Raw genomic sequence first — 90,851 nt, 5'->3', positions numbered from 1 at the left:
CCCTTCGGTCTTTCGTGTTTCCAGCTTAGCAGATCCGATTTCCGTTTCCGCCACCCGCTGGAGCGGGTTTCGCCTTCTTGGAATTCGCTTTCGCGTTTTCCTTTCCGGCGGTTCCGACTTTATCAGATTCATTCGGGCCGACCTAATCGGTGGCTTTCGTGATTCGAATAAGGAATCGGATGGCTCCGTGGCAATCGATGTTCCCGACCGGAGCGAGAGAGACACTATCGGGTCGCCCTTGAACTTGTCCAGTTCAGGCAACCGTTAAAATCTACCTCCCCACAGCCCCCGTGTCAACAGGTTTTGTGGGCGAGGAGGAGACTAGCAGGTCAGCGGCGTGCTCTGCACATCAGGCTGCGGTGGGCAGCTGGGCGCTGCGGTCGGGCTCGTCGATGTCGCCGGTGTCGCCGGTGCGGGACGCGCGGGCGCCGAGGACGTAGACGTAGGCGAGGAAGGCCAGCTCGGCGCCGATTCCGATGGTGATGCGGGCCCAGGTGGGGAGGCCCGAGGGGGTTACGAAGCCTTCGATCAGGCCCGCGACGAAGAGGACCAGGGCGAGGCCGATGGCCATGCCGACGGCGGCGCGGCCCTGCTGGGCGAGGGCGGCGCGGCGGGTCGTCGGGCCGGGGTCGATGAGGGTCCAGCCGAGGCGCAGGCCGGTGCCGGCGGCGACGAAGACGGCGGTCAGTTCGAGCAGGCCGTGCGGGAGGACGAGGCCGAGGAAGACGTCGAGGCGGCCTGCGGCGGACATCAGACCGATGCCGACGCCGAGGTTCAGCATGTTGAGGAAGAGGATCCACAGCACCGGGATACACAGGAACGCGCCGAGGACCAGGCACAGGGCGGCGGCGCGGGCGTTGTTCGTCCAGACCTGGGCGGCGAAGGAGGCCGCGGGGTGGCTGGAGTAGTACGTCTCGTACTGGCCGCCCGGGCGGGTCATCTCGCGCAGGTCGGCAGGGGCGCCGATCGCGGACTGGACCTCCGGGTGGGTGGCGATCCACCAGCCGATGAGCGCCGCGAGGAGGGTGGAGAGGACGGCGGTGGGGACCCACCAGTGGCGGGAGCGGTAGACCGCGGCCGGAAAGCCGGTGGTCAGGAAGGTGACGGCTTCGCGCCAGGAGGCGCGGCGGGTGCCGGTGACCGTGGCGCGGGCGCGGGCGACGAGCTGGGTGAGGCGGGCCGTCAGCATGGGGTCCGGGGCGCTGGACTGGATCAGCGAAAGGTGGGTCGCCGTGCGCTGGTAGAGGGTGACGAGTTCGTCGGCCTCGGTGCCGGTGAGTCTGCCGCCGCGGCTCAGGAGGTGGTCCAGGCGTTCCCACTCGGCGCGGTGGGCGGTGACGTAGACGTCGAGGTCCATGATCGGCTGCTGCTCCAGGCACTGGGTGCGTACGGGTCCGTCCTACTGCGGCGCGCTGCGGGTCAGCTTGGCAGACTGTCGTACCGAGGGGTCGGGAAGGTCGGAGAAGGGTGGGCGTCGTGAGCGGGGTTGTGACGGGGGACGCCGTCGTCCTGGGGTTGCGGCCGGCGAGGGTGCCGAGCCGGGCCCTGGCGCTGTGCATCGACCTCGCGGTGGTGTTCACGGTCTATGTGCTGATCACCCTCGGGCTGGCGTTGGCCACGGCCTCGCTGGACGAGGCCGCGCAGATGGCGGTGTCGATCGCGTCGTTCCTGCTCGTGCTGGTGGGGGCGCCGATCGCGGTGGAGACGCTGTCGCACGGGCGGTCGCTCGGGAAGATGGCGTGCGGGCTGCGGGTGGTGCGGGACGACGGGGGGCCGATCCGCTTCCGGCACGCGCTGGTGCGGGGCGCCGTCGGGGTCGTGGAGATCCTGATGACCTTCGGGGTCGTCGCGTGCATCGCGTCGCTCGTGTCGGAGCGGGGGCGGCGCCTCGGGGACGTCTTCGCGGGGACCCTGGTCGTACGGGAGCGGGTGCCGGTGGCTCGTGGCGCGGCCGTTCCGCCTCCCCCGCCGTGGCTCGCCGGGCGGTTCGCCGGGCTGGATCTGTCGGCGGTGCCGGACGGGCTGTGGCTGGAGATACGTCAGTACCTGACGCGGGTGCGGCAGCTCGATCCCGTCGTGGGGCGGCAGCTCGCCGAGCGGCTGGCCGATGAGCTGGTCGCGCGGACCGGGACTCCTCCGCCTGCCGGGGTGCCGGCCGCGGACTATCTGGCCGGTGTGGTCGGTGAGCGGCAGGCCCGCGAGGCGCGGCGGGCCTTCGCCCCGGCCGCCGTGGCGCCCGCCGGGTTGGGGCCTGGGCCGGCTGCCGGTCAGGCTCCCGCACCCGCGCCGGTCGGTCCCGGCCCGCGCCCCTACGGGGAAACAGGGTTCGCGGCTCCGGCCGGTCCCGTCGAGCACGCGGCTCCCGGGGGCGCTTCCGCTCCGGTGGCTCCGGCTCCTCCCACTCCCCCCGCTTCTCCTTCCACGGGGTTCGCGCCTCCCGCCTAGAGCTCGTCCGGGGCGGAGGGGAAGACGGACGGCGGGGTCTCGAGGGCTTCGAGTTCGATGCCGGGGGCGGAGAGGACCACGTCGCCGGCGAGGTGGAGGGTGTGCCGCTCCCCCGTGTCCAGGGCGTTGACCTGGTATTCGTCCACGGTCAGGGGGCCGTTGTCAGTGGCGTGCGCTTCACTCTTCACCAGGGCCCAGGACTGGTCGATCGTGAGGGGGGCGAGGACCGTGTGCGAGAAGGCGACGAGCCGGACGCGGGTCGCGGGGGAACCGGGGGTGAGGCGCAGAAGTCGGCTGATCGCGACGAGGAACGCCGGTGAGGTGCCGGTGAAGGCGTGGGCGCGCACATTGCCTTCCGTGGCATGGCTGCCGGTGGGGTCGGTACGGACCCAGGTGACGCCGTCGAGGGCCGCGCCGCGGACCTGCCAGTCGGCGGCGTGGAGTTCGAGGCGGATGGGGCGGCCGAGTTCGTCGATGGCCAGGTCGACGGAGCCTGCGTGGTCGCCGGAGGGGGTGGTGGTCCGGGAGACGTAGCGCCAGCCGGAGGGGCCGGGCGCGCACTGGAAGTGTTCTTCGCCGAGGGGGGTGTGATCGTGCGGATCATGGAGCGAATAGCGGCCGCGGGGCATGGGTCCTCGGGATGGTTCCTGGGGCGGTAGGTCCGGGTCGGTCGGGCCGGGACGCCGGTGACGGACGCGGCAGGCCCCCGGCACGGGGGTGCGGGGGCCTGCCTGAGTCCTCTACGGGTGCCGTCGACGGGTGTGCGTCAGTGCACGGGCGCCGTCGGTCGGGGCATCAGTAGCGGTAGTGGTCCGGCTTGTACGGGCCCTCGACCCGGACGCCGATGTAGGCGGCCTGCTCGGGGCGCAGGGTCGTCAGCTTCACGCCGAGGGCGTCGAGGTGGAGGCGGGCGACCTTCTCGTCCAGGTGCTTGGGCAGGACGTAGACCTCGGTCGGGTACTCCTCCGGCTTGGTGAAGAGCTCGATCTGGGCCAGGGTCTGGTCCGCGAAGGAGTTCGACATCACGAACGACGGATGCCCGGTCGCGTTGCCCAGGTTGAGCAGCCGGCCCTCGGAGAGCACGATCAGGACCTTGCCGTCGGGGAACGTCCAGGTGTGGACCTGCGGCTTGACCTCGTCCTTCACGACACCCGGAAGCTTGGCGAGCCCCGCCATGTCGATCTCGTTGTCGAAGTGACCGATGTTCCCCACGATGGCCTGGTGCTTCATCCGGGCCATGTCCGAGGCCATGATGATGTCCTTGTTGCCGGTCGTCGTGATGAAGATGTCCGCCGTCTCCACCACATCGTCCAGCGTGGCCACCTGATAGCCGTCCATCGCCGCCTGCAGCGCACAGATCGGGTCGATCTCCGTCACGATCACCCGCGCACCCTGACCACGCAGCGACTCCGCACAGCCCTTGCCGACATCGCCGTACCCGAACACGACCGCGGTCTTCCCGCCGATCAGAACATCGGTGGCACGGTTGATGCCGTCGATCAGGGAGTGACGGCAACCGTACTTGTTGTCGAACTTCGACTTCGTCACCGCGTCGTTCACATTGATCGCCGGGAACAGCAGCGTGCCCTCGGACATCATCTCGTACAGACGGTGGACACCCGTCGTCGTCTCCTCCGTCACGCCGCGGATCTCCGAGGCGAGCTGGGTCCACTTCTGCGGGTTCTCACCGAGGGTGCGGTTGAGGAGGGTCAGGATGTGGGCGTACTCCTCGCTGTCCGCGGTGGACGGGTCCGGGGCGGAGCCGGCCTTCTCGAACTCGACGCCCTTGTGGACGAGGAGGGTGGCGTCGCCGCCGTCGTCCAGGATCATGTTCGGGCCGCCGGTGGGGGTGTTCGGCCAGGTCAGCGCCTGCTCCGTGCACCACCAGTACTCCTCCAGGGTCTCGCCCTTCCAGGCGAAGACCGGGACGCCGGCGGGGGCCTCGGGGGTGCCGTTCGGGCCGACGGCGATGGCCGCGGCGGCGTGGTCCTGGGTGGAGAAGATGTTGCAGGAGGCCCAGCGGACCTCGGCGCCGAGGGCGACCAGGGTCTCGATGAGGACGGCGGTCTGCACGGTCATGTGCAGCGAGCCGGTGATCCGGGCGCCGGCGAGGGGCTGCTGCTCGGCGTACTCGCGGCGGATCGACATCAGGCCGGGCATCTCGTGCTCGGCGAGGGTGATCTCCTTGCGGCCGAAGGCGGCCAGGGACAGGTCGGCGACCTTGAAGTCCTGCTGGTTGGCGACAGTCGTCATGACTGGGCTGCTCCTCGTGGTTCGGGTTCGAGGGTCGGTTGAAGCGCCTGACACCGCAGCTCGGGACCCCACGGGCATACGAATGCCCGGGTGCTCCCGCGGTGCAGTCGTCGGAGGCCCTCTCTCCCTCGGCCGGTCCGAGAGGACCGCCCGACCGCCATCAGCAGCGACGTCTGGCTGGTCACGAATCTACACCGATCAGCCCGGCGACCCACAGTCCGCCCGGGGCCGGGATTCGGCCGGATCCGGCCCCGACACGGGGGTCCGGAGGTCTTCCGGGGACGGGGAAGGGCCCCGGACCGGGTGGTCCGGGGCCCTTCCCTCGCAGGTGGTGGGCTCAGTGGCCGGAGCCGCCCGGGGACTTCGCGGGGTTGGTGCCGGAGGCTGCCGCCGACTCGCTGTAGATGTCCGGTTCGAGGTAGATGACCCGGGCGATGGGGACGGCGGCGCGGATGCGGTCCTCGGCGGCGTTGATCGCGGTCGCGACCTCGGTGGCCGACTCGTCGTGCCGGACGGCGATCTTCGCGGCGACGAGGAGCTCCTCGGGGCCGAGGTGGAGGGTGCGCATGTGGATGAGGCGGGTGACGGTCACGCCGTCGACGACCGCGTCCTCGATCTTCTTCACCTGGTCGAGGCCGGCGGACTCGCCGAGCAGCAGCGACTTGGTCTCGACGGCGAGGACGAGGGCGATGACGATGAGCAGGACGCCGATGCAGAGCGTGCCGATGCCGTCCCAGAGGCCGTCGCCGGTGGCGAGGGCCAGGCTGACGCCGCCGAGGGCGAGGATCAGGCCGACGAGCGCGCCGAGGTCCTCCAGGAGGACGACCGGCAGCTCGGGGGCCTTGGCCCGGCGGACGAACTCCTTCCAGGAGAGCCCGCCGCGGATCTGGTTCGACTCCTTGATGGCGGTGCGGAAGGAGAACGTCTCGGCGATGATCGCGAAGACGAGGACGCCGACCGGCCAGTACCAGGCCTCGATCTCGTGGGGGTGCTTGATCTTCTCGTAGCCCTCGTAGATGGCGAACATGCCACCCACGGAGAAGAGCACGATGGAGACGAGGAAGGCGTAGATGTACCGCTCGCGGCCGTAGCCGAAGGGGTGCTGGGGGGTCGCCTGGCGCTGGGCGCGCTTGCCGCCGAGGAGGAGCAGGCCCTGGTTGCCGGAGTCGGCGAGGGAGTGCACGCTCTCGGCGAGCATCGAGGACGAACCGCTGAAGAGGAACGCCACGAACTTGGCTACCGCGATCGCGAGGTTGGCGGCGAGTGCCGCCACGATCGCCTTGGTTCCGCCTGACGCGCTCATGGGTGTACGAGTTCCCTTCGTCGATGCTGGGGCCGTGCCGCCGCCGCTGTGCGGCCGCACATTTTTACATCAGGCGATGACGGTGGCGCGGAAGACCGTACCCGCACCGGACAGTTCGGTCCGCTCTCCGGCCGGGACGAACACGGACTCGCCTGCTGCGAGGGGCAGTTCGCCGGCGGTGGGCCGGCCGGCGACGGCGAGCAGGATCTGCGGGGTGCCGGCGGTGATGTCGGTGGGGGCGGCGCCCTCGGCCCGTACGTAGCGGGAGAGGCGGAACTCGTCGATCGGGGTGTCATAGACCTCTTCGCCCGACTCGGTGGCCTCGGGGCGCAGGAGGGTCGGGTCGGTCGGCTCGAAGCGGACGACGCGGAGCAGTTCCGGTACGTCGACGTGCTTGGGGGTCAGGCCGCAGCGCAGGACGTTGTCGGAGTTGGCCATGATCTCGACGCCGAGGCCGTCGAGGTAGGCGTGGGGCACTCCGGCGCCGAGGTACATGGCCTCGCCGGGCTGGAGCCGTACGGGGTTGAGGAGCATGGCCGCGATGACGCCCGGGTCGGACGGGAAGTGGTGGGCGAGGGTGGCGTACGGGGCGTGGGCGCCGCCGAGCCGGTCGGCGGCGGCCGTGGCCTCGGCGACGGTGTGGCCCATCTCCTCGTGGTCGGCGGTCAGCAGGGCTGTCAGGACCTCGCGGAGGGCCGCCTCTTCGGGGTGGGCGTGCAGGAGGTCCACGTACGGCTTGAGGGAGTCGACGCCGAGTGCGGCGAGGGTGTCGGCGGCCTCGCCGGGGGCGCGGAAGCCGCAGAGGCCGGTGAACGGCGTGAGCGCGCAGATCAGTTCGGGCTTGTGGTTGGCGTCCTTGTAGTTGCGCCGGGGCGCGTGGATCGGGACGCCGGCCGCTTCCTCGGCGGCGAAGCCGGCCTCGGCCTGGGCGAGGTCGGGGTGGACCTGGAGGGAGAGCGGGGCGCCGGCGGCGAGGATCTTGAACAGGAACGGCAGGCGGGGGCCGAACTTCTCGACGGTGGGCGCGCCCAGTTCGCGTACGGGGTCGGCGTCGATGACCTCGTTCAGGGGTCCGCGCGCGGTGCGGGAGGGGGCCCCGGGGTGGGCGCCCATCCACAGTTCGGCCTGGGGTTCGCCGGTGGGGGTGGTGCCGAGGAGTTCCGGGATGGCCGTGGAGGAGCCCCAGGCGTAGGGGCGGACGGTGTTGACGAGGCGGTCCATGGGCCTTCCAGCCTTCCTCGGGGGTGCAGGTGTGCGAGGCCCGGGCCCAGGGTCCCGGGGGGGTGCCGTCGGGGGCGGGTCAGGTGGTGGTGTGGGGGGTGACGCCTGCGGAGGCCAGGGAGAGGTAGACGGCGGCGAAGTCGGTGACGGCGAGGAGTTCGGCCAGGGCTTCCAGCTCGCCGCCCTCCTCCGGTTCCAGTTCGCTCAGGGCCGTCTCGTGGCTGAGGGCGAGTTCGCGGGCGGCCGGGGCGGCGGTGAGGCCGCCGGCGGGTCGGTCGCGCAGGAGCACGACCCGGGCGCGCAGGGCCTGCGGCTCGTCGACCCGGTCGCGGAAGAAGTCGTCGGGGTCCGCCCCCGCGGCGTAGTCGCCCGCGAGCAGCACGCCGTGGGCGGGCAGGGCTTCGGGGAGTTCGGCGGCGAGTGCGGGCAGTCCGGCCAGTTCGGCGAGTACGGCGGCGAACCGGCGGCCCGCCGGGCCGGCGGCGGCGCCCTCGGTCCAGATCAGCGGGAGGGAGTCGGCGAGTTCGGCGGCGAGGGTCTTGGCCGGGTTGCTGTAGGTGGCGATGGCCGGGCCGCAGCGCTCGGCCGTGCGGTCGAGCCGGTCGGCGACCTTCTCCAGGGTCTCCTGGGGGGCGTCGAGGAGGCCGACCCGGTCGAGCAGCACAAGGAGCGGGGTGAACAGGGCCCAGAGGGCGCTGGGGCCGGCGGCGAGGTCGTCGGAGGTCTCCTCGGCGCTCTCGAAGGGGGCGGTGGCCATCGGCACGAGCAGGCCGTGGGAGCCGTTGACGGCTTCGGAGAGCGGGGAGGTCCTGGGGGCGACGGCGACGACGGTGATGCCCCGGCGGTACGCCTGTTCGGCGAGGAGGGCGAGTCCGGGCTCGGAGCCGTCGGTCGTGGGGATGAGCAGGAGGTCCACGGAGCCGGCCCAGCCCGGGAGCGCCCAGCGCAGGGCGCCCGCGGCGGCGGCGACGCCGGTGGGCTGGAGGCGGATGACGGGGGCGGCGGCTCCGGCGAGGGAGCCGATCAGATCGGCGACGCACGCGGCCGCGGTGCCGGGGCCCGCGACGAGGACGGCGCGGGGGCGGCCCTCGGGGCGGAGGTCGGCGATCCCGGCCTCGGCGGCGTGCCGGGCGGCGGTCCGTACCCGCGCGCCCGCCTCGGCGGCGCCGCGCAGGAGGCCTCGGCGGTCGGCGACGGCCAGGGCGTCCGGTGCGTCGAGGAGGGTCTCGTCCAGCATGGGGCCTCCGATGCGGGCGGGGCGGGTCGGGGTGGGGCGGGCGGCTGGGGGGTGGTCCCGGTGGCGTGCCCGGCCGTCGACCGGGCCCGTGCCGCCACCCGCACCACCCGTGCGTCTCGGATGCCGGCCGGCGGGCGTGCCGCGGCCGGGCAGCGCCGTCGGCGGCTGCTGTTCGCCACTACCCCGGGCGGCGGGCCTCATCCACGAGGAGGACCGGGATGCCGTCGCGGACCGGGTAGGCCAGGCCGCAGTCGTCGCCCGTGCAGACCAGCTCGGGGGTCTCGGCCGCCGTGCGGTCGTTCAGCGGCGCGTGGCAGGCCGGGCAGGCCAGGATCTCCAGGAGGCCGGCTTCGAGCGGCATGAGGTGTCCCTTCGAACGAACATGGTGGTACGGGCGGGCTTCGGGCCAGGTCAGCCTACCGCCGGGCCACAAGGGGGTGTCGTGTCGGTCAGGCCGGATCAGGGAGCGGCGTCCGGTGCCGTGGATCGCAAGGCGGAGGAGGGAGTCCATGCGGAGCATCGACGACCGACGACAACGCGGCGAGGCACTGTGCCGGGCGTCGCGACCCCGGCCTGACCGACACGACACCCCCTAGGGGGGTGTCGTGTCGATGCCCGCCTCGTCACCCGGCGAGGATCCGGTGCGTAAGCGACGGGAAACCGACGGGGAGCGGGCGCGGTGCCGAAGGGAAGCGGGCGCGCACCCGACGGGGGTGGGGCGGGATGCCGGAGGGTGCGGTCCGGGGCGGGGGGTGGCCCGGGGCGGCGCCCGTGGAGGCCGGGCCGCGGGGGCCGGGCCGGGGCCGCGGGGCCGTGGAGGCCGGGCCGAGGGGCGGGCCGAGGCCGCGGGGCCGTGGAGGCCGGGCCGTGGGGGCCGGGCCCCGAGTCGGATCCGTACGGGGTGATCGGGGCGCCACCTGTACGGGGCGGCGGGGCCGGGGCTCCGGCGGGAGCTCCGGCCCCGTCCCGTATCGGCGGTCAGCGCGGGCCGGGGGCGACGGGCGACGGCCCGCGCGTCCCGCAGGCCATCGCGGGCCTGACGCCCGGCGCAGGGCGTCAGGCCCGTGGGCCTCGGGTCCTCGCGGGCACCCTCGTGGACCTCGGGCCGTCTCGGGCCTCGCGGGCGCCCTCGTGGGTCTCGGGCCGTCTCGGGTCCTCGCGGGCGCCCTCGTGGGCCCTGCGGTGTCGCGTACGTCAGGCCGTCGCGCGGACCAGGGCCAGGACCTCGTCGCGGAGCTTGGCCGTGGTGGGCTCGTCGCGGGACTCGATGTTGAGGCGCAGGAGGGGCTCGGTGTTCGAGGCGCGGAGGTTGAACCACCAGTCCTCGGACGTCACCGTCAGCCCGTCCAGCTCGTCCAGGGTCACGCCCTCCCGGCCCTCGTACGCGGCCCTGACCGCCGCCATGCGGGCGGTCTGGTCGGCGACCGTGGAGTTGATCTCACCGGAGGAGGCGTACCGGTCGTAGGCGGAGACCAGGTCGGAGAGCGGGCCGTCCTGGCCGCCGAGGGCCGCCAGGACGTGCAGGGAGGCGAGCATGCCGGTGTCGGCGTTCCAGAAGTCCTTGAAGTAGTAGTGCGCGGAGTGCTCGCCGCCGAAGATCGCGCCCGTCTTGGCCATCTCCTCCTTGATGAAGGAGTGCCCGACGCGGGTGCGGACCGGCGTGCCGCCGTTCTCGCGCACGACCTCGGGGACCGACCAGGAGGTGATCAGGTTGTGGATGACCGTGCCGCCGGGGTGCTTGGCCAGCTCGCGCGCGGCGACCAGCGCCGTGATCGCGGACGGGGAGACCGGCTCGCCGCGCTCGTCGACGACGAAGCAGCGGTCGGCGTCGCCGTCGAAGGCGAGGCCGAGGTCGGCGCCCTCGGCGCGGACCCGGGCCTGGAGGTCGACGATGTTCTTCGGGTCGAGGGGGTTGGCCTCGTGGTTCGGGAAGGTGCCGTCGAGCTCGAAGTACATCGGCACGACGTCCAGCGGGAGGTCCGCGAGGACGGTCGGGACGGTGTGGCCGCCCATGCCGTTGCCCGCGTCCACGACGACCTTCAGCGGCCGGATCGCGGTGAGGTCGACGAGGTCCCGCAGGTACGCGGAGTAGTCCGCGAGGGTGTCCTGGCGGGTGATGTCGCCGGTGGTCCCGGCGGCCTCGGGCGCGCCCTGCTCCGACCACTGCTCGGCGAGGGCGCGGATCTCGGCGAGGCCGGTGTCCTGGCCGACCGGGGCGGCGCCCGCGCGGCACATCTTGATGCCGTTGTACTGCGCCGGGTTGTGCGAGGCGGTGAACATGGCGCCGGGCAGGTTCAGCCGGCCGGAGGCGAAGTAGAGCTGGTCCGTGGAGCAGAGCCCGATCAGCGTGACGTCGGCGCCCAGGCGGGCGGCGCCGCGCGCGAAGGCGTCGGAGAGGCCCGGCGACGAGGGGCGCATGTCGTGGCCGATGACGATCGCGTCCGCGGCCGTCACCCGTACGAACGCGGCGCCGAACAGCTCGGCGAGACCCTCGTCCCACTGATCCGGCACCACCCCGCGGACGTCGTACGCCTTCACGATCTGCGACAGATCAGCAGCCACGGAACAACCCTCCTGAAGTCACCGCACGCGTATGCGGCGCGTGTACGGAGCGCCCAAACTACCCGGGGCGGGGCGTCCCTACGCAGACCGAGGGGTCGGTCGGGTACCGGTGGCCGGTTTCGGCAGGTGCCGGGGTGCACGGGGCGGGGCGGGCGGCCGCGGAAGCGTTCCGCCGGGGGAGGTACGGGGGACGCAAGGGCGGCCATAGAAGCACGCCGCCAAGGGAGGTACGCCCCAGGGACGCGGATCGTCGCGGAAGCGTTCCGCCTGGGGGGCGTCGGGGGTGTCAGGAGTCCGGGGAGCGCAGGACCCGGAGGTGTCCGCGGCGTCCGACCTCCACCGGGTCACCGCCACGGCCGCCCTTGCCGCCCGCCTCGGCGGCGCGTTCCTGGGGGCGTGCCGCCTCCCGTACCGCGTTGGCGAGGGCTTCGAGGTCGTCCCCGCTGGGCCGGGACGGAGCGGAGCCGTCCGTGAGCCGCACGACGTCCCAGCCGCGCGGGGCGGTGAGGCGCTCGCTGTGTTCGGCACACAGGTCGTAGCAGTGGGGCTCGGCGTAGGTGGCGAGCGGGCCGAGGACCGCAGTCGAGTCGGCATAGACGTACGTCAGTGTCGCGACGGCAGGGCGGCCGCACGCGGTGCGCGAACAGCGACGTACAGGGCTCACGACGTTGGACGGTACCGCACTCTTGAGCGGGCCGCGACGACTCTCCGCCAGGTCACTCGCCCGTGTCGCGGTGTGACGTCCGCCACGGCGCGTCCCCGGACCGCCCCGCTGACCTGCGCGGGAGGAGGCCGACGGGGGCCGCGGCGACGGTCGATACGGACGGCGGTCGGCGCCGATCCGGTCAAGGACGGCCAGATGGCCGATCTCCGCTACCTACCGAAACGAGCCGTCGCTTGGCCGGAATGCTCAATAAACGACAGCGGGGTCCGGCCGATCCGGGCCCGGCCTGTGTGCGGCCCGGCCGAGGAACACCGAGGAGAGTTACGCTGCGTCAGTGATGGACAGTCCTGTGCCGCCGCGCCCCTCGTCCCGTCCGTCGTCGAACCCGGCGGAGCCTGCCTCCGCGGGGCCGGGCCCGGCCGACGCGAGCCCGGGCCGCTCCGCCCCGGGCGGCTCGGACATGAGCGAGCCCGGTGACCACCCCGGCACGAGCGAGTCCGGTGACGAGCCCGGCATGAGCGGGTCCGCTGACGAGCCCGGCATGAGCGGGTCCGCTGACGAGTCCGATGCCGAGGCCGGTGTGAGCGAGCCCGATGACGAGTCCGGCGTGACCGGGTCCGGCGAGGGCGAGCCGCGTGACGGCACGGCCAACCCGAACGAGTCGCACCCGAACGAGTCGCGTCCGGGCGCGTCGGCCCCCGCCGCGTCGGGCGCCGGTGCCGTGGAGACGCGTCCGCGTCGGCGCGACCGGCACGGGCGGGGGATGCGCGGGCCGGTGGCCCCGCCGCAGGTCCCGCTGTCCGCGAGCCGGGCCGACTCGTTCCGCGATCTGGTCCTGGACTCCGTCGAGCGGCTGGAGCGGCGCTGGCCGCAGCTGGCGGACGTCGAGTTCATGGTCCTCGACGTGCCGCCCGCGGTGACGGGCGAGGCCGTGCCCCTCGGGGGGTCCGTACCGGCGGAGAAGAGCGGCCCCGCGCGGGTCGTCGTCTACCGCCGGCCCGTGGAGATCCGCTCCAAGAACCGCGACGAGCGGGCGCTGCTCGTCCACGAGGTCGTGGTGGAGCAGGTGGCCGAGCTGCTGGGCCTGTCCCCCGAAACGGTCGATCCCCGCTACGGGCAGGACTGACCGGCGGGTGCACGCCACGGGCGGAGGGCCACCCCCGCCGCCCGACCGCCTCCGCCGCCCGGCGGCCCCGCTCCCGTAGTCAGTCGTCCAGGACGGACAGGTCCTGCTTCGCCGTCGGCACCACGACCGTGCCCCGGTCGTCGGCCAGTGTCTGGACCGTGAACATCGGGACGCCGTCCTGCGGGAGGGCCAGCATGCGCGCCGCGTGGACCGGGCCGCCCGAGACGCGCTCCACCGTCAGGGCGTAGGAACCCTTCAGGCCGGCCGGAACCGGCGGTGTCACGGCCGTCGTCGTCCCGGCCTTGACCGTGAACGTCTTGGAGACCGTGGTGCCGCCCCCCGTGCCGGCGGAGGCGGTGACCTTGACCTCGGCCGTCTCGGCGGGAGCGGTCAGCGAGAGCGTCGAACCGGCCGCGCGGTTGTCCGCGACGATGGCGCGGGCGGTGATCGCCGGGGTCGCCGGGATGAAGGCGACCTCCTGCTTGTCGCCCTTGCCGCGGACCACCCGCAGGGCGGCGGCCACGGGGGTGGGCTTCTTCGGGTCGGCCGGGGTGAGCAGCAGCGCGCCCGCCTCGCCCCGGGTGAGGTCCGGCAGGTCGACGGCGGCGGTCATCCCCGACTTCACCGACAGGGCCTGCGCGCTCGCCGGCACGATCGTGCCGCCCTCGCCGACCAGCTGGATCTTCAGGTCGGCGTCGTCGTCGCCGGGCGCGTACGCCACCAGGCGGACGGAGGTGGCGTCCTTCGGGATGCCGGGCAGGACGACGCGGGCGGCGGGGTCGGCCGACGCGGCGAGCCAGTCGCTGCCCAGCTTGTCGTCGGCGGCCCCGAGGACCGCGCCGACGCGTCCGCTGCGGGTCGTCACGTGCACGGTCACGTCGGGCTGTGCGGCCTCGGTGGTGAGCGTGGAGAGCAGGACGGGGACGCTGGAGTGGGCCGGGACCGGGATGCCCTCGGTGAGCTGCGAGGGGAGGGCGCCCTCGGGGCCGTACAGCTCGATGTCGGCGACGGCGGCGGTGTCGTCGGGGTTGGTGAGGTGGACGTAGTCCTGGCGCTCCTTGGCCGTGGAGGCGGCCGGGAACCAGAAGTCCGTGTCCGGCGCGGTGCAGGAGACGCCGAGGAGCCCGCGGGAGCCGCCGGCCGGGACGACGGTGGTCTGCTGGACGGTCCAGCCGGGGGCGAGGGTGCCGGTCGCCGAGCCGGTGAGGGCGGGGGCGGCGCCGCCGTCGGCCTTGGCGGTGACGGGTGTGCCGGGCTGGGTGACGGTGGCGGGGGGCTTGGCGGCCCCGGGCTTCTTCGGCTTGCCGTCGGCCGGCGCGGCGGCAGCGGCCGGCCTGAGCTCCGCCTTGCCCGCCGCCCCCGGCTTGCCGGTGCCCGCGGCGGGCGCGCCGGTCTTCCCGGCCGGGGTGTACGAGGTGTAGACCGTCTCGGCCAGCTCGGAGACGCTCGGGGCCGGGCAGAGCAGGCTGGAGCGCTCCACGGGCAGCGGCTGCCCTGCGAGGGCGGGGGCCGCGGGGGCGCCGTCGGGCGCGGTCAGGGCGGCGAAGCCGGTGACGGCGGCGAGGGCGGTGGCGGCCGCGATCAGGGAGAGGGTGGTGCGCTTCACTGGTTGCTGCTCCCGTCGGGACGCTGCTCGGTGTCATAGCCGTAGCCGTACGGGTCGTACGCCTGCTGACCGTGCCCCTGCTGGTCCGGGGCCTGCGGGTCGTGCGGGGGCTGCTGCTCATAGGGCTGCTGCTGTTCGTACGGCTGCTGCTCGTACCCCTGCTGCTGGTACGGGTCGTACTGCTGCTGACCGTAGGTCTGCTCGTAGCCCTGCTCGTACGCCTGCTGGTCGTACTGCTGGGGGTGCTGCTGGTACGGGTCGGCGGCGTACGGCGCGTACTGCTGGGGGTAGCCCTGCTGGGCGTACTGCTCCTGGGGCTGCTGCCACTCGTCGGCGGTGTACGTCTGCTGCGCCGGGACGGTGACGGGCGCCGGGGCCTGTCCGTCCGCCGGGGCGTGCGCGGTGTCCGTGGCTTCCGCGCCCTCGGCGGCCGTGGCGGCCTCCGCCTCGGCGGCGGCGCGCAGCCGGCGGGCCCGGCGGCCGTCGCCCTCCATGGCCTGGGCGGGGACGGCGACCTCCTCCTCGGGCAGGTCGTCGTCGATCTCGCGTCGCCGGCCGGGCAGGGCGAGGACGAGCAGGACGACGGCGAGGCCGGCCTGGGCCCAGATCCAGGCGGTGTGGGTGAGCGGCTCGTCGTACGTGAGGTCGAGGCGGCCGCCCTCGGTGGGCAGGGCGAAGCCCTGGGCCCAGCCGTCGACGGTGGTCTTCTTCAGCTCCTTGCCGTCGAGCGTGGCCGTCCAGCCGTCGTCGGCGCGGTCGGCGATGCGCAGGACCCGGCCGGCGGGGCCCGCCGGGATCTTGGTGTGCGCCTCGACGGGTCCGGCGGCGACGGCGACGGGCCGGGCCGCGGTGTCCGTTCCGGCGCCGCTCCCGGCGGGGGCGCCTTCGGCCGGGGCGGCGGGGACGATCATGGCGCGGGCGACTTCGCGGTCGACGCGCCAGAGCGCGCTGCCGTCGAGCTGGCTGAGGCGGCTGAGGCCGGGGGTGGAGTCGAGGACGCGGCTCATCTGGCGCGGTGCCCCGTCCCGTACGAGGACGTAGCGGATGGCGAAGCCGCTCAGCTCGGCCGTCTGGTCGGCGCCGGAGCCGGCCACGAGGTGGGCGACGACCTTGTCCAGGAGGGGGTCGCCGCCGGCGGCGGCGGCCAGTTCGGCGTCGCCGAGGCGACCGCCGGAGCCGCGGACGAGGGTGTACGCGACCTCGCCGGGCGAGGTGCCGCCGAGGACGAGGGTGCGGGGCTGGTCGCGGGTGCCGCTCTCCTCGGCGACGAACGCCGGGACCTGGACGGGGTCGCGGCGGGTCAGCGGGCCGTCGGCGCCGGCGATCATCCAGGTGACGGCGGCGGTGACCGGTCCGAGGGCGGCGGCGAGGGCGATGAGGGCGGCGACCGGCTGGCGCCAGCCGAAGCCGTGGGCGGCGACGCGGGTGCGGCCGCCTTCGGCGCCGATCATGCCGGCGACGAGGAGGGCCGCGCCGTAGACGAGGGTGGCGGGGCCGGCCCAGCCGGTGCCGTCGGCGCCGTTGGACAGGGCGGCGAAGAGGAGGCCGGCGAGGGCGGCGGCCCAGGCGGTGCGGACGGCGAACCGGCGCTCCTCGCGCAGCAGCCCGGCCAGGGCGGCGAGCACGATGCCGACGAGGAGGAGGCCGCTGAGGGTGCCGGGGCCGCCGGGGCTGATCCCGAGCAGGTCGAGGGCGGAGGCCGTTCCCGTACGGATGTCGAGCCCGGCCTCGCGGAGGAAGGCGCTCGGGCCGGTCAGCAGGGTGAGCGACCAGGGGGCGAGCACGAGGAGGGGGGTGCCGACGGTCGCCAGGAAGCGGAGTCCGTACGCGGTGATGTCGTCGCGGCGCAGGACGAGGACGGCGATGCCGAGGACGACCGCGAGCGGCCAGACGATCGGGGTGAACGCCATCGTGAAGGTCAGCAGGAAGGTGTAGGCCCAGGTGGCGCGCCAGCTGCCGCGGTCCGGGCGGTGGAGGCCGGCGGCGGCGACGGCGGCGCGCGCGATGAGCGGGAGCAGGATCGCGAGGACGGCGGTGCCGAGGCGGCCGGTGGCGAGCGCTCCGGTGGCGGCGGGCAGGAACGCGTACGCGATGGAGCCCCAGGCGCGCAGCAGTCGGGACTCGACGATCGGCCGGGCCGCGAAGTAGGCGGTGAAGCCGGCCAGCGGGACCGAGCAGACGAGGAGCAGGGTCAGCGCGAAGGAGGTGGAGCCGAGGAAGAGCGTGGAGAGTCCGGCGAGGACGGCGAGGTAGGGCGGTGCGGTCTGGGTGCCGCCGGTGCCGATGGCGTGCCAGGCGTCGGCGTACCGGGCCCAGAGTCCGGAGACGGAGTCGGGGGCGGGCAGCAGGGCTCCGCCGGCGAGCGAGCCGCCGCCGTAGAGCCCGCGGCAGGCGACCACGGAGACGATGAGGAGCAGGGCGAAGAGGAGCGGTCCCGGCTTGCCGGCGATCTTCTTCAGGCGGGCGAACTGCTCGATCTCCAGGAAGTCGGCGTCGTCGCCGCCGGGGCCGGATTCGACGGCGCCGTGGCGGGATCCGCCGGAGTCGGCGTCGGAGCCTCCGAAGTCGGCGGCGACCTGTTCGGCGGCGGCCCGGACGGTGGCGCCGGGCGGCGGGAAGAGCGGGCGCAGTTCGCTCGCGGCGACGGCGGGGTTCTTGCGGCGCTTGCGGGCGGCGAGGATCCTCTCGGGCCGCAGCAGGGTGCCGAAGAGGCCCATGACCTCGTCGACGGCCTGGCCGGGGACCTTGCCGACGAGGTAGGCGAGGGTCCGAAGCAGGGTGCCGAGGATCAGCCGGACGAGGACGTACGGGAGGGCGGCGCCGCGGGTGTTGGCGAGGAGGGTGTAGACGGCTCCGGCCTTGTCGACGCGGTGCGGGTTGGCGACGGAGCGGCCGGCGCAGTCGACGGTGCGGCGTTCGCGGGCGGAGGCCTCGGCGTGCCGCAGGACGGCGTCGGGGGCGACGAGGACGCGGTGGCCGGCGGAGTGGGCGCGCCAGCAGAGGTCGACGTCGTCGCGCATGAGGGGCAGGCGCCGGTCGAAGCCGCCGAGCTCCTCGAAGACGTCGCGGCGGATCAGCATGCCGGCGCTCGACACGGACAGGACGGAGCGGACCTGGTCGTGCTGGCCCTGGTCCTGTTCGCGGCGGTCGAGTCCGGTCCAGCGGCGGCCGCTGCGGGCGATGGAGACGCCGGCTTCGAGCAGCTGCTTGCGGTCGTACCAGCCGCGGAGCTTGGGGCCGACGACGGCGGCGTACGCGTCGGAGTCGGCGACGCGCAGGAGTTCGGCGAGCGCGTCGGGCTCGGGGGCGCAGTCGTCGTGGAGGAGCCAGAGCCACTGCACGGGCTCGCCGTGCGGGAGTTCCGGCAGGTCGTAGGCGTCGTCGCGCCAGGTGCGGCTGACGGGGTCCCAGCCGCTGGGGCGCTTCAGGTACGGGAGTTCCTCGGGGCCGAGCACGGGGGCGGTGCGGGCGGCCTCCTCGACGGCGGCTCCGAAGCCGGTGCGGCGGGCGAGGTGCAGGACGCGGTCGTCGCCGATGGCGTCGGCGAGCAGGCGCGCGGAGTCGTCGGCGCTGCCGGTGTCGGCGGCGAGGACGTTCTGCACGGGGCGTTCCTGGGCGAGCAGCCCGGCGAGGGCGTCCGGCAGCCAGCGGGCGCCGTCGTGGGCGACGAGCACGGCGGTGACGACGTGTCGCGGAAACTCGGGAGTTGAGGACATCGAGGTACGGGCCCTCCGGCCGGGGGTCGCCCGCGGGGGGCGTGGGTGCGTCTCGGACGGGGCCCCACACTAACGGCTGCCAACGGGGACGGTCCGCCGCCTGTGGACAGAGCACAGGGGGCGGACCGTTCGGTGTGTGCGGGTGTGCGCGGTTTGGGGCCGGGCTTCGGCATCGGGTGCCGGGGTCCGGCGGGGCCGCGGCTGTCGGGCGCCGTGGGCGTCAGACGGCGGCCTTCTTGAGGCGCCGGCGTTCGCGTTCGGACAGACCGCCCCAGATGCCGAAGCGTTCGTCGTTCTGGAGGGCGTACTCCAGACACTCGGAGCGGACCTCGCACGCCAGGCAGACCTTCTTGGCCTCGCGGGTCGAGCCGCCCTTCTCGGGGAAGAAGGACTCGGGATCGGTCTGGGCGCACAGTGCGCGCTCCTGCCAGCCGAGTTCCTCGTCCGCGTCCTCGACCAGCAGTTCCTGGAACAACTCGGTCATGTGCGCCCCTCGTCTGTCTTTAGCGTCCCCGTGATGTAGCCGTTACCGATTCCGGCCGAACGACACGAGTGAAATTACAAGTTCGTGCTCTGTGCGAGTCAAGCCGGAATCTGCTATTGGGCCCGGTATTCACTCTGCGGAACCAAGGCTACGCGGAAAGTGTTCAAATCACTAAAAACCTGACACATGCCACCGGCCTGACCCGCGTCCCGCTCGAAGGGAAGGACGACCGAGGCGTGGATCTTGTTGCGATTCGGCCACGGAAGCGATCGGGATCACAGTCCGGTCACGAGACGCCTGCCGCGTTCACGGGCTTGGTTGCTGCGCCATGTCTCCTGGTCCGGCGCTGCACAAACCTTTCTCCGGGCGCTGTAACCGGATGAGGTGAAACATTGCCCCCAAAACGGGCAATGAGTTGACAGTCGGGCCGCCCGCCCGTCACCTTTGGTCCCATGCCAGCGATCTCAGCGCCCTCCGCGACCCGCGCCCGTGGGTTCCGCCGCGCTGTCCAGGCTCGCTGTTGCTGTTGTTGTCCCAGCTGTTGATCCCTCAGCTGAAGATCCACCGGCTGTGGACACACCGGCCGTCGATGCCCCGGCTCCCTCAGCCCCAGGGCTCCGGCCCTCTCGCTCTCTCGCGTCACCCTTCTCGCGCTACCCCCGTTTTCCCGGGGCACCCCCATTTTTTTGCGACACCCCCGCACTGCACCTTTCTGCTCCTGCCGAGGAACCACCGCACCCATGAACAGCAGCGACAGCGACCTGAAGATCGCCGGCGACATCCTGGAGGTCCAGCACCTCCTCCAGCCCGCCCGCGAGCACCCCGCCACCGTGGCCGAGTTCGCCGGCCTCGCCCGCTCTCTCGCCGCGGACCGCGCCCAGTGGGCCCCGTACGTCCGGTACGACGCCACCACCCGCTGGTACCACCGGCTGCGCACCGGCCCCGGCTACGAGGTCTGGCTGCTCTCCTGGGTGCCCGGTCAGGGCAGCGGAGCCCACGACCACGGCGACTCGTCCGGCGTGCTGACCGTCCTCGAGGGCGAACTGACGGAGCGTACGGACCGGGGCGTGCGGACGCTGGGGGCCGGGGCGCAGCGGGTCTTCGCGCCCGGGTACGTGCACGAGGTCGCCAACGACTCGCTGGAGCCGGCGGTCAGCCTGCACGTCTACTACCCGGGCCTGACCGAGATGCCCCTGCACGCCTCGCACCGCGAAGGGGCCACGGCGGCGCCGGTCGCCCCCGCAGGAGCCGGAACGGTCTCCGGACCGGGTGCTCCGGCCTCCGCTGCCGCCCTGGGAGCCTGACGTTCCCGTCCGTCACCCGCCTGACAGACTGTTCGCATGCGCATTGTGGTTCTGGCAGGTGGCATCGGTGGGGCCCGTTTCCTTCGCGGTCTGAAGCGGGCCGCGCCCGACGCGGAGATCACCGTCATCGGCAACACCGGTGACGACATCCATCTCTTCGGGCTGAAGGTCTGCCCCGACCTCGACACGGTGATGTACACCCTCGGCGGTGGCATCGACGAGGAACAGGGCTGGGGGCGCGAGGACGAGTCCTTCACGGTGAAGGAGGAACTCGCGGCGTACGGGGTCGGGCCCGAGTGGTTCGGCCTCGGCGACCGGGACTTCGCCACCCATATCGTCCGTACCCAGATGCTGGGCGCGGGCTTCCCGCTGAGCGCCGTCACCGAGGCGCTGTGCGCCCGCTGGCAGCCCGGCGTACGGCTGATCCCGATGTCCGACGACCGGATCGAGACCCATGTCGCCATCGACGTGGACGGCGAGTCCAGGGCGGTGCACTTCCAGGAGTACTGGGTACGGCTCCGGGCGTCCGTGGACGCGAAGGCCGTCGTGCCGGTCGGCGCCGAGACCGCTAAGCCGGCGCCCGGCGTGCTGGAGGCGATCGCCGAGGCGGACGTCATTCTCTTCCCGCCGTCCAACCCCGTGGTGTCGGTCGGCACGATCCTGGCCGTGCCGGGGATCCGCGAGGCGATCGCCGAGGCGGACGTGCCGGTCGTCGGCCTCTCCCCCGTCGTCGGCGGCGCGCCCGTGCGGGGCATGGCCGACAAGGTCCTCGCGGCGGTGGGGGTCGAGTCCACGGCCTCCGCGGTGGCGCGGCACTACGGCTCGGGGCTGCTCGACGGCTGGCTCGTCGACACGGTCGACGCCGGAACCGTGGCGGACGTCGAGGCGGCGGGGATCCGCTGCCGGGCGGTGCCGCTGATGATGACGGACCTGGAGGCGACCGAGGCGATGGCGCGCGAGGCGCTGGCGCTGGCGGAGGAGGTCCGGGGATGACGCGAGACACGGCCGTGCCGGGGGCGGCGGGGGACACCGGCGCGCCCGCCTACCGGGTGTGGGCGCCGGGCGGGCTGCCCGAGGTGCGGAGCGGGGACGATCTCGCCAAGCTGATCGCCTCCGCGGCCCCGGAGCTGCGGGACGGTGACGTCCTGCTCGTCACCTCGAAGATCGTCAGCAAGGCCGAGGGGCGGATGATCGCCGCCGACGACCGCGAGGAGGCCATCGACGCCGAGACCGTACGCGTGGTCGCGCGGCGCGGCGCGCTCCGGATCGTCGAGAACCGGCAGGGGCTCGTCATGGCCGCCGCCGGTGTGGACGCCTCCAACACCCCCGCCGGTACGGTGCTGTTGCTGCCCGTCGACCCGGACGCCTCGGCCCGGGCCATCCGGGAGGGGCTGCGGGACGCGCTCGGTGTCGACGTCGGCGTCGTCGTCACGGACACCTTCGGCCGGCCCTGGCGCAGCGGTCTGACGGACGTGGCGATCGGTGCGGCCGGGGTGCGGGTCCTCGACGACCTGCGCGGGGGCAGGGACGCCCACGGCAACCCGCTCGGCGCGACCGTCGTCGCCACCGCCGACGAACTCGCCGCGGCGGGAGACCTGGTCAAGGGGAAGACGAGCGGGATGCCGGTCGCCGTGGTCCGCGGGCTGCCGCACCTGGTGGGCGAGGTCGCCGGCGCCGAGGGCGGGGCCCGGGCGCTGATCCGGGGCGCCGCGGACGACATGTTCCGGCTCGGCACCTCGGAGGCGGTCCGGGAGGCGGTGACCCAGCGGCGTACCGTCCGGGAGTTCACCGACGAGCCCGTCGACCCCGGGGCGGTCCGGCGCGCCGTCGCGGCCGCCGTCACGGCGCCGGCCCCGCACCACACCACGCCCTGGCGTTTCGTCCTGCTCGAATCGGCCGGGTCCAGGACCCGGCTGCTCGACGCGATGCGGGAGGCGTGGATCGCGGACCTGCGCCGGGACGGCAGGTCGGAGGAGTCGGTCGCCCGGCGCGTCCGCCGCGGCGACATCCTGCGGAACGCGCCGTACCTCGTCGTGCCGTGCCTGGTCATGGACGGCTCCCACCACTACGGCGACGCGCGCCGGGACGCCGCCGAACGCGAGATGTTCGTCGTGGCGGCGGGCGCGGGCGTGCAGAACTTCCTGGTGGCGCTGGCGGGTGAGCGGCTGGGCTCGGCGTGGGTGTCGTCCACCATGTTCTGCCGGGACGTCGTCCGGGAGGTCCTCGGGCTGCCGGAGGGCTGGGACCCGATGGGAGCGGTGGCGGTCGGACACGCGGCGGTGGCGCCGAAGGAGCGGCCGGCGCGGCAGGCGGGACCGTTCATCGAGGTGCGCTGAGGCCACCGCAGACCGGGGGCGGGCGCAGACGGGGCCGGCGCGGACCGGGGCGGGCGCAGACCGGGGCGGGCGCAGACCGGGGCGGGCGCAGACCGGGGCGGGCGCAGACCGGGGCGGGCGCAGACCGGGGCGGGCGCGGGCCAGGGCGGGCGCGGGCCGGGGCGGGCGCGGGTCGGGCCTCGTCAGAGGGCCGCGATGTCGCCCGGGGTCATCCGGGGCGCGCGGCGGGGCGGGGTGTGGCCGCTGAGCAGGATCAGCCGGGCCGCGCGGTGCCGCTGGCCGGCGTAGGGCGCGAGCAGTTCCAGCATGGCCGCGTCGTCGGCGGTGCGGTCGCCCGCGAGGGCGTGGCCGACGATCCCGGGCAGGTGGTAGTCGCCGACGCTCACGGCGTCCGGTGCGCCGTTGCTGCGCTGGACGGTCTCGGCGGAGGTCCAGGGGCCGATGCCGGGGATCAGCTCCAGGCGCCGCTGGGCCTCCTCCGGCTCCATCGCGGCCGCCTCCTCCATGCGGCGGGCGACCTTGGCGGCGCGCAGGACGGTGGCGGCGCGCTTGCCGTCGACGCCGGCGCGGTGCCACTCCCAGGACGGGATGAGCGACCAGGTGCGGGCGTCGGGCACGACGTGCAGTCCGTACGTCCCCTCCGGCGTGGGCCCGGGGGCCGGCTCGCCGAACTTCCGTACGAGCAGACGCCAGGCGCGGTACGCCTCCGCGGTCGTGACCTTCTGCTCCAGGATCGACGGGACCAGCGACTCCATGACCAGGCCGGTCCGGGTGAGGCGGAGTCCGGCGCGGCGGCGGTGGGTGGCGGCGAGCAGCCGGTGGCGGGGGGTGAAGACGGACGGGTCGTCGTCGGCGCCGAGGAGCTGGGGCAGCCGGTCGAGGAACCACTGCGCGCCGGGCCCCCACGCCTCGGCCTCCACCGCGCCGCCCCGGGCGACGACCCTGAGCGTGCCGGGCCCGGCGGGCGTACGGCTGGTCCGCCAGACGGACCCGTCGGGGGTGGCCCGGAAGGTGGGGTCGCCGGGCCCGCGTCGCAGCGGGCCGAGGGTGAGCCCCAGGTCCAGCGGCTCCTCCGGCACCCACCGCCGCGTCACCGCGGCCGTCCGGACGGCACCGGCCGGGCGGGGAGGGGGCACGGCGACATGACCGCCCCGCACGCTGGTGCGGGTGGGACGTGGAGCGAAGCGGCCGGCCATGGGTACGAGGGTAAGCGGCCGGGGGCGGCGGGGGGTGCCGGAGACGGCGCCGGGCCGGGCCGCTCCGGTGCCGCTGGTCCGCCGCTGGGCCGCTACTGGTCCGCTACTGGTCCGAGGAGAAGCGGACCGAGCCCGCCGGGAGGCGGGCGTCGCACCAGACGCGGACGCCGTCGCGGAGTTCGTTGTCGGCCCCCACGTGGGCGCCGTCACCGATGACCGTGCCCGTCAGGACCGTGCGGGCGCCGATGCGGGCGCCCGCGCCGATCAGGGAGTCGGTGATCACCGCGCCGGGTTCGACCACCGCGCCCGCCAGCAGGACGGAGCCCGTGACGCGGGCGCCCTCGCCGACCACAGCGTCCGCGCCGACCACCGTGCCGCCGGTGAGCTTGGCGTCCGGGGCGACGCGGGCCGACGGCAGGACGAGCCGGTCGCCGCAGCGGCCCGGGACCGCCGGCGACGGGGCGCGGCCCAGGACCAGGTCGGCGGAGCCGCGGACGAAGGCCTGCGGGGTGCCCAGGTCGAGCCAGTAGGTGGAGTCGACCATGCCCTGGAGGTGCGCCCCCGAGGCGAGCAGGTCGGGGAACGTCTCCCGTTCGACGGAGACGGGGCGGCCCGCCGGGATCGTGTCGATCACCGAGCGGCGGAAGACGTACGCCCCCGCGTTGATCTGGTCGGTGACGATCTCCTCGGGCGTCTGCGGCTTCTCCAGGAAGGCCGTGACGCGGCCGGTGCCGTCCGTCGGGACCAGGCCGAAGGCCCGCGGGTCCTCGACGCGGGTCAGGTGCAGCGAGACGTCGGCGCCCGACGAGGCGTGGGTGGCGACCAGCGCCTGGATGTCCAGGCCGGTCAGAATGTCGCCGTTGAAGACCAGCACCGGGTCGTCCGGGCCGGAGTCCAGGCGCGAGGCGACGTTGCGGATCGCGCCGCCCGTGCCGAGCGGCTCGTCCTCGGTGACGTACTCCAGGCGCAGCCCCAGCGACGAACCGTCGCCGAAGTAGGGCTCGAAGACCTCCGCCAGATACGACGTGGCGAGCACGATGTGCTCCACGCCCGCCGCGCGGGCACGGGCCAGTTGGTGCGTCAGGAACGGGACGCCCGCCGCCGGAACCATCGGCTTCGGGGTGTTCACCGTCAGGGGCCGCAGCCGTGTGCCCTTGCCACCGACCAGGAGGATCGCTTCTGTCACCTGTCGTCTCTGCTTCCTGTCCGGGTCCGGTCACATCGCTCGTCCGTGCGATATGACCGGTCAGTTTATGCGGACGTTCAGGCGGGTTCTCGTCATCATCGGCCCTGGTACTTCGCCGACGCCGTCCGGGCGGTACCGAGCTTGCCGTACAGGCGCCCGCCGGGGCAGTCCGTCGCAAAGCCGTCACGGTGGCCGGCGATGGTGTTGAACTTGACCTTCTTGCCCTTTTTGTAGCGGTTCCCGCCGCCGGACGTCAGGGTCGCCTTTCCCTTCGGATTCCCCCCGTGCAGCCCCAGCTTCCACGCCGTCAGACGCGCCACGGCCGTCACGGCGGCGGCCGGCGGGTTGGTGGAACTGTAGGTGCCGATGACCGCGATCCCCATGCTGTTGGTGTTGAACCCCAGGGTGTGCGCGCCGAGGACCGGCTTGGACACGCCCCCGGCCCGGCCTTCGTAGATGTTTCCGCACTTGTCGACGGCGAAGTTGTAGCCGAAGTCACGCCATCCGCTGCTCTTCACGTGGTAGCGGTAGATACCGCGCAGGACGGAGGGCGCCTGGGCACAGGAGTAGTTGTTGCCGGTGGCCGTGTGGTGGACGAAGGCCGCTTTGACCGACTTGGTGTAGACGAAGCCCTTTTCGCGCATCTTCTCGTCCGCGCCCCAGCCCTTGCGGGTGACGATCTTCGGGCGGGGCCCGATGTACGGCTTCGCGGCGACGCCTGCGGTCGACAGCCCCGCCGCCGCGGCCGTGGCGGCCCGGGAGAGCGCCGGGAGCACCGACGCCCCGGCGGCCGGCACCGCCGAGGAGGAGGCGGAGGAGGCCGCGGCGTTCGAGGAGGCGGACATCGCCCGCTGGGCGGCGGGCTCCGGCCACGCGCCCGGCGCGTCGTCGCGCGGCTCCGGGCCCGGGTCGATCAGTTCGAGGCGCAGTCCGGCGGGGAGCGCCGCCGCGCCGCGTCCCTCCGGCCGTACGCGGATCTCGACGCCGTCCGAATCGCCGACCCACAGCGGGGCGGTGGCGCCCCGCAGCGCCGCGGAGCTGCCCTCCCGGCTGCCCGGATCGGCGCCGTGCTCGGCGGTGTGGGTCTCCACGTCCTGCCATCCCGACCACTCCGAGCCGCCGGTGGCCCGGGTGCGGACCTGCACGGTGCCGTGCAAGGGGGCCCTGACGTCGTCCCACACCACGCCGAGCAGGGAGAACGGCCTGACGTCCTGCCGGGCGAGGCCGTGCTCGGCGGGGGCTCCCCCGATGGTCCGTTCACCGCCCCCGAGCGGAACGAGGCGCAGGGACTGGGTGGATCCGGCGAGGTCCCCCTCCCCCTGGGGGGCGGCGGGAGCGACGGGCGGGGCGCCGGAGTGCGACGCCGCGGGGGTCGCGAGGGTCAGCGGCAGCGTGAGGGCTGCCGCGCACGTGACGGCGATCGAGGAAACCAGGTTGGCACGCATGGACCGATCGTCGGTACGGCGCGTCCGTTCCGCGCGGCAGGATGGGGCCCGGAAATGGACGGGCCGTCAGTCCGACCGGTGGACGGTGTCACCGGTACGGGGGGTTCCCGCGCCCCTCCGCGCGTACGCTTGCCCGCGTGAACGCCAGCGACCGCACCCCCGCCGACCTGCTGCGATCCGCGCTCGCCGCGGACCCCGCCCGCCCCTTGGTCACCTTCTACGACGACGCCACCGGTGAGCGCGTGGAATTGTCCGTCGCCACCTTCGCCAATTGGGTGGCCAAGACCGCCAACCTCCTCCAGGGCGAGCTGTCCGCCTCCCCCGGCGACCGGCTCGCCCTGCTGCTGCCCGCGCACTGGCAGACCGCGGTCTGGCTGCTCGCCTGCTCGTCCGTCGGCGTGACCGCCGTGGTCGGCGGCGACCCGGCCGACGCCGACTACGTCGTCGCGGGACCCGGGACGCTCGAGGCGGGGCTCGCCTGCTCCGGGGACCGCATCGCACTCTCCCTCGCCCCGCTGGGCCGCCGCTTCCCCGCGCCGCCCGCCGGATACGCCGACTACGCGGTGGAGGTGCCGAGCCAGGGTGACCGGTTCGCCCCCTTCGTACCGGTCGACGCGGACTCCCCCGCCCTCCTGGTCGGCGGTACGGAGTCGACCGGCGCCCAACTGGTCGAGCGCGCCCGGGCGGACGCCGGGGCGCGGGGCCTCGCGCCCGGGTCGCGGCTGCTCTCCGGGCTGTCGTACGACACCTGGGAGGGGCTGTCCGCCGGGCTGTACGCGCCCCTGGCCGCCGGCGGCTCCGTCGTGCTGTGCCGGAACCTGGACCAGCTGGCGCCCGAGGCGTTCGACAAGCGCGTCGAGAGCGAGCGGGTCACCGCGACGGCGGTGTGACGAGCGGCGGGAGAGCCACCCGTACGGCGCAGCGACCCGCCGAGTCCCCGGGTCTGCGCGTCCACTCCGGTGGATGATCGACGGGTACGCGTCCCTCCCCGGACAACCAAGCGTCGGGTTCAGCCGTCTACCCCTTCGACCGGCGGCCCGGGCGCGCCGCCGACGCCATGAAGGACGGACTCAGACGTGACGGACAGTGCTGCCACGCCCGCCGAACCGGACCACCCGGCCGAGGACGAGACGTCCAGCACCTCCGACACGCCCGCCGCCCCCGGACGCACCGGCAAGCCGGGCCGGACCGGCCGGACGAACGGCACAGGCAGGCCGGCCCGGACGGGCAGGAACGCCGGGAACGGCGGGAACGGCAGGACCGGCGGGCGCGCCGGGAACGGCAAGCCCGGTCAGGGCGGCAAGGGGGGCAAGCCGGGAACCGCCGGAAGCCCCGCCGCCTCCAGGACCGCGGGAGGCGGCGGCCCCGTCCACGAACCCGCCGACCCCGCCCGCGCCCGCGCCTCCTCCCCCACCGCCAGCGGAACCGGCACCCTGGCCCCGCCCCTCGCCCCGGGCCCCGGCGGAGGCGCCGGCGGCGGCGGAGGCCCCGGGGGTCCGGAGACCGGCGAGGAGCCCGACGGCGCCCCGCGGGGCAAGCGGCGGCACTGGCTGCGCTGGACGGCGCTCGGCGTCTCGGTCGTGCTGCTCGGCGCGGCCGGCGCCGGCTGGTTCTTCTACCGCAAGCTCGACGGCAACATCACCACGGACACCAGCGCCGCCGCCGAACTGCTCGAGTACGAGAGGGAGCGGCCCGCGCCCGTCGTCTCGGCCGCGCGGAACATCCTCATGATCGGCTCGGACACCCGGGCCGGGGCGGGCAACGCCGCGTACGGGCGGGACAAGGGCACCCAGCGCTCGGACACCGTGATCCTGCTGCACATCTCGGCGGGCCGGTCGAGCGCGACGGCGGTCTCCATCCCGCGCGATCTGATGGTGGACATCCCGAGTTGTCGGGAAGCGGACGGAAAGCGCAGCCGTGAGCAGTTCGCCCAGTTCAACTCGGCGTACGAGATCGGCGGGACGGCGTGCACGATCCGTACCGTCGAGCGGCTGACGAAGATCCGGGTCGACCACCACATGGTGATCGACTTCCGGGGCTTCAAGAAGATGGTCGACGCCGTGGACGGGGTGGAGGTCTGTCTCCGCGAGCCGATCGACGACGACGACGCCCGCCTGAAGCTGCCGGCCGGTCGCCAGACGCTCCGCGGCGAGCAGGCGCTGGGCTTCGTACGGGCGCGCAAGACGCTCGGCAACGGCAGCGACACCGACCGCATGGACCGCCAGCAGCAGTTCCTGGGCGCCCTGGTCAACAAGGTGCAGAGCAACGGGGTCCTGCTCAACCCGACGCGGCTCTATCCGGTGCTCGACGCGGCGACCAAGTCGATCACGACCGACCCCGGGCTCGACTCGCTGCGGGACCTGTACAACCTTGCGCGTTCCATGCGGAGCATCCCGACGGAGAAGGTGCAGTTCCTCACGGTGCCGCGCCGGCCCTACAGATACGACGCGAACCGGGACGAACTCGTCCAACCCAAGGCGAGCCAGCTGTTCACGCGGCTGCGCGAGGACAAGCCGGTGAACGTGGCGCGCGACAGCGGGACGGACGGACAGACGGACGGTCAGGACGACGCGGGGACACCGACGACGGCGCCGACGCCGACGTTCACCGGGCACAACGCGGCGGAGCGGGCCTGCCCGCAGGGGGGTGGGTAAAGCGGAGCTCAAGGGGAGGGCTGGGGTGGATGAGGTTTGGGCAAATTGCCCGGTTGTAAGGGGCGTGGAATTTGTCACGGACGTCGCCCCACGCTGAACTGGGCGGATAGTGTGACGCGATCCGGTGCTCCCGACCGCGTGGTCGCGCACTCAGACGGATCGAACGACCGAGCGCCAGACGGGGGAGGCGCCTCGCGTGGCACCGACGGAGGATTCAAGTAACCGTGGACGCGCACAGCCGTGGACGGGCGGATGAGATCGACCCCGCCGACCAGTGGGTGCTCAACCCGCAGACCGGCAACTACGAACTGCGACTGAACCACTCCGGTGAGCAGTCGTCGGTTCCGTCCCCTCCCCGCGGTGCCACCACCCCCGGCCAGAGAACCGGCGGGCGTTCCCGCCAGGCCGGGCCCGGCCGCGGCGCCGGCCGCCCCGGCGACCACGGTCACGGCGCCGAGCCCGGCCGTGCGGCCGAGGGTTCCCGGACCGCGACCGAGGCACCCGTGCCCGGGCAGCGCCGCCGTCGTGTCACCGAGGGCACCGCGGGCGGGCAGCCGCCGTCGAGCCGGCGCAAGCGCAAGCCGCAGAAGTCCCGCAAGAAGAAGGTGCTGCTGTGGACCGGCGGCACGATGGCGGTCGTCCTCGTGGCCGGTGCGGCGAGCGCGTACGCCCTCTACTCCCACTTCGACGGGAACATCGACACGGTCGACGTGGCCGGGGCGGGCAGCGGTGGCTTCAAGAAGGACCAGGCCGTCAACATCCTGCTGATCGGCACGGACAAGCGGACCGGTGACGGCAACGAGGGCTACGGCGACAAGAGCAGCCCCGGCCACGCCGACACCACGATCCTCTTCCACGTCTCGAAGGACCGGACGAACGCCACCGCGATGTCCATCCCGCGTGACCTGATCACCGAGATCCCCGACTGCGAGACGAAGCAGACGGACGGCACGACCGCCACCATCCCCGGCAAGTCGGCGGACCGGTTCAACAACAGCCTCGGCCAGGACGGCCGCGACCCGGGCTGCACCATGCGTACGGTCAAGAAGCTCACCGGGCTGACCGTGGACCACTTCATGATGGCCGACTTCAACGCCGTCAAGGAGATGACGACCGCCGTCGGCGGCGTGAAGGTGTGCCTGGCCAAGCCGGTCGACGACCCGAAGTCCCATCTGAAGCTGCCGGCCGGCGAGTCGACCATCGAGGGCGAGCAGGCCCTGGCCTTCGTCCGGACCCGCTCCAGCTTCGGCAACAAGAGCGACCTCGACCGGATCCAGATCCAGCAGCAGTTCCTCAGCTCCATGATCCGGCAGATGAAGTCGGACGACACGCTCACCAGTCCGACCAAGCTGTACGGGCTCGCGGAGGCGGCGACCAACGCGCTGACCGTCGACACGGGCATAGGAAGTATCAAGAAGCTCAAGTCGCTCGCCGAGGAACTCGCCAAGATCGACACGAAGAACATCACCTTCGCGACGCTCCCGGTGATCGACAACCCGGACGAGCCCACACCGGTCACGGTCGTCCCGCACCCGACGCAGGCGCCGCAGCTCTTCGCCATGATGCAGTCCGACACCTCGCTCACCGAGGTGAAGAAGAAGCAGCAGGACGCCAAGAACGCCCAGGCGGCGCTGCTCAAGGGCGCACGGGCCACCGCGTCCCAGGTCCGCGTCGACGTCTACAACGGCAGCGGTATCACGGGCGCGGCGCAGAAGACGATCGACTGGCTGCAGAACGAACAGGGCGTGCTCCGGTCCAGCAACAAGAGCAACGCCCCCGAGAAGGCGGCGAAGACCACGCTGACCTACGCACCGAACCAGGCCGATCAGGCCCGCAAGCTCGCGGACATGATGGGCCTGCCCGCCACGGCGCTCAAGCCGGGCACGCAGAACGCCGGGGAGCGTGAGCCCATGACGCTCGTCCTCGGCGCCGACTTCAAGGGCGCGGGGGTGCCCATCACTGGTCCGGCAAAGGCGCCGGCCGGTGTGCAGAAGGTAGAAGCCGACAAACAGGTGTGCGCCAAGTGACCCGGAAACACCGGGTTACGGGCCGCGCCTGAGCAACGAGGGGACCCTGGGGTGGGACAGAGCAGCGTGCGCAGGGAGGGGACGCGTAAACGCGTTCCGCACGCCCGCGATTCGGGCTGGGACGACAGTCTCTACGACGACGGCGAGGGCGCCGGTGTCGGCACCCGCACGCCCGGCCGGGGGGCCGGCGGCGGTGCCGAGGACGAGGACGCGGGCGTTCCCGGCGGCGGTGGCCGCCGGGGCCGCGGATCCGACGGCAGCGGCGGCGACGGCCGCACGGGGCACCGGCGCAAGGGGCCGCGCCGGCGCGCCAAGAAGTCCGGCAGACGCCGGATATTCCGCTGGGTCGCCGCGACGCTCTCACTGCTGATACTCGGCACGGCGGGCGCCGGATACCTCTACTACCAGCACCTCAACGGCAACATCCGCAGCGGCGGCCGCGCGGGTGGCGACAGCGGCGTGAAGAAGACCGCGCCGAACGCGCTCGGCGACACGCCGCTCAACCTCCTCCTCATCGGCTCCGACAGTCGCGCCGACGCCAAGAACGTGGCGCTCGGCGGCGGCAAGAACGAGCGGGACCGCAAGCCGCTCGCCGACGTGCAGATGCTGTTGCACATCTCCGCCGACCGCAAGAACGCCTCCGTCGTCTCCATACCGCGCGACACGATCGTGCCGATCCCCGAGTGCAAGGACGGGGGCGGCACGTCCTACGCCGCCACCACCAACAGGCCCATCAACGAGACGCTCCAGCGCGGCGGTCCCGGTTGCACCCTGACCACCTGGGAGAGCCTCACCGGCGTCTACATCGACCACTGGATGATGGTCGACTTCGCGGGCGTGGTCGCGATGGCCGACGAGGTGGGCGGTGTCCCCGTCTGTGTGAAGACCGGTGTCCACGACCGGTCGACCCGGCAGGTCAAGGGCGGCTCCGGGCTGAAGCTGCCGCAGGGCACCACCGAGGTCAAGGGCGAGCAGGCGCTCCAGTGGCTGCGCACCCGGCACGCCTTCGGCAGCGACCAGAACCGCGCCAAGGCCCAGCACATGTACATGAACGGCATGGTCGAGAAGCTCCAGAACCAGAACGCCTGGACCGACACCGGCCGGCTGATGGGTCTCGCCGAGACCGCCACCAAGGCGCTCCAGGTGTCGGACGAGATCAGCTCGGTGGCGAAGCTCTTCGAGCTGTCGATGCAGTTGCAGAACGTGAAGCTGGACCGTCTGACGATGGCGACCGTCCCGACGGCCGAGTGGGCGCAGGACCGGAACAAGCTCGTCATGGTCGAGAAGGCGGCCGACAAGATCTGGTCGATGCTCCGCGACGACGTCGCCTTCGACAAGAACGGCGAACCGGCGGGCGCCAAGCCGACCGCCTCCGGGCCCGCCAAGCCGAAGGGCCCGGCCGCGGGAGCGCCCGGCACCCTCTCCCTCACCGTGGTCAACGGCACGGGCGGCAACGGCGAGGCGTCCGTGGACGGCCGCGCCGGCGCGATGGCCGAGGCGCTGAAGGAGAAGGGCTTCACGGGGGCCGTGGCGGCGCGGAGCGCCGAGCCGCGCAAGGACACCGTGGTCACGTACGCGAAGGCGGACGGCGATCAGGGCAAGGCCGACGCGGTGTCCGTGGCCAAGGCGCTGGGTCTGCCCGACTCGGCGGTGCGGGCCGACGCCAAGGCGGAGGGCATCACCCTGGTGATCGGCGCGGACTGGCGCGAGGGCACGACCTACAAGAAGCCCAAGGCGGAGGCGGGCGACCTTCCGGAGGGCGCCGCCGACAAGACGGACTGCATGGACGTCTACAGCGTGTACCGCTGGGACGGCAAGAGCTGATCCGGGCGGGCTCGTACGACGGCGAGGGCCGGGACCCCGACGGGATCCCGGCCCTCGGCGCGAGCGCTCAGACCTTCTCGGCGGTGACCGCCGGGCGGCGGCTCGCGATGACCTTCCGCGCGAGGGCGCGCGGGCTGGTCAGGAAGCCGTACCCCCAGGACATGTGCATCGTGGCGAGCGCCACCGGGATCTGCAGCCGGGCCTTCAGCGGCAGGCCCTTGCCGGCCGGGACCGAGCCCGCGGTGATCGCCGCGAGGTAGCCGGCCGGCACGACGAAGCCGAGCGGGGTGAGCGTGGCGCCCACCACCAGACCGGCCGCGATGGCGCAGACAGCCGTGGGCGGCGCGAGATAGCGGAGGTTGATGGAACCCTGGTGGTAGCGGGCCACCACATGGCGCCAACGGCCGTAGTCCTTGTACTGCTTGGCCAGGGCGCGCACGCTCGGCCGCGGCCGGTACTGGACGCGCAGCTCGGGCGAGAACCAGATCAGACCGCCCGCCTCGCGGATGCGGAAGTTCAGCTCCCAGTCCTGGGCGCGGATGAACTCCACGTTGTAACCGCCCTGCTGCTCCAGGGCCTCCCGGCGGAAGACGCCGAGGTACACCGTCTCGGCGGGGCCCGCCTGACCGCCGGTGTGGAAGGCGGCGTTGCCCACACCGATCTTGGAGGTCATCGCCGCGGCGACCGCCTCCTCCCAGGCGTTCTCGCCCTCGGCGTGCATGATCCCGCCGACGTTCTGCGCGCCGGTCTCCTCCAGGAGGCGGACGGCGGTGGCGATGTAGTCGGCCGAGAGCATGCCGTGGCCGTCGACCCGCACCACGATCGGGTGACTCGACGCCTTGATCGCCGCGTTGAGCGCGGCGGGCGTACGGCCGGTGGGGTTGGGGACGGTGTGGACCCGGGGGTCCTCCCGTACGAGTTCGGCGGCGATCTCGTCGGTGCGGTCCGTGGACGGCCCGAGCGCGATGACCACCTCCATCTCGCCGTCGTACTCCTGCTCCAGGATGTGACGGACCGAGTTGCGCAGGTGCCGCTCCTCGTTGAGGACCGGCATGATCACGGAGACGGGCGGCAGCGCGGAGGGCATCTCTTCCTCGGGGTCACGGGGGAGGCGTAGGCCCTGTCACGTTACCGCGAACGGGGGACACGGACGCGCGCCGCGGGGGCCGGTGTGCGCTGGCGGTGATCGTATGGGCCTACGGTGCTCACGGTTCCCCTTGTCACACCCGCGGAGGTGTCCCCCGGTGCCCACACCGTCCCGCACGCCCCGTCCCCGCCCGGCCACCGCCCGTCCGGGGCAGGCCCGGCGCGTCAGACGGGCGGCGCGGCCTCGGTGGGGCATGCGGATGGCGACGACGCTCTCGGTGCTGGTCCTGGGCGCGGGTGGGATCGGTCACGCGGTGGTCACCGGCCTGGACACCGGCATCGACCGGGTCGACGCGTTCAAGGACATGAAGAACCGGCCCCAGGCCGGGCACGGGATGAACGTGCTGGTCGTGGGGACGGACGGGCGGGAGAGGATCAGCGAGGAGGAGCGGCAGGCGTACCGGCTCGGCGGCGCGCCCTGCCGGTGCACCGACACCGTGATGATCGTGCACATCTCCGAGGACCGGGAGCGGGCGAGCGTGGTGAGCCTGCCGCGCGACTCCTACGCGGAGATGCCGGAGCACGTCGACACGACCACCGGAAAGCGGCACCAGGCCCATCCGGTGAAGCTGAACGCCGCCTACGCCGAGGGCGGCCCCGGGCTGACCGTGCGGACCGTGGAGAGCATGACGGGCGTGAAGATCGACCACTATCTGGAGGTCGACTTCACCAGCTTCATGCGCACCGTCGACGCGGTCGGCGGGGTGCGGATCTGTACGACCCGGCCGATGAAGGACGCGTACACCGGGCTCGACCTGCCGGCCGGGACCCACGAGCTGTCCGGTGGTCAGGCGTTGCAGTACGTCCGCTCGCGCCATGTCGACGGGGCCGCGGACATCGGGCGGATGCAGCGCCAGCAGCGGTTCGTCGCCGCGCTGATCCACCAGGTGACCAGTAGCGGGGTGCTGCTCAATCCGGTGCGGTTCCGGACGGTCGCCAGGACCATGATGACGTCGGTGCGGGCCGACCGTGACTTCGGTACGCACCAGATGCTGGGGCTCGCCAAGGCGATGCGGACGTTCTCGCCGGCGTCGTCGGAGTTCGTGTCCGTGCCGATCGGGGACATGAGCTTCCCGGTGAAGGGGATCGGCTCGACGGTGAAGTGGGACGCGGCCAAGGCGCAGAAGATCTTCCAGTCCCTGCGCGAGGACCGGCCGCTGGCGCCGCTGCGCACGGTGGCCACCGGCCCGCAGGCGGTGGTGGTGGACGTGGCGCCGAGGACGGTCCGGGTGCAGGTCTACAACGGGACGCGCACGGGCGGTCTCGGCCGGAAGGCCGACGCGGCGCTGCGCGGCACCGGCTTCCACACCACCGGCGTCCCGCGCACCGGCCAGGGCCCGGAGCGCCGGCGCACGCTGGTGGAGTACGACCCCGGCTGGGACCGCTCGGCGAAGGCGCTGGCGGCGGCGCTGCCGGGGGCGGAGCTGCGGGCGGTGAAGGGGCAGGGCGGGACGATGAAGGTGACGGTGGGCGCGGACTACCGGGGGGTCACGGCGGTCCGCGTGGAGTCGCACACGGCGGCGTTCGAGCCGGTCACCGGCGACCAGGTGGTCTGCCCTTAGGTCGTGTCCGGGGCGGGCGGCTCCCCGAGGGGCGCGGCCGGGCGGCCGCACGGCCCTCGCCGGCGTCGTGCCCGCGGCCGTCAGTCCTCGTAGCCCTCCGCCGCGCGGCGCTCCCGCAGGTCCTTGATCGCGCGGCGGCGGGCCAGCCGGTGGGTGCGGCGGATCTGCGCCTCCTGGTAGCGGCGCTTGTCCTGCTCCGTCTCGGGGAGGACGGGCGGGACCACGCGCGGCTTGCCGTCGGCGTCGACCGCCGCGAAGACCAGATAGGCCGAGCCGACCTGCTGGGCGGGGGTGGACTCGTTCCAGCGTTCGGCCATGACCCGGACGCCGACCTCCATGGAGGACCGGCCCGTCCAGTTGACCTGCGCCTTCACATGGAGCAAGTCCCCGACCCGGACCGGTTCGAGGAAGGCCATCTCGTCCATGGAGGCGGTGACGGCCGGGCCGCCCGAGTGGCGTCCGGCGACGGCGCCGGCCGCGTCGTCCACGAGCTTCATGATCACTCCGCCGTGCACCGTACCGAGGAGGTTGGTGTCGTGGCTCGTCATGATGTGGCTGAGCGTGGTGCGTGAAGCGGAGGTGGGCTTGCCCGGGATATCGCCCTGATCTGTCATGCCCTCCACCTTATGCCGGGTCCCGTCGGCGTCTCCGCTCCGTCCGCTTTGCATCAGCTTGGCAACAGCGCCGACCCGATACTCCCCCCACCCTGTCGGGCCGAGGCGGGCGGCCTGCACACTATCCGCATGAATGACTGGCCCGAAGACGGCGGATACGGCCGCGGCGGAGCGAACTCGCAGCCCGAGGGTGCTCGCCGCATGCGCCATGTGCAGCGCCCGCAGGTCCCCCAGCAGCAGCCGCAGCACGGCCAGGGGCAGGGCCAGGGGTACAACCCGAACTTCACGCAGCACCAGGCCACCGGCTACGACAGCGGCTACAACACCGGCCAGGTCTACGGCCAGGGCGGCGGCGGTCGGGGCACCGTGCCGCCGCAACACGACCCCCGGTACGCGCCCCCGCCGCAGCCGGCCCGCCCCGCGCCCGACTGGCGGCGCCGGATCAAGGTCGGCTCCGTCGTGCTGCTGGTGGCGGTACTGGCCTGGGGCATCGGGACGTACGCCTGGGCCAGCTCCCAGATGCGCAACGAGGTCGACCTCACCAAGGTCATCGAGCGGCCGGCCGAGGGCGACTGCACGACCTATCTGATCGTCGGCTCCGACAGCCGTGAGGGCATGTCGGCCGAGGAGAAGAAGAAGCTGCACACCGGCTCCGCCGAGGGCAAGCGGACCGACTCGATGATGATCCTCGCCGCCTGCGGCAGCGGGAACACGATGATCTCGCTGCCCCGTGACTCCTGGGTCACCATCCCCTCCTTCGTCGGCTCCGAGTCCGGCAAGAAGTTCGCCGCCCGCGGCGGCTCCAAGCTGAACGCCGCGTACGCGATGGACGGGCCGGAGCTGCTGGTCCGGACGGTCGAGTACAACACCGGGCTGCGGATCGACCACTACGCCGAGATCGGCTTCGCCGGCTTCGCGAACATCGTGGACGCGCTCGGCGGTGTCGAGATGAACATCGAGAAGGGCTTCAAGGACAAGAAGTCCGGCGCCGACTTCCAGGCCGGTCAGCAGACCCTCAACGGCGAGCAGGCCCTGGCCTTCGTCCGCACCCGCTACGCCTTCGCCGAGTCGGACCTGGCCCGGACGAAGAACCAGCAGAAGTTCCTGTCGGCCCTGGCCAACCAGGCGGCGACGCCGGGCACGATCCTCAACCCGTTCGCGCTCTACCCGACCCTGGGCGCCGGTCTGGACACGCTGATCGTGGACAAGGACATGTCGCTGTACGACCTCGGCAAGATGTTCTTCGCGATGAAGGGGATCAGCGGGGGCGACGGGAAGTCGATGAACATCCCGATCTCGGGCAGCGCGCCGCAGGGCTCCCTGAAGTGGGACATGCCGAAGGTGAAGCAGCTGGTCGGGCAGATCCAGAACGACGAGCCGGTGACGGTGACCTCGAACCGCTGAGGCGCCGGCCCCGGACGCACGAGAGGCCCCCACCGCGCGGTGGGGGCCTCTCCCGTTCTTACCCGACCACCCCTGACTACCGTCGAGTAACCCGGGGGGACGGGGCGGGCCGGCGCTCCGGGACCGGGTGAGCTTTCCGACAGCCCCTGCCCGGCCGCACCGCGTCCGCACCGGCCCCGACTATGCTCGGGCAGGCATTTTCCGCCTGTACGCACATGGAGTCCCGCATGGCCCTCAAGATCACCGTGATCGGCACCGGCTACCTCGGCGCGACACACGCGGCGGCCATGGCGGAGCTGGGCTTCGAGGTCCTCGGGCTTGACGTCGTACCCGAGAAGATCGAGCTGCTGGCGTCGGGCCGGGTGCCGATGTACGAGCCCGGGCTCGAGGATCTCCTCGCGCGGCACGCGCACGGGATCGAGGGCTCGACCGGGCGGCTGCGCTTCACCACCTCCTGGGAGGAGGTCGGCGCCTTCGGCGACGTCCACTTCGTCTGCGTGAACACCCCGCAGAAGCACGGCGAGTACGCCTGCGACATGTCGTACGTCGACGCGGCCTTCACCTCGCTCGCCGGGGTGGTCCGCCCGGGCGCGCTGGTCGTCGGCAAGTCGACCGTGCCGGTCGGCTCGGCCGAGCGGCTCGCCGGGCTGCTGCCGGAGGGCGTCGACCTGGCCTGGAACCCGGAGTTCCTGCGCGAGGGCTTCGCCGTCCAGGACACCCTGCACCCGGACCGGATCGTGGCCGGCGTGCGGAGCGAGCGGGCGGAGAAGACGCTGCGCGAGGTGTACGCCGGGCCGATGGGCGAGGGCACGCCGTTCGTGGTGACGGACTTCCCCACGGCCGAGCTGGTGAAGACCGCGGCGAACTCCTTCCTGGCCACCAAGATCTCCTTCATCAACGCGATGGCGGAGGTCTGCGAGGCCGCCGGCGGCGACGTCGCCAAGCTGGCCGAGGCGATCGGCTACGACGACCGGATCGGGGCCAAGTTCCTGCGGGCCGGGATCGGCTTCGGCGGCGGCTGCCTGCCGAAGGACATCCGGGCGTTCATGGCCCGGGCGGGCGAACTGGGCGCCGACCAGGCGCTCACCTTCCTGCGGGAGATCGACTCCATCAACATGCGGCGGCGCGGCCAGATGGTCGAGATGACCCGGGACGCCCTGGGCGACGGCTCGTTCCTCGGCAAGCGGGTGGCCGTGCTCGGCGCGACGTTCAAGCCGGACTCGGACGACGTACGCGACTCGCCCGCGCTGAACGTGGCCGGCCAGATCCACCTCCAGGGCGGACAGGTGACGGTCTACGACCCGAAGGGCATGGACAACGCCCGCCGGCTCTTCCCGACGCTCGGATACGCGGACTCGGCGCTGGAGGCGGTGCAGGGCGCGGACGTGGTGCTGCACCTCACCGAGTGGCGCGAGTTCCGCGACGCCCTCGACCCGGCGGAGCTCGGCGAGGTCGTCGCCTCGCGGGTGATCCTCGACGGCCGCAACGCGCTCGACGCGAACCGCTGGCGCGAGGCCGGCTGGGTCTACCGGGCGATGGGCCGGCCGCGGGCGTAGGGCCTTTCGTTTGGATCAGGCCGGATCAGGGAGCGGGGTCTGGTGCCGTGCATCGCAAGGCGGAGGAGGGAGTCAACGCGGAGCGTTGGCGACTGACGACAACGCGGCGAGGTGCGGTGCCAGGGCCCGCGAGCCCGGCATGATCCAAACGAAAGGCCCTAGGGGAATGCCTGTCGATCCGGCCTGATCGGCAAGACACCCCCCTAGGGCGCCTCCCGCGGATAGATCCAGAGGCGCCCGGGGGCCGTCAGGGGGCGGGGCGGCGCAGGCGCGTGGCGCGGGAGTGGAACTCGGTCTCGCGCAGGACGCGGGCCACGTTGCCGCCGGTGAGCCCCTGGATGTCCTCCTCCGGCCAGCCCCGCCGCAGCAGCTCCGCGACGAGGCCCGGATAGCCGGTGTGCGACGCGGGGCCGTGGGAGAGGCCGACCGACCGGGCTCCGGCCAGGGCGCGCAACCGGTCCAGCGCGTCGGCCGCGACGGAGACGCCGTCCGCCGACGGGACCATGCACACGCCGCCGTTCCGGCCCAGCAGGCCCAGCACGTCGTCCGGGATGGCCTCCGGCTCCGCCCGGGTGAACAGGACCGGGGCCTTGGTGGTCTCCAGGGCGCTGCGCAGCGTGTCCGGGGCGGCGCCCGAGAGCTCCACGAGGACGCCCAGCCGGTTCATCTCCCGTACCACCTGATGGGTGAAACGGTCGAAACCGGTCAGCGTGACGGCCCGGACGCCGAGCTGCTGGTACGCCCGGAGCGTGGCGAGCGAGCCGCCGAGGGCGGCGGCGCTCGCCGGGCCCAGCACGGCCGCGACCCGGCCGCAGTTGCGGGCGTCGTCCATCTCCGTCGTCGTCCGCGCCAGGCGCAGGTCCTCCGGGCAGGCGGCGACCAGGGCCCGTACGGTGTCGATCCGGCGCAGGGTGTCGACGACGGGGTCCTCGCCGGGCTCCGGATGCAGCGACCAGAACTGCGCCGCCACCTCCGGCGCCCGCGGCAGCGGCAGGTCCTCGGGGTCGGGGACCTCGGTGAGGTGCGCGTGCCCCTCGATGACCGGGTGGGCGGCCAGCAGCACGCGGGCGCGCTCCTCGTCCGGGGCCGACGGTGGCCCGGCGTCGTCGAGCTCGCCGACGGCGGCGGAAGCGGCCGAGAGGGCAGGGGCGTCGTCCAGCAGGTCTGCCATGGGGGACTCCGAACTCGGGTGCGGCAGTACCACCCCACCGGACGCGGCGGGGCAGTACCGTCCACCGTGCCACCGCCCCCCGCCCGGGTCGCGGTGGACGGCGCGTTCGAGGGACGGGCGGCCGGCTCTCGGAGCCTCAGTCCTTGGTCCCGATGATCCACTCCATGCCGAAGCCGTACGCCCGGTCCATCTGCGGCTGCGGCCCGTGCGTGTCGGTGCCCATGAACCAGCGGACCTCGCGGCGCACGCTCAGCCCGCCGGAGGCCGGCTCGATCAGGGCGATCGCGCAGCCCAGCGCCCCGGCCGGGGCGTCGTCCAGCAGGATCCGGAAGCCGCCCGACGGGGCCGTGACGGTCACCGCCGCGCCCAGGCTGCGGAAGTCCACCGCGCCCTCGTAGACGTAGGTGAAGACCAGCAGCCGGCGGAAGCGGGCGCGGTGCTCCAGGCTCACCTGGAGGGTCTCGCCGTCGGACGTGGCACCGGTCCGGTCGTCCCCGTCGAGCCGTGCGTACGGGGGTTCGGTGAGCGAGCCGAAGAGACGGCCGAGGGGTTGCACCACGTGCGCGGTGCCGTCGGCGAGCGCGACCATGCAGCCCAGGTCGAGATCGGCGCCGGTCGCGGCGGACCAGTTCAGGTTCGCCTGGAGCACCCCACGTCCGGACACCTGTGCGAGGGGCGCCGCCCGGGTCAGGAGCGGCGCGGCGGGCTGCTTGAGACGGATCACTCCGCGCGGACGGTCGGCACGCACAACAAGCCCCCCGGGAAGACGAGTTCAGTGGGACGCAGAGTAACGGCGGTTGGGCTACGATCGGTTCCCATCGGGGGATTGAACGGTGCTCTGCTCGCGCTGGGGAGCGTGCGGCGCGGGCCATCGGCCCCCTGCTGTCTCTTGTGGGGGTGGGCATGCCCGTGCGGGCTCCGGCGGACCGTTCCACGGTCGCCCGGCAGATCGAAGAACTGGCCGCGGAGGCGGAGCTCTCCGCCCGGGCGGGCGAACTCAAGGCCCTTTCCCGCGCGTTACGGGCGGACGACGACTCCGGTCTGCTCGACCCGTGGGCGGATCTCGATCTGCTGCACGCCTACGCCCGTCCGGAGAGCGTGGACCAGGGCGCCCCGGAGCAGGAGCACGCGGCCTGGGGCTGGCTCGAAACGCTCCTCGGCGGCCTGGTCTTCGTCCCGCTCGCACTGACCTGGCTCGGCCTGACCCGCGCGACCAGCGCCTACGAAGCCCTCACCGGAGCGGACCCGAGAGCCGCCGGGCGGCCCTTCCTCCAGCTCTGGCAGTCCGGCTTCGAAGGCCGCCTGACCGGCTTCTTCACCTTCGGCCACGTCGCCCTCTTCGCCACGATCGCGATCCTGGTGCTGCTCGCCCTGGTCCTGCTGCACGGCTGGCGCAAGGCCACCGTCGGCCGCCGCGCCGAGGAGGGGCGGCGCCGCGCCGACGCCCTGCTCCGCCGGCTCGTCCCCGTCCTGACCCAGGCCCAGCTCCATCTGAACGACCACCGCATGGCCTCGCCGCAGCGGTTCGCCGCCGAACTCACCAAGTCCGCGGCGACGCTGACCCGGCTCGGCGACAAGGCGGCCACCACCCAGCAGGAGCTGACCCACGCCGCCACGCTCGTCGGCGACTCCGTGGACAAGGCCGAGCGCCGGCTGGCCGGCATCGACACCTCCGTACGCCCCCTGGAGTCCGCCGCGAACCGGATCGAGGAGGCGGTGCGCGGCAACACCAAGGAGATCGAGGCCGCGGTGAGCGGCAGCGGGGCCACGGTCCGCCAGGCGCTGGAGGACGTACGGGAGATGAGCGGCGAGGTCCGGGACGTCCTGGACCGGGCCGGGGAGCGGGTGGAGGACTCCGTGATCGTGCTCGCCGCCTCGCAGCGCTCCTTCACGACCGGGATCGAGGTCACCGGCGACGTGTCCGCGCAGATCCTCGGCCGGCTGACGGAGGTCGTGGACGCCACCGCCCGCGGCAGCGCCGAGGCCCGGGAGCTGCTGGGCCGGCTCGCCGCGCAGACCGAGGCCCTGGGGCGGGTGGCCGAGCGGTTCGGGGACGCCGTCGAGGCGCTCCGGACCATGCCGGCGGCCCCCGCGGCACCGGGCACGGGGTACGAGTACGGTCCGGAGCGGGAGTCGTACGCGGGCCGGGCGGGCGGCCACGGCCCGGCGGGGACGGACGACGGCCCGCAGGACTCCCCGCGCCGTCCGGCCCTGCCCCCCGCCCCCCGCGACGCCGTGCCGCCCCGGGCGGACGCCCGGTGAGAGCACCGCGGTTCAACCCGCTGCACCTGGCCGGCTGGCTCTTCGCCGACATGCTGCTGGTGCTCGCCCTCGTCGCCATGGGCGACCAGGGCGACCCGCTCGCCGCCGAGTCCGCCCCGCCGAAGGCGTCCGGGAGCGCGAAGCCCGGACCCACGAAGAGCGCCCGCCCCAAGGGGCCGCGCGCCGTGACCCGTACGCCCGTGAAGGTGTCCATCGACGCCGCGCCCGGCGACCGCGCGCGGATCCAGGCGCGGCTGCGCGCCGTGACCGCGCGGTACGAAGGGCGGCAGGCGGCCTTCGTCCTGACCTTCGGGCGGCACTCCGACCCGGGCGCCGGCGGCGACTACGCCCACGAGGTCAACTCCCTGCTGGAGAAGGCCCGTCCGCAGATGTTCAAGGGCGCCACCACCCGCGACTTCTGGAAGGGCGGGTCCTCGGGCGGCCACGCCGACCTCGAGATCTACTTCTACACCTACTGACGTCCAGCGACGCCCCATCCGGAGGGAAGCAAGCCGTGCAGATTCTCCCGTTCTACCTCTTGTGCGACGAGTCGGGGTCGATGGCGGGGGACAACCTCGACACGCTCAACTCGACCCTGCCCGAACTGCACCACGAGATCAGCACCAACCCGACCGTGGCCGACAAGACCCGGTTCTGCCTCATCGGCTTCTCCACCGAGGCGAACGTGCTCCAGCCGCTCGTCGACCTCAGCGACATCGAGGAGGTGCCCGCGCTCGCCGCCGGCGGCCTCACCTCGTACGGCAACGCCTTCCGCACGCTGCTGCGCTGCATCGAGGCGGACGTGGCCGCGCTCAAGGCCGAGGGGCACGAGGTCTACCGCCCCGTCGCGTTCTTCATGTCCGACGGCATCCCGACCGACGACGACTGGCACCAGGCCTACAAGGAGCTGGCCGAGTCCCGCTACTGCCCGAAGATCATCGCCTTCGGCATCGGCGACGCGGAGGAGGCCACCATCGCCCACGTGGCCAACTTCCGCGCCTTCATGCAGCAGAACAGCCAGGTGTCGGCGGCGCAGGCGCTGCGCGAGTTCGCCTCCAGCCTGACCCGGTCGATCGTGCGGTCGGCGAGCAGCATCGCCGCCAACGGCGACTCCGACTTCACGCTCACCGTCGACGAGACCGTGCCCGGCTTCGCGACCGTGTCGCTCGACAAGCTCTGAGGCGGGACGACGATGGAACAGGAGAACCCGCCGGCCCCGCCCCCGGCCCTCGGAGCGCCCGCGCACAGCGGCCGCAAGCCCCCGAGCTATCCGCCGGTGCCCCAGGCGCTGCCCCGGGTGTCGGACGACCCCACCGCCGCCGTGCTGCCGGACATCGTCCTGGACGGCGCCGCCCACGGCCCGCTGACGGTACGGGCGGCTTCCGTACGCGGCGACTCTCACCGCTATCTCGGCGAGCCCCGGCAGGACGCGCTCGGCGTGAGCCTGCTCGGCGAGCCCGGCGCGGCGGAGCTGCTGATGCTCGCCGTGGCCGACGGGGTCGGTTCGGCGCGCCTCTCGCACGTCGGGTCCAACCACGCCTGCCGCTGGGCCGCGTGGATCCTCGCCCGCTACGCCGAGGAGCTGCACGAGGCCCTGGTGACCGAGGACGCGGAGCGGTTCGCCGCGCTCGCGGACACGGCGGCCGAGTGGATCGCGGCCCGCCTGACCCGGACCGCCGAGCGCGCCGCGCACGAGCCCGCGAGCTACGCCACCACCCTGCGCGTCCTCCTCGTCCCGCTCGACCCGGCCGTCCGCACCCGCGGCTTCCTGGCCGTCGGCGACGGCGGCACCGCGCTGCTCTCCGACGGCCGCTGGGACCTGACCGTCACCGACCCCGAGCCGGTCCCCGGCGCGGGCGCCGAGGACGGCGAAGCCGCCGAAGCGGCCGTCATCGACACCCGTACGGCGGCCCTGCCGCTGACCGGGACGGCCGTCACCCGGCTCATCGGCACCCGGCCGGGGGACGTCCTGGTGCTCGGCACCGACGGGCTGTCCACGCCGCTGGCCGGCGAGCAGGAGATGCGGGACTTCCTCCGCACGGCCTGGGGCGGCGGGACCGTGCCCGATCCGGCGGACTTCCTCTGGCAGGTGCAGTACCGGGTGAAGTCGTACGACGACGACCGGACCGCGGCCGTCCTGTGGGAGGCCCCGGCGTGAGCGCGCACGACGGTGCCGATGTCACGCAGGCCTCCCTGAAGATGCTGGGGAGGCTCTCGGTCGGCGGCCAGGGCGAGGTCCACGAGGTGGGCGGGCCGGGCGGCCTGCTCTTCAAGAAGTACCTGGAACCGCACAAGGTCGACGGGGACGCCCTCGCCTCGCTGGTGTCGCTGCGGCAGGGCCTCGCCCCGGCCGAGCGGGACCGGCTCGACCGGGAGGCGGCCTGGCCGCTGTGCCGGGTGGTGGACGGCGGCCGGGTCACCGGCTTCCTGATGCGCCGGGCGCCCGCCACCATGAGCTGGCGTACCGGCAAGGGAGACAGCAAGCTCATCGAGCTGTCGTACCTGCTGCGCGCGCCGAAGGCGGCCTGGCAGGGGGTCAGGCAGCCGTCCCCCGCCGAGCGGCACGCCCTGACCGTGGCGATTGTGGAGCTGTTCCAGTGGCTCCACACGATGGGGCTGGTCGTCGGCGACCTCTCGCAGGCGAACGTGCTGTGGTCCCTGGACCCCGGGCCCTCCGTCCACCTGCTCGACTGCGACGGCGTCCGGATCACCGGCCGCTCGCCGGTCCTCGACCAGGCGGACACCCCGGACTGGCTCGACCCGCTCGCCCCGCCCGGCTCGGTCACCGTCGACAGCGACCGCTACAAAGCCGCGCTCATGATCGGCCGGATCCTCGCCCAGGACGCCTACGCCTCCCCCGGCAAGCCCCTCGACCCGGTCGCCGGGGTGCTCGACGAGCGCCGGACGGCGGCGGTGCGACGGCTGTGGGGGCTGGCGGGCGGGGCGTACGGCACCCGGCCCGACCTCGGGCAGTGGCGCACGGCCCTGGCCGGGCGGGACACGATCCGGCTGATCGCGGCCCAGCCGGCCGCCCGGCCGGTGGTGGACCGCTCCAGGTTCGACGGGGGCGGGAACCGGGAGCGGGGCACCATTCCGCTGCGGGACTGAGAGCCCGTCAGCGGGCCGGGCGGTCCAGCGCGTCGAGGGTCGCGATCGACGGGCCCCGGGTCGCCCGCAGGTCGCGGGAGACCGCCTCGGCGTCGCGCAGCGCGCGGACCGCGTTGGACCACGTCAGCTTGGCGAGGTCTGCGGGCGACCAGCCGCGGGCCAGCAGCTCCGCGATCAGGTTCGGATAGCCGGCGACGTCGTCGAGGCCGGACGGGGTGAACGCCGTGCCGTCGTAGTCGCCGCCGATGCCGATGTGGTCGATGCCGGCGGCCTCGCGCATGTGGTCGAGGTGGTCGGCGACCGTGGCCGCCGTGGCGACCGGGCGCGGGTTCTCCGCCTCGAAGGCGCGGTGGACCGCCATCGCCCTCGGGGTGGTGTCCAGGTGGTGCAGGCCGTGGGCCCGCATGTTCGCGTCGGCCCGGTCCGTCCACTCCACGGCGGCGGGCAGGATGAACTTCGGGACGAACGTCGCCATCGCCACGCCCCCGTTGGCCGGCAGCCGTTCCAGCACGTCGTCGGGGATGTTCCGCGGGTGGTCGCAGACGGCCCGGGACGAGGAGTGCGAGAAGATCACCGGCGCGACGGAGGTGTCGAGGGCGTCCCGCATCGTCGTCGCGGCGACGTGCGAGAGGTCGACGAGCATGCCGACGCGGTTCATCTCGCGGACGACCTCGTGCCCGAAGGCCGAGAGCCCGCCGACGCCCGGCTCGTCGGTCGCCGAGTCCGCCCACGGGGTGTTGTCGTTGTGCGTGAGCGTCATGTAGCGCACGCCCAGGGTGTGCAGCGCGCGCAGGGTGGCGAGGGAGCCGTTGATGGAGTGGCCGCCCTCCGCGCCCTTCAGGGAGGCGATGCGTCCCTCCCGGCGGGCCGACTCCATGTCGGCCGCGGTGAGGGCGGGGGCGAGGTCGGCGGCGTACCGGGTGAGGAGCTGGTCGACGATGTCGATCTGCTCCAGGGTGGCGCTGACCGCGTCGTCGCCTGTGAGGCGGCAGGGGACGTAGACCGACCAGAACTGGGCGCCGACGCCGCCGGCCCGCAGCCGGGCCAGGTCGGTGTGGAGCGCTCCGGACTGGTCGGCCGCGATGTCCATGCGGTCCAGGTCGTAGCGGACGTGCTCGCGCAGCGCCCAGGGCAGGTCGTTGTGCCCGTCGACGACGGGCGCGGAGGCGAGCAGCTCCCGCGCCTCGGCGAGCCGGTCGGCGGCACGGGCGCCGGGCGTGGGGGTCCCGGGCGTGGGGGCGCCGGGCGTGGGGGTCCCGGACGCGGGGGTGCCGGGCGCGGGGGCGCCGGGCGTGGGGGTGCCGGGCGTGCTCACTTGGCGAATCCGAAGGACTCCGAGCCCTCGACCTTGGCCCGCAGCCGCTTGCCCTTCTCCGTCGCCTGGTCGTTCAGCTCCTGCTGGAAGTCCCGCATCCGGGCGAACAGCTCGGGGTCGTGCGCGGCGAGCATCCGGACCGCCAGCAGACCGGCGTTGCGCGCGCCGCCCACCGAGACCGTGGCCACCGGCACCCCGGCCGGCATCTGCACGATCGAGAGCAGGGAGTCCATGCCGTCGAGGTACTTCAGCGGGACCGGCACGCCGATGACGGGCAGCGGGGTGACGGAGGCGAGCATGCCCGGCAGGTGGGCGGCGCCGCCCGCGCCCGCGATGACCGCCTTCAGGCCGCGGCCGGCGGCCTGCTCGCCGTACGCGATCATCTCGCGCGGCATGCGGTGCGCGGAGACGACGTCGACCTCGTACGCGATCTCGAACTCGTCCAGGGCCTGCGCCGCGGCCTCCATGACGGGCCAGTCGGAGTCGGACCCCATGACGATGCCGACGACGGGGCTCTGGGGACGCTCGGGGCTCATTCGGTGATCGTTCCTCGCAGATAGCCGGCGGCGTGACGCGCGCGCTCCAGCACGTCGTCCAGGTCGTCGCCGTAGGTGTTGACGTGCCCCACCTTGCGGCCGGGCTTCACGTCCTTGCCGTACATATGGATCTTCAGCTGAGGGTCGCGGGCCATGCAGTGCAGATAGGCGTAGTACATGTCGGGGTAGTCCCCGCCCAGCACATTGCACATGACCGTCCAGGGGGCGCGCGGGCGCGGATCGCCCAGCGGGAGGTCGAGGACGGCCCGGACGTGGTTGGCGAACTGCGAGGTGATCGCGCCGTCCTGGGTCCAGTGGCCGGAGTTGTGGGGGCGCATGGCCAGCTCGTTCACGAGGATCCGGCCGTCGGTGGTCTCGAACAGCTCGACGGCCAGATGGCCGACGACCCCCAGCTCCTTCGCGATCCGCAGCGCCAGCTCCTGCGCCTGCCCGGCCAGCTCGTCCGAGAGGTCGGGGGCGGGGGCGATCACCGTGTCGCAGACGCCGTCGACCTGGCGGGACTCGACGACGGGGTAGGCGACGGCCTGGCCGTGCGGGGACCGGACGATGTTCGCGGCCAGCTCGCGCGCGAAGTCGACCTTCTCCTCGGCGAGGACCGCGACGCCGGCGCGGAACGGGTCGTGGGCGTCGGCCTCCGTACGGACGAACCAGACGCCCTTGCCGTCGTAGCCGCCGCGCACGGTCTTGAGGATGATCGGGAAGCCGCCCACCTCGGCGGCGAAGGCCGCCGCGTCCGCCGGATCGGCGACGATCCGGTGGCGTGGGCTCGGCGCCCCGATCTCGTCGAGCCGGGCGCGCATCACCCCCTTGTCCTGGGCGTGCACCAACGCGTCGGGCCCCGGGCGGACGGGGATGCCGTCCGCCTCCAGGGCCCGCAGGTGTTCGGTCGGGACGTGTTCGTGATCGAAGGTGATCACGTCACAGCCACGCGCGAAGTCACGCAGCGTAGCCAGGTCGCGATAGTCGCCGATGACGACCTCGCTCACCACCTGGGCCGCCGAGTCCTGCGGGGTGTCACTGAGGAGCTTGAACCTGATGCCGAGGGGGATGCCCGCCTCGTGGGTCATACGGGCGAGCTGACCGCCACCGACCATGCCGACTACCGGGAACGTCACCCTCTTAGGGTATCCGCACGATCGGCGAAGCCTCCTCCCCCTGTGCTTTGGCACAGGGCCGCCCGCTTTTCGCGTGCTTTGCGATGTCCACGGGCGTGCCGCGGACGGGCTGGTTAGCATGGCTGGGTTGACATCATCCGACGGACGGGGCTGAGCATCACCATGAGTGAACGAAGCGCACTGCGCGTGCGGCTTGATCAGCTCACCCGTGAGTTCGCGAAGTTCGGCGCGGTCGGTGCTGTCGGGCTCCTGGTGGACCTCGGGGTGTTCAACCTCGTACGCCACCTCACCGACCTGCCGGTCGTGCGGGCCAGCATCATCGCCACCGTCGTCGCCATCGCCTTCAACTACGTCGGGTTCCGCTACTTCACCTACCGTGACCGCGACAAGAGCAGCCGGACGAAGGAGCTGTCGCTCTTCTTCCTCTTCAGCGTCATCGGTCTGGTGATCCAGAACGGCGTGCTGTACGCGGCGACGTACGGCTTCGGCTGGGACACCCCGCTGCAGAGCAACGTCTTCAAGTTCCTCGGGATCGGTGTCGCGACGCTGTTCCGCTTCTGGTCGTACCGGACGTGGGTGTTCCGTACGCTGCCGGCGCGGGAGGCCGTACAGACCGCCGAATCGTTCCTCGAGCAGGCCCCGCGGCAGGCGGTCCGCAAGCAGCCCGACCGGGTCTGACCGGGGCCGGTGCGGCGCGGCCGGGGCTCTAGCGGACCGGGCGTTCCTGGTCCGTGTGGCTCTTGACCTCGCGGCTCAGGAAGAGCGCGAAGACCGGCGGCTGCTGCTGGAGCAGTTCGAGCCGCCCGCCGTCCGCCTCCGCGAGGTCGCGGGCGACGGCGAGGCCGATGCCGGTGGAGTTGCGGCCGCTGATGGTCCGCTCGAAGATCCGCGCGCCGAGGTCGGCGGGGACGCCCGGCCCCTCGTCGGTGACCTCGATCACGGCCTGGTTGCCGATGACGCGGGTGCGCAGGGCGACGGTGCCGCCGCCGTGCATGAGCGAGTTCTCGATCAGCGCGGCGAGGACCTGGGCCACCGCGCCGGGTGTGCCGACCGCCCGCATGCCCTGCTTGCCGGAGTGGACGATGGCCCGTCCGGCGCCCCGGTAGGCGGTACGCCACTCCTCGATCTGCTGCTTGACGACCTCGTCGAGGTCGAAGGCGATCGCGGAGCCGGTCCGGGGGTCGCGCGAGTTGGTGAGGAGCCGCTGGACGACGTCGGTGAGCCGCTCGACCTGGGCGAGGGCGATCGTCGCCTCCTCCTTGACGGTGTCGAGGTCGTCGGCGACCGCGACCTCCTCCAGGCGCATGGACAGGGCGGTGAGGGGCGTCCGGAGCTGGTGGGAGGCGTCGGCGGCGAGCCGGCGCTCGGCGGTGAGCATCCGGGCGATCCGCTCGGCGGAGGCGTCCAGGACGTCGGCGACCCGGTCCAGCTCGGGCACTCCGTACCGCCGGTGGCGCGGTCGGGGGTCGCCCGAGCCGAGGCGCTCGGCGGTCTCGGCGAGGTCGGTGAGTGGGGACGCCAGCCTGTTGGCCTGCCGTACGGCGAGGAGTACGGCGGCCACGACGGCGAGCAGGGCCACGGCACCGATGATCAGGAGGGTGCGGCCGACCTCGGCGGTGACGGTGGAGCGGGACTCCTCGACGGTGACGGTCTCGCCGCGCTCGCCTTCCGCGGTGGCCCGGATGACGCTGCCCTGGGGGCGGGCGCCGATCTCGATGGCGTCGCGGCCGGGGATCTCGATGAGGGCGTACCGCTTGGCGCCGCTCTGCTCGGCGAGGATGTCGGGGTTGACGGGTTCCCCGCCGATGAGGCGGCTGTCGACGATCGCGACCAGGCGCAGGGCCTCGGAGTCCACGCTCTCCTGGGCGCTGCTGGAGATGGTGCGGGTCTCGACGATGACGAGGGACACCCCGAAGACGGCGATGACGACGAGCACCACGGCGAGCGTGGAACTGATGAGCCTGCGGCGCACGGGGCCCTCCGGGCGGGGGTACGGGGTCCTGCCGCCCCGAGCCTACGGCGCGGGGGCGGGCGGACACGGCGCGACGGGTCGGGCCGGTGGGGCGGGGGCGGGCATGCCCGGATCGGGGCCCGGGCTGGGCGGGCGACTGGGGCGGGCGACTGAGGCACGGCCGGTGGGGCCGGTGAGGCCCGGGGGGCTCGGTCGCGGCGAACCCCGTCGCCAGCTGCGGCCTAGCTCTTCTCGAAGCGGAAGCCGACGCCCCGGACGGTGGCGATGTAGCGGGGGTTGGCCGCGTCGTCGCCCAGCTTCTTGCGCAGCCAGGAGATGTGCATGTCGAGGGTCTTCGTCGAGGACCACCAGGTGGTGTCCCAGACCTCCCGCATCAGCTGATCGCGGGTCACGACCCGGCCCGCGTCCCGGACCAGGACCCGGAGCAGGTCGAACTCCTTGGCCGTGAGCTGGAGCTCCTCGTCGCCCATCCAGGCGCGGTGCGACTCGACGTCGATGCGCACGCCGTGGGTGGACGGGGCGACGACCGGCTCGGTGGCGCCGCGCCGGAGCAGGGCCCGGACGCGGGCGAGGAGTTCGGCGAGCCGGAAGGGCTTGGTGACGTAGTCGTCGGCGCCCGCGTCGAGCCCGACCACGGTGTCGACCTCGTCGGCGCGGGCGGTCAGGACCAGGATCGGGACCGTGTGGCCCTCGGCGCGCAGCCTCCGGGCGACCTCCAGGCCGTCCATGCCGGGCAGCCCGAGATCCAGCACCACGAGGTCGACGCCGCCCTGGAGTCCGGCGTCGAGGGCGGTGGGCCCGTCCTCCCGCACCTCGACCTCGTACCCCTCCCGCCGCAGGGCGCGGGCCAGCGGTTCCGAGATGGATGCGTCGTCCTCGGCGAGCAGTACACGGGTCATGGGGTGATGGTAGTCCGCACGGCCCCTGGCCAGGGGCATGATCCACAGGGTGACGGGCCGCCCTGGGCTTCAGAGCGGTTAACCTGCTGATGACCTTCGATCATGGTCATACGGTTCCCGATGGACCTGTGATCCATCTCTCAAGTCCTTCCATATCCGCCCCTGTCGTGCCGTATGGTGGCGAGGCGTCTGTTGCGGTAAACGGGGACCTTTGGCTGCTTCGCACACCAAGGGTCTCTTTTCTGCGCGAGGTGGGCCGTGCCGACCTCCAGGACAGCGAACGACCTGTGGGCCGGGTCCCGGAGCGCGTTGCCGCGCCCCGGGGCGTGGATCCCGGCGCGGTGCGACCGCCCCTCGCCGGTGCCGGCCTCCCCCACCGGGCGCACCACGCTCACAAGGCGCGCGTCCCGACAGAGCAAGGATCGACATGGCGTCCAGCCTGACGACGACTTCGTCCGGAACCCCTGGTTCCGAGAAGACGTTCTTCGGCCACCCCCGCGGCCTGGCCACTCTCTTCATGACCGAGATGTGGGAGCGCTTTTCCTGGTACGGGATGCGCGGCATCCTCGTCCTCTACCTGGTCGCGGGTGTGCTCGACGGCCCTCTCGAGGGGCGTGAGGCGCTGGCCGCCTCCATCTACGGCGTCTACAACGCGGTCGTCTACATGGCCGCGATGCCCGGCGGCTGGGTCGCCGACCGTCTCTGGGGCGCCCGCAAGGCCGTGCTCGTCGGTGGAATCGTCATCGCTCTGGGCCATTTCACGCTGGCGATCCCGTCCGACACGGCCTTCTTCGCCGGCCTGGCGCTCATCGCGGCCGGCACGGGCCTGCTGAAGCCGAACATCTCGGCCATGGTCGGCGGCCTCTACGAAGGCCAGCCGAGCGCCCGCCGCGACGCCGCCTTCACGCTGTTCTACATGTCGATCAACATCGGTGGCATGGCCGCTCCGCTGGTCGTCGGCTACCTCGGCGAGAACGTCAACTGGCACCTCGGCTTCGCGGTCGCCGGCATCGGCATGACCCTCGCCGTCATCCAGTACATCCTCGGCTCCCGTCACCTCGGTGACGTCGGCAAGGAGCCGGGCACCCCGGCTACGCCCGAGGAGAAGCGCAGCGCGCTGCGCAAGGTCCTGCTGTGGGGCGGCCTGGCCGTCGCCGCGCTGCTGGCCGACATCGCGCTCGGTACGTACGACATAGAGCACATCGTGAACGTCCTCGCGGTGCTCGGCATCGTCGTGCCGGTCGTCTACTTCGTCACGATGTACCGCAACCCCGCCCTGGCCGCCGAGGACAAGCCGAAGATCAAGGCGTTCGCGTGGTTCTTCGCCACCGCCGTCCTGTTCTGGATGATCTACGACCAGTCGGGCTCGCTGCTCACCCTCTTCGCCGACGGCAAGACCGACCGCATGATCGGCGGCTGGGAGTTCCCGGCTTCCTGGTACCAGTCGGTGAACCCCGCGATGGTCATCGTCCTGGCGCCGGTCTTCGCCGCGCTGTGGGTCAAGCTCGCCAAGCGCAACCGCGAGCCCAGCGCCCCGATGAAGTTCGCCCTCGCGATGCTCCTCATCGGCGGATCGTTCGCCATCATGGGTCTCGCGGGTGCCGCCGCGGCGAACAGCGACACCGGCAAGGTCACCGTCTTCTGGCTGCTGAGCGTCTACCTCGTCCAGACCATCGGCGAGATGTGCCTCTCGCCGGTCGGCCTCTCCCTGTCCACGAAGCTGGCTCCCAAGCAGTTCGTCGGCCAGATCATGGGCCTGTGGTTCCTGGCCACGGCGACGGGCAACGCCCTGAACGGCTGGACCACCAAGCTCAACAAGCCGTTGGGCGACGCCATGTACTACACCCTCTGGGCGGTCGTGGCGGTCGCCGCGGGCCTCGCGTTCATGACAGCGGGCAAGAAGATCCGCGCGCTCATGGGCGACGTGCGCTGACGCACCCGCGCCTTACGGGTCCGTCCCGGCACGCATCACGTGCCGGGACGGACCCGTTTCGTCGTTCGCGCGCCGCTACTTGGTCTGCACGCTGAACCCGCGCAGGAAATTCTTCGTGCCACAGTGCACGGTGGACTTCTGGCCGGCCCCGACCCAGGAGCCGTAGAGCGTCCACGCCATCACGTGCTCACGGGCGCCCTGCACCTGGTCGCACTTGAGGACGACCCGGTGCTTGCTCACCGACTTGCCGCCGCCCGGCTTGCAGGTCGAGTACGCGGTGGGCCGGCCGAGCTTGTCCATGGAGGCATACGCCTTGCAGGTGTACTTGCCCGCGGCCTGGGCCGGAGACGCGGCGATCAGCCCCGTTCCGCCGGCCCCGACCATCACAGCGAGTGCTCCCGCGGCGAACTTCTTCCCCCAGTGCATGTGCGTTCCTTTCCGTACGCCGGACTCCGATCGGGCTCGACGTACCCGTCCCTGCTGGTCAGGCAGGCTCGTCTTTGTCCGCCCTTCGTTCGGGCGATCATGCGAACCCAACCATGTGGATCAGCCGCATCACAAACAGTGACCGGCGGATGGAGGCACGGCCGGGCGGCGCCGAGTCCGTGTCAGCGTCGCAAACGGCCCCACGGGGTGAAGGTGAACACCGCGCCGCCGAGGAGGATCACCGTGCCCGCCACCAGGGCGAGGGCCCGCAGGGCGCCCTCGTCCTCGGCGCCGGTGTCGGCGAGGCCGCCGCCGGAGCCGGCCGAGCCGCCCGTGCCGCCGCCCGCGCCGGCGTCACCGCCGCTGCCGCCCGAGGCGCCGCCGGCCTGCTTGGTGGTGTCGAGCTCCAGGGACGCCTGGACGCTCCCCTTGACCTGGCAGGGGATCACGATCGGCGAGCCCCCGAGCGAGACGTGGATCGTCAGGGTGCCGGGGCTGAGCGTGGCCTTGCCCGTGGCGCCGGGGGTGTACGTGCCCTTCATGTCCGGCAGGTCGACCGGCTTGCCCTGCTCCAGCGGGGCGGAGTTCGCCGGGCCCTGGACGTTCACCGTGCCGCTGTCCGCGCCGCCGATCCTGATCGCCATCGACGGCTTCAGCGCGCCGGCGGGGAGCGGGGCGGGGCTGTCCATGACGCCCTTGGCGGTCTTGACGGTGAGGTCGTAGGCCCCGCCGTTCTTCTTTGCGTTGACGGTCACCTTGGAGGTGATGTTCGCCGGGCCGGGCGACTGGCAGGCGAACTGGACCGCCACCTCCTTGCCGGGGAAGTCGGTCTGGCCGCCTCCACCACCGGAGCCGCCGGAGGCGGTGGACCCGCCGGAGGTCGTGGAGCCGCCCGACGTCGTGGACCCGCCGGACGCGGTCGTACCGCCGGAGGCCGTGGACCCGCCCGACGTCGTCGTACCACCGGACGTCGTACCGCCCGACGTCGTCGTACCGCCGGAGGTCGTCGTACCGCCGGACGTGGTCGTACCGCCCGTCGTCGAGCCGCCGCCCGCCGACACCTTGATCGTCGCGCCGACCCCGACCGCCGCCTTCGGCGCACACTTCGTGTCCGTCGACAGCGGCTTCGAGACGTTGATCGTGTACTTGTCCGGCGTCAGCGTGATCTCGCCCGCCTTCTCCAGCTTCAGCTTGCCCTTCATGTCCGGCAGCACCATGGGGCTGTTCTTCGGGATCGGCGGGTTCTGCCGCGGTCCCTCCAAGGTCAGCGTGCCGCTCGCCGCGCCGCCCACCTTCACGACCCCGGACGGCTTGACGGTGTCCTTGCCCAGGTCGAGGACGTCGGGGTTCTTGGACGCGGCCGCGACCGTCTTCCAGACGATCTCCACCTCGTCGCCGACCTTGGCCTCCGCCGGCGCGGTGATCTGCACCTTCGTGGTGCCCTGCACCGGTGGCAGGCCGGAGATCGCCGGTGGAACGCACTCGGTCGGGTAGGCGACCTCGGCTGCCTGGGCGGGGGCGGCGGTCAGCAGGATCCCCGCGCCGCCGAGCATCAGCGCGACTCCGGCCGCGCTCATCCTCCGTTGCGTGCTCACGAATGTCCCTTCGTCGTCGGGCTGTTCTCTGACGGTGCGGAGTCCGGGGTGAACCACGGCAGGACCGTGGTCGTGTCGTCCCTCCCGGGGACGGGTCCGGCGGGGGCACGGCCGGCGTCGGCCGCCGTACGGGCCGGAGTGCGGCGGGCCGGAAGCCGGCGTACGGGTGTGGTGCGGGCGCGGCGGTGTCCCGCGCCGGGCCCGGGCCGTACCCGGTCCACCACCGCCATGCCGATACGGAAGAGCGCGGCCGGGACGACCACGGCGAGGAGCAGCCAGAACAGCGTCACGCCCCACGGCCGGCCCACGCCCCACGGCTGTTCGACCAGGACCTTCCCGGCGTACTTCACCGAGACCTGGTAGTCGCCGTGGGCGCCCGCCGAGAGTTCGACGGGCAGCCGGACGAGGGCTTTCCTGCCGGGTTCGACGGTGCCGCGCCACTGCCGTTCCTCGTACGTCGGCGAGAAGACGCCGTGGCTCGTGCCGACCTGGAAGACCGGGTCCTTGACGGCGGACCGGCCGAGGTTGCCGACGGTGAAGACGATCTCGCGGGCGGGCGGGGCGCCGAACCAGACGAGGACGCCGCTGGAGCCGTCCAGGCGCGCGGAGGCGAGGACGGCGAGCCTGCCGTCGCCGGTGGCCTCGGGCAGCGGGGCGGTGGGGTGCCCGGCGACGGTGAAGGCCACGTCCACGGCGTCCTGCGCGCCGGTGACCCCGGCGACGTGGACGACGCACGGGCAGGGGACGGGCGGTTCGGCGACCGGGACCTTCCGGCTGAAGCCGCCCTTGGCGTCGACGGTGGCCGCCCTGCCGACCGTGTTGGCGCAGGAGTTGGTGCCGCCGATCACCCCCTTGCCGGGCTCGGCCTGGCCGCAGATCAGCAGCATCAGCAGGGCTCCGGGCTTCCATTTCGCCCCGCTTACGGTGATCTCGCCGCCCTTGCCGCCCTCGGCACGGGACAGGGAGACCGTGGGCCCGGGCGCGGCCGCCTGGCGGGGCGCGGCGGGCGCGGCGACCTGGCGTGGCGCGGCGGACAGTTCGCCGGCGGCGGCCTCGGCGGCGGGCAGGAAGGGGAGCAGGGGCAGCGCCGCGGCCAGGAGGGCGCAGAGCAGCACGACACGGGCCCACCCGGGGACCCGGCCGCCCGGCCGGCGGGCCCGGCGACGCGGCACGGCACGTGACCTGGCGGTGTCCCCGCGGGCCCGGCCCCGCGGCACGGCTCGGGGCCGCTGGGTAGCCGCCCCGGCCTCGCCGCGTTCCACGGCACTGGGCCGTGCGGTCGCCCCGCCGGGCCGGCGGCCGCGTCGTCCCGTCGCGCGAAGGCCCGTCACCGTCACGGTCATCGTCTCTCCCCTGCCGTCGCCTCGGCCAACTGGCGTTCCACCGACCGCCCTTCGGGCTCGCGTCCGGCCGGTGGGGCCCGTCGGCGGCCTGCCCTGCGCGCCCACGCCGTCGTCGCGGCCACCGCCGCCGCGCCCGCGAAGAGCGCGCCCGCGACCACGGCGGCGGGCGGGACGAGGACCGCCTCGGCCCGGGCGGTCACCGGCGGGGCTCCGGACGCGGTGGCGCGCAGGTCGACGGTGACCGAGTCGAGCGCGGGCGGGTCGGGCCAGGGTTCGCTGCGGGCGAGCCGTTCCCCGGGGCGCAGGGAGACCGGCAGGGCCCGGGAGGGCCGGTCGAGGACGGTGCCGAGGATGCCGTGGGCGCGTACGGACAGGTGGGGTTCGAGGACGGTGCTGCCCCGGTTGACCAGCGTGTAGTGGAGGGTGCCGGCGTCGTCGAGCCGTACGTCCTCGACGGTGAACGCGGCCAGCCGCGGCCCGCTGACCCGCAGGTGGACCGGCACCCGGGCCTGCCGGCCGGCGGCGTCGGCGGCGAGGACCGCGCCCCGGTGGTCGCCGGGTGCGGTCCTCGGCGTGACGGTCACGGCGAAGGGCACGTCCGCCCGGGTCCGCGCCGGGACGGTCACCGACCGGGCGGCGAAGGAGACGGAGGCGGCGCCCTCGCCGCTGAGGCGTACCGTGACCGGCGCCGTGCCGGGGTTGGTCAGGGACAGGGTGTCCCGCAGGACGCTCCCGGCCTCGCCCTCCAGGTAGACGTAGGGCCGCTGTTCGGCCGGAGCCGCCGTCCAGCCGGGCGGGGGCGCGGCCGCCACGGCGCCCAGCAGCGCGGCGACGGCGGCCCCCGCCCTCCACGACCGGCCGGCCCAGGCGCCCCGCATCAGCGCGCCGTGCGCCGCGTGAGCCAGAGGACCCCGACCGCGCCGGTCAGCAGGACGGTGCCGCCGAGGGTGCCGAGCGCGGTCGCGGAGTCGAGCGGGCCGGTCCTGGGCAGTTCGCCGCCGCCCGAGGGCGGGGTCTCCTCGGAGCCTCCGCCGGACGCTCCACCGCCACCGCCGGGCGCGGTGACCGCCAGCTCCAGGGAGGGCCGGGGGTTGTTCTTCGGCGTGCAGACGGCGGCGTCCATGCCGAGGGCGTGGACGGTGAGCGTGCCGGCCGTGAAGGTGACCTTGCCGCTCTTCGTCGGCGTGTACGTCCCCGTCAACTGCCCGATCTTGATGGGGGTGTCGGGCGGGATCGCCTCGGTGTTGGGCGTGCCCTTGACCTTCACCGTACCGCTGCCGGCGCCCCCGACCTCGAGCTCGGCGCGCGGGGTCATGACCCCTTTGGGGAGTTCGACGGGGCTGTCGGAGACGCCCTTCTCGAACGACATGGTGAGCGTGTAGGAGCCGCCGTTCTTGACGGCCTTGATGTCGACGGGCGAGACGGCGCCCTTGGGGCCGATCTTCGTCTCGCAGGCGTAGTCGACGTCGACGACGGCGGCCTGGGCCGCGGGGGCGGAGGCCAGCACCACCGAGCCCGCCGCCGCCACTGCCAGCGCGAAAGCTGTTCTCCTCCGGTACGGCACCTCAAGCACCCCTCACCGCAAAGTTACTGACGGCTTATCAGATTGGGCGTCAAGGTACGCCTGGGGCGTTGAGGAGGGAAGACACAGGGAAGGGCGAAGTGGCGGCGGGCGCGCGTGCCCGCCGCACGGAGACCTTCAGGGACGCCCGCGGGACGGCCGGGGGCCGTCCTGGCGGGCGCGGAGCTACGCGGGAGCGGCCAGTTCCGCCCAGACCGTCTTGCCGGGGGCGCCCGGTGTGCGCTCGATTCCCCAGTCCAGGCAGAGCCGCTGCACGATGAACATGCCGTGTCCGCCCGGCCGCCCGGCGCGGTGCGGGGTGCGCGGTGCGGGCTGGCCGGCGCCGCGGTCGTCGACCTCCAGGCGCAGCACCTTGGCGCGGCGCCGTACGCGGAGCTCCTCGGCGCCGTCGGCGTGCAGGCAGGCGTTGGTGACCAGCTCGGAGACGACGAGGAGGACGTCCTCGGCGGCGGCCCTGGCCTCGGCGGTGGCGGCCGGGAGCCAGCCCCAGTCGTAGAGGGCCGACCTGGTGAAGTCGCGTGCGAGGGGGACGGTGCCGCTGGCGGAGCCGAGGGGGAGCGTCCGCACGTCGAGGTCGACGCCGGAAGGCGCCCCGGAGGCCGCACCCGTCGCGGCGTCCACCGTCGTGCCGTCCGCCGTACCGCTCGTCGCCCCGCCGGGCGTGCCGTCCGGCAGGGCGCTCTGCGCGTGGCCCGCCGTACCGCTCACGGCGTGACCCGCCGTACCGTCCGCGTCGCTGCCCGCCGTACCACCCGTCACACCGTCCGTCATCACGTCCGCACCCAGGGTCATGCCGTCGGCGCGGGCGGAGACGGCGTCGGCCACGGGGGTCACGCCACCGGAGGCGGCGGCGCCCGTTTCGGCACCCGCGACGGAGCCCGCGGGCTCCCCGACCTCCCTGCCACCGGCAGCAGTGTCCATCAGCGCTTCACCTCACCGATTCAACCGATTCACCAGACAACGCACGAACCTGGGCTCTTCTGCCCGGCCGTTTCCCGACAACACACGAATCAGTCGGGGAGGGCCGCCGCGAGGGAGTCGTGCACGGTGAAGACGACGTCCGCACCGGTGATCTCGAAGACCCGCGCCACCACGGGCCGCATCCCGGTGAGATGGACCCCTCCCCCCGCGGCGTCCGCCTTGAGCCGTGCCCCGAGGAGCACGTTCAGGCCGGTGGAGTCGCAGAAGTCGAGCCGTGAGCAGTCGACGACGAGCCGTGAGCGGCCGGCGTCGAGCGCTTCGTCGAGTGGTGTACGCAACAGGTCGGCGGTGTGGTGATCGAGCTCACCCACCGGAGTGAGGATCTCGCTCGCTCCCACGGTGCGGACCTCGACCCGCAGCCGTACGGGCTGCGCGCTGCCGACGTTCTGGCGGTCCATGCCCGTGCCTCTTCTCGCTCTCGCGGATGCCGGTTGACGTGCGTCGAACCATACAAGGTCCGCGCCGTTGATGGCAGTCGGTCTCTCCCCTATAACGCCACAAAAGGGACAATTGACACTTGCAACGATCCCCTTCGAGCAGGTAGGCCTAGTAAAGAACATCCGACACGGCCGGCTTTGGAGGCGCCGCAAACCGCAGCGAAAGAACGATGGAGGAGACCATGTCACCCCGGCTCGACGCCACGCGTACCCCCGACGCGCCGTCGGCAATCACTCCGCCCCCCACCCACGATCTCGAGCTCGGCCTCGACCCCGGCCTCGCGCTCCCCGAGATCCCGCCCTACGACCGGATCGAAGCTCTGGACGCACGGGCGCTCTCGAAGACGCTCTTCGCCCGCCTCGAGCACCTCGAGGAGGGCACGCACGAGTACGCGTACGTCCGCAACACGCTCGTGGAGCTCAACCTCGCCCTGGTGAAGTTCGCCGCCTCACGGTTCCGCTCCCGCAGCGAGCCGATGGAGGACATCATCCAGGTGGGCACGATCGGCCTGATCAAGGCCATCGACCGCTTCGAACTCTCCCGGGGCGTCGAGTTCCCCACCTTCGCGATGCCGACCATCATCGGCGAGATCAAGCGCTTCTTCCGCGACACCTCGTGGTCCGTGCGCGTTCCGCGAAGGCTCCAGGAGCTCCGCCTCGACCTCGCCAAGGCGGGCGACGAGCTGTCCCAGCGGCTCGACCGCACGCCGACCGTGAGCGAACTCGCCGCCGAGCTCGACCTGAGCCGCGAAGAGGTCGTCGAGGGCATGACCGCGAGCAACGCGTACACCGCGAGCTCGCTGGACGCCCAGCCCGACGACGACGACGGCGAAGGCGCGCTCGCGGACCGGATCGGCTACGAGGACCACGGCATCGAGGGCATCGAGTACATCGAGTCCCTCAAGCCGATGATCGCCTCACTGCCGCCCCGCGAGCGGCGCATCCTCTCGCTCCGCTTCGTGGCGGGACTGACCCAGTCGGAGATCGGCGAGGAGCTCGGCATCTCCCAGATGCACGTCTCCCGGCTGCTCTCCCGCACGCTGGGCAGGCTGCGCAAGGGACTGACGCTGGAGGAGTGACGCCCGGCGTCGACCGAAGGCACGCGGGAAGGGCCCGTCCCAACGGACGGGCCCTTCCGCCGTGTTCACCCACACCTCACCCTGCTCACCTGCCCCACCGGCCCCCGCTCATGCGCGCCGTCGGCGGCCGGGGAGGCGCCGGTTCAGTGAACGCGGGTGCCGTGGCGCCAGACCGCCGTGGTGAGGGGGACTCCGGGGCGGTAGGCCAGGTGGACGTGGGACGGGGCGTCCAGGAGGGCGAGGTCCGCGGAGGCGCCCGGGGAGAGGCGGCCGACGTCCGTGCGGCGCAGGGCGGCCGCGCCGCCCGCCGTGGCCGACCAGAGCGCCTCGTCCGGGGTCATGCCCATGTCGCGGACCGCCAGCGCGATGCAGAACGGGACCGACGAGGTGAAGGACGAACCGGGGTTGCAGTCCGTGGACAGGGCCACCGTCACCCCGGCGTCCAGGAGGCGGCGGGCGTCCGGCCACGCGGCGCGGGTGGAGAACTCGGCGCCCGGCAGCAGCGTCGCGACCGTGGCGCCCGAGGCCAGGGCGTCGACGTCCGCGTCGGTGAGGTGCGTGCAGTGGTCCGCGCTCGCCGCGTCCAGCTCCACGGCGAGCTGGACACCGGGGCCGTACGAGAGCTGGTTGGCGTGCACCCGCGGGTGCAGGCCCTTCGCCCGGCCGGCCGTCAGGATGGCCCGCGCCTGGTCCCCGTCGAAGGCGCCCTTCTCGCAGAAGACGTCGATCCAGCGGGCGTACGGAGCGCAGGCGTCCAGCATCGGGCCGGTGACGAGGTCGACGTACCCCGCGGGGTCGTCGGCGTAGTCCGGGGAGACGATGTGGGCGCCGAGGTAGGTGACCTCGTCGGTGTGGGCGGCGGCGATCCGCAGGGCGCGGGCCTCGTCCTCGACGGTGAGGCCGTACCCCGACTTGGTCTCGAAGGTCGTGGTGCCCTGCGCGAGCGCCTCGCGGAGGTAGCGGGCCACGTTCGCCGACAGCGCCTCGTCGGAGGCCGCACGCGTCGCCGCGACCGTCGTGCGGATGCCGCCGGCGGCGTACGGCTGCCCGGACATCCGGGCGTTGAACTCGGCGGTGCGGTCGCCCGCGAAGACCAGGTGCGAGTGGGAGTCCACGAAGCCGGGGATCACCGCCCGGCCGCCCGCGTCGACCCGGTTGTCAGTGGCGGGTGCTTTTCTTGATTCACCGACCCAGACGACCCGGTCGCCGTCCATGACGACGGCCGCGTCCTGGATCAGTCCGAGAGGGGTTCCGTCACCGAGGGAGGGGTCGTTGGTGACCAGGCTGGCGATGTTGACGATGGCGGTGGCCGCCGTCGCCACGGGGTTGTTCGTGCTCGTCGGCGCGGAGGTCGCCGCGGTGCTGTTCGTCGCCGCAGGGCCCGTGTTCATGATGAGAGGTGTCTCCTTCAGCCGCGCAGGGCGGCGATCGAGTCCGCGAGGGCCCGGGGCACGTCCGGTACGGACCGGTGGACCCCGTCCTGTACGACAGGGCGTCCGCCGACGACCGTGTGACGGACGTCCGCGGCCGACGCTGCGAATACCGCCGTCTCGGCTGCCAGACGCGGCACCGGTCCCGCTGTCCTGACGGAGTCCAGGGCGATCGTCGTGAAGTCGGCGAGCGCGCCCGCCTCCAGGCGGCCCGCCTCGTCCCAGCCGAGGGCCGCGTGGCCGTCGGTGGTCGCCGCCCGCAGCAGCGCCGCCGCCGTCCAGTGGCCGCGGGTCCGGGACCGGAGCCGCTCGTCGAGCTCCATGGCCCGCGCCTCCTCCAGGAGGTCGATGACCGCGTGGCTGTCGCTGCCCAGCGACAGCGGCGAGCCCGCCCGCTGGAGGGCGACCGCCGGGCCGATGCCGTCCGCGAGGTCGCGTTCGGTCGTGGGGCACATGCAGGTGCCGGTCGCGGACGAGCCGATCAGGTCGATGTCGCCGTCCGTCAGGTGGGTGTTGTGGACGCCGGTGGTCCGCGGGCCGAGCACGCCGTGGTCGGCCAGGAGCCGGGTCGGGGTGCGGCCGTGGGCGGCGAGGCAGGCCTCGTTCTCGGCCGTCTGCTCCGACAGGTGCACGTGGAGCGGTGCCTCCCGCTCCCGGGCCCAGGCCGCGACCGTGGACAGTTGGTCCGCGGGGACCGCCCGCACGGAGTGGATCGCCGCGCCGATCCGTACGCCGTCGCCCTCCTTGAGCCGCGAGACCCGCTCGGCCCAGGCGTCCGCCGTCCCGTCGGAGAAGCGGAGCTGGTGCCGGTCCGGGGCGGCGCCGAAGCCGGAGGAGAGGTAGGCGGTGTCGAGGAGCGTGATCCGGATGCCCGCGTCGGCCGCCGCCTGGACGAGCGCCTCGCCCATCGCGTTGGGGTCGGCGTAAGGCGTGCCGCCGGGTGCGTGGTGGAGGTAGTGGAACTCGCCGACGGCGGTGATGCCGGCCAGCGCCATCTCGGCGTACACGGCCCGGGCGAGCGCGTGGTAGGTCTCCGGGGTCAGCCGGGAGGCGACCTGGTACATCACCTCGCGCCACGTCCAGAAGGTGCCGGAGCCGACCTGGACGGTTCCGCGCAGGGCGCGGTGGAAGGCGTGCGAGTGGGCGTTGGCGAGGCCGGGGACGGTCAGGCCGCGCAGGACGACGGCGCCGGGCGGCGGGGCGGTGACGCCCGTGCGGACGGCGGTGACGCGGCCGTCGGCGACCTCCAGGGCGACCCCGGGCTCGACGTAGGTGTCGAGCCAGGCGTGCTCCAGCCAGTACGTCCTCGCGCCGGTCCCGGCCGCCGGCCGCGCCTCGGCCATGGGCCGTACGTCGGCCGGAGGCTGTCCGTCGGCCGTCGTCCTCGCGTCCGTCGTCGGCTGCCCCGCGCCCGTCCCTACCTGCACGCCAGTCCTTCCAGTACGTCGGCGAGTGCCCGGATCCCCGCCACGCAGTCGTCCTCGGCCGCGAACTCGGCCGGGGAGTGCGAGACGCCGGTGGGGTTCCGTACGAACAGCATGGCGGTCGGGACCGCTTCGGAGAGGATTCCGGCGTCGTGTCCCGCGCCCGTGCCGAGGACGGGGGTCTTCTCGCCGAGGATCCCGGCCAGCTCGTCCCGGAGCGTATGGGCGAACTCCACGACCGGGGTGAAGGACTCCCGGACGACGGTGAGGTCGATGCCGTGGCGGTTGGCGTAGTCGCGCGCGGCGCTCTCGATGCCGGCGGTGACGGTGTCCAGGGAGCCCTGGTCGGCGGCGCGGGCGTCGAGCCAGCCGCGGACGAGGGAGGGGATGGCGTTGACGCCGTTCGGCTCGACGGCGATCTTGCCGAAGGTGGCGACGGCGCCCGCGAGTTCGGCCTCGCGGCGGGCGGCGAGGACGGTCTCGGCGTAGGTGAGCATCGGGTCGCGGCGGTCGACGAGGCGGGTGGTGCCGGCGTGGTTGGCCTCGCCCGCGAAGTCGTACCGCCAGCGGCCGTGCGGCCAGATCGCGGAGGCGAGGCCGACGGCGTCGCCGGACAGGTCGAGGGCGCGGCCCTGCTCCACGTGGAGTTCGACGAAGGCGCCGATCCGGGCGAGGCGCTCGGGGTCGGGGCCGATCGTGCCGGGGTCGTGGCCGGCGGCCTCCATGGCCTGCGGGAGGGTGATCCCGTCGGCGTCGCGGAGTTCGTACGCCTGCTCCTTGGTCAGCCGGCCGGCGGCGAGGCGGGAGCCGACGCAGGCCAGGCCGAAGCGGGCGCCTTCCTCGTCGCCGAAGTTGACGATGGCGAGGGGCCGGGTGAACCGGACCTTGCGGGAGCGCAGTTCGTCGAGCGCGGCGAAGGAGGAGACGACGCCGAGGGGGCCGTCGAAGGCGCCTCCGTCGGGGACGGAGTCGAGGTGGGAGCCGGTGACGACGGCGTCGCCCGCGGCGGGATCGCCGAGCCAGGCCCACTGGTTGCCGTTCCGGTCGACCTCGTAGTCCAGGCGGCGGGCCTCGGCCTGCATCCGGAACCAGAGCCGGCAGTCGGCGTCGGCGCCGGTCCAGGCGTAGCGGCGGTAGCCGCCGGAGGCGGCGCTGCGGCCGATGGGCCGCAGCGACCGCCACATGGCGTGGAAGGAGTCGCTCACGCGGAGCCTTCCTCGCGCATGGGCACGCGGACGCCCTTGTCGTCCGCGACGGACTCGGCGATGTCGTAGCCCGCGTCGACGTGGCGGATGACGCCCATGCCGGGGTCGTTCGTCAGGACGCGGCGGATCTTCTCGCCGGCGAGCTTGGTGCCGTCCGCGACGGAGACCTGGCCGGCGTGGATGGAGCGGCCCATGCCGACGCCGCCGCCGTGGTGGAGGGAGACCCAGGAGGCGCCGGAGGCGACGTTGACCATGGCGTTGAGGAGCGGCCAGTCGGCGATGGCGTCGGAGCCGTCGAGCATCGCCTCGGTCTCGCGGTACGGGGAGGCCACCGAGCCGCAGTCGAGGTGGTCGCGGCCGATGGCGAGCGGGGCGGCCAGCTCGCCGCTCGCGACCATGTCGTTGAAGCGCTCGCCGGCCTTGTCGCGCTCGCCGTAGCCGAGCCAGCAGATGCGGGCGGGCAGGCCCTGGAAGTGGACCCGCTCGCCGGCCATCTTGATCCAGCGGTGGAGGGACTCGTTCTCCGGGAACAGCTCCAGCATCGCCTTGTCGGTCTTGGCGATGTCCGAGGCCTCTCCCGAGAGCGCCGCCCAGCGGAAGGGGCCCTTGCCCTCGCAGAAGAGGGGGCGGATGTAGGCGGGGACGAAGCCGGGGAAGGCGAAGGCGCGGTCGTATCCGGCCAGCTGGGCCTCGCCGCGGATGGAGTTGCCGTAGTCGAAGACCTCGACGCCGGCGTCCATGAAGCCGACCATGGCCTCGACGTGCCGGGCCATCGACTCGCGGGCCCGGGTCGTGAAGCCCGCCGGGTCCTTGGCGGCGTACGCGGCCATGTCGTCGAAGGCGACGCCGACCGGGAGGTAGGAGAGCGGGTCGTGGGCCGAGGTCTGGTCGGTGACGATGTCGATCGGGGCGCCCTCGGCGAGCATCCGCGGCAGCAGCTCGGCCGCGTTGCCGAGGAGGCCGATGGAGAGCGGGCGGCGGGCGTCGCGGGCTTCGGTGGCGAGGGAGAGGGCGTGGGCGAGGCTGTCGGCCTTCACGTCGAGGTAGCGGTGCTCGATGCGGCGCTCGATGGCGCGCGGGTCGACGTCGACGCAGATCGCGACGCCGTCGTTCATCGTCACGGCGAGCGGCTGCGCGCCGCCCATGCCGCCGAGGCCGGCGGTCAGCGTGATGGTGCCGGCGAGGGTGCCGCCGAACTTCTTGGCCGCGACGGCGGCGAAGGTCTCGTAGGTGCCCTGCAGGATGCCCTGCGTACCGATGTAGATCCACGAACCGGCCGTCATCTGGCCGTACATGGTGAGGCCCAGCTGCTCCAGGCGCCGGAACTCCTCCCAGTTCGCCCAGTCGCCGACCAGGTTGGAGTTGGCGATGAGGACGCGGGGGGCCCACTCGTGCGTCTGCATGACGCCGACGGGGCGGCCGGACTGGACGAGCATCGTCTCGTCCTGCTTCAGCGTCCGCAGGGTGCGGACCATCGCGTCGAAGGAGCGCCAGTCACGGGCGGCCTTGCCGGTGCCGCCGTAGACCACGAGCTTGTCGGGGTGTTCGGCGACCTCGGGGTCGAGGTTGTTCTGCAGCATGCGGAGGGCAGCTTCCTGCTGCCATCCCAGGGCGCTCAGCTCCGTACCGCGCGGGGCCCGAACGGGGCGGGGTCCTGACATGGGGCAGCCTCCTCCGATGTGAATCAGTTATTCACATCCTGGACTGCTGAATATCTGTAGTCAACAGCTGCGTCGGCCGGCCTCCCGGTGGTGGGATGGGGGCATGGCTCCCCACCGTCGCGATCAGGCCGTCCGTGCCGCCGTCGAACAAGGCCTCCTCTCCCCCTCCCGGCCCGTCGTCGCCCTCCTCGACACCGCAGGCGTCCGCGCCTCCGCCGCCGCCCTCGTCGCCGCCTTCGCCGCCGTCACCGACGCCCCCGTCCTGCACGCCTTCGCCGTGAAGGCCGCCCCGCTCGTCCCGGTGCTGCGCCTGCTGCACGCGGCGGGGCTCGGCGCCGAGGTCGCCAGCCCCGGCGAGCTGGCCCTGGCCCGCGCGGCCGGCGTCCCCCCGGCCCGTACCGTCCTCGACTCCCCCGCCAAGACCCCCGCCGAGCTGCGCCAGGCCCTCGCCCTGGGCCTCGCCGTCAACGCCGACAACCTCCAGGAGCTGGCCCGGATCGACGCGCTCGTCGCCTCCGCGCCGACCGCGAGCCCCATCGGCCTGCGGGTGAACCCGCAGATCGGCGCCGGTTCGATCGGCGCCCTGTCCACCGCGACCGCCACCTCCAAGTTCGGGGTCGCGCTGCGCGACGAGGGCGCGCGCGAGGCCGTCGTCCAGGCCTACCTCGACCGGCCCTGGATGAGCCGGCTGCACACCCACACCGGCTCACAGGGCATCCCGCTCGCCCTGATGGCCGAAGGAGCCGCCGCCGCGTACGCGCTCGCCGAGGAGATCAACGCCAAGGCCGGGCGGCGGCAAATCGACACCCTGGACATCGGCGGCGGGCTCCCGGTGAACTTCGCCTCCGACGAGGAGACCCCCACCTACGCGGAGTACGCCCGGCTGCTCGCCGACACCGCCCCCGGCCTCCTCGACGGGCGCTACGCCCTGGTGACCGAATTCGGCCGGTCCCTGCTGGCCAAGCACGGCACGATCCTGGCCCGCGTCGAGTACACCAAGACCTCCGGCGGGCGGCCCATCGCCGTCACCCACGCCGGGGTCCAGGTCGCCACCCGCACCGTCTACGCCCCGGAGTCCTGGCCGCTGCGCGTCCTCGCGTACGACGCCGACGGCCGGCCCCGCACCGGCCCCGGCATCGCGCAGGACGTCGTCCAGGACGTGGCCGGGCCCGCCTGCTTCGCGGGCGACATGCTCGCCACCGGCCGCGCGCTGCCGCTGCTGCGGCCGGGGGACCTCGTCGCCGTCCCGGACACCGGCGCGTACTACTTCGCCCACCACTACGCGTACAACAGCCTGCCCCGGCCCGGCATCCACGGCTTCACCGTCGACGACGGGGGCGCCGTCTCCTTCGCGACCGTCCGCGAGCCGCAGACGCTCGACGAGATCGTCGCCGAATCCGGCGGGGACCGGCCCGACGCCCTGCTGCCGTAGCAACGGGAGCGGGTGCCGGGGCCCGGTGGTTCCATGGAGCCATGGCTACCAAGAGCGTCGTCGTCGAACGCCGGATCCAGGCGTCCCCCGGCCCGGTCTGGGAGACGCTGACGGACCTCCCGGGCATGGAGCGGGTCCTCAAGGGCGTCGACCGGGTCGAGGTGCTGACCGAGGGCGCCTTCGGCGTCGGGACCCGCTGGCGGGAGACCCGCACGATGTTCGGCAAGCAGGCCACGGAGGAGATGACCGTGACCGAGAGCGTGCCGCCCGACCGGTACGTCACCGTCGCCGACTCGCACGGCATGCACTACGTCTCGGAGATCGCGCTCCTGCCCGCCGGCACCGGGGCCACGACGGTACGGATGACGTTCTCGGCCACCCCCGCCGCCGGCCGCTCGATGGGCCTGCTCACCCGGCTCCTCAGCGGCCTCGGCGCCAAGGCGGTGAGCCGGGCCCTCGCCAAGGACCTCGACGACATCGCCGCCTCGCTGGAGCGCCGCGCCTGAGCCCGTACGGCGGGCGGCGGGCATCAGTTTCGGGCCGTCGGGGCAGAGACCATCCCATCGGCAGACGGGAGAGAGGTCCTCCATGGCCACAGACGTGTCCGAACAGCCCCCACAGCCCGCCCTCAAGCGCGCCATCGGGCCCAAGCTGCTCATCCTGTTCGTCATCGGCGACATCCTCGGCACCGGCATCTACGCCACCACCGGCAAGGTCGCCGGAAAGGTCGGCGGCGCGCTCTGGCTGCCGTTCGCGATCGGCTTCGTCGTCGCGCTGCTCACCGCCGCCTCGTACGTCGAGCTCGTCGGGAAGTACCCGAAGGCCGCCGGAGCCGCGCTCTACACCCAGAAGGCGTTCAAGGTCCCCTTCCTCACCTTCATCATCGCCTTCATGGTGATGTGTTCGGGGCTCTCCTCCGCGAGCGCCGCGGCCCGCGCCTTCAGCGGTGACTACTTCCTGGAGTTCACGGACGCGATCCCGCCCACGCTCATCGCGATCGTCTTCATCGTGGCCCTCGCCTGCCTCGCGCTGCGCGGGGTGTCGGAGTCCGTGAAGACCAACGTCGTCCTCACGCTCGTCGAGCTGACCGGGCTCCTGATCATCCTCGCCATCGGTGCCTGGGCCGTCCTCTCGGGCGACGGGGAGCCGTCCCGGCTCACCGAGTTCGAGGCCTCCGGCGGCGGCTACGCCCTGCTGACCAGCGTGCTGGGCGCCACCGCGCTCGGCTTCTTCGCCTTCGTCGGCTTCGAGGACTCCGTCAACATGGCCGAGGAGACCCAGGATCCGGTCCGGACCTTCCCCCGGGCCATCTTCGTCGGCGTCGCCGTCACCGGCACCATCTACGTCCTGGTCGCCCTGGTCTCCTCGCTCCTCGTCGACCACGAGACGCTGGCGAAGTCGAGCGGACCGCTCCTGGAGGTCGTGAAGGCAGGCGGGGTCGATTTCCCGCCGAAACTCTTCGCGCTGATCGCCCTGTTCGCGGTCACCAACTCCGCGCTCATCAACATCATGATGGCCTCCCGGCTCTGCTACGGCCTCGCCAACGAACGGGTCCTGCCCCGGGTGATGGGCAAGGTCCTGAAGCACCGGCGGACGCCCCTCAGCGGCATCGTCTTCGTCACCCTCCTCGCCATCGGCCTGGTCTCCACGGGCGAGATCGAGGGACTCGGCGACACCACGGCCTTCCTCCTGCTGTGCGTCTTCGCGGTGGTCAACATCGCCGTTCTCGTGCTGCGCAAGGACCGGGTGGAGCATGCTCACTTCCGTACGCCGACGGCGCTGCCGGTGCTCGGCGCGATCACCTCGGTCATCCTGGCCAGTCCGCTCGCGGAGCGGTCGGCCGACGTGTACATCCGGGCGGGCGTGCTGGTGGCGATCGGCATCGGGCTGTGGGGAGTGAACAAGCTGGTGCTGAAGGTCCGGCGGGAGGACTGACACCGGCGGCCGGGGAGCGGGCGCGGACGGCACGGCACCGGCACTGGGGCGGGAACGGGCGCGGACGGCGGGAACGGTCGGGAACGGGGCGCGGAGGGACGCAACGACAGAAGCGTCCCGAAGTGACGGCATGTTCCGATGGAAAATGCCAGAACGCCTGACCGGGCCCCGCGACGTTCAGTAACGTCACCGTCACTGCCGTACGTCCGCACGCCGCATCGGGAGGGGAGTCCGCGTGCCCGGAATCGACGAGTGCCTGCTGGAGGCCATGAACCTGCCGGGCGCCCGAGGCGCCTCGCTGGTCGACTGGACCAGTGGCCTCGCGCTCGGCACGGCGGGCGACTCGCCGGTCGGCGACCACGAGACGACCGCCGCGGAGACGGCCGAACTGGCGCGCGCGGCGGCCGAGTACGACTCCTTCGCGAGCGCTCCCCCGGCGGCCGACGGCGCGGCCGCGGGCAGGTCCGCTGACGGCGCCCCCGAGGCGAAGGGCCCGCCCGTCGAGGACCTGATCGTCACCACCCGCGCCGGCTACCACGTCCTCCGCTTCGTCGAGACCTCCTTCGACAGCAGCGTCTTCCTCCACCTGTGGCTCGACCGCGACACCGGCAACCTGGCCCTCGCCCGGATCCGGCTGCGCGACCTCGCCGAGAGGCTGGTCCTGGGATGACCGTCTCCCCGATGCTGACCCGCCTCGCCTCCGAACGCGCCACCGGCGCCCTGCTGCGCGACCACGGCACGCTCTACCTCGTCGACGGCCGGGTCGTGCACGCCGAGAGCCCCGCCGCGCCCGGCCTCGACGTACTGCTGAGCGCGGCCGGCCGGCTCCCGCGCGAGGGCTGGGACGAGGCCGTGGACCGGGCCGGCGCCCGGCACCAGGTGGGCCGGTTCCTCGTCGACAGCGGCCGGCTGGGCGACGGCGAGCTGGAGATCTGCCACCTGGGCGCCGTCTTCGACGCCGCGTTCTTCGTCCTCGCGCCCGGCAGCGGCCCGACCCGCTTCCGGTACGGGGTGGCGCACTGGTTCGGCACGGTCCGGCCGGTCTCCGCCGAGGCCGTGGAGCGCGAGACCGTACGCCGCCGTGAACTCCTGGACAGTGTCTGGCCGTACGCCGCCGTCGACACCTGCCCGGTCGTTCCGCGGGCCGCCTCCCCCGGCCAGACGGTGAGCCCGCGCCAGCGGGCCCTGCTGGCCGCCGCCGACGGGGCGCGCACCCCGGCGGAGATCGCCCGGGTGCTCGGACGCCCGGCGTTCCACACCCTGCTCGACGTCCGGCGCCTCGCCGCGGCCGGTCTCGTCGAGACCCCCCTCGAATCCCCGACGGCCGTCCCGCCCACCGTCCCCTCCTGGGTCGGCGAACTGGCGGCCGACCCCGACATCGCCCTGCTGCGCCGGCTTCGTGACGCCTTGGAGGCAAGCCTGTGATGAGGCGTGCCCTGCGCATGCGCGCCGAGAGGAGACAGCTGATGACGGCAGAAGCCGAGGTGCTCGGCGAGCTGAGACGGCTGCGGGCCCGGCTGCCCCAGCTGACCGGCGCGCTGGCCGCCAGCGCCGACGGCCTGGTGCTGGCGCAGGACACCGTCGACACGGAGGCCGAGGGGGTGGCGGCGCTGACCGCGGCCGCCCTCGGCGTCGCGCAGCGGCTCACCGACTCCACCGGCCAGGGCGCGTTCCGCGAACTGCTCGTCCGGGGCGAACGCGGCTACGTCGCCACGTACGCGGCGGGCGGGTCGGCCGTCCTCACGCTGCTCGCCGAGCCCCGGATCAACGTGGGCCGGCTCCATCTGGAGGCCCGGCGCTCGAGCTCCCGGATAGGCGAGCTCGTCGACGGGGCGCTGGAGCGCAAGGACCTGAACTGAGCAAACCCTCTCAGCACCGTCCGGATCGGAACGACCCGGACCGGATATCCGCAGTCCCTCACGCATACGCAAAGGAACCGATACCCATGGCGAACACCGAGACCGCCCTCAAGGAAGCCGCGTCCATCGAAGGTGCGATCGGCGCCGCGCTGGTCGACTACACCAGCGGCATGGCGCTCGGCACGATCGGCGGCGGCAAGGAGCTCGACCTCACGGTGGCCGCGGCCGGGAACACGGACGTGGTCCGGGCCAAGGTCAGGACGATGGAGATGCTGGGTCTCCAGGAGGACATCGAGGACATCCTGATCACGCTCGGCACGCAGTACCACCTGATCCGGCTGCTGAAGGGGCGCGGGGCCAACGGGCTGTTCCTCTATCTGGCGCTGAGCAAGGACCGGGCCAATCTGGCGATGGCCCGCCACCAGCTGCGCAAGATCGAGCTCGAGCTGGAGATCTGACCGGCTCACTCGACGAAGAGGCCGCGGACGACCGCCTTCGTGTCGAACTCCTCCAGGCGCGCCTGGGCGTCGGGCAGTTCGTCCGCCATCGCCTCCAGGAGCACCCGGCCCAGCAGCATCGGGGCGCACGCCGTGTCGAAGGCGAGGCCGGTGCCGACGGCGGCCGGGATGAGCAGGTCGCTGTGGGCGGCGACGGGTGCGAACGCGGACTCGGCGACGGTCACGACGGTCAGCCCGGCGGCCCGCGCGTACTCGAGGGTCTCCACGACCTCGCGGGGGTGGCGGGGCAGCGCGAAGCAGAGCAGGGCCGTGGCCCCGGCCCGTACGGCCGCGTCGATGCGGTCGGTGAGCATCGAGCCGCCCTCGTCGAGGAGGCGGACGTCCGGGTGGACCTTGGCGGCGAAGTACGCGAAGCCCCGGGCCTGCGAGGAGGCGGCGCGCAGCCCGAGTACCGGCAGCGGCCGGGAGGCGGCGAGGAGCCGTCCGGCGCGGCCGACGGGGGCGGGGTCGGCGAGCAGGTCGGCGAGGTGGCGCAGGTTCTCGATCTCACCGAGGACGGCCTGCTGGTACTCGTTGTGCTCGCTGCGCTCCCCGGCGGTCCGCTCTGCGGGCGCGACCTCGCGCAGGTGGCGGCGGAGCGCCGGGTAGCCGTCGAAGCCGAGGGCGACGGCGAAGCGGGTGACGGAGGGCTGGCTGACGCCGGCGAGTTCGGCGAGTTCGACGCTGGACAGGAACGGCACGTCGGCGGCCCGCCGCACCATGCAGTGCGCGATGCGCCGCTGGGTGGGTGTCAGCCGGTGCCCTTCGAAGAGCGCCTGCAGCCGTCCGGCCGGGCTGTCGCTCACGCCGTCCCCCTTCCGATTATTCATTCACCCTGAACTCTGCATGAGGATATGCAGGAGGGCAAGAAAAGACGGGGGCTGGCCCCACTGACCTCGCGCCGGCGGGTCCGTACGGTGGCGGGCATGAATACCCGCGACCCTGAGCTCAAGAACGAGCTGGACGCCACGTTGCACGCCCGCCGGGAGTTGGGCGCCGAGTACGAGGCGGCCCTCATCGAGTCCTTCCTCGGCAAGGTGGAGGAGAGTCTGGATGCCACGATCGACCGCCAGGTGAGGCGCCGGCTGGCCGAACAGCGGACGGAGTCCGTCCGCGGGGGCCGGGCGCCGGCGGCGGGGGTGGAGGGCTTCGGCGAGAGGTTCGGTTTCGGGATCATCTCCCTGATCGTCGCGGTCCCTCTGTCGGCGATCGCCGCGCACCAGGCGCAGCTGGAGGGCCTGATCGTGACGTGGCTCGGCATCGTGGGCGTGAACTTCGTCCACGCCTTCCGCGGCCGCCTGCCCCGCCGCACCGGGGACAGGACCCCGGACGCCTTCTAGGGCATACGTACGCCTACGAGGGCCCCCGGGCGAGTGAGCCGAAGGGCGCGCGGCTGTCGAAAGGGAGAACGCGCGCAGCCCGCGAGGTACGAGCGGGCGAGCACGATCGACCGTCGACAGTCGCACAGAGCGCCCGGAGGCGAACCGAGCCCCAGAAAAGAGGTACGAGCGGGCGAGCACGATCGACCGTCGACAGTCGCACAGAGCGCCCGGAGGCGAACCGAGCCCTCAAAAAAATAAGGCGGGGACCGCCGCACCCCCGTGAAACGGGGGGCGGGACGACGGCGGTCCCCGCGAGGGGCGCGGGTCCGGGTCAGGGCCGGGGTCCGCGTCCGCGGCGTGCGGAGGAGGTCCGGGAGCCGCTCCGTAGTCCTTGACGCCGACAAGGACCACTGTGCCGGGGGCGTGTTAAGCGGGTGCTGCGGCGACGTGTCGCGCTCGTACCGTTTGCGCGAACGTCCGAGCGGCCCGCTCGCGGCCTACTTGGCGACGTGCTTGACCCCTCCGCCGGCGAGGAAGGCGAGGAGGTCCTGGCGGCTGACGACGCCGGTGGGCTTGCCTTCGACCAGCACGATCGCGGCGTCGGCCTTGCCGAGGACGGACATGAGGTCGGCGACGGGCTCGCCGGAGCCGACCTGCGGCAGCGGCGGGCTCATGTGGCGCTCCAGCGGGTCCTCGAGGGAGGCGCGCTTGGTGAAGAGGGCGTCGAGGAGTTCGCGTTCGACGACGGAGCCGACGACTTCGGCGGCCATGACATCGGGGTGGCCGGCGCCGGGCTTGACGATGGGCATCTGGGAGACGCCGTACTCCCGCAGGACTTCGATGGCCTGGCCGACCGTCTCCTCGGGGTGCATGTGGACGAGGGAGGGCAGGCCGCCTTCCTTGTGCCGGAGGACGTCGGCGACGGTGGCGGACTCGGTGTCCTCCAGGAAGCCGTAGTCGGCCATCCACTCGTCGTTGAAGATCTTGGAGAGGTAGCCGCGGCCGGAGTCCGGGAGGATGACGACGACGATGTCGTCGGGGCCGAGCTCGCGGGCGACCTCGAGCGCGGCGACGACCGCCATGCCGCAGGAGCCGCCGACGAGGAGGCCTTCCTCCTTGGCGAGGCGGCGGGTCATCTGGAAGGAGTCCTTGTCGGAGACGGCGACGATGCGGTCGGTGCCGTCGCGGTCGTAGGCGCTGGGCCAGAAGTCCTCGCCGACGCCTTCGACGAGGTACGGGCGGCCGGAGCCGCCGGAGTAGACCGAGCCTTCGGGGTCGGCGCCGATGATCCGGACGGAGCCGCCGCTGACCTCCTTGAGGTATTTGCCGGTGCCGGAGATGGTGCCGCCGGTGCCGATGCCGGCGACGAAGTGGGTGATCTTCCCGTCCGTCTGCTCCCAGAGCTCGGGGCCGGTGGTCTCGTAGTGCGAACGGGGGTTGTTCGGGTTCGAGTACTGGTCGGGCTTCCAGGCGCCGGGGGTCTCCCTGACAAGCCGGTCCGAGACGTTGTAGTACGAGTCGGGGTGCTCGGGGTCGACGGCGGTGGGGCAGACGACGACTTCGGCGCCGTACGCCCGCAGTACGTTGATCTTGTCAGTGGACACCTTGTCGGGGCAGACGAAGATGCACTTGTAGCCCTTCTGCTGGGCCACGATCGCGAGGCCGACGCCGGTGTTGCCGGACGTGGGTTCGACGATCGTCCCGCCGGGCTTGAGAGCACCGCTCTCCTCGGCGGCTTCGATCATGCGGACCGCGATGCGGTCCTTGACCGAGCCGCCGGGGTTGAAGTACTCGACCTTGGCCAGGACGGTCGCCTGGATGCCGGCCGTGACGTTGTTGAGCTTCACCAGCGGGGTGTTGCCGACGAGGCTGATCATCGAGTCGTGGAATTGCACCGTAATCTCCGGGGTCTCCGTAATGGTGCGGCAAGCGTATGCGTAGTCGGAGCGTGTTACGGGGCAGTTAGACCCTGAACGGCTTGAAGGAGGTGACTGCCCCCATGTCGAGGGCGAGGGTGGCACGGCGGATCGCGGCGGGCGCCGCGTACGGCGGTGGGAGCATCGGGCTGCTCGGTGTGGCGGCGGTGGGGGTGCTCCTGGCCGAGGTGCAGCTGGCGAAGAGGTCGGTCGGGGGCGGGGTGGCGCCGCTGCCACCGGCGACGGAGGGCCTGTACGGGCGTTCGTTCGTGGCCTCGGACCCGGCGTCCTCCCCTCTGCGGATGGCCCTTCTGGGTGATTCGACGGCGGCGGGTCAGGGGGTGCGCCGGTCCGGGCAGACTCCGGGGGCGTTGCTGGCGTCGGGGCTCGCGGCGGTGGCGGAGCGTCCGGTGGATCTGCGGAACGTGGCGCTGCCGGGGGCGCGGTCGGACGATCTCGAACGGCAGGTGTCGTTGCTGTTGTCGGCGGCGGCGGGGCCGCCGGACGTGTGCGTGATCATGATCGGTGCGAACGATGTGACGCATCGGATGCCGCCGACGGAGTCGGTGCGGCATCTGGCGGCGGCCGTGCGGCGGCTGCGGACGGCCGGGGCCGAGGTGGTGGTGGGGACCTGTCCGGACCTGGGGACGATCGAGCCGGTGTACCAGCCGTTGCGCTGGCTGGCCCGGCGGGTGTCGCGCCAGCTGGCGGCGGCGCAGACGATCGTGGTGGTGGAGCAGGGCGGGCGGACGGTGTCGCTGGGCGATCTGCTGGGTCCGGAGTTCGCGGCGAATCCGCGGGAGATGTTCGGGGTGGACAACTTCCATCCGTCGGCGGAGGGGTACGCGACGGCGGCGATGGCGGTCCTGCCGACGCTGTGCGCGGCGCTCGGCGTGTGGCCGGAAACCGACCGTCTGGAGCCGGACCGTCACGAGAACATGCTGCCGGTGGCGAAGGCGGCGGCGGAGGCGGTCAGGGAGGCCGGTACGGAGGTCACGGGGGCGCGGGCGCCCTGGGCACTGCTCAAGCACCGCCGTCGGCGGCGGCTGCCGGAGACCGCGGCGCCGGAGCCGGAGCCGTCCTCGGAGGACGCGCGTCGGCCATGACCGGAGGGGGCGGTGGGGTGGCGGGGTGGCCGGTTCGCGGCGGCCGGGGGCCCGCTCGGCCGGGGCGTCCGGGCCCCGGCGCCGCCCCTCACCCACACCCCGCACCGGCCTTGACTGAGCGCTCGCTTAGAAAAGAGGCCCGCATCACACGGCCAGGCCGGTGACCAACGCGGTACGTACGGGTAACTTCCCCTTCAGTCCTGCCGTACCGCACCCGCACCCTCCCTGGAGCCGTGATGCCCGAAGCCGTCATCGTCTCGACCGCCCGCTCCCCGATCGGCCGGGCCTTCAAGGGCTCCCTGAAGGACCTGCGTCCCGACGACCTGACCGCGACCATCGTCCAGGCCGCCCTGGCGAAGGTTCCCGAGCTCGACCCGCGGGACATCGACGACCTGATGCTCGGCTGCGGCCTGCCGGGCGGCGAGCAGGGCAACAACCTGGGCCGGATCGTCGCCGTCCAGATGGGGATGGACCACCTTCCCGGCTGTACGGTCACCCGCTACTGCTCCTCCTCGCTGCAGACCTCCCGTATGGCGCTGCACGCCATCAAGGCCGGCGAGGGCGACGTCTTCATCTCGGCGGGCGTCGAGATGGTGTCGCGCTTCGTGAAGGGCAACTCCGACTCGCTGCCGGACACGCACAACCCGCTCTTCGCCGACGCCGAGGCCCGTACGGCCGCCGTGGCCGCCTCGGAGGGTTCCAGCTGGCACGACCCGCGCGAGGACGGCCTGGTCCCGGACGCGTACATCGCGATGGGCCAGACCGCGGAGAACCTGGCCCGGCTCAAGGGCATCAGCCGTCAGGAGATGGACGAGTTCGGCGTACGGTCGCAGAACCTGGCCGAGCAGGCCATCAAGAACGGTTTCTGGGAGCGGGAGATCACTCCGGTGACGACCCCGGACGGCACGGTCGTCTCGGCGGACGACGGCCCGCGCGCCGGCGTCACCCTGGAGGGCGTGCAGGGCCTGAAGCCGGTCTTCCGCCCCGACGGCCTGGTCACCGCCGCCAACTGCTGCCCGCTGAACGACGGTGCCGCCGCGCTGGTGATCATGTCGGACACGAAGGCCCGCGAGCTGGGTCTGACGCCGCTCGCCCGGATCGTCTCGACCGGCGTCTCGGGCCTCTCTCCCGAGATCATGGGCCTCGGCCCGGTCGAGGCCTCCAAGCAGGCCCTCAAGCGCGCCGGCCTGACGGTGGGCGACATCGACCTGGCGGAGATCAACGAGGCTTTCGCCGCGCAGGTGATCCCGTCGTACCAGGACCTGGGCCTGGATCTGGACAAGGTGAACGTGAACGGCGGCGCGATCGCCGTCGGCCACCCCTTCGGCATGACCGGCGCGCGCATCACGGGCACGCTGATCAACAGCCTGCAGTTCCACGACAAGCAGTTCGGCCTGGAGACGATGTGCGTGGGCGGCGGCCAGGGCATGGCGATGGTCATCGAGCGGCTGAGCTGAGCCGGAGCGGAGGGTAGGGGTCGCCTGAGGAACGAAGGCGGCACCTGCCCGCAGCGGTGGCGAAGCGAAGCGCGACCAACAAAGCGAGCGACTGAGCTGAGCCCCTAGCTGCGAGGGCCGGTCGGCCCAGCGCTCCCATGGCCTTTCGGTGCGGGTCCCAACCGTGCCGCGTCCCAGCCGTGACCGAATCTCCCCCAGGATGTGACCTACGTCCCGGGGGAGAGTCGTTCCCGCAGGTCACAACGGTCCCGGGACTAAACACCGGGCACAAATACCTGTCCATTTCGTGACGTAATGCACTGACAGGACGCGCACTCCCACGCCAAGCTGAGGTAGGAAGTCGGGGGATCGACTCGAATCGGGAGTACGTCAGTGAGCGCCATGTCTCTTGCCCTGCTGGTGACCACGGCCGCCGCCACGGCCGTGGGCGCCGCCGCCCTGCACGCCGCCCATGGTCTCCGTAAGCAGGTCGCCGCTCTGCGTAGCGAACTGACCACCGCGCACGGGGTGTCCGTCCCGCATGCCCGCCAGTCGCCCGCCTCCGAGATACGCGAGGCGGTCGCCGAGGCGCTCGCCGAGGAGCGGGAGCGGGAGCTCGCGGAGGCGCGCGCCTTCTGGGCCGCGCAGGAGGCCCGTGACGCGGCCGACGCCCCCTCCCTGCTGGGCGGCCTGTCCGGCTCCGTCGAGGACAGCCCCTTCTACGTCCCGCGCCAGAGCGACTTCGTGGGCCTGGAGGCGATGGCCATGGAGGCCATGGAGGCCGAGGCCGCGGCGCTGGACGGCGCCGGCGCCGAGAACGTCCTGGAGGAGTTCCCGGAGCTGAACGAGTACGCCGAGGACTCCCCGGAGCTGGCCGCCGCCCGCCGCCGCCACCCTTCGCACCCGGACTTCGTGCCGGTGCAGACGCCGGTCGTGACCGACCACGAGCGCACGGTGTCGCGTCTGGAGAAGCTCGCCGACACGGCCACGGCCCTGACCGACGTGCGGCCCGGCCCGCTCGGCACGCTCGACGTGTACGTGTTCGCCGACGGCACCACGCTCTGCATGACCCCCGGTCACCGCGAGACGGCGGAACGCCTCGCCGAGGCGCTGCGCGCGGGCCACACGCCCGTCCTGCTGGGCGGCTCGGGCGTCTCGGGCGCGTACGCCCTGACGTTCTCCTGCGGCGACGAGACGGACGACAACGTCTACATCCTGGCGGACCGCGTCATCGCCTCGCTCTGATTCGCTCCGACCGCTCCGCCGCTCTGCCGCTCTGACCCACGGGGCCCTTCCCCGGGCCCCCGAGCCCCGTCCGGGCCCTGACCCTCGGGCCCGACGCCCCTCGCATCCTGCGGGCTTTCGGCGGGCTTGCGGCGGCCTCTCAGAGCCCCGCCCGCCGCGTCGCCTCGCGTACAAGATCCACGGCCTCGCCCAGGTCCCCTTCGAGGACACCGTCCGGGGCCGTCCGCAGAACTTCCGCCAGATCGTTCCCCGCGACCACGAGTTGGTCCGCCACGGTGAAGACCCCCGCGTCCGGCATGACCCGCTCGGTGGCCCCGGGCTCCTCGATCCGCTGGGCGCGCCGCGCCAATTCCCTGGCCAGCGCCAGTCCTTCGGCGGCGGCCCCGCGCTGGAGGCGGCTCTGCGGGGCGGCCCGCAGCCGGTCGGCGAAGCGCTCGACGGCGGCGCTCAGTTCACTCGTATCACGCACTCCGCGACCCTACGCGCCCTCCGGGGACTGTTGCCAACGAGCCTTCGCTCAGGCACGGTGGCGGGAAGGAGCACACGGCAACACGCGTCCGGAGGCGCCGATGTCCCACGTCTTCTCCGAAGAGACCCATCGCAATCTGCTCGCCCGCATCCCGCACTGCACCGGTCGTGAGGTGTCCGACTGGCTTCGCGCCGTAGAGGAAGGCCCCTCCCTCGTCCGTTTCGAGGAGAAGGTCAGCTGGCTCCGGGGCGAACACGACCTCGCGTACAGCCACGCGAAGGCCATCATCCATGAGTACGACCTCCGACGGGCGGCCCGCAGACTGCTCTGACACCCCCTCCCGCCCCCGCGGCGAGCCCGCGGAACCCCGCGCACCGGAAGCGCACCGGAACGGACCCCGCGAACCGGAAGCGGAAGCTCACGACACAGCGAAAGGGCCCGCCCGGCAGTCGCCGGACGGGCCCTTCGTCATACGGTCACGCTGTCACGCGGTTCCGGGCGTACCCGGCCGACGTGTCAGTCGTCGCCCTGGAGGATCGACAGCACACGCAGCATCTCCAGGTAGATCCACACCAGGGTCATGGTGAGGCCGAAGGCCGCCAGCCAGGACTCCTCGCGCGGGGCGCCGTACGTCACGCCGTCCTCGACCTGCTTGAAGTCGAGGGCGAGGAAGCAGGCGCCGAGGATGATGCCGATGACGCCGAACAGGATGCCGAGGCCGCCGCTGCGGAAGCCCAGGCCGTCACCGCCGCCGAAGACGGCGAACAGGAGGTTCACCGCCATCAGCAGCATGAAGCCGATGGCGGCCGCGATCACGAAGCCGTAGAAGCGGCGGGTGACGCGGATCCAGCGCATCTTGTAGGCGATCAGCACACCGGCGAAGACCGCCATCGTGCCCAGGACCGCCTGGACCACCACACCCGGGGAGATGTAGGTGGAGACGGCGCTGGAGATCACGCCGAGGAAGACGCCCTCGAAGGCGGCGTACGCCAGGATCAGGGCCGGCGAGGCCTTGCGCTTGAAGGACTGCACCATCGCCAGGACGAAGGCCACCAGGGCCGCGCCGATGGCGATGCCGTAGGACGTGCCGATGTTCGCCGAGTCGACGGGCAGCAGGACCCACGACAGGACGGCGGTGAGCACGACCGTGCCGAGCGTCATGGCCGTACGGCTCACGACGTCGTCGATCGTCATCACGTCGCCGCGGGTCTGCGGCGGGGCGCCGAGCTGGGCGCTCGGGTCGGTGGCGTAGGGGTTGGTCGCGTACGGGTTCGCGGCGCCTTCGGCGTACGGGTTCGTTCCGACGGCGGGGCCCCCGGCCTGCGGCTGCTGCGCGTTGAAGCCGGCGTAGCCGTTGTCGCGGCTGAACCCCCGTCGCGAGAAGACCGGGTTGCTGCTCCTCATCTCACTCCTCCATGGCCGCACTGCGCGGCCTTGCGTCAAGAGTAATGCGGAAGCAAAAGAATCTCCCTCGTGCTGGGGGAGGATCTTTCCAGGATCGTCGAAAGGGCCCGTCGGCCGCCACCGGGCGGGATACGGGGAGCTGTGCCCGGAACCGGACTCGAACCGGTACGGCCCGAAGGCCAGCGAGGTTTAAGCTCGCCGTGTCTGCATTCCACCATCCGGGCATGGCGGGCGGCTCCGCGTTGGCACATGAGCCTATCGGGACGCGTCCCTCGTTCAGCGGAACGGCAACCCGATGTTGTCTTATTTTATTGACGCCTGAGGGTGCGTCAGTGCAGGTCGGGGCCTTTCTGACGAAGTGTGACGGGGCTCGCAGGCGCAAAGGCGCACACTCGGGAATGACGGAAAGTCGCCGCCCGGTGACGGATTCCCCCGCGGGGTACCGGGCCCGCGGGGCTCCGGCGGGCGTCTCAGGGGCGCCGTCATACCTCAGGAGGAGGGGCGGGCCGCCCGGTCCGACTCGAGACTGCCCCGGGAACGGGCATGTGGGCGGACGACCGGGGCCGTAACGCTCGACACGATGGAGAGGTTCCCGAACGTCCCGCAGTGACAGGAGTCTCCCTCGTGACCACCACCCCCACCGTGTCCCGCGCCACCGCGGTGGCAGCCCGCGCCACGGAGCTCTCGAAGGTCTACGGGCAGGGCGAGACCCAGGTGGTCGCCCTGGACCGGGTCACCGTGGACTTCCGGCAGGGAGAGTTCACCGCGATCATGGGCCCTTCCGGCTCCGGCAAGTCGACCCTGATGCACTGCGTCGCCGGTCTCGACTCCTTCAGCTCCGGCTCCGTCCGGCTCGGCGAGACGGAGCTCGGCACCCTGAAGGACAAGCAGCTCACGCAGCTGCGCCGGGACAAGATCGGCTTCATCTTCCAGGCGTTCAACCTGCTGCCGACGCTGACGGCGATGGAGAACATCACTCTGCCGATGGACATCGCGGGCCGCAAGCCCGACAAGCAGTGGGTGGAGCGGGTCATCGACATGATCGGCCTGTCCGGCCGGCTCGGCCACCGGCCCACGCAGCTCTCCGGCGGCCAGCAGCAGCGCGTCGCCGTGGCGCGCGCCCTCGCCTCCCGCCCCGAGATCATCTTCGGTGACGAGCCGACCGGAAACCTGGACTCCCGCTCCGGCGCGGAGGTGCTGGGCTTCCTGCGCAATTCCGTACGGGAGCTGGGGCAGACGGTCGTCATGGTGACGCACGACCCGGTGGCCGCCTCCTACGCGGACCGGGTGATCTTCCTCGCGGACGGCCGGATCGTCGACGAGATGATCAGCCCGACGGCGGACGGCGTGCTCGACCGGATGAAGGCGTTCGACGCCAAGGGCCGCACGAGCTGACCCACCCCCGGGGCTCCGCCCCGGTCCGCGGCCCTTCGACGTTCCGCCCCCGGCAGGGGGCTCTCCACTCCAGGACACACCCATGCTCCGTACCGCCTTGCGCAACGTGCTCGCGCACAAGGCCAGGCTGCTGATGACCGTGCTCGCCGTCATGCTCGGCGTCGCCTTCGTCTCCGGCACCCTGGTCTTCACCGACACCCTCTCCCAGGCCTTCCGCAGCCAGTCGGCCAAGAGCTACGACGACGTCGCCGTCGCCGTCAGCATGTATCCGCCCCCCGAGGAGGCCGCGAAGACGCCGGGCCTCTCCGAGGACGTCCTCGACCGCCTCGGCAAGCTCGACGGCGTCGCCGGCGTCACCGGCCGGGTCGACGGCTTCGCCGGCGTGCCCGACAAGGACGGCAAGCTGATCGGCGTCGGCTGGTCCAACAAGGGCACCAACTTCGCCCCCGGCTCCGACGGCAAGGACCGGTCGTACGCCTTCGTCCAGGGCGCGGGCCCGGTGGAGGACGGCCAGGTCGCGCTCGACAAGGACACCGCCGACAAGGGCGGCTACCAGGTCGGCGACCGCGTCCGCGTCGCGACCAACGGCCCGGTGAAGGAGTACACCCTCTCCGGTGTCTTCACCACCGAGGACGGCGCCGTCAGCGCCGGCGGCAGCCTGGTCCTCTTCGACACCTCCGTCGCGCAGCAGCAGTACCTGAAGGCGGGCTTCTACCGGGACGCGACCGTCGTCGCCACGCCCGGCACGGACGCCGACAAGCTCCTGGACGAGGTCCTGAAGGTGGTCCCGAAGGCGGCCACCGCCCAGACCGGCAAGGCGCTCGCCGACGAGCAGGCCCGGGAGATCGAGGCGGGGCTCGGCGCGCTCAACCAGGTGCTGCTCGGCTTCGCCGGCATCGCGCTCTTCGTCGGTGTCTTCCTGATCTCCAACACCTTCACCATGCTGGTCGCCCAGCGCACCAGGGAACTCGCGCTGATGCGCGCCGTCGGCGCCTCGCGCAAGCAGATCACCCGTTCCGTGCTGGCGGAGGCCGGTCTGGTCGGCCTGGTCGCCTCCGTCGTCGGCTACGGCCTGGGCGTGGCCCTGGCGGTCGGTCTGCGGTCGGGCATGAACGCCTTCGACATGAAGGTGCCGGGCGGCCCGCTGGTCCTCGGCAGCACCCCGGTCATCGCCGCGCTCTCCGTCGGCGTCCTGATCACCATGCTCGCCGCCTGGCTGCCCGGCCGCCGCGCCGCGAAGATCCCGCCGGTCGCCGCGATGAGCAGCGTCCACGCCGCCGCGACGACCAAGTCGCTCGTGGTCCGCAACTCCATCGGCGCCGCGCTCACCGCGCTCGGCGCGATCATGATCGTGCTCGGTGCCGGCAAGGGCGGCGACGACGGCCGGATGCTCATCGCGGGCGGCGCCTTCGTCACCCTCGTCGGTGTGATCGTGCTGATCCCGCTGCTCTCCCGCCCGGTGATCGCCGTGATCCGTCCGCTCTTCGTGGGCGTCTTCGGGGTCGCCGGCAAGCTGGCCGGTCTCAACGCGGTCCGCAACCCGCGCCGTACCGGCGCCACCGCCTCCGCGCTCGCCATCGGTCTGACCCTGGTCACCGGCCTGTCCGTGCTCGGTACGACGGTGGGTGCGGCGCTGGACAAGATGACGACGGACCAGATCCGCGCCGACTACATGATCTCGATGGCCAGCGGCGACGGCATGAACAAGGACGCGCTCGCCGCGATCGAGAAGACCCCGGGCGCGACCGCGGTCTCGCCGCAGCTGGCCGGCTGGCTCACGCTGAAGGGCAAGGACGTCTCGGCCTCCGGTGTCACCCCCGGCGACATCGAGAAGCTGATCAAGCTCGACACCGTGCAGGGCTCGCTGGGCTCGCTGGGCCAGGGGCGGATCGCGATCGCCGAGAAGACGGCGGCCAAGCAGGGCTGGAAGGTCGGCGACACGCTCCCGGTCGAGTACGGCGACAAGCAGAAGAACAGGCTGACGGTCGGCGCGATCTTCGAGGACAGCGAGTTCGTCTCGCCGGTCGTGATCGACGCGAAGCTCCTCATCGCCCACGAGCAGCAGTCCTACATCCCGCAGATCTTCGTCTCGATGGACGGCGGCGCGTCCGCGGCCAACGAGAAGGCGCTCGTGGAGGCGATGGGCGACAACCCGGCCGTCACCGTCATGGACCAGAAGGACATCCGTGACCTGTTCGGCGGCCAGATCAACCTGCTCCTGAACATCATGTACGGGCTGCTGGCGATGGCGCTGATCATCGCGGTGCTCGGTGTCGTGAACACCCTGGCCATGTCGGTGTTCGAGCGGCAGCAGGAGATCGGCATGCTGCGGGCGATCGGGCTTGACCGGCGCCGGGTGAAGCGGATGGTCCGGCTGGAGGCCGTGGTCATCTCGCTCTTCGGCGCGGTGGTCGGCATCGGTCTCGGCTCGTTCCTCGGCTGGGCGATCGGCGAGACCATGCGGGAGAGCCTGCCGGGCTACGCGCTGGTGCTGCCGTGGGACCGGATCGGTGTCTTCCTCGTCCTCGCCGGTCTGGTGGGCGTGCTGGCCTCGCTGTGGCCGGCCCGCAGCGCGGCGCGGCTGAACATGCTGACCGCGATCAAGACCGAGTAGCGGCGGCACGGACCGCGCGCGGACGGCGAAGGCCGGACACCTCCGAGGTGTCCGGCCTTCGCCGCGTCCGCGTCCTGCCGGCGCGTCAGCTTCCCGCGCAGTAGCTCATCAGGTGGTCGTGGTCGGCCTTGAACTGGTCGTACAGCGCCGCGTCGTCGATCTTCAGCAGCGTCTCGTCGTTGGCCCGCAGCGCCGGGTAGGTGTAGTTGTGGCTGCCGGTGAAGACCAGCTTCCGGTCGGCGACGCCGTTGTACGTGCCCTCCACGAGCAGGTACTTGGAGTGGAGCCCGACCTTGACGAGGCCGGGCCCGCGGTCCTCCTGGCACTCCACGCGCTGGGTGAGCTTGCCGGAGATGGTGTTCTCGACGCCGTCGTTCATGGAGTCGGGCGCGCCGTCGTGGGCGAGGGTCACCGAGCAGCCGGCGTTCTTCAGGGCGACGAGCTTGGCGGCGACCTCGACACGGGTGAAGAGGTTGGCGGCCATCCGCACCCGGGTGCCGCCGGCGCAGCCGACGTTGTCCAGGATCAGCTTGACGGTGTCGGTGGAGGCGTCCTTGTCGAAGGTGGTGCCGGCGGCTTCCTTGCGGGGGAAGAAGTACGCCTTGTACGGGCCGCTCTCGGGGGTCTTGTAGTAGTGGCTCAGGCCGGTGGCGGAGGTGCCGTAGGCGAGGAGGTCGGCCCAGTAGGCGCGGTAGATCGCGTAGAGGCCGCTGTCGACGATGGTGACGGCGTTGTTGAAGAGGTCGGTGCGCTGGAGGTTGGTCATGTTGGCCGAGGTCTGCACCACGACGTCGTTCGCTCCTCCGGTGGAGGAGAAGAGGAAGAACTTGTTGTGGTTGATGGCGCCGTCGGGGTCATTGGGCAGCTTGCGGGTGCCGATGCAGCCGCGGCCCTTGGGGCAGGCGAAGACCCAGGAGTCCTGGGTGCGGTCGGTGCCGAGGCGTGCGGCGAGGCGGGTGTACTCGCCGCCGTCCGTGGTGACGGAGGCGTGGTCCAGGATCACCTTGACGGCGACGCCGCGGGTCTTGGCGGCGGCGAGCGCGTCGGTGACCGTGTTCTCGGTGAAGGTGTAGAGGCCGGCGGTGATGGCGGAGCCGGCCGGGGCCTGGTCGATCAGCCCGATGATGTGGTCCCGGATGCGGCTCTGCGCGACGCTGTCCCCGGCCGGGTCGTTGAAGGTGGCGGTGGTGGTCACGGCCTCTGCGGCGGTGGCGGCGGCCGGGGCCGCGGCCGGCGGGGCCGCGTTGCCGGGGAGGGCCGCGGTGGCCAGGAGGCCGGCGGTGGCGGCCAGGGTGAGCAGCAGACGGGTCGGGCGGTGCACGGTGGGTTCCCCCTCGAACCTGAACGGCGCATGTCCGGCATACCTCGGTATGCGGCATATGCATGACAATGCGGACCCGGAAGAGAAGGGCGCCGGTTCGCACCGGCGCCCTCGTCCGAGCCCGAAGTCCCGAACGTATCAACGCTGGAGCGGCTCGTTCCACACGCGCGGCCGCAGAGCCACCCCGGACGTCCCCTCCTCCGGCGTCTTCACCGCGAGGAACTGGTTGACGCCGATCCGGTTGCGCTCGAAGGAGACCGCCGAGGCCGCCATGTACAGCCGCCAGACTCTCGCCCGGCCCGGCGAGACCATCCGCACGGCCTCGGCCCACCGGCTCTCCAGGTTGGCCACCCAGCGGCGCAGCGTCAGGGCGTAGTGCTCGCGGATGGCCTCCACGTCCCGCACCTCGAAGCCGGCGTCCTCCAGCGTGGCGAGCGTGCGGCCCATCGGCGCCAGCTCCCCGTCCGGGAAGACGTAAGCGTCGATGAACGGGTCGATCTCGTAGGCGCCTTCGTCGGGGGTGGGGCGGCGGGAGATCTGGTGGTTGAGCAGCCGGCCCCCCGGCTTGAGGAGCGCGTACAGCGTGTCGGCGTACTCGCGGTAGCGGACCTCGCCGACGTGCTCGGCCATGCCGATCGACGAAATGGCGTCGTACGGACCGTCCCTGACGTCGCGGTAGTCCTGCACCCGGATCTCGATCCGGTCGGTGAGGCCCTCCTCGGCGATCCGCTTGCGGGCGTGGACGGCCTGCTCGCGGGAGAGGGTGATGCCGACGACCCGGACGCCGTACTCACGGGCGGCGTGGATGGCCATGGACCCCCAGCCGCAGCCGACGTCGAGGAGCCGGTCGCCCTCGGTCAGGCGCAGCTTGCGGGCGATGAGGTCGAGCTTGTCGCGCTGCGCCTCCTCCAGCGTGCCGGCCTCGGTCCAGTAGGCGCAGGAGTAGACCATCGAGGGCCCGAGGACCAGGGCGTAGAAGTCGTTGCCCACGTCGTAGTGGTGCCCGATCGCCTGCCGGTCGCGGAGCTTGGTGTGCAGGGCGCCGCTGCGGCGGCGCACCTCCTCGGCGGGTGGCGCGGGAGGCGGAAGCGGGCCCGCCAGCTTCAGCAGCGCCCCGGCCGCGGCCCGGAGCCGGGGGTCGCGTACGGCCTCCAGGGCGCTCCTGGTCTCCTCCGAGCGCTCCCAGACGAGCCCGGCGAGCCGGTCCAGGACGTCGTACAGGTCGCCCTCGACGTCGATCTCGCCGGACACCCAGGCGCGGGCCAGGCCCAGTTCGCCGGGTTTCCAGAGCAGCCGGCGCAGGGCCCGGCGCTCGCGGACGATCAGGACGGGGCCGTCGGCGGGTCCGGCTTCGCTGCCGTCCCAGGCGCGCAGGCGCACCGGGAGCGGGGCTCCCAGCAGATCCTCGGCGAGAGTGGTCAGCCGCGATGCGGCGTCGGCCATGGTGCACACCTCCGTGATGTCGTGCCCCAGAAATGTTCGTCACCACGTAAACACCGTCCGTAGGCGAAACCAGTCCCGCCGTGGCACAACGACTCGGTAAAACAGCCGAAGGGCCGTCCGCACCACGGATGGCGGACGGCCCTTTCGGGTACTGCGGGGCACTGCGGGCGCGGCGGCGGCCTATGAGGGGGGCCGCTCGTCGTGCCGGTGGGGCGCGAGCCGGGTCAGGAGGCCTTGGCCTTCTCCTGGGCCGGCGCGGCGACGGGCGCCGGAGCCGGCTTGGCCGCCTCGTAGAACTCCTCGCGCGGCGTCTCCATCGCACCGAGGGAGACGACCTCGCGCTTGAGGAACATCGCGAGGGTCCAGTCGGCGAAGACGCGGATCTTACGGTTCCACGTCGGCACGGCCATGCCGTGGTAGCCACGGTGCATGTACCAGGCGAGACGGCCCTTGAGCTTGATCTTCGCCTTGCCCATGACGATCATCGCGACGCCCTTGTGGAGGCCGAGGCCCGCCACCGCACCCTTGTTGGAGTGCTCGTACGTCTTCTGCGGGAAGCCCCGCATGCCCGAGACCACGTTGTCGCCGAGGACCTTCGCCTGGCGCAGCGCGTGCTGGGCGTTCGGCGGGCACCAGGCGTTCTCGACGCCGGCCTTGCGGGAGGCGACGTCCGGGACCTGGGCGTTGTCGCCGGCGGCCCAGATGTAGTCGGTGCCCTGGACCTGGAGCTTCTCGGAGGTGTCCACGTGGCCGCGCGGGCCGAGCGGGAGACCGAAGCGGGCGAGCGCCGGGTTCGGCTTCACGCCGGCGGTCCAGACGATCGTGTTGGAGTCGACCTCGAGGCCGTTCTTCAGCACGACGTGGCCGTCGACGCAGGAGTCCATCGACGTCGAGAGGTAGATCTCGACACCGCGGCCCTCGAGGTGCTCCTTGCCCCAGCGGCCCAGCTCCGGGCCGACCTCGGGAAGGATCTTGTCGGCGGCGTCGACCAGGATGAAGCGCATGTCCTCGCGCTTCACGTTGGTGTAGTACTTCGCCGCGTCGCGGGCCATGTCCTCGACCTCGCCGATGGTCTCCGCGCCGGCGAAGCCGCCGCCCACGAAGACGAAGGTCAGCGCCTTGCGGCGGACGTCCTCGTCGGTCGTCGAGTCGGCCTTGTCCAGCTGCTCCAGGACGTGGTTGCGCAGGCCGATGGCCTCCTCCACGCCCTTCATGCCGATGCCCTGCTCGGCCAGGCCGGGGATCGGGAACGTGCGGGAGACCGCGCCCATCGCGATGACCAGGTAGTCGAAGGGCAGCTCGTAGGCCTCGCCGACGAGCGGCGCGACCGTGGCGACCTTGCGGTCCTGATCGATGGTGGTGACGCGGCCGGTGAGCACCTCGGCTCCGCGCACGACGCGTCGCAGGGGGACGACGACGTGCCTCGGCGAGATGCTGCCTGCGGCGGCTTCGGGGAGGAAGGGCTGGTACGTCATGTACGAGCGCGGGTCGACGACCGTGACGGTCGCCTCGCCGTAACGCATCTTCTTGAGAATGCGTCGAGCTGCGTACAGGCCTACGTACCCACCGCCTACTACGAGGATCCTGGGACGCTCCGTGGTGCTCATGCCATCGAGTATCCACCCCTCCGAGGGGGGTCGCTCGTGCGCCCCTTCACAAGCTCTTCCGGTACCTCTGCTACACTGCGCGGCCCACGTGACCCAGGTCATGGTGCTGCAAAGGAACCACCGGGTATCGGCGGGCGTTGTTCACCCCTGTTGAACTGGCCTGGAGAGCTGTCGTTAACCCTGAACCGGGTGGTGCGTTCACACGATGGAAACAGAGTGCGAACGGGTCCTCGACCTACGAAAGCGCCCCGGTGGGGGCCTCGGAGGCCCTGATGGCCCTCCCTGACCCCCCTCGGGGCGCTTTTCCTTGTGAAGAACTTCACGAACTTTCTCGGCGGCTCCCGGCGGGGACCCCCGAAGACTGTCCGTTATGCCACGGACAGGGCGATTCCGTCGAGGATGTCGTGCTCGCTGACGACGACCTCCGCGGCGCCCGTGCGCTCCATGATCTCCAGCAGCACCAGGGCCCCGACGGCGATGACGTCGACCCGTCCCGGGTGGATGACGGGGATCGCCGCCCGCTCGTCGTGGCCGGCCGCCAGCAGCCGGCCGGTCACCTCGGCGACCTGGTCGCGGGAGATCCGGGAGTGGTGGATCGCGGTGGAGTCGTACTCCGTCAGACCGAGCGCGATGGCCGCGACCGTCGTCACGGAGCCGGCGAGCCCGACGAGCGTCCCGGCTTCCGCGATCGGCACCGTCCCCGCGGCCAGGTCGAGCGCGGCCCGGACGTCGGCCCGCACCGCCTCGATCTCGGCGGGGGCCGGCGGGTCGCTGCGCACGTGCCGCTCCGTCAGCCGGACGCAGCCGATGTCGACGGAGCGGGCCGCCTCGACGTGACGGTCGCCGACGACGAACTCGGTGGAGCCGCCGCCGATGTCCACCACCAGACAGCGGCCGGCGCCGGGCAGCTCGGAGGTGGCACCGGTGAAGGAGAACTCGGCCTCCTGGTCGCCGCTGATCACCTCGGGCCGGACGCCCAGGATCTCGATCACGCCGTCGACGAACTCGTCGCGGTTCTCGGCGTCCCGCGAGGCGGAGGTGGCCACGAACCGGAGCTTGTGCGCGCCCAGCTTCGCGATGACGGCGGCGTACTCCCGGCAGGCGGCGAAGGTGCGCTCCAGGGCCTCGGGGGCCAGCCGCCCCGTCCGGTCGACGCCCTGGCCGAGCCGGACGATCGTCATCCGCCGGTCGAGCTCGGTCAGCTCGCCGGTGCCGGGGTCGACGTCGGCGACGAGGAGACGGATGGAGTTGGTGCCGCAGTCGATGGCGGCGACCCGGGTCGCGCCGGTCACGCCGTCCCCTCCTTCTTCTCCTCGTCCTTCTCCCCGCACGGGGTGACGCAGGGGCCCTTGGCCCACCACTCCGGCAGCATCGCGATCGCCTCGTCGCCGAACGGGTTGACCCCCGGTCCGGCGGCCAGCGAGTGGCCGACCAGGACGTGCAGGCACTTCACCCGGTCCGGCATGCCGCCGGCGCTCGGGAAG

Annotated in this window: 78 protein-coding genes and 1 tRNA gene (1 of these 79 only partly in view); 34 read left to right on the top strand and 45 right to left on the bottom strand. The window is 72.7% G+C overall.

Going from position 1 to position 90,851, the window contains the following annotated elements:
• Positions 1 to 349: 349 nt before the first annotated feature.
• The gene (locus ACZ6RC_RS27805; RefSeq protein ID WP_469588098.1) at positions 350 to 1,357 is read right to left on the bottom strand and encodes a stage II sporulation protein M; all 1,008 of its coding nucleotides are present in this window, start codon (positions 1,355 to 1,357) and stop codon (positions 350 to 352) included.
• Positions 1,358 to 1,476: 119 nt separating this feature from the next.
• Here ACZ6RC_RS27805 and ACZ6RC_RS27800 point away from each other — a divergent pair, with 119 nt between their 5' ends.
• Positions 1,477 to 2,445, top strand: coding sequence for an RDD family protein (locus tag ACZ6RC_RS27800; protein ID WP_469588095.1), 969 nt, complete (start codon positions 1,477 to 1,479; stop codon positions 2,443 to 2,445).
• Here ACZ6RC_RS27800 and ACZ6RC_RS27795 read toward each other — a convergent pair.
• The 8 genes from ACZ6RC_RS27795 to ACZ6RC_RS27760 form a co-directional block, all read right to left on the bottom strand.
• Positions 2,442 to 3,074, bottom strand: a complete 633-nt coding sequence (locus ACZ6RC_RS27795) for a hypothetical protein (protein ID WP_469588092.1) — start codon at positions 3,072 to 3,074, stop codon at positions 2,442 to 2,444. The genes ACZ6RC_RS27800 and ACZ6RC_RS27795 overlap by 4 nt on opposite strands.
• A gap of 166 nt (positions 3,075 to 3,240) precedes the next feature.
• The gene (ahcY, locus tag ACZ6RC_RS27790) at positions 3,241 to 4,698 is read right to left on the bottom strand and encodes an adenosylhomocysteinase (RefSeq protein WP_391145383.1); all 1,458 of its coding nucleotides are present in this window, start codon (positions 4,696 to 4,698) and stop codon (positions 3,241 to 3,243) included.
• 337 nt (positions 4,699 to 5,035) lie between these two features.
• Positions 5,036 to 6,001, bottom strand: coding sequence for a cation diffusion facilitator family transporter (locus ACZ6RC_RS27785; RefSeq protein WP_469588089.1), 966 nt, complete (start codon positions 5,999 to 6,001; stop codon positions 5,036 to 5,038).
• Positions 6,002 to 6,070: 69 nt separating this feature from the next.
• A complete protein-coding gene (gene manA, locus ACZ6RC_RS27780; protein WP_391145390.1) occupies positions 6,071 to 7,222 on the bottom strand; it encodes a mannose-6-phosphate isomerase, class I in 1,152 nt (383 codons plus the stop codon).
• Positions 7,223 to 7,301: 79 nt separating this feature from the next.
• Complete coding sequence (locus ACZ6RC_RS27775; protein ID WP_391145392.1) at positions 7,302 to 8,459, bottom strand: SIS domain-containing protein; 1,158 nt, start codon at positions 8,457 to 8,459, stop codon at positions 7,302 to 7,304.
• Positions 8,460 to 8,637: 178 nt separating this feature from the next.
• Positions 8,638 to 8,820: a Trm112 family protein gene (locus ACZ6RC_RS27770; protein WP_391145394.1), complete on the bottom strand. Its 183-nt coding sequence runs from the start codon at positions 8,818 to 8,820 to the stop codon at positions 8,638 to 8,640.
• 833 nt (positions 8,821 to 9,653) lie between these two features.
• Positions 9,654 to 11,021 carry a phosphomannomutase/phosphoglucomutase gene (locus ACZ6RC_RS27765; protein ID WP_469588083.1) on the bottom strand — a complete coding sequence of 456 codons (1,368 nt, stop codon included), beginning with the start codon at positions 11,019 to 11,021 and terminating at the stop codon, positions 9,654 to 9,656.
• A 286-nt stretch (positions 11,022 to 11,307) separates the two neighbouring features.
• Positions 11,308 to 11,736 carry a DUF3499 domain-containing protein gene (locus ACZ6RC_RS27760; RefSeq protein WP_391146112.1) on the bottom strand — a complete coding sequence of 143 codons (429 nt, stop codon included), beginning with the start codon at positions 11,734 to 11,736 and terminating at the stop codon, positions 11,308 to 11,310.
• Between the two features lie 490 nt (positions 11,737 to 12,226).
• On the opposite strand from ACZ6RC_RS27760, the gene ACZ6RC_RS27755 reads away from it, so the two are divergent.
• Entirely contained in the window at positions 12,227 to 12,811 is a 585-nt protein-coding gene (locus tag ACZ6RC_RS27755; protein WP_469588141.1) for a metallopeptidase family protein, read from the top strand.
• Between the two features lie 79 nt (positions 12,812 to 12,890).
• On the opposite strand, the gene ACZ6RC_RS27750 is transcribed toward ACZ6RC_RS27755, so the two are convergent.
• The 3 genes from ACZ6RC_RS27750 to ACZ6RC_RS27740 all read right to left on the bottom strand — a co-directional run bounded on the left by ACZ6RC_RS27750 (position 12,891) and on the right by ACZ6RC_RS27740 (position 18,617).
• The gene (locus tag ACZ6RC_RS27750; protein ID WP_469588080.1) at positions 12,891 to 14,417 is read right to left on the bottom strand and encodes a DUF5719 family protein; all 1,527 of its coding nucleotides are present in this window, start codon (positions 14,415 to 14,417) and stop codon (positions 12,891 to 12,893) included.
• Positions 14,414 to 18,133 carry a glycosyltransferase family 2 protein gene (locus ACZ6RC_RS27745; RefSeq protein WP_469588077.1) on the bottom strand — a complete coding sequence of 1,240 codons (3,720 nt, stop codon included), beginning with the start codon at positions 18,131 to 18,133 and terminating at the stop codon, positions 14,414 to 14,416. The genes ACZ6RC_RS27750 and ACZ6RC_RS27745 overlap by 4 nt, the downstream gene beginning before the upstream one ends.
• A gap of 220 nt (positions 18,134 to 18,353) precedes the next feature.
• Complete coding sequence (locus ACZ6RC_RS27740) at positions 18,354 to 18,617, bottom strand: WhiB family transcriptional regulator (protein ID WP_015033978.1); 264 nt, start codon at positions 18,615 to 18,617, stop codon at positions 18,354 to 18,356.
• Between the two features lie 740 nt (positions 18,618 to 19,357).
• On the opposite strand from ACZ6RC_RS27740, the gene ACZ6RC_RS27735 reads away from it, so the two are divergent.
• The 3 genes from ACZ6RC_RS27735 to ACZ6RC_RS27725 are packed head-to-tail and all read left to right on the top strand — an operon-like array spanning position 19,358 to position 22,257.
• Positions 19,358 to 19,921 (top strand): cysteine dioxygenase, encoded by a 564-nt coding sequence (locus ACZ6RC_RS27735; protein ID WP_391145406.1) that lies wholly within the window; start codon positions 19,358 to 19,360, stop codon positions 19,919 to 19,921.
• Positions 19,922 to 19,957: 36 nt separating this feature from the next.
• Positions 19,958 to 20,914: a 2-phospho-L-lactate transferase gene (cofD, locus tag ACZ6RC_RS27730; protein ID WP_469588072.1), complete on the top strand. Its 957-nt coding sequence runs from the start codon at positions 19,958 to 19,960 to the stop codon at positions 20,912 to 20,914.
• Positions 20,911 to 22,257 (top strand): coenzyme F420-0:L-glutamate ligase, encoded by a 1,347-nt coding sequence (locus ACZ6RC_RS27725; protein WP_469588070.1) that lies wholly within the window; start codon positions 20,911 to 20,913, stop codon positions 22,255 to 22,257. The genes cofD and ACZ6RC_RS27725 overlap by 4 nt, the downstream gene beginning before the upstream one ends.
• Before the next feature lie 182 nt (positions 22,258 to 22,439).
• On the opposite strand, the gene ACZ6RC_RS27720 is transcribed toward ACZ6RC_RS27725, so the two are convergent.
• The 3 genes from ACZ6RC_RS27720 to ACZ6RC_RS27710 all read right to left on the bottom strand — a co-directional run bounded on the left by ACZ6RC_RS27720 (position 22,440) and on the right by ACZ6RC_RS27710 (position 26,084).
• Complete coding sequence (locus ACZ6RC_RS27720) at positions 22,440 to 23,453, bottom strand: DNA-3-methyladenine glycosylase family protein (protein ID WP_469588066.1); 1,014 nt, start codon at positions 23,451 to 23,453, stop codon at positions 22,440 to 22,442.
• Between the two features lie 103 nt (positions 23,454 to 23,556).
• Positions 23,557 to 24,639, bottom strand: coding sequence for a mannose-1-phosphate guanylyltransferase (gene manB, locus ACZ6RC_RS27715; RefSeq protein ID WP_391145418.1), 1,083 nt, complete (start codon positions 24,637 to 24,639; stop codon positions 23,557 to 23,559).
• A gap of 95 nt (positions 24,640 to 24,734) precedes the next feature.
• A complete protein-coding gene (locus ACZ6RC_RS27710; protein WP_469588063.1) occupies positions 24,735 to 26,084 on the bottom strand; it encodes a peptidoglycan recognition protein family protein in 1,350 nt (449 codons plus the stop codon).
• 137 nt (positions 26,085 to 26,221) lie between these two features.
• Between ACZ6RC_RS27710 and ACZ6RC_RS27705 the strand changes: the two genes are divergently transcribed.
• From ACZ6RC_RS27705 to ACZ6RC_RS27690, 4 genes are all read left to right on the top strand, one after another.
• On the top strand, positions 26,222 to 26,974 hold the full coding sequence (locus tag ACZ6RC_RS27705) for a TIGR03089 family protein (RefSeq protein WP_391145422.1): 753 nt from the start codon (positions 26,222 to 26,224) through the stop codon (positions 26,972 to 26,974).
• 186 nt (positions 26,975 to 27,160) lie between these two features.
• A complete protein-coding gene (locus ACZ6RC_RS27700; protein WP_469588060.1) occupies positions 27,161 to 28,738 on the top strand; it encodes an LCP family protein in 1,578 nt (525 codons plus the stop codon).
• Between the two features lie 224 nt (positions 28,739 to 28,962).
• A complete protein-coding gene (locus tag ACZ6RC_RS27695; protein WP_469588058.1) occupies positions 28,963 to 30,765 on the top strand; it encodes an LCP family protein in 1,803 nt (600 codons plus the stop codon).
• A gap of 51 nt (positions 30,766 to 30,816) precedes the next feature.
• Entirely contained in the window at positions 30,817 to 32,589 is a 1,773-nt protein-coding gene (locus tag ACZ6RC_RS27690) for an LCP family protein (RefSeq protein WP_469588055.1), read from the top strand.
• 67 nt (positions 32,590 to 32,656) lie between these two features.
• Here the strand turns inward: ACZ6RC_RS27690 and ACZ6RC_RS27685 are convergent, their stop codons facing one another.
• Positions 32,657 to 33,676 carry a glycosyltransferase family 2 protein gene (locus tag ACZ6RC_RS27685; protein ID WP_453617183.1) on the bottom strand — a complete coding sequence of 340 codons (1,020 nt, stop codon included), beginning with the start codon at positions 33,674 to 33,676 and terminating at the stop codon, positions 32,657 to 32,659.
• Positions 33,677 to 33,779: 103 nt separating this feature from the next.
• Here ACZ6RC_RS27685 and ACZ6RC_RS27680 point away from each other — a divergent pair, with 103 nt between their 5' ends.
• Positions 33,780 to 35,297 (top strand): LCP family protein, encoded by a 1,518-nt coding sequence (locus ACZ6RC_RS27680; RefSeq protein ID WP_469588052.1) that lies wholly within the window; start codon positions 33,780 to 33,782, stop codon positions 35,295 to 35,297.
• 80 nt (positions 35,298 to 35,377) lie between these two features.
• On the opposite strand, the gene ACZ6RC_RS27675 is transcribed toward ACZ6RC_RS27680, so the two are convergent.
• Positions 35,378 to 35,911 (bottom strand): acyl-CoA thioesterase, encoded by a 534-nt coding sequence (locus ACZ6RC_RS27675; RefSeq protein ID WP_469588050.1) that lies wholly within the window; start codon positions 35,909 to 35,911, stop codon positions 35,378 to 35,380.
• A 129-nt stretch (positions 35,912 to 36,040) separates the two neighbouring features.
• Between ACZ6RC_RS27675 and ACZ6RC_RS27670 the strand changes: the two genes are divergently transcribed.
• Positions 36,041 to 37,315, top strand: coding sequence for an LCP family protein (locus tag ACZ6RC_RS27670; RefSeq protein WP_469588047.1), 1,275 nt, complete (start codon positions 36,041 to 36,043; stop codon positions 37,313 to 37,315).
• Positions 37,316 to 37,542: 227 nt separating this feature from the next.
• The gene (locus tag ACZ6RC_RS27665) at positions 37,543 to 38,871 is read left to right on the top strand and encodes a UDP-glucose dehydrogenase family protein (RefSeq protein ID WP_453617293.1); all 1,329 of its coding nucleotides are present in this window, start codon (positions 37,543 to 37,545) and stop codon (positions 38,869 to 38,871) included.
• Between the two features lie 247 nt (positions 38,872 to 39,118).
• Here ACZ6RC_RS27665 and ACZ6RC_RS27660 read toward each other — a convergent pair whose 3' ends face one another.
• Together ACZ6RC_RS27660 and ACZ6RC_RS27655 are read right to left on the bottom strand one after the other, a co-directional pair.
• A complete protein-coding gene (locus ACZ6RC_RS27660) occupies positions 39,119 to 40,042 on the bottom strand; it encodes a membrane dipeptidase (protein ID WP_469588044.1) in 924 nt (307 codons plus the stop codon).
• Between the two features lie 136 nt (positions 40,043 to 40,178).
• On the bottom strand, positions 40,179 to 40,790 hold the full coding sequence (locus ACZ6RC_RS27655) for a tellurium resistance protein (protein ID WP_469588042.1): 612 nt from the start codon (positions 40,788 to 40,790) through the stop codon (positions 40,179 to 40,181).
• 155 nt (positions 40,791 to 40,945) lie between these two features.
• Here ACZ6RC_RS27655 and ACZ6RC_RS27650 point away from each other — a divergent pair, with 155 nt between their 5' ends.
• From ACZ6RC_RS27650 to ACZ6RC_RS27630, 5 genes are read left to right on the top strand one after another with little or no spacing between them, the layout of a single operon-like run.
• Positions 40,946 to 42,304 (top strand): methyl-accepting chemotaxis protein, encoded by a 1,359-nt coding sequence (locus tag ACZ6RC_RS27650; RefSeq protein WP_469588039.1) that lies wholly within the window; start codon positions 40,946 to 40,948, stop codon positions 42,302 to 42,304.
• On the top strand, positions 42,301 to 42,783 hold the full coding sequence (locus tag ACZ6RC_RS27645) for a hypothetical protein (RefSeq protein WP_453617296.1): 483 nt from the start codon (positions 42,301 to 42,303) through the stop codon (positions 42,781 to 42,783). Before ACZ6RC_RS27650 ends, ACZ6RC_RS27645 begins: the two co-directional genes overlap by 4 nt.
• Before the next feature lie 35 nt (positions 42,784 to 42,818).
• Positions 42,819 to 43,484, top strand: a complete 666-nt coding sequence (locus tag ACZ6RC_RS27640) for a vWA domain-containing protein (protein WP_391145454.1) — start codon at positions 42,819 to 42,821, stop codon at positions 43,482 to 43,484.
• A 12-nt stretch (positions 43,485 to 43,496) separates the two neighbouring features.
• The gene (locus ACZ6RC_RS27635) at positions 43,497 to 44,462 is read left to right on the top strand and encodes a protein phosphatase 2C domain-containing protein (RefSeq protein WP_469588036.1); all 966 of its coding nucleotides are present in this window, start codon (positions 43,497 to 43,499) and stop codon (positions 44,460 to 44,462) included.
• Positions 44,459 to 45,412: a hypothetical protein gene (locus ACZ6RC_RS27630; protein ID WP_391145461.1), complete on the top strand. Its 954-nt coding sequence runs from the start codon at positions 44,459 to 44,461 to the stop codon at positions 45,410 to 45,412. Before ACZ6RC_RS27635 ends, ACZ6RC_RS27630 begins: the two co-directional genes overlap by 4 nt.
• Positions 45,413 to 45,419: 7 nt before the next feature.
• Here ACZ6RC_RS27630 and ACZ6RC_RS27625 read toward each other — a convergent pair whose 3' ends face one another.
• The 3 genes from ACZ6RC_RS27625 to ACZ6RC_RS27615 all read right to left on the bottom strand — a co-directional run bounded on the left by ACZ6RC_RS27625 (position 45,420) and on the right by ACZ6RC_RS27615 (position 48,399).
• A complete protein-coding gene (locus ACZ6RC_RS27625; RefSeq protein ID WP_469588140.1) occupies positions 45,420 to 46,586 on the bottom strand; it encodes a dipeptidase in 1,167 nt (388 codons plus the stop codon).
• 137 nt (positions 46,587 to 46,723) lie between these two features.
• Entirely contained in the window at positions 46,724 to 47,263 is a 540-nt protein-coding gene (gene purE / locus ACZ6RC_RS27620; protein WP_391145463.1) for a 5-(carboxyamino)imidazole ribonucleotide mutase, read from the bottom strand.
• The gene (locus tag ACZ6RC_RS27615) at positions 47,260 to 48,399 is read right to left on the bottom strand and encodes a 5-(carboxyamino)imidazole ribonucleotide synthase (protein ID WP_391145465.1); all 1,140 of its coding nucleotides are present in this window, start codon (positions 48,397 to 48,399) and stop codon (positions 47,260 to 47,262) included. The genes purE and ACZ6RC_RS27615 overlap by 4 nt, the downstream gene beginning before the upstream one ends.
• A 162-nt stretch (positions 48,400 to 48,561) precedes the next feature.
• Here ACZ6RC_RS27615 and ACZ6RC_RS27610 point away from each other — a divergent pair, with 162 nt between their 5' ends.
• Complete coding sequence (locus ACZ6RC_RS27610) at positions 48,562 to 49,077, top strand: GtrA family protein (RefSeq protein ID WP_453617304.1); 516 nt, start codon at positions 48,562 to 48,564, stop codon at positions 49,075 to 49,077.
• Between the two features lie 28 nt (positions 49,078 to 49,105).
• Here the strand turns inward: ACZ6RC_RS27610 and ACZ6RC_RS27605 are convergent, their stop codons facing one another.
• Both ACZ6RC_RS27605 and ACZ6RC_RS27600 read right to left on the bottom strand, forming a co-directional pair.
• Positions 49,106 to 50,371 (bottom strand): ATP-binding protein, encoded by a 1,266-nt coding sequence (locus ACZ6RC_RS27605; RefSeq protein WP_469588029.1) that lies wholly within the window; start codon positions 50,369 to 50,371, stop codon positions 49,106 to 49,108.
• 221 nt (positions 50,372 to 50,592) lie between these two features.
• Positions 50,593 to 51,270: a response regulator transcription factor gene (locus ACZ6RC_RS27600; protein WP_391145472.1), complete on the bottom strand. Its 678-nt coding sequence runs from the start codon at positions 51,268 to 51,270 to the stop codon at positions 50,593 to 50,595.
• Positions 51,271 to 51,697: 427 nt separating this feature from the next.
• Here ACZ6RC_RS27600 and ACZ6RC_RS27595 point away from each other — a divergent pair, with 427 nt between their 5' ends.
• On the top strand, positions 51,698 to 53,203 hold the full coding sequence (locus ACZ6RC_RS27595) for a peptide MFS transporter (protein ID WP_469588027.1): 1,506 nt from the start codon (positions 51,698 to 51,700) through the stop codon (positions 53,201 to 53,203).
• A 75-nt stretch (positions 53,204 to 53,278) separates the two neighbouring features.
• On the opposite strand, the gene ACZ6RC_RS27590 is transcribed toward ACZ6RC_RS27595, so the two are convergent.
• The 7 genes from ACZ6RC_RS27590 to ACZ6RC_RS27560 all read right to left on the bottom strand — a co-directional run bounded on the left by ACZ6RC_RS27590 (position 53,279) and on the right by ACZ6RC_RS27560 (position 59,528).
• Positions 53,279 to 53,629: a hypothetical protein gene (locus ACZ6RC_RS27590; protein ID WP_469588024.1), complete on the bottom strand. Its 351-nt coding sequence runs from the start codon at positions 53,627 to 53,629 to the stop codon at positions 53,279 to 53,281.
• Positions 53,630 to 53,811: 182 nt separating this feature from the next.
• Positions 53,812 to 55,206 carry a hypothetical protein gene (locus tag ACZ6RC_RS27585; RefSeq protein WP_469588137.1) on the bottom strand — a complete coding sequence of 465 codons (1,395 nt, stop codon included), beginning with the start codon at positions 55,204 to 55,206 and terminating at the stop codon, positions 53,812 to 53,814.
• Between the two features lie 14 nt (positions 55,207 to 55,220).
• On the bottom strand, positions 55,221 to 56,396 hold the full coding sequence (locus tag ACZ6RC_RS27580) for a hypothetical protein (RefSeq protein WP_469588023.1): 1,176 nt from the start codon (positions 56,394 to 56,396) through the stop codon (positions 55,221 to 55,223).
• Between the two features lie 167 nt (positions 56,397 to 56,563).
• Entirely contained in the window at positions 56,564 to 57,445 is an 882-nt protein-coding gene (locus tag ACZ6RC_RS27575; RefSeq protein WP_453617307.1) for a COG1470 family protein, read from the bottom strand.
• On the bottom strand, positions 57,445 to 58,131 hold the full coding sequence (locus ACZ6RC_RS27570; RefSeq protein WP_453617309.1) for a peptidase: 687 nt from the start codon (positions 58,129 to 58,131) through the stop codon (positions 57,445 to 57,447). The genes ACZ6RC_RS27575 and ACZ6RC_RS27570 overlap by 1 nt, the downstream gene beginning before the upstream one ends.
• A gap of 183 nt (positions 58,132 to 58,314) precedes the next feature.
• The gene (locus ACZ6RC_RS27565; RefSeq protein WP_453617606.1) at positions 58,315 to 58,920 is read right to left on the bottom strand and encodes an ATP-binding protein; all 606 of its coding nucleotides are present in this window, start codon (positions 58,918 to 58,920) and stop codon (positions 58,315 to 58,317) included.
• 239 nt (positions 58,921 to 59,159) lie between these two features.
• Complete coding sequence (locus ACZ6RC_RS27560) at positions 59,160 to 59,528, bottom strand: STAS domain-containing protein (RefSeq protein ID WP_391145485.1); 369 nt, start codon at positions 59,526 to 59,528, stop codon at positions 59,160 to 59,162.
• A 221-nt stretch (positions 59,529 to 59,749) separates the two neighbouring features.
• On the opposite strand from ACZ6RC_RS27560, the gene ACZ6RC_RS27555 reads away from it, so the two are divergent.
• Entirely contained in the window at positions 59,750 to 60,646 is an 897-nt protein-coding gene (locus ACZ6RC_RS27555) for an RNA polymerase sigma factor SigF (RefSeq protein WP_391145488.1), read from the top strand.
• Positions 60,647 to 60,789: 143 nt separating this feature from the next.
• On the opposite strand, the gene hutI is transcribed toward ACZ6RC_RS27555, so the two are convergent.
• The 4 genes from hutI to hutU form a co-directional block, all read right to left on the bottom strand.
• A complete protein-coding gene (gene hutI / locus ACZ6RC_RS27550) occupies positions 60,790 to 62,037 on the bottom strand; it encodes an imidazolonepropionase (protein WP_469588018.1) in 1,248 nt (415 codons plus the stop codon).
• 17 nt (positions 62,038 to 62,054) lie between these two features.
• Positions 62,055 to 63,419 carry a formimidoylglutamate deiminase gene (locus tag ACZ6RC_RS27545; RefSeq protein WP_469588133.1) on the bottom strand — a complete coding sequence of 455 codons (1,365 nt, stop codon included), beginning with the start codon at positions 63,417 to 63,419 and terminating at the stop codon, positions 62,055 to 62,057.
• A 74-nt stretch (positions 63,420 to 63,493) separates the two neighbouring features.
• On the bottom strand, positions 63,494 to 64,684 hold the full coding sequence (locus ACZ6RC_RS27540; protein WP_469588130.1) for an allantoate amidohydrolase: 1,191 nt from the start codon (positions 64,682 to 64,684) through the stop codon (positions 63,494 to 63,496).
• A gap of 17 nt (positions 64,685 to 64,701) precedes the next feature.
• Positions 64,702 to 66,366: a urocanate hydratase gene (gene hutU / locus ACZ6RC_RS27535; protein WP_469588013.1), complete on the bottom strand. Its 1,665-nt coding sequence runs from the start codon at positions 66,364 to 66,366 to the stop codon at positions 64,702 to 64,704.
• A 103-nt stretch (positions 66,367 to 66,469) separates the two neighbouring features.
• On the opposite strand from hutU, the gene ACZ6RC_RS27530 reads away from it, so the two are divergent.
• The 7 genes from ACZ6RC_RS27530 (at position 66,470) to ACZ6RC_RS27500 (ending at position 72,050) form a co-directional block, all read left to right on the top strand.
• Positions 66,470 to 67,798 carry a type III PLP-dependent enzyme domain-containing protein gene (locus ACZ6RC_RS27530; protein WP_391145494.1) on the top strand — a complete coding sequence of 443 codons (1,329 nt, stop codon included), beginning with the start codon at positions 66,470 to 66,472 and terminating at the stop codon, positions 67,796 to 67,798.
• A 41-nt stretch (positions 67,799 to 67,839) separates the two neighbouring features.
• The gene (locus ACZ6RC_RS27525; RefSeq protein ID WP_391145497.1) at positions 67,840 to 68,304 is read left to right on the top strand and encodes an SRPBCC family protein; all 465 of its coding nucleotides are present in this window, start codon (positions 67,840 to 67,842) and stop codon (positions 68,302 to 68,304) included.
• Between the two features lie 82 nt (positions 68,305 to 68,386).
• Positions 68,387 to 69,733 (top strand): APC family permease, encoded by a 1,347-nt coding sequence (locus ACZ6RC_RS27520; protein WP_391145499.1) that lies wholly within the window; start codon positions 68,387 to 68,389, stop codon positions 69,731 to 69,733.
• A 235-nt stretch (positions 69,734 to 69,968) separates the two neighbouring features.
• Positions 69,969 to 70,403 carry a hypothetical protein gene (locus ACZ6RC_RS27515; protein ID WP_469588009.1) on the top strand — a complete coding sequence of 145 codons (435 nt, stop codon included), beginning with the start codon at positions 69,969 to 69,971 and terminating at the stop codon, positions 70,401 to 70,403.
• Positions 70,400 to 71,158, top strand: a complete 759-nt coding sequence (locus ACZ6RC_RS27510) for a transcriptional regulator (RefSeq protein ID WP_391145505.1) — start codon at positions 70,400 to 70,402, stop codon at positions 71,156 to 71,158. The genes ACZ6RC_RS27515 and ACZ6RC_RS27510 overlap by 4 nt, the downstream gene beginning before the upstream one ends.
• Complete coding sequence (locus ACZ6RC_RS27505) at positions 71,158 to 71,592, top strand: roadblock/LC7 domain-containing protein (RefSeq protein WP_391145508.1); 435 nt, start codon at positions 71,158 to 71,160, stop codon at positions 71,590 to 71,592. Before ACZ6RC_RS27510 ends, ACZ6RC_RS27505 begins: the two co-directional genes overlap by 1 nt.
• 86 nt (positions 71,593 to 71,678) lie before the next feature.
• Positions 71,679 to 72,050 (top strand): hypothetical protein, encoded by a 372-nt coding sequence (locus ACZ6RC_RS27500; RefSeq protein WP_391145510.1) that lies wholly within the window; start codon positions 71,679 to 71,681, stop codon positions 72,048 to 72,050.
• A gap of 5 nt (positions 72,051 to 72,055) precedes the next feature.
• Here ACZ6RC_RS27500 and ACZ6RC_RS27495 read toward each other — a convergent pair whose 3' ends face one another.
• Positions 72,056 to 72,919, bottom strand: a complete 864-nt coding sequence (locus tag ACZ6RC_RS27495; RefSeq protein WP_469588004.1) for a MurR/RpiR family transcriptional regulator — start codon at positions 72,917 to 72,919, stop codon at positions 72,056 to 72,058.
• Positions 72,920 to 73,015: 96 nt separating this feature from the next.
• Between ACZ6RC_RS27495 and ACZ6RC_RS27490 the strand changes: the two genes are divergently transcribed.
• A complete protein-coding gene (locus tag ACZ6RC_RS27490; protein ID WP_391145515.1) occupies positions 73,016 to 73,429 on the top strand; it encodes a hypothetical protein in 414 nt (137 codons plus the stop codon).
• Positions 73,430 to 73,908: 479 nt separating this feature from the next.
• Here the strand turns inward: ACZ6RC_RS27490 and ACZ6RC_RS27485 are convergent, their stop codons facing one another.
• Positions 73,909 to 75,306: a cystathionine beta-synthase gene (locus ACZ6RC_RS27485; RefSeq protein WP_391145517.1), complete on the bottom strand. Its 1,398-nt coding sequence runs from the start codon at positions 75,304 to 75,306 to the stop codon at positions 73,909 to 73,911.
• A 104-nt stretch (positions 75,307 to 75,410) separates the two neighbouring features.
• Between ACZ6RC_RS27485 and ACZ6RC_RS27480 the strand changes: the two genes are divergently transcribed.
• From ACZ6RC_RS27480 to ACZ6RC_RS27470, 3 genes are all read left to right on the top strand, one after another.
• A complete protein-coding gene (locus ACZ6RC_RS27480) occupies positions 75,411 to 76,433 on the top strand; it encodes an SGNH/GDSL hydrolase family protein (protein ID WP_469588001.1) in 1,023 nt (340 codons plus the stop codon).
• 236 nt (positions 76,434 to 76,669) lie between these two features.
• Positions 76,670 to 77,890: an acetyl-CoA C-acetyltransferase gene (locus ACZ6RC_RS27475; protein ID WP_391145523.1), complete on the top strand. Its 1,221-nt coding sequence runs from the start codon at positions 76,670 to 76,672 to the stop codon at positions 77,888 to 77,890.
• A 381-nt stretch (positions 77,891 to 78,271) separates the two neighbouring features.
• Positions 78,272 to 79,114 (top strand): hypothetical protein, encoded by an 843-nt coding sequence (locus ACZ6RC_RS27470; protein WP_469587998.1) that lies wholly within the window; start codon positions 78,272 to 78,274, stop codon positions 79,112 to 79,114.
• 139 nt (positions 79,115 to 79,253) lie between these two features.
• Here the strand turns inward: ACZ6RC_RS27470 and ACZ6RC_RS27465 are convergent, their stop codons facing one another.
• Positions 79,254 to 79,583, bottom strand: coding sequence for a hypothetical protein (locus tag ACZ6RC_RS27465; RefSeq protein WP_469587995.1), 330 nt, complete (start codon positions 79,581 to 79,583; stop codon positions 79,254 to 79,256).
• A 100-nt stretch (positions 79,584 to 79,683) separates the two neighbouring features.
• Between ACZ6RC_RS27465 and ACZ6RC_RS27460 the strand changes: the two genes are divergently transcribed.
• Positions 79,684 to 79,914 carry a DUF4287 domain-containing protein gene (locus tag ACZ6RC_RS27460; protein ID WP_365715911.1) on the top strand — a complete coding sequence of 77 codons (231 nt, stop codon included), beginning with the start codon at positions 79,684 to 79,686 and terminating at the stop codon, positions 79,912 to 79,914.
• A gap of 185 nt (positions 79,915 to 80,099) precedes the next feature.
• Here the strand turns inward: ACZ6RC_RS27460 and ACZ6RC_RS27455 are convergent, their stop codons facing one another.
• Both ACZ6RC_RS27455 and ACZ6RC_RS27450 read right to left on the bottom strand, forming a co-directional pair.
• Positions 80,100 to 80,987 carry a Bax inhibitor-1/YccA family protein gene (locus tag ACZ6RC_RS27455; protein WP_391145531.1) on the bottom strand — a complete coding sequence of 296 codons (888 nt, stop codon included), beginning with the start codon at positions 80,985 to 80,987 and terminating at the stop codon, positions 80,100 to 80,102.
• Positions 80,988 to 81,129: 142 nt separating this feature from the next.
• Positions 81,130 to 81,211 (bottom strand) — tRNA-Leu (locus tag ACZ6RC_RS27450).
• 400 nt (positions 81,212 to 81,611) lie between these two features.
• On the opposite strand from ACZ6RC_RS27450, the gene ACZ6RC_RS27445 reads away from it, so the two are divergent.
• Positions 81,612 to 82,382, top strand: coding sequence for an ABC transporter ATP-binding protein (locus tag ACZ6RC_RS27445; RefSeq protein WP_391145534.1), 771 nt, complete (start codon positions 81,612 to 81,614; stop codon positions 82,380 to 82,382).
• Positions 82,383 to 82,464: 82 nt separating this feature from the next.
• Positions 82,465 to 84,996: an ABC transporter permease gene (locus tag ACZ6RC_RS27440; protein WP_469587990.1), complete on the top strand. Its 2,532-nt coding sequence runs from the start codon at positions 82,465 to 82,467 to the stop codon at positions 84,994 to 84,996.
• A gap of 85 nt (positions 84,997 to 85,081) precedes the next feature.
• Here the strand turns inward: ACZ6RC_RS27440 and ACZ6RC_RS27435 are convergent, their stop codons facing one another.
• The 5 genes from ACZ6RC_RS27435 to ACZ6RC_RS27415 all read right to left on the bottom strand — a co-directional run.
• The gene (locus tag ACZ6RC_RS27435) at positions 85,082 to 86,317 is read right to left on the bottom strand and encodes a phospholipase D-like domain-containing protein (RefSeq protein ID WP_469587987.1); all 1,236 of its coding nucleotides are present in this window, start codon (positions 86,315 to 86,317) and stop codon (positions 85,082 to 85,084) included.
• Positions 86,318 to 86,455: 138 nt separating this feature from the next.
• Positions 86,456 to 87,760, bottom strand: coding sequence for a class I SAM-dependent methyltransferase (locus tag ACZ6RC_RS27430; protein WP_469587984.1), 1,305 nt, complete (start codon positions 87,758 to 87,760; stop codon positions 86,456 to 86,458).
• A gap of 224 nt (positions 87,761 to 87,984) precedes the next feature.
• Positions 87,985 to 89,367: an NAD(P)/FAD-dependent oxidoreductase gene (locus ACZ6RC_RS27425; RefSeq protein WP_391145540.1), complete on the bottom strand. Its 1,383-nt coding sequence runs from the start codon at positions 89,365 to 89,367 to the stop codon at positions 87,985 to 87,987.
• A gap of 368 nt (positions 89,368 to 89,735) precedes the next feature.
• Complete coding sequence (locus ACZ6RC_RS27420) at positions 89,736 to 90,659, bottom strand: Ppx/GppA phosphatase family protein (RefSeq protein WP_469587981.1); 924 nt, start codon at positions 90,657 to 90,659, stop codon at positions 89,736 to 89,738.
• A protein-coding gene (locus ACZ6RC_RS27415; RefSeq protein ID WP_391145543.1) for a DUF501 domain-containing protein crosses the window boundary here: on the bottom strand, positions 90,656 to 90,851 show its 3' portion. The gene runs 356 nt beyond the window's last position; only the last 196 of its 552 coding nucleotides appear in the window; its start codon lies beyond the right edge, outside the window; the stop codon is at positions 90,656 to 90,658. The genes ACZ6RC_RS27420 and ACZ6RC_RS27415 overlap by 4 nt, the downstream gene beginning before the upstream one ends.

The sequence above is a fragment of the Streptomyces sp. NPDC048353 genome, from assembly GCF_055587165.1.
This window is presented reverse-complemented; position numbering and strand designations above follow the sequence as displayed.

What these genes read in the sequence shown, in the direction of transcription:
- manA (WP_391145390.1), bottom strand. Translation starts at nt 7,222, where the DNA reads ATGGACCGCCTCGTCAACACCGTCCGCCCCTACGCCTGGGGCTCCTCC.
- ACZ6RC_RS27545 (WP_469588133.1), bottom strand. Translation starts at nt 63,419, where the DNA reads ATGGCCGAGGCGCGGCCGGCGGCCGGGACCGGCGCGAGGACGTACTGG.
- ACZ6RC_RS27660 (WP_469588044.1), bottom strand. Translation starts at nt 40,042, where the DNA reads ATGGCAGACCTGCTGGACGACGCCCCTGCCCTCTCGGCCGCTTCCGCC.
- ACZ6RC_RS27675 (WP_469588050.1), bottom strand. Translation starts at nt 35,911, where the DNA reads ATGACAGATCAGGGCGATATCCCGGGCAAGCCCACCTCCGCTTCACGC.
- ACZ6RC_RS27575 (WP_453617307.1), bottom strand. Translation starts at nt 57,445, where the DNA reads ATGCGGGGCGCCTGGGCCGGCCGGTCGTGGAGGGCGGGGGCCGCCGTC.
- cofD (WP_469588072.1), top strand. Translation starts at nt 19,958, where the DNA reads ATGCGCATTGTGGTTCTGGCAGGTGGCATCGGTGGGGCCCGTTTCCTT.
- ACZ6RC_RS27725 (WP_469588070.1), top strand. Translation starts at nt 20,911, where the DNA reads ATGACGCGAGACACGGCCGTGCCGGGGGCGGCGGGGGACACCGGCGCG.
- ACZ6RC_RS27650 (WP_469588039.1), top strand. Translation starts at nt 40,946, where the DNA reads ATGCCCGTGCGGGCTCCGGCGGACCGTTCCACGGTCGCCCGGCAGATC.
- ACZ6RC_RS27530 (WP_391145494.1), top strand. Translation starts at nt 66,470, where the DNA reads ATGGCTCCCCACCGTCGCGATCAGGCCGTCCGTGCCGCCGTCGAACAA.
- ACZ6RC_RS27470 (WP_469587998.1), top strand. Translation starts at nt 78,272, where the DNA reads ATGTCTCTTGCCCTGCTGGTGACCACGGCCGCCGCCACGGCCGTGGGC.
- hutI (WP_469588018.1), bottom strand. Translation starts at nt 62,037, where the DNA reads ATGAACACGGGCCCTGCGGCGACGAACAGCACCGCGGCGACCTCCGCG.
- ACZ6RC_RS27720 (WP_469588066.1), bottom strand. Translation starts at nt 23,453, where the DNA reads ATGGCCGGCCGCTTCGCTCCACGTCCCACCCGCACCAGCGTGCGGGGC.
- ACZ6RC_RS27565 (WP_453617606.1), bottom strand. Translation starts at nt 58,920, where the DNA reads ATGACGGACGGTGTGACGGGTGGTACGGCGGGCAGCGACGCGGACGGT.
- ACZ6RC_RS27805 (WP_469588098.1), bottom strand. Translation starts at nt 1,357, where the DNA reads ATGGACCTCGACGTCTACGTCACCGCCCACCGCGCCGAGTGGGAACGC.
- ahcY (WP_391145383.1), bottom strand. Translation starts at nt 4,698, where the DNA reads ATGACGACTGTCGCCAACCAGCAGGACTTCAAGGTCGCCGACCTGTCC.
- ACZ6RC_RS27460 (WP_365715911.1), top strand. Translation starts at nt 79,684, where the DNA reads ATGTCCCACGTCTTCTCCGAAGAGACCCATCGCAATCTGCTCGCCCGC.
- ACZ6RC_RS27755 (WP_469588141.1), top strand. Translation starts at nt 12,227, where the DNA reads ATGAGCGGGTCCGCTGACGAGTCCGATGCCGAGGCCGGTGTGAGCGAG.
- ACZ6RC_RS27795 (WP_469588092.1), bottom strand. Translation starts at nt 3,074, where the DNA reads ATGCCCCGCGGCCGCTATTCGCTCCATGATCCGCACGATCACACCCCC.
- ACZ6RC_RS27600 (WP_391145472.1), bottom strand. Translation starts at nt 51,270, where the DNA reads ATGACCCGTGTACTGCTCGCCGAGGACGACGCATCCATCTCGGAACCG.
- ACZ6RC_RS27775 (WP_391145392.1), bottom strand. Translation starts at nt 8,459, where the DNA reads ATGCTGGACGAGACCCTCCTCGACGCACCGGACGCCCTGGCCGTCGCC.
- ACZ6RC_RS27560 (WP_391145485.1), bottom strand. Translation starts at nt 59,528, where the DNA reads ATGGACCGCCAGAACGTCGGCAGCGCGCAGCCCGTACGGCTGCGGGTC.
- ACZ6RC_RS27635 (WP_469588036.1), top strand. Translation starts at nt 43,497, where the DNA reads ATGGAACAGGAGAACCCGCCGGCCCCGCCCCCGGCCCTCGGAGCGCCC.
- ACZ6RC_RS27525 (WP_391145497.1), top strand. Translation starts at nt 67,840, where the DNA reads ATGGCTACCAAGAGCGTCGTCGTCGAACGCCGGATCCAGGCGTCCCCC.
- ACZ6RC_RS27785 (WP_469588089.1), bottom strand. Translation starts at nt 6,001, where the DNA reads ATGAGCGCGTCAGGCGGAACCAAGGCGATCGTGGCGGCACTCGCCGCC.
- hutU (WP_469588013.1), bottom strand. Translation starts at nt 66,366, where the DNA reads ATGTCAGGACCCCGCCCCGTTCGGGCCCCGCGCGGTACGGAGCTGAGC.
- ACZ6RC_RS27430 (WP_469587984.1), bottom strand. Translation starts at nt 87,760, where the DNA reads ATGGCCGACGCCGCATCGCGGCTGACCACTCTCGCCGAGGATCTGCTG.
- ACZ6RC_RS27475 (WP_391145523.1), top strand. Translation starts at nt 76,670, where the DNA reads ATGCCCGAAGCCGTCATCGTCTCGACCGCCCGCTCCCCGATCGGCCGG.
- ACZ6RC_RS27740 (WP_015033978.1), bottom strand. Translation starts at nt 18,617, where the DNA reads ATGACCGAGTTGTTCCAGGAACTGCTGGTCGAGGACGCGGACGAGGAA.
- ACZ6RC_RS27685 (WP_453617183.1), bottom strand. Translation starts at nt 33,676, where the DNA reads ATGCCCTCCGCGCTGCCGCCCGTCTCCGTGATCATGCCGGTCCTCAAC.
- ACZ6RC_RS27425 (WP_391145540.1), bottom strand. Translation starts at nt 89,367, where the DNA reads ATGAGCACCACGGAGCGTCCCAGGATCCTCGTAGTAGGCGGTGGGTAC.
- ACZ6RC_RS27680 (WP_469588052.1), top strand. Translation starts at nt 33,780, where the DNA reads ATGGGCCTACGGTGCTCACGGTTCCCCTTGTCACACCCGCGGAGGTGT.
- ACZ6RC_RS27735 (WP_391145406.1), top strand. Translation starts at nt 19,358, where the DNA reads ATGAACAGCAGCGACAGCGACCTGAAGATCGCCGGCGACATCCTGGAG.
- ACZ6RC_RS27770 (WP_391145394.1), bottom strand. Translation starts at nt 8,820, where the DNA reads ATGCCGCTCGAAGCCGGCCTCCTGGAGATCCTGGCCTGCCCGGCCTGC.
- ACZ6RC_RS27480 (WP_469588001.1), top strand. Translation starts at nt 75,411, where the DNA reads ATGTCGAGGGCGAGGGTGGCACGGCGGATCGCGGCGGGCGCCGCGTAC.
- ACZ6RC_RS27540 (WP_469588130.1), bottom strand. Translation starts at nt 64,684, where the DNA reads ATGTGGCGGTCGCTGCGGCCCATCGGCCGCAGCGCCGCCTCCGGCGGC.
- ACZ6RC_RS27610 (WP_453617304.1), top strand. Translation starts at nt 48,562, where the DNA reads ATGAGTGAACGAAGCGCACTGCGCGTGCGGCTTGATCAGCTCACCCGT.
- ACZ6RC_RS27590 (WP_469588024.1), bottom strand. Translation starts at nt 53,629, where the DNA reads ATGCACTGGGGGAAGAAGTTCGCCGCGGGAGCACTCGCTGTGATGGTC.
- purE (WP_391145463.1), bottom strand. Translation starts at nt 47,263, where the DNA reads ATGAGCCCCGAGCGTCCCCAGAGCCCCGTCGTCGGCATCGTCATGGGG.
- ACZ6RC_RS27585 (WP_469588137.1), bottom strand. Translation starts at nt 55,206, where the DNA reads ATGAGCGCGGCCGGAGTCGCGCTGATGCTCGGCGGCGCGGGGATCCTG.
- ACZ6RC_RS27745 (WP_469588077.1), bottom strand. Translation starts at nt 18,133, where the DNA reads ATGTCCTCAACTCCCGAGTTTCCGCGACACGTCGTCACCGCCGTGCTC.
- ACZ6RC_RS27500 (WP_391145510.1), top strand. Translation starts at nt 71,679, where the DNA reads ATGGCGAACACCGAGACCGCCCTCAAGGAAGCCGCGTCCATCGAAGGT.
- ACZ6RC_RS27510 (WP_391145505.1), top strand. Translation starts at nt 70,400, where the DNA reads ATGACCGTCTCCCCGATGCTGACCCGCCTCGCCTCCGAACGCGCCACC.
- ACZ6RC_RS27440 (WP_469587990.1), top strand. Translation starts at nt 82,465, where the DNA reads ATGCTCCGTACCGCCTTGCGCAACGTGCTCGCGCACAAGGCCAGGCTG.
- ACZ6RC_RS27555 (WP_391145488.1), top strand. Translation starts at nt 59,750, where the DNA reads ATGTCACCCCGGCTCGACGCCACGCGTACCCCCGACGCGCCGTCGGCA.
- ACZ6RC_RS27710 (WP_469588063.1), bottom strand. Translation starts at nt 26,084, where the DNA reads ATGCGTGCCAACCTGGTTTCCTCGATCGCCGTCACGTGCGCGGCAGCC.
- ACZ6RC_RS27495 (WP_469588004.1), bottom strand. Translation starts at nt 72,919, where the DNA reads ATGAATAATCGGAAGGGGGACGGCGTGAGCGACAGCCCGGCCGGACGG.
- ACZ6RC_RS27670 (WP_469588047.1), top strand. Translation starts at nt 36,041, where the DNA reads ATGAATGACTGGCCCGAAGACGGCGGATACGGCCGCGGCGGAGCGAAC.
- ACZ6RC_RS27520 (WP_391145499.1), top strand. Translation starts at nt 68,387, where the DNA reads ATGGCCACAGACGTGTCCGAACAGCCCCCACAGCCCGCCCTCAAGCGC.
- ACZ6RC_RS27505 (WP_391145508.1), top strand. Translation starts at nt 71,158, where the DNA reads ATGAGGCGTGCCCTGCGCATGCGCGCCGAGAGGAGACAGCTGATGACG.
- ACZ6RC_RS27455 (WP_391145531.1), bottom strand. Translation starts at nt 80,987, where the DNA reads ATGAGGAGCAGCAACCCGGTCTTCTCGCGACGGGGGTTCAGCCGCGAC.
- ACZ6RC_RS27490 (WP_391145515.1), top strand. Translation starts at nt 73,016, where the DNA reads ATGAATACCCGCGACCCTGAGCTCAAGAACGAGCTGGACGCCACGTTG.
- ACZ6RC_RS27595 (WP_469588027.1), top strand. Translation starts at nt 51,698, where the DNA reads ATGGCGTCCAGCCTGACGACGACTTCGTCCGGAACCCCTGGTTCCGAG.
- ACZ6RC_RS27665 (WP_453617293.1), top strand. Translation starts at nt 37,543, where the DNA reads ATGGCCCTCAAGATCACCGTGATCGGCACCGGCTACCTCGGCGCGACA.